Genomic DNA, 113376 nt, shown 5'->3' with positions numbered 1-113376 from the left:
ACGTGCTGTGGTTCGACGCTCTGCGCCAGGGGGCGCGGATCCACAAGCTGGCCGTGCCCGTGGTGGCCTACCGGCTGAGCCCGGGGCAGCTCTCGGGAGCCCCGGACTACCACGAACGGATCGCCCAGGACCCGGAGGTGCTGCGCGCGTGGAGCGCGTGGGCCCGGTCCGGCAGGATGTCCTGGCTCGTGGACAACGGCGGCGTCCCGGGCCGTCCCGTGGGCACGCCCGAGCAGCTGCGGCGCGTGGTGGCCGGGGTCCGGCCCGGGACCCGCCCCTACGCCCGGCGCAACCTGGCGCAGGTGGCGGACCTCGCGGGGCACCCCGCATGCTGAACCAGGTCAAGTCTCTCATCGAGCGGGCGCTGCCGCGGGTGTCCTCGGCGCTCGTGATCCTCACGCTCGCCGCGTTCACGTCCCCGCACTACGTGGGCATCTACAACCTGGTCACGCTGATCTACACGGCCATCCAGGTGACCATCGACTCCGGCGCGCGCTTCGCGGTGATCCGGGTGCTCACCGAACCGGGTGGCATGCGCATCATGAACCGCTACCGGGCGGTCATGCCCGTGGTGGCGTTCGTGATCCTCGCGGGGTTCATGCTGTTCCTGCTGCACAACGGGACGCTGGAGAACTGGGGCGAGTTCCTCCAGGTGCTACCCGTGGCGCTCGCCCCCGGATTCGGTGCGCTGGGGCTGCTGTACGTGGGCACCCTGCAGGCCACCAACCAGTGGGGCACGCTGGCCCGGATGCAGCTGCGGGCCTCGCTCGCGGGGCTGCTCGTGGGCGGCACGGTCCTGGTGCTCACCCACTCGCTGCTGGGCCCGTCCCTGCAGCTGGCGGTCACGGAGGGGACGTTCGCGGTGCTGTGCTGGCTGCGCGCCCGCCGCAGCACGGAGCCCCTGCCGCACACGGCCCCCGGTGGGAAGTCGATCGTCTCGGACATGACCACCATGTCCGGCTACGCCCTCCTGTCCTGGTTCCAGGGCCAGGCGGAGCGGCTGTTCATGACCGCGTTCGCCGGCACCGCGGCCCTCGGCACGTACACCGCGGGCAGTGCGGTGGGCCGGGCCCCGGGAGACGCGCTGGCGGCGTCGACCGTCAACGTGGTCCGCGTGGGCATCGCGGACAAGGAGACCCCGGACGAGATCCGGGAGGCGAGCGACCGCCACCTGTACCCGGCGCTGCTGCTGGCCGTGGCGGGCGTGGTGGTGGCGCAGGTCGCCGCGGTCGTGCTCACCCCGATCCTGGGGGAGCAGTGGCGTCCGGCGATGTCCATGGTGCCGTTCATCGCCATGGTCTCCTTCCCGGGAGTGCTCTCCTGGGCCGCCTCGGTGCTGCTCGTGCGCACGGGAGGGGCGTGGAAGACCTTCGTGGGCCCGCTCATCGGCCTGGTGTTCGGTGCCGTGATCGCCTGGGTGGCCTCCTTCGACCTGCACCTCGCGGCCACCGTGCTGGTGCTGCGCGAGTTCACCGTGGTGGTGGTGGCGTACCTGTTCATCGGCAGGGCCGCGCCGTGGCGCTCCTTCTGGCTGTCCGCGGGGCTCTCCGCGGTGGGGCTCGGGACGTGCTGGCTCGTGGTTCTCTGACCGTTCCCCCAACGTTCTCGCCGCCACGGCACGTAGCCTGCCCGCATGACGAGATCCGGGCCCACGGCCTCTACAGCAGCGCCGGCCCCGCACCGGGGGCGCGCAGGGTTCCTGCGGGAACGGCTGAGCGAGCCGCCCCTTGCCGACGCCCGATCCCGCCGCAACCGCGTGGTGATCGCGCTGGTCATGGTCGTTGCGAGCCTCGTGCTGTTCGTCCGCGTGTGGGACTGGTGGACCGAGCGGGAGGACCTCTCCCGCTGGGACGTCCCGGCCCTGACGTGGCTCACGGAGCACCGTGACCCGGTGCTCACGGGTGTCCTGGAGGTCGTCACCACCCTCACCGCGCCCACCGGGATGATCATCTGCGCCGTCACGGTGCCCGTGTGGCTGCTGGGCAGCCGGCACTGGTGGCGCCCCGTTCTGCTCGCCGGGGCCATGGCCGTGGCCGTGGCGTGCATCGTGGGCATCAAGTCGGTCGCCGGGCGCGGGCGGCCCCCCGTGGCGGACATGCTCATGGGTGCGGACCTGTCCTACTCGTTCCCCTCCGGCCACACGCTGGCCACCTCCACGTTCGTGCTGGTGCTGCTGTACCTCGTGTACTTCCGTCCGTACGCCGAGCACCTGATGGAGGCCACGGGCGCGGTGACGACGACGCCGCACGGGCCGTCCGCGGCCCGTCCGCCCGCCCGCTGGTGGGTGGTCGCAGCCGGGATCGCGGTCATTGCGGTCGTCGCGTTCAGCCGCCTCTACCTGGGCTACCACTGGCTCACGGACGTCACCGCCTCGCTGCTGCTGGCCGTGGCCGTGCTCGGTCTGGTGGTGGGGGTGGACGCGTGGCGCCCCACGGCCCGGCTCACGCCCGTGGCACCGCACCCCCAGCAGGAGCGGCCCGTCTGAGACCTGCGGTGGTCAACGCGGCACGGCGGGCGGCCCCGTGGGGACCGTCCGCCGTGCCGCGTGCTCGAGGACTGCCGCTAGGCGCCCCGCGCGGAGTCCCGGTGCGCGCGGTACCAGGACACGGCGTCGTCGAGCCCCGTGGGCAGGTCGATGGACGCGTTCCAGCCCAGCGCACGCAGGTGGGAGACGTCCATAAGCTTGCGGGGGGTGCCGTCCGGCTTGGAGGCGTCCCAGTGCGTGGTGCCGTCGAAACCGGTGGCGGCGGCCACGAGCTCCGCGAGCTCGGCGATGGTGACGTCCTCGCCCACGCCCACGTTGACCTGCTGGGGGCCGTCGTAGTGCTCCAGCAGGAACAGGCAGGCCGAGGCGAGGTCGTCCGCGTGGAGGAACTCGCGGCGCGGTGACCCGGAACCCCAGTTGGTGATCTCGGTGTCCCCGTGGCGCACGGCCTCGTCGTAGCGGCGGATCATGGCGGGCAGCACGTGGGAACCGGTCGGGGAGAAGTTGTCCCCGGGGCCGTAGAGGTTGGTGGGCATGGCGGAGATCCACGGCAGCCCGTACTGCCGGCGCACCGACTGGACGTGCAGGATGCCGGCAATCTTCGCGATCGCGTAGGCGTCGTTCGTGGGCTCCAGGTACCCGGTCAGCAGCGCGTCCTCCCGCAGCGGCTGCTCCGCCAGCTTGGGGTAGATGCAGGACGAGCCCAGGAACAGCACCCGTTCCACGTCCACCGCGCGCGCGGCGTCCAGGAGGTTGAGCTGGATCCGCAGGTTGTCGGAGAGGAAGTCCACCGGGCGCGTGTTGTTCGCCCCGATGCCGCCGACCCTGGCCGCGGCGAGCACCATGTACCGCGGCTTCTTCTCGGCCATGAAGGCCTCGACCGCCCCGCGGTCCCTCAGGTCCAGCTCCGCGGAGGTGGCACCCACCAGGTTCTCGAAGCCCTGAGACTCCAGGTGGCGCCACACGGCCGAGCCCACGAGCCCGCGGTGGCCCGCCACGTAGAACGGGGCGGTGCGGTCCAGCGGGCCCGGTGTGAAGCGGACGTCGTCGGTGGTGCGGGCGTCGGCGGGGTCGCTGACGGTGCGGGGCCAGTGGGAACCGTCGGTGGCGTCCACGATCTCCTCCTCGTGCAGGTGCGTGCTCATGCGGCCCGTCCGGGGGCCCAGATGTGCTGGGAGACGGTGTCGATCCAGGGGGTGCCGGCGCACTCCAGGGCTGCACGGTCCGCGTCCACCATGATGCGCGCCAGCTCGGGGGCGTGCACGGTGGCCTTCCAGCCGAGCTTCTCCTCGGCCTTGGAGGGGTCCCCGATCAGGGCGTCCACCTCGGTGGGGCGCAGGTAACGCTCGTCGAAGCGCACGTGGTCCTCCCAGTTCAGCCCGGCGTGCTCGAACGAGGTCTCCAGGAACTCGCGCACCGTGCTGGGCCGACCCGTGGCCAGCACGAAGTCCTCGGGCTCGTCCACCTGCAGCATGCGCCACATGCCCTCCACGTACTCGGCGGCGTAGCCCCAGTCGCGGATGGCGTCCAGGTTGCCCATGTACAGGTGCTCCTGCTTGCCCGCGGCGATCGCGGCCACGGCCCGGGTGATCTTGCGGGTCACGAAGGTCTCGCCGCGGCGGGGGGACTCGTGGTTGAAGAGGATCCCGTTGACCGCGAACATGTCGTAGGCCTCGCGGTAGTTCTTGGTGATCCAGTACGAGTAGATCTTCGCCGCACCGTACGGCGAGCGCGGGTAGAACGGGGTGTCCTCGTTCTGCGGCGGCGGCGTGGCACCGAACAGCTCCGAGGTGGAGGCCTGGTAGAAGCGGCACTTCACCCCCGCGCGGCGCACCGCCTCGAGCAGCCGGACGGTGCCCAGACCGGTGGTGTCACCGGTGTGCTCGGGCTCGTCGAAGGACACGCGCACGTGGGACTGCGCGGCCAGGTTGTAGACCTCGTCCGGGTCGATCTCGGCCATGAGGGTGACCAGTCGTGCGGCGTCGGAGAGGTCCCCGTAGTGCAGGAACAGCTGCGCGTCGGGGTTGTGCGGATCCTGGTACAGGTGGTCGATGCGCGAGGTGTTGAACGTGGAGGCGCGGCGGATCAGGCCGTGGACCTCGTAGCCCTTGGACAGCAGCAGCTCCGCCAGGTAGGAGCCGTCCTGCCCGGTGATGCCCGTGATGAGCGCTTTCTTGTGACTCATGGTGATCTCTCCCCTTGTGGATCGTGTGCGGCGGGGCGGCGGTGCCCCGGTGTGTCAGGAATGGGCGGTGGCGGGTGTCCGCGGCTGCGTGGGAACGCCCGGGTGCAGCCTGCGCAGCGCGGAGGTGAATGAGCGCACGGCCGCGTCGCGGCTGAGCACGTCTCGGACGTAGCGGCGCCCGCCGCGGTGGGTGGCGCCACCCGTGGAGATCCACTCCTCGTGCAGCGTCATGGCGCCCGCCACGAGTGCCTCGGGGTCTCCCGGGCGCACCCGGATGCCCGCGTCCGCGGCGGCGAGCTCCGCGGCGGAGGGGCCCTCCGCCTCCACCGCGGCGAGCACCGGGCGGTCCGCGGTGAAATAGCTCGTGAGCTTGCTGGGCACGCACATCTCGGTGAGCCCGGGCCGTTCGTTGACCAGCAGGATGTCCGCGGCGCGCAGCAGCCCGGCGTAGGTGTCCTCGTCCACGCTGGGCAGCACCTCGAAGCGCGGGGTGCGCTCGGCGAGCTCCTCGAGCTGGGGGCGCTGGTGCCCGCCGCCCACGAGCACGAAGCGCAGCGGCGCCCCGGTGCGCTGGGCCACCTCCGCGGCGGCGGCCACGTTCGCGAGGTCCTGCTTGGCGCCCATGTTGCCGGTGTGCAGCACCACCACGTCCTCCGGCCGCCAGCCGAAGCGCCGACGCAGGGCGTCGGTGTCCACGCCGGGGGCCTCGGAGATGTGCGTCCAGTTGCGCACCGTGGTCACCCGGTCCGCGGCCACGCCCATGTGCCGGCGCAGGTAGTCCGAGAACCGGTCGTGGATCACGACGACGCCGCTGCAGGAGCGCAGGAACGTCCCCTCCACCGCGCGCATCAGGCGCGTGACCGGCCCGCCGGCCGCGCCCGTCTCCGCGAGCCCGGCCGTGTAGATGTCGTGCACCCATGCGATCACCGGGGTGCGCGTCAGCGCCGCGCGCACCCGCACGATGGCGGAGGCGAACAGGGCGGGGGTGATCAGGACGACGACGTCCGGGTTCCCCCACGGGGCGGTCACGGCGCGCAGCCCGAAGACGATCTCCATGCCCAGCCGCCGCAGCTGGCCGGCGTCGTGCGGGACCGGGTGCGGCACGCGCAGCACCGGGACGCCGTCGACGACCTCGTACCCGTTGCCGTTCTTCGGGTACCCCTCGTGGATGCTCCACTGCGGGTAGTGCGGGAGTCCGGTGATGACGTCGGTGTCCCACCCGGCGTCCCGCAGCGCGCGGGCCATGCCCGCGGTGTAGGGCGCGATGCCCGTGTGCTCCGGTGAATAGTTGAGACCTACGATCAGAATGCGTGGTGCCACGCTTGCTCCTCCCCCTGAAAAGCGGGGCCGAGCCCCTGCTTTCCCCCAGTTGCGGTGGGCCTCCCCAGGCCCACCCGCCGCCTCCCGAGTGGATCGTCGGCAGCGGCGCATCGGTGTCGACGTCTTCTCTCCCTAGCCCATCGACGTTTGCCATCATAATCACGCCGCAAAGCATGCAACTCCGGAATGACCACAAATCTGTGTGGGCTCATATAGGTACAACCGCACAAACGCGCTGGTGGGAGCGGGAAAAACAGTCGTGTCAATGAAAAACCACACATTAGGGGACGCCGCCCCTCGGCCCAGCTGTGAACTTCCTGGCTATGCTTTATGAGTGCAAAGCTGCACGACTTCCGCGGGGGAACGCGGGTCCGGGGCAAGAATCCGCCGGTGGCGGTGGGGGATCCGTTCGTGGAGGAGTGACCGTCGTGACGGCGGGGCAGGGGCAACGGTGTACGGCTGAGGTGCATCCGGAGCAGAACTGGGGAGAATTCATGCGTATTGCCGGGCAGGCAAGTTTTTTGACGGGGGACGGGCACACCATTCACGCGTGGGTCCACGGTCCGCGGGACGAGAAAGTGCGTGGCGCGGTGATCGTGGCACCGGCACTGGCGCGGGAGGAGGTAGTGAGCCACCGCAGCATGCGCCTCGTGGCCGCGCGGGCCGCCCAGGCGGGCTGGCTCGTGCTGCGCCTCGCGTGGAGCGGGACCTCCGAGTCGGGGGAGCGCCCCGCGGGCAGCGACCCCGTGGCCGTGTGGCACCGGGATCTCGAGGTGGCCCACCGTGCGTCGCGTGAGCTCGTGGGCCCCGAGCTGCCGGTCCACGGGATCGGGCTGCGGATCGGTGCGGCCGTGCTGGCCACGTCCCCGCTCCCCTTCGAGCGCCGCGTGCTGTGGGAGCCGGTCTCCGGCGCCGTCTACATGCGCCAGTACACGGGACTGAGGCGCGCCAGTGGTCTCGACCTGCCTCCTGTGGTGGAGGACGGCGTGGAGATCGGGGGCGCGCACTTCACGAATGCCGAGGCCGGGGCCATCCGCGCGCTGCCCGACCCCCGCAAACTCTCCACCCCCGGGCTCGTCCCGGTGCGCGAGGAGGACCGCACCGTGGCCAAGAAGCTCTACGGGGTGGCCGCCATCTACGCGAAGGCGTGTCCGCCCGCGATCGCCGCCCTCGTCGAGCGGCTGGAGGACTCCGGGCCCACGCAGCGGCCGCGCGACGAGTGGGCGGACGTCAGCGGGTGGCGGCCGGTGACCTCGGCCCGGTTCCATGTGGCCGAGTTCGGCGTGGACGTGGAGGAGGAGCTGCTGGAGCTGGGCCTGGACGGCATGCCGGCCTCCTACACCCATCCCGTGGGACGCCACGGCACGGGTGCGGGAGCTGCGCTGCTCGCGCCGCCCTCGGCCGATCCGAAGGACGGCCCCACCGGGCTGTGGACCGTGCAGGCTCGCCGTCTCGCGGCCCGGGGCGTGCCCGCGATGCGCATCGAGCGCCACCACTGCGGGGACGGTGCGGGACTGGACGAGGTCAAGGACGTCAACCCCTACACCGGTGAGGGCGTCATGGACCTGGACCTCGGGGCGGCCTGGCTCCGGGACCGCACCGGGGAGGACGTCACGGGAGCCGGACTGTGCGTGGGGGGCTGGCTCGTGGCCATGGCCCCGCCCACGAGTGCGATGACCAGCCGCGTGGTGCTCAACAACGTGGCGTGGCGCGCCGCGGAGTCCTACTACGACAAGCTCTACCGCAACTGGGACGTGGACGCGGTGCTCGAGCAGCTGCGGACCATGAGCGACGTGGAGGTCAATGCCGGCTGGCGCACCCGTGCCAAGGACCGGGTGCGCCGCCGCATGCCCTACCTCGCGTGGCTCGTCCTGGGCCGCCGCAGCATTCCCAACGTGCCCGAGGTGGTCATGGAGTACGCCTCCCGCGGTGCGGAGGTCGCCTTCTACTTCGGCCCCGAGGACGGCCTGCTCTTCCAGCAGGAGCGGGGCGAGGAGGGCCTGGCCCGGCTGCGCCGTCAGGGGCGGCGGATCAAGGTGGCCCACGTCCCGGCGCTGGACCACTCGCTGCAGGCGCACGCCTCACGGCTCACCGCGCTGCAGATCATCGACGCCGCCCTGGGCCTGAGCCAGTACCCCGCGGAAGAGGTGGTTCCATGCGCGGCATGAGACGTTCCGGGTCACGGGTCGACGGTTCCCGGGGTTCGGGTCTGCGTGTGCTGGCCGGGTGCGCCGTGGTGGCCACCCTTCTCACCGGGTGCGGTCTGGGCAGCCCGGACGGTACCGCGTCGAGTTCGTCGGGCCTGTACGACACCCAGGCCGTGAAGGACGCGGGGTTCGGTGACCCGGAGGCGCTGCGGGCGCAGGACCACGGCATCACCGTCACCGCGGCGCGGCGGCTCTCGCAGCGCGCGGTGGACCTGACGGTCGAGACGGCCGCCGTGTCCCCGGACGCGCTGGGGGGCCGGAAGTCCGTGGTGGTGATCGCCCCCGAGAACTACGACCCCTCCACCCGCTACCCCGTGGTGTACATGCTGCCCGGCAGCAGCTCCCCGGACGCCTCCGCCCTGCAGTGGTACGACGAGGGACACGCGGAGCAGCTCACGCAGAACCTCCCGGTGATCACGGTGGTCATGAGCGGAGGGCAGCAGGGCTGGTACACCGACTGGGCCACTCAGGACACGGGTGCCCAGAACTGGGAGACGTTCCATCTCAAGGAACTGGTGCCGTGGGTCGACGCGCACCTGCCCACCGCCGCGGACCGGAAGCACCGGGTCGTCCTGGGCAACTCCATGGGCGGCTACGGCGCGGTGCGCTACGCCGAGGAGCGCCCGGACCTGTTCGGGGAGGCCGTCAGCCTCTCCGGTCTGCTGGACCTGTCCTCGGGCGCCGCCAAGAACAACCTGGTGGAGGCGTCCCGGCAGTCCACGGGTGAGACCGACGCGGTGTTCGGGGACGGCACCACCACCACGGAGGAGCAGTGGCGCGCCCACGACCCGCTCTCGCAGAGCTCCAGGCTCTCGGACGTCCACGTGCAGCTGTTCGCAGGCACGGGCAACGGCCAGGAGGGGGACATCGAACCCGCTCTGCGGGACACCACCGCCACGTTCGCGCGGGAGCTGGAGTCCCAGGGTATCGCTCACCAGTACACGGAGTACGGCCGTGCGGGCGAGTGCGACGGCGGGCACGTCTTCGGGTGCTGGCGGCCCGCCGCGGTCGTGGCACTGGGCCGCTGGGCGGAGCGCACGGGGCTGAGGACCACCGCCCCGCAGCCCTCGGTGGCTCCCCAGTTCACGGATGTGACCTCCGGGGACAAGCCGTGACGGCCGCGCACGACGCCGCCCGCGCACCCCGCGTGGGCTGCGACCTGCAGGCAGTGGCGCCGGTGGCCGAGGCCATCGCGCACCGGGGGGAGCGCTACCTGCGGGCCGTGCTCGCGCCCGAGGAGGTCTCGGCGCTCACCGCCGGGGGAGGCGCGCCGTCCGCGGAGTCCGTGGCCGGGCGGTTCGCCGCGAAGGAGGCCGTGCTCAAGGTGCTGCGGCCCGGCACCCGGGACGCCGTGGCCTGGCCGCAGATCGTGATCCGCTCCGACGCCCACGGCGTGCCCGCCGTGCAGCTGCGCGGGGAGGCCGCACTGCTCGCCGACCGCGCGGGTCTGCGGCACTGGAGCCTCAGCACGTCCCACGACGGCGGCTTCGCCATGGCTGTGGCGTGCGCCACCGCGCAGTGACGGCCCCGCCGTCCGCCACCCACACACCACCGCAGGAACCGCAGAGAGGGCGGGTCCGCGGAGCAGAAGAATCACCAGATCAACCGAAAGAGGTTCACACCATGGATTCGACCGCCATCGAGACCACCGTCCGCTCCGTCCTGGCCGATCAGGGCAAGCTCTCCGAGGACGCCCAAACCATTGCCGCGGACGCGGACCTGTACCGCGCGGGGATGACCTCCCACGCCTCCGTGAACGTGATGCTCGGGCTCGAGGACGAGTTCGACATCGAGTTTCCCGAGGAGCGGCTCACCAAAGCCACGTTCACGTCCGTGCAGTCGATCACCGAGGCCGTGGAGGCGATCCAGAATGACTGAGACCACCGTGCTGACCGACACCTCCCGCATGCCGCGGGAGGAGACCCCGGGCGAGGACCGCGCGCAGCGCAACGCCGCCCGTGCGGAGGCCGTGGCCCGGGTGGCCCGCGAGTTCGCGGCCGCCGTGGACGAGGAGGGTCGTTTCCCCCGGGAGGCGATCGACGAGGCCCGTGCCCAGGGACTGCTGGGCGCGCCCATGTCCGAGGCGGACGGCGGGCTGGGGTGGAGCATCACCGAGCTGTGCCGGATGCTGGAGCGCGTGGGGCGCGAGTGCACCTCCACCGCCATGATCCTGGCCATGCACCACTCGCAGACGCTGTGCCTGACCCGGCACGCGGACACCGGGTACCTGCGCGAGTTCACCCGCCGAGTGGCCTCGGAGGGGTTGCTGCTGGCCTCCGCCACCACCGAGGTGAACATCGGGGGCAACACCCGCTCCTCCACGTGCGCGGTGCGTCCGGCCGGGGAGGGCCGCGTGCACCTGCACAAGACGTGCCCCGTGATCTCCTACGGCGCGTACGCGGACGCCATCCTGGTGACGGCGCGCGCGAGCGAGGAGGCGGCGTCGAGCGACCAGGTGCTGCTCGTGGTCGAGTCCCAGGACCTGCAGCTGGAGCGGCAGCGCGGCTGGGACGCCCTAGGTATGCGGGGCACGTGCTCCGAGTCCTTCGAGCTGGAGGCCACCACCCCGGCGGACGCCGTGTTCACGGTCCCGTTCGAGACCATCTCGGCGCGGACCATGCTGCCGGGTGCCCACTGCCTGTGGGCCTCGGCGTGGCTGGGCATGGCCACCCAGGCGGGTCTCACGGCCCGGTCCGTGGTGCAGAAGGCGGCCCGCAAGACCCCGGGCACCCCTCCACCGTCGGCCCTGCGCCTCGCCGAGCTGGAGGTGCAGCTGCAGTCCATGACGGACGTGGTGCGCGCCTCCGTGGCCCGCTACGAGGCGGCGTACGAGGACCCGGCCGCGTGCGAGTCCATGCCGTTCGCCATCGCCATGAACACCCTCAAGGTCTCCGGCGCGGAAGCGGTGCGCCGGATCGTGGGGGACGCCCTGGTGATCGTGGGCATCACGGCCTTCGCCAACCACTCGCCGGTCAGCCTGGCCCGGCTCTACCGGGACAGCATCGGACCCTCCGTCATGGTCAACAACGACCGCATCCTGCAGCACACCGCCACCTTGCAACTCGTCTCAAGGGGAGAACGATGACCATCACCGACACCCACCAGGACCTCACCCGCCAGCAGGACACGTTCCGCGCCGGGCTGGAGGCCAACGACTGGCTGCTGCCCACGCTGGGCGACGGCGTGACCGGGCTGGGCCCGCAGGCCGAGGACGTGGTGCAGGGCATCGCCGCCGCGGCACGCCGGGTGGCCAGGGAGCTGACGCCGGAGGCCGGTTCGCGCCGGCTGCGCTTCCCCCCGGTCAACGGAACGCGGTTGCTGGAGCGCACCGACTACGTGGCGTCCTTCCCGCAGCTGCTGGGGACCATCTCCGCGTTCGAGGGGGACAACAAGGCCCACCGCAGGCTGCTGGCCATGTACGAGGAGGGCGGTGACTGGCCCGCCGAGCTCTCGCCGGCCGGCCACGCCCTGGTCCCGGCCGTGTGCCACCCGCTCTACGCGTACCTCGAGGGCTCGCAGGTGGACGGCTCCGTGTACGAGCTCATGGGGGAGTGCTACCGCCACGAGCCCAGCCCGGACCCCATGCGCTTCGTGACGTTCCGGATGTTCGAGGCCGTGCGCATCGGCACGCCCCAGGACGCCCAGGAGCACCGTGAGAAGTGGCTCGCCGCGGGCACCGAGCTGCTGCGCGCGCTGGGTCTCACCGTGGAGGCGGACACCGCCAACGACCCGTTCTTCGGCCGCGCGGGCAAGCTGCTCAGCGCGGGTCAGCGCGAGGCGCAGCTGAAGTTCGAGATCCTCACGGAGGTCTACCCGGGCCACCCCACGGCGATCGCCTCGGCGAACCTGCACGAGGACCACTTCGGCGAGGCCTTCCACTTGCACACCGCCGACGGCGCCGTGGCCCACTCCGCGTGCTTCGGCTTCGGCCTGGAGCGCGTGGCGCTGGCGCTGGCCTCCGTCCACGGCTTTGACGTGGCCGCGTGGCCCGCGGGGGTGCGCACGGAGCTGGGTCTGCCATGACCGCCGTGACCGAGTCCCGCGGCGTCGTCGTCCCGGCGGGCGCCGAGCACCCGTTCGGCACCGAGGTGCTCGCGGTGCGGGGGTGCGAGTCGCTGACACCGGCGAACGCGCGCCGCTCCGTGCTGCACGACCCAGCGGAGCCGTGGTCACCCACCAACTGCTACATGGACGTGTGGATCGGGCTCACCGCGGTTCTCGGTCTGGATCCCGTGCCCATGCTGGGGGCCGCGTTCAGCGCGGATTTCCTGGGGGACCAGTGGGAGTTCCTCAAGCCGCGCCAGGAGGACCTCGAGTGCCTCTACGGCCTCACGGTGGGGGAGTACGACACCTGGCGTCCGCTGGGGGAGCACCTGCAGCTGGCCATGTCCCGGGGGGACGCCCTGGTGGTGGAGGTGGACGCGTTCCACCTCCCGGACACCGAGGGCGTCTCCTACGGCCTGGAGCACACCAAGACCTCCATCGTGCCGCTGCGCCTGGACCCGCTCGCGGGGGAGCTCGTGTACCTGCACAACGACGGCGTCCACGTGCTGGGCGGGGAGGATCTGGAGCACACCCTCGGCCCCGCGATGCGTGGCGGGGCGGTGCCGTACCCGTACGTGGAGCTCGTGCGCCTGGACGGGATGCGGCGGCTGTCCGAGCAGGAGCTGTGGCGGCGCGGAGTGGGCCTCGTGCGGGCCCACCTGCGCCGTGCGCCCTCGGACAGCCCGGCCCGGCGGCTCGTGGACTCGATCCGCGCGCAGCTGCCCGTGCTGGCCGAGCGGGGTCTGCCGTACTTCCACGTCTACTCCTTCGCGACCACCCGGCAGGCGGGGCTCACCGCCGGTCTGGCCGCCCACGTGTGCCGGTTCCTGGCGGACGGGGCGCAGGCCTGGCCGAGCGACCTCTGCCCGGAGCGGCTGCGGGAGGCCGCGGAGGCCTTCGACGACGCCGCGGGCGCGGCCAAGACGCTGCAGTTCCAGCTGGCCCGGGCGGCGTCGGGACGCACTCCGCGCGTGGACGCCTCGGCGGCGGCCTTCGTGGCGGGGTACGACGCCGCCATGCACGCCGTGCGCGAGGCCCTGGGCTTCGGGGAGTGACGCGCGTGCCGGGGGCGGACGTCGCGGCCGGTGCCGACGTCCTGGCGGACGCCCGGTGGACGCTGTACCGCCACGACCCCGCCCGGACCGTCGCGGATGCCCCGGACCCGGCGCTCGCCGACCCGGCCGGCGGGGGGATCCCGGCGCGCGTGCCCGGCACCGTGAGCGGCGCGCTGCGCGACGTCCTCGGTGAGGACGCCGTGGATGCGCAGCTGCGCGCTGGCTCCGGGGACACCGCGTGGGAGTACCGCACCCGGGTGGTGACCCCCGGCGGCCCATACCGCTTCCGCTCCGCGGGTGTGGCCACGGTGGCCCGTCTGCTCGTGGCCGGACGCGAGGTGCACGTCTCGGAGACCGCGTTCACGCCGTGGGACGTCGTTGTGCAGCTGCCCGCCGGTGCGTGCGAGGTCGTGCTGCGCATCGAGCCGACCACGAGCGTGGCCGTTCCCCGCCGCCCCCGCGCCCGGTGGCTCTCACCGCTGGTGCCCGAGCGTTCCGTGCGGTGGCGGCGCACCCCGCTCGTGGGCTTCATCGACTGGCCCGGAGCGCGCCCCGTGCTGGGGCCCTGGGGAGGCCTCACCGCACGGGCTGAGCCCTCCACCGCACCCCTCGACCTCTCCTCGTGCACCGTGAGCGCCCGGGTGGCGGAGGACGGTGCGGGCCTCGTGAGCGTGCGCCTGGTGTCCCGCGTCGCCGCTGCCACCGCCCCGGCATCCGCGCCATCCGCAGAGCCCGCTCCGAGCACCGTCCCCTCCGGCACGAGCCCTGCCGCGCCGCCCGGCGACTCTCCGGACCAGACACTTCGCGAGGCCGCCCGACCAGAGCCGGACGCGGAGCCCGCGGGGGCGACCGTGCGCGTCGTCGTGTCCCGCGCGGACGCGGACGACGACGCCGTGGTCCGCCTCGAGCACACGGTCACCTCCGGGGACCGCGCCTCGGACGGGACCGTCACCGTGGCCGTCCGGGTGCCGGAGCCGGACCTGTGGTGGCCCCACGGCATGGGCGGGCAGAGCCTGTACCGGGTGCGCGTGGGTGTGGGGGGCGAGCACACCGAGACCACCGTGGGATTCCGCACCGTGAGCGCCGAGCACCGCGACGCCGAGCACCGCGGCCTGGCACTGCGGGTCAACGGGGTCCCCGTGTTCGTGCGCGGTGCGGTGTGGACCGGCAGCGACCCCTTCGAGACGGCCGCGGACCCGCGGCGCACCCGCGCGGTGCTGCAGCGGCTGCGGACGGCCGGACTCACGATGCTGCGCTGTCCCGGAACCGGCTGCTACGAGAGCGAGGACTTCCACCGGGCGTGCGACGAGCTGGGCCTCATGGTGTGGCAGGACGTCGCCCTCGGGCCCCTCGACCCGCCCGACGAGCCCCACTGGCGGGAGGGGCTGCGCTCAGAGGTGCGCTCGCTCGCCGCGCGGCTGGGCGCCCACCCGTCCACCGCGGTGGTCTCCGGCGGCACCGAGGTGATCCAGGCCCCCGTGCTCGCGGGCCGGCCCGCCGAGCAGTGGACCCCCGAGGTGCTGCTGCACGACGTCCCCACCGCGGTGGGGGAGGCGCTCGCGGACGCGGTGGTGGTGCCCTCCTCGCCGTGCTCCGACGCCCAGCTCGACGCCGCCGCGGCCGCCTACGAGTCCGCCCGCGACCGGGCGGCGAGTGAGCACGCACCGGCCGGGTGTCGGGCCCCGAACGAGACCCTTGCCGAGCACGAGGATGCCCCGCCCACGGGAGACAGCCGGGACGCTGCGCTGCTGTCGCCCGAGGGCGCGGGCGCACCGCTGGCCACGCCGGAGCAGGCGGGCGGCGCGGCGTCGTCGTCCGGTGTGCCCGCGGGATCCCCGGTGGACGCCGCGGACGGCGTGTGCCACTACTTCGGGGTGGGTGCGTACGGCCGTCCGCTCGAGGACGCCGTGACGCGCGGGGTGCGTTTCGCCGCCGAGGCGCTCGCCTTCGCCGTGCCCCCGGAGCCCGCCGTGGTGCGGGCGCAGTTCGGCACGGACGGGCCGCTGGACACGCCCGCCGGTGGCGCCGCCTGGCGCCGCGGTCTGGCCCGCGATCCGGGCGCGGCCTGGACCTTCGAGGACACCACCACCACGTACGTCCACCGGCTGTTCCTCGACCGGGACAGCGATCCCGACGCTGCCCTGGCGGCTCCCGCGCGCCCCGCCGAGGCCGGCGCTCTCGGGGGTCACGCGCAGGTGCTCGAGCACGAGCGCGCGGCCCTGGCCCACGTGTTCCAGCGCAGCTTCGCGCAGTGGCGTGCCGTGGACTCGCCGTGCCGGGGAGCCCTCGTGCTCGCGGCGGCGTCCACCGCACCGGGGGCGGGGTGGGGCGTCCTGGACGTCACCGGTCGACCCACCGCGGCGTGGTACGGAATGCGCCGGGCGTGCGCGCCGGTCGCGGTGTGCTTCGTGCCCGCGGGCGGTGACGGGCTGCCCGCCCACGTGTGGAACGACGGCGCCGAGCCCCTGGACGCCACGCTGCAGCTCACCGTGGCCACGGTCCGGGGCGGGAGCCTGCCCCCGATCGACGTGCCGGTCACGGTCCCCTCCCGCGGCGCGATCACGGTCCGAGCGGACCTCGCGGACGGCACGTTCCGGGACCTCGACCACGCCTACGGTTTCAGGGAACGGGAGTTCGACGCCGTCGGCGCCGTGCTGCTCGACGCTTCCGGGAACGCCCTGGCGCGGGACGTGCACCTCAGTGGCGGTCCGCGCCGGAACGACCCCGAGGACCCCGGGCTGCGCGCTCGGTGGCACCGGAACGAGGACGGTTCGTGGGCGGTGTCGGTCAGCGCGGAACGGCTCGCGCGGTTCGTGGCGCTGGACCTTCCCGTGGGTGCTCCCGAGGACGATCCCGAGGGCGCCGCACCGGCCGTGCCCGGTGGCGGGACCGCCGGGGACCGTGCACCGGCCGCCGCGGCTGCCGACGTTGCCCCCGCCGTGGCCGAGGACGGCTACGTGCACCTGCTGCCCGGGGAGACGCTGCACCTGCCCGTCAGCGGTGAGGCCACGGACGCCGTGCGCCGGGGGACCGTGGTGCGCGCGCTGGACGCGGCTCCCGTGACGGTGGCCGGCGACTGACCGCGGCCTGTCCCGGTGGCTCCCGGCGGCGTCGAACGTGCGGGCCCGGGCGCGTGGGCCGTAGCCGTGGGCTGGGACGCTCAGCCCCCGGGCCGTGGTTCACGGCCTGCTGACCCGCGCTCGCGGGGAAGAACCTGCGTCGGGCAGGTGTCCGGACACGCAGCTCCTGACACCCTGCCGCGGGCCCATCGTGGGCCGGCGGAGCCGCAGAGCGAGCTGTCAGTGCTCGGCGGGCGACTGGGGCGCGACCTCGTCCACCACGTACCGGCACAGCGTGTGCCGGGAGGCCGTGGCGAAGACCGAGTGGTCGAGCGGCTCCAGCAGCACCATGGCCGAGCGCCCCTCCCGGGTGGCCTCCCTGACCCCGCAGTGGGCGGCGTCGGCGGGGCCGAACACCGCGTTGACCGTGAGGCCGGGGACGCGGGAGAGCCGACGCAGCGCGGGCTGCGGAACGTCGATGATCCCCGCGGTGGCCGCGAGTGAGTTGAGCCGCGGGGAGGCGTTGTGGGCCCGTGCGCGCGTGCCGCGGACCACCGTGCGGCCCACGCTGCCCGCGCGGGAGAGGAGCACGCGGCTCAGGGGGCGCGGGGCGGCGTCGTCCTGCTGCGGTGCCGTCGGCTGCGCGGACGGCTCGTCGCCGGGCAGCCGCGGTGCCAGCGGTCCGCTGCGCAGCCCCTGACGCCAGTACCGCCACGATTCGCGCTGCCACGCCACGTTGTTGATCACGTGCAGGGTCAGCCGCTCGCTCACCTCGGCAGGAAGCTCCGGTGCGGCGGCCACGAGACCCCAGGCGCCCAGGCAGATCCCGGCCGCGCTCAGGGCACCATCCGTGAGCCGCGCGAGCTGCTCCACGAGCTCCCGGCACTCCACCACGGTGTGGCGGGCGTAGGGGTTGGAGTCGCGGGTGAGGGCGTGGTCCACCAGCTCGCCGGTGTCCGAGCGCTCGGCCAGCAGGCAGACCGCACCGCGTGCCGAGGCCAGCAGCGCCGTGTGCAGCCACAGTCCGCTCGCGGCCTCCATGACGTCCGAGCCGGGGGAGACGAGCGCCAGCCCGGGGGCCTGCGCGGTGTGCTCCACGGGCTCCGTGCGGATCGCGGGGCGCTCGTCCCGGCCCACCGTGGTGTGGATGAGCCGCACAGGCGTGCCGTGGACGTCCACGGTCAGGCTCCGGGCGGGACGCGGCGCGGGTGCGTCCTCGGGCGCGGCGGTGCCCCGGGCCGGTGCGTGCGGGCCGAGGGCCGTGAGCACCGCGCGGGTCACACCGCTGGGAACCGTGGCCACGCGGGGGTGCACGTCCAGGGGCAGGGGGCCGGTGCTCTCCTCGGGCAGCACGACCAGCCCTCGTGCAGGGTCCTCGACCGGGGTGGGGACGGTCCTGACCGCCGCGGCGCCCTCCGCGCACAGCTGCAGGTCCATGAGCTCGGTGCCCTCGGTGTCCCTGGGCGGCAGGCTTGAACCGGCCATGCGCCGCAGGGCGCTCTGGTGGCGCAGCCACTGCTTGCCGGACACCGGCGCCAGCAGCACGCGGTCGAGCCACGCGGAGTCCTCGTCCGCGGCCATGTAGGCCCCCGCGACGCTGAACGCCACCCCACGCACGGGCTGGTCCGCCCCGGCCCAGTCCCGCACGACCCGCAGGTCCTGCTCCCAGAGCCGGGCGTCGCAGCAGGCCTCGGTGGCGGGGCTCTGGCCCGTGCCGGACCAGTCGAAGCGCACCACGCGCCAGCCGTCCGCGGCCAGGGCCCGGGCGGTGTGCACGACCGTGCGGTTCATGGTGACCCGCTCCCGGCCCGGCGGCGCGGCGAGGACCACCGCGGCACCCCGGGACGGCTCGGCGGGCTCGTGCACGTGCACGGCCAGCCACCGCTGCCCGGCCGGGATCCAGCCGTGGGTCACTCCGGCGTCGAGGGCCTCGTGCCGGGGCCCTGCCGCGTTCGAGGACGCCGTGAGCAGGGACCGCAGCGGTCGGCCCGGACCTGAAAAGCTGAACAATGAATTCTCCCCCGACAAGACGAGCGGCGCCGTCCGCCCGCGGTGGTCCACCGTCTCTCCCCCAGTCGGTGGCGCGGACTCGGCGCTGATGTACGTACTCAGCCTAACTTCTCCGAGCGGTGCGGCCCTCCGGAGACCTCGCCCCCACTTTGGTGCAGTGGTCCCCCGATGTGGGGGCAGCGCCGGGGTGCCGGGCGGTGCGGTCCCACGCCCCGGGCGGCCGGTGCCGCAGTCCGAGCCAGGCGCGGATCCCGCCACGGGAGCCCCGGGGAAGGGCTTTTCGCATGAAGCACTACGACACACCGCGCAGGCCCGCCGAGTACCGGCGCCCACCCGAGAAGGTCCAGGGCCGTCGCAGGGGTCTCGGCATGGACGTGGTGGAGAACTTCTTCTTCGGCCTCGTGATGGTGCTGGTCTTCGTGTTCGCGGTGGTGATCCTGCGCAGGGTGGACAACGCCTGGACGCTCGTGGGCTACAGCCTCGTGTTCTGGGCGCTCATGGCGTACCTGGCCCTGCCCCGGCTCACCGCACGTCGATGCCGAACACGCGCTTGACCGCGGTGACCACGTGACGCCCGTAGCGCTGTGAGGACGGTGTGGAGGAGAACGGCAGGAACCGTCCGGGCACGTCCGGGTGGGTGATCTTGCCGTGCGTGGGCCCCGAGGTGGTCACCTCGAAGCCCGCCGCGCGCAGCCGTTCCAGCAGCTCCCGGCGGTTGGTGGGGTAGCGCGTGCCGCTGCCGCCGGGCTTGGCACCCGTGCGCTCCAGGGAGTCGGGGGTGTCCGCCCAGGTCTCGTCCGGCCGGCGGGCCACGGCCCACCCGCTGCGGTAGATCCCCACCACCCGGTGCTGCGCGCGCGTGACCTGCACGCACAGCTGGCCGCGCACGTAGTAGTCGGTGCGGCCAAGGTCCGCGGTCCACGTGTCCTCGGGGTCCGCCACGACGGCCCGCAGGGCGTCCTCGCCCACGTCCCACACGCCGCGCACGTCCATACCGTCCGCGGGGACGTCCAGCTCCCGGGACGGTGCGGGCCCCGAGTCCACGGTGTAGAACGCGTCCCGGGGCGTGGCCGTCACCGGGGTGACCCCGGCCCGCAGCTGCGCAACCATGGCCGCGAGCTGCGGGTCCACGGTCAGCACGCGGGGAGCGTCCCGCACGGCGGCCACGGGGGCCGGGCGCGGACCGGGCCCCGGCTTGGGCGTGCCGCCCGGCGCCACGTGGGCCGCAGCTCCGGGTGTCCCGGGGGACGACGCCGCCCGCGCGCCTCCCTCGGCGGCTTCCCGCCCGGGCCTGGAGGGCGTGCCGGACTCGCGGCCATCGGAGGCCCGACCGGGGGACGACGCCGCTCCCGCACCCCGTTCTGCCGCGTTCCCTGCTGCGGTGGTGCCCGTTCCGTCCTCCCCGGCGGTCCCCGAGGTCGCAGGGGACGGGCGCCACGAGGTGTAGTCCACCGGACGCACGTCTTGTGCGGGATCGGTGCGGCCCCGCATCACGGCGGGGGAGGGGCGCTGGGTGCTCATGGCTGTGGTCCTCTAAGTGGGCGGCGGGTGTCCTCACGGTGCCACGATCCTCGGGCGCACGCCACACGCCGGGATCGCGGGGACAGCACGGGGACTGGACGGGGACAGGACGGGGGGGGCGCCCGGTGGGTGCGGCCAGGGGCGAGTGCGTGTCTTCGCCCCGGGCGCGGCCCGCACATTGGGGGTGGCCCTGGCGTCGCCCCGTGGCGGACGGCACGCCACGCGGACGAACGGGGCAGTGCACCGGGTGCCGCCCGCGGGACCCGGCAGTGCGGCGTCGTCGTGCCCGGCAGGCGGGGCTCACCGTACACTCGGGCGGGTGGAATGCGGATACTACGACCGGGGCGAGTGCCGGTCCTGCACGGTGATCGAGGTGCCGTACGCGCGGCAGCTGGCGCGCAAGCAGGAGCTGGTGCGGGAGCTCGTGGACGCCCACGGTGCGCCGCGGTGGCTGGGGCCGGTGGCCTCGCCGGAGAAGGGGTTCCGCAACAAGGCCAAGATGGTGGTGGCGGGCCGGGTGGGGGCGCCCACGCTCGGCATCCTGGACGGCGCCGCGGGTGTGGACCTCCGGGACTGCCCGCTGTACCCCGAACCCGTCACGCGGGCCCTGCGCGCGCTCGCGGAGTTCATCGGGCGGGTGCGGCTGCTGCCCTACGACGTCGCGAAGCGCCGCGGCGAGATCAAGCACGTGATCGTCACCGGCAGCCCCGAGGGTCGGCTCATGGTGCGCTTCGTGCTGCGCAGCACCCGCCAGCTGCCCAAGATCGCCGAGAACCTGGACCTGCTGCGCGAGCTGGTGCCCGCCGCGGACGTGGTCTCCGTGAACATCCAGCCCGAGCACAAGGCCGTGCTCGAGGGCCCCGAGGAAATCCTGCTGAGCGAGCAGTCGGAGCTGGTGATGCGCCTCAACGGGATCGACCTGCGCGTGCGGCCGCGCTCCTTCTTCCAGACCAACACGGCCGTGACCGAGCAGCTGTACCGGCAGGTCGCGGACTGGGTGGACGCCGTGGGGCCGGCGAGCGTGTGGGACCTGTACTGCGGCGTCGGCGGCTTCGCGCTGCACGTGGCGGGGCCCGGGCGCGAGGTGGTGGGCACCGAGATCTCCGAAGAAGCCGTGGCCTCCGCGCAGGACACGGCTCGGGCCATGGGCCTGCCGCAGGACGGCCCGGGCTCCGTGCGCTTCCTGGCCGACGACGCCGCCGCGACCCCCGCGGACCTGCCCGGCACCCCGGAGCTCGCGGTCGTCAACCCGCCGCGGCGCGGCCTGGACGCCTCCCTGTGTGCGTGGCTCGAGAGTTCGTCCGTGCGCCACGCGGTGTACTCCTCGTGCAACGCGCAGACCCTCGCGCGGGATCTCGCCCGCATGCCGTCCCTGCGCCCGGTGGAGGCTCGGCTGCTGGACATGTTCCCCCACACCGGGCACTACGAGGTGGCGGTGCTGCTGCGGCGCGACTGAGCGGTCGCGCGGGCGGTGCGCGCCAGGGAACGACGCCGCCGGGCCCGGGTGACGCCGCCGCGCCCCGGTCGGGCGGCGGCTCGCGCCTCGCCACCGAGCCGGACTGCCCGGCCGGCCCCGCGGCGCTGGTCCGCGGCATCCCGCAGGGAGGGTCCGGCCAGGACGATCCGGCCGGCCCCTGCGTCCAGGGCAGGGTGCTCAGGCCCGAGTGCTCAGGACTGCGCGGCCACGAGCGCGCGGAGGCGGGTGACGGCGTCGTCCACCATGTCCGCGACGGGCTGGTCGATGTTGAGCACGTACCCGCCCTCCTCCTGGGCGAGCGGCTCCAGCGTCTCGATCTGGGACTCCAGCAGCGCGGCCGGCATGAAGTGCCCGCTGCGCCCCTCGATGCGGCGGGTCAGCACCTCCAGGGTGCCGTCCAGGTGCAAGAACAGTGCGGACGGGGCCTGGGAGCGGATGCGCTCGCGGTAGGCGCGCTTGAGCGCGGAGCAGGCCACCACGAGGCCCTCGCGGCGCTCGCCGTGCTCGTGCAGGGTGCGCCCCACGATCTCGAGCCACGGCCAGCGGTCGTCGTCGTCCAGCGGGGTGCCCGCGGCCATCTTCTGGACGTTCTCCAGGGGGTGCAGGCTGTCCCCGTCGATGAACTGGACCCCCAGCTCGTGCGCCACGAGCGTGCCGATGGTGGTCTTGCCGGAACCGGAGACCCCCATGACCACCACGAGCGGCGGCAGCGGCTCGCGCGCCGGGCTCATGCCCCGGCCCCCGTGGTGGGTGCCGGGTGTGCGGCCGGACCCTGTGCGGCAGGGTCCCGGGGCGCGGGGCCGGTGCGGACGTCGTCGTCGTTCACGGTGTTCCTCTCAGACGGTGCGTGACCACGAGGTCACCCGGTAACCCTGCCACGCCGGGGGGCCTCCGTGCGAGACGGGCGTGTCCGAACGGGACGGGGCGACCGCGCCGCCGGGCCGTCCCGTGCACGCCCTCCGCTCCCCGACGGCCCACCGTCCTGGCCGCGCCGCGGGAGGCGCGGTGTCCCGGGCGGGGCACTCCGGTGCCGGGGCGCGCACCACGAGCGCATACTTGCCCAGTGATCACTCTCGCGATCGTGCTGCTGGCGGTGGGGTTCCTCTACGCCGTGGACCACTCGTGGCCCGGTTTCCGCCGCATCAGCGCGTGGTGGCTGCGCCGGGGGGAGCCCCTCAAGGACAGGGTGCGCCACGCGCCCCTCACGTACCTGTACCTGGTGCTGCTCACGTTCACCACGTGGCTGCTGGCCAACACCTCGGAACCCCTGCGCAAGGCGTTCCTCGCGGAGCAGTCCACCAACCTGCACGAGCTCAGCACCAACCCCGTGACCGTGCTGGTGCGCAGCGCCATGTACGTGTCCCCCGCGGAGCTGCTGATCTGGTGGGTGGGTTTCAGCCTGGTGGTCGCACCCATGGAGCGCCGCTTCGGGGGGCAGCGCGTCCTGGCCGGCTTCGTCCTGGGCCACGTCGGTGCCACCGTGGCGGTCGCCTACCTGCAGGTGTGGCTGTTCCGCACCGCGGAGCTGCCCGTGCCGTCCCCTGTGCTGATCGACGTGGGCGCGAGCTACGGGTTCTGCGCGCTCGCCGCGCTGGCCACCTACCGGGGCCCGCTGCGCCGTCGGCTGCTGTGGGCCGGGGGGCTGGTCGGGCTGCTCGCGGCGGGCCTGCTGCTGGACCTCGACTGGTCCTCCATCGGGCACTGCGTGGCCGCCGTGCTCGGTTTCGCCTCCTACCCGCTCGTGCGCCCGGAGGCCGCGGTGCACCACGAGGCGCGGGTCCGCGCCCGGCGGCTCTACCGGATGGAGCACTGAGCCCGGGCAACGCCAGGTTACCGACGAGTTTTGTGACCTACCGCACCCTGCCCTAGCATGCACACAGAACGAGCGGGCCCGGGGTTACTGGCCCCGGGTGAACCCGCCGAGGGCGACGACGAGGGAATGACGGCATGAGAACGAAGCCCTGGATGAGGGTCAGCTCCGCGCTGCTGGCGGTGGCGTGGGGAGGCAACGAGTTCACGCCGTTGCTGGTCATGTACCGCACGGTGGAGGGCTACCAGCAGGTGGCCGTAGACATGCTGCTGGCGGCATACGTTCTGGGCATCGTGCCCGCGCTGCTGATCGGCGGGCCACTGTCTGACCGGCACGGGCGCCGCACCCTGATGATCCCCGCCCCGGTGCTGGCCATGGTGGGCAGCATCCTGCTGGCCGTGGGTGCGGAGAGCCTGTTCGTGCTGTTCGTGGGCCGGGTCTTCTCCGGCCTGGCCCTGGGCCTGGGCATGGCGGTGGGGACCTCCTGGATCAAGGAGCTGTCGGAGAAGCCCTACGAGGAGCACCCGGAGCGGGTCTCCGGTGCCCGCCGGGCCTCGCTGTCCCTGACCGCCGGGTTCGCCCTGGGGGCCGCGGCGGCCGCGGCCCTCGCGCAGTTCGCGCCCCTGCAGACCGTTCTGCCGTACATGATCAACCTGCTCATCTGTCTGCCCGCCGTGTTCCTGGTGGCCGGGGCTCCCGAGACCCGCCACGCCACCGCCCCCCACGGCCCGCTGCTGGCGGACCTGAAGATCCCCGCCACACGGCAGCACCGCTTCTGGTTCGTGGTGGCGCCCTCCGCGCCGTGGGTCTTCGGCTGCGCGGCCTCCGCGTACGCGATCCTGCCCGCACTCATGGCAGACGTGGTGGGCCCCCGGTACGGCATCGCCTTCTCCGGGCTGATGTGCCTGGTAGGGCTGGGCTTCGGGTTCTTCATCCAGCCCCTGGGCAAGCGCCTTGATAGGGACGGCTCCATCCGCTCCCTCGCCGTGGGGATGGGTGCGGTGATCCTGGGAATGCTCGCCGCGGTGCTGGCCTCGGCCACCCTGAACCTGGCCCTCGTGCTGCTGGCCTCCGCGGTGCTGGGCTGCGGCTACGGGCTGGTTCTGGTGTCCGGGCTGCAGGAGGTCCAGCGGATCGCCCGCCCGGACGACCTCGCCGGGCTCACCGCCGTGTTCTACTCCCTGACCTACATCGGCTTCTTCGTACCCATGGTGCTCGCCCTGGTCTCCGAGTTCACCAGCTACCCGTGGCTGTTCGTCTCGGGCGCGGTGATCGCCGCACTGTGCCTGGGGATCATGGCCTACGGCCGCCGCCACGAGGTGCGCGACCTCGACCTGCTGGAGGCGAACGACGCCGCCCGCCCCTGACCCCGACGCAACGACGCCGCACGCTCCCGGACCCTGCGCGGGTCACGGGGGCGTGCGGCGTCGTCGACCGTGGGGCCTCCGCGCGGGCGTGGCCCGGGACCTGGGTCGGCGGCGTCACCGGGCCCGCCGTGCCGGAGCCGCTCCGGGCGGGCGGCTCAGCCCACGGCGTCGGAGAGCAGCTTCACGAGCAGCACCGTGAGCGGGCCGCCCAGCAGGAAGTTGTTCAGCGCGTGCATGAGCAGCACGTGCCAGATGTTGCGCGTCCACAGGTACACCAGGTTCATCACCAGGCCCGCGCCGGCGTAGGACAGGGTCAGCAGCCAGTGGCCGTCGACGTTGTTCACGTGGATCAGCCCGAAGACCAGGGCGTTGACCAGCACCAGCGCGGCGGCCGGCACGGCCCTGCCCCACACGGGCAGCCGCAGCAGCAGAGCGTGGCGGAACGTGAAGTCCTCAATGAGCGCCGTGACCGTGGGGCCCAGGGACGGTGGAGGACCCCAGGGCGGAGCCCAGCCACCCCGCGGCGAAGATGGCGGGGACGGCCAGCACCGCCACGGTGTCCCGGGCGTGCCAGGACCACTGCCGTGCGGGGTCCTCGGCACGGACGAGGGCGGTGAACGAGGGTCGTGGGGCGCTCGGTGCTGTCATGTCCTCTGATCCTGGGGTGGCCGGGGTCCCGGACGCGGCGTGCGGAACCGGACCGGGCGGCATCGTCCGCGGTGCGGTGCGGTGAGGGATGGTGCGGGGGCGGGGCCGGACGGCGCGACAGGCGTGCGCCGTCCGACCCCGGGCAGGCTCAGGAGCGGGTGTCCTGGGCGTCCGAGCCGCTCAGGGAGCGGTGGTGGGCCATGAGCTGGCGCTCCCGGGGCAGCACGAACAGCAGCAGCACCACCGTGAGGACCACCGAGAGGGTGAGCAGCCCGTAGGTGGCGCCCCACCCGAACTCGTGCACGACCCAGCCCACGCCCGTGGAGGCCAGGGTGGCGCCGAAGACGTAGCCGAACAGCCCGGTGAACCCGGCCGCAGTGCCGGCCACGTGGCGCGCGGACATGTCCAGGGCCTGCAGGCCGATGAGCATCACGGGACCGTAGATGAACGCGCCGATGAAGAACAGGAACACCATGAGCAGCCAGTACGGCGTGCCCACCGGGGCCAGCCAGTAGGCCACCAGGAACACGCCCACGCCCACCATGAACGTGATGCCGGTCCAGCTGCGGTTGCCGTGGAACACCTTGTCCGAGACCCAGCCGCACGCGAGGGTGCCGAAGATCCCGGCGAGCTCGAAGAGGGAGAAGCCCGCGATGCCCTGCGCGAGGGACATCCCGTGGTGCTCCGCGAGGTACGTGGGTGCCCAGCTGAGCACGCCGTAGCGCAGGGAGTAGATGAACACGTTGGCCAGGGCCAGGAACACCATGGTGCGGTTGAGCAGCACGTGCTTGACCACGATGCGCCAGTAGGAGCTCTCCTCGAGCTCGCCGAGGTCCGCCTCCACCTTGGCGGGATCGTCCCGGTACTCCTCGATCGGGGGCAGCCCCACCGCCTCGGGACGGTCACGGACCAGCACGAAGGCCACGGCGGCCACCACCAGGGCGCCGATCGCGGGCACCCAGAACGCGGACTGCCAGGAGTCACCGGTGATCGCCAGGCCCAGGGCGGCCAGCGCGCCCACACCCATGCCGCCCACGTTGTGCGCGGTGTTCCAGATGGCGGTCTTCCAGCCGCGCTCGGTGGTGGAGAACCAGTGCACGAGCACGCGCCCGCACGGCGGCCAGCCCATGCCCTGCACCCAGCCGTTGACGAACATCACGGTGGCGAACAGCGCCACGGACGCGGAGACCGCCGGGACGAACGCGACCACCAGGTTCGCCACCGCGGACAGCGCCAGGCCGATCGGCAGGAAGTACCGGGCGTTGGAGCGGTCCGAGATGGTGGCGGAGAAGAACTTGGAGAAGCCGTAGGCCAGCAGCACGGCGTTGCCGATGATGCCGATCCCCACGGTGCTGATGGTGCCCTGGGCCAGCAGCAGGGGAGCGATCAGCGAGATGTTGTTGCGGATCAGGTAGAACCCGGCGTAGCCGATGAAGATCCCCAGGAACACCTGCAGCCGCAGCCGAGGATAGCGCCGCGCCACCTCCTGCTCGGGCAGCCGCGGGGCCGCCGGGGGAGCGGCCATCCAGCGCAGCGCACGGGGTGTGCCCGCTGCCGGGGCGTCCTCCTCGTGTGGCGGGGCGGACGGGGACGAGGGTGCGGACATGCGCTCCACCTCTCTGGTTGTGGGGAAGGTCCGTCGCGGACTCCGGCGTCCGGGTGAGGGTACGGGGAGGGTTTCCCAGCGGCGGCACAGGAGAACGCCATGGTACTCACGGGCCCGCCCGCGTTTCGAGGCGCCCGGGCGTGTCGGCCGGTCGGGGAGCGAGTCGACATATTGCAGAACGCGCATATAAGCGCCGCGGCAGGGCAGGCGCGCGGGCGGCGTCATCGGCGGAGGTCAGCCGACCAGCAGGGTGAGCGCGCCGCGCGCCAGGACGACGCCGCCGCCCACGGTCGCGAGCGTCATCGCCAGCCCCTGCGCGGTGGCCTTGGACATGTGGCGGGAGAGCCACGTGCCCACCGCGATGCCACCCAGGACGGTGAGGACCAGCGCGGCCAGAGCCACCGGCGCGGGGACCGGAAGGGAGAAGTGCATACCGGCCGCAAGTTTCGAGCCCGCGGACAGCGCACCCATGGCCATGAACACGGGCTGCATGGTGGCGGCGAAACGCACCTGGTCCCACCGGGTCACCCGCGAGTAGATGACCATGGCCGGCGCCGCGACCCCGGCCGTGGCGTTGAAGAACCCGCCGATCAGGCCCGCGGGCACCACGGTGGCCCTCCGGGACGCGGACGGCGTGGCGGGGGAGAACCGGGTGATGCCCAGCCCAGCAAGCACCACCGCCCCCACGGCCACCTGCAGCCACGCACTGGGCACGTGGCGCACCACCACCGCACCGGCCACGATCCCCGGCACCGCCGCACCCACCAGCACGGCGGCGTGGCGCCACTCCACGAGCCGACGCACGGACAGGGTGATGAGGAACCCCGAGCACGTGGTCGCGGCGTTGGTGGCCAGCACCCCGGCGCCCGGGCCCATGAGCAGGGAAAGCACCGGGGCCACCACGAGCCCCACCCCCGTTCCGGACACGCGCTGCAGCACGGTGCCCACGAGCACCGCCGCGAGGGCGCCCAGCAGAAGGCCCATGGGTGCTCCTTCGGGTGGGGCCCGCACCGGGCCGGTGCGGGTGCGGAGGGGGCCGTGCGAGGCGCACGGCGCTTCCGGTGAACGCGCTCCATCGTGCCAGACGGCGCCCGGTGGGCGGGCGGTGCGTCGTCCGGTGGCGGAGCGGCCTACCCTGGCCCCATGGTGGAACAGAGCAAGTGGATGGCCCGGGTGGCGGAGAATCCGGGGCACTCCCGGTGGTACATCGACCGCTTCCGCACCATGGCCCGGCGCGGCGAGGACATCGTGGGGGAGGCCCGGCTGGTCGACGCGATGGTGCCGCGCGGCGCCCGGATCCTGGACGCGGGGTGCGGGGCCGGGCGGCTCGCCGGATACCTGCACGAGGTGGGCCACCGGGTCACCGCGGTGGACGTGGACCCCGAACTGGTGCGCGCCGCCCGCGAGGACTACCCGGGGCCGGACTACCGGGTGGCGGACCTCGCGGAGCTGGCCTCCCTCGAGCTCGGGGGCGGCTTCGACGCCATCCTGTGCGCGGGCAACGTGATGACGTTCCTCGCGGAGAGCACCCGCCGGGACGTGCTGCGCGGCTTCCGCGCGCACCTGGCGGACGGTGGTCGCGCGGTGATCGGCTTCGGGGCGGGCCGCGGGTACCCGGTGGCGGACTTCCTCGACGACGCCGCGGCGGCAGCTCTCGCCCCGCAGCTCACCCTGGCGGGCTGGGACCTCCGCCCCTGGCGGGAGGACAGCGAGTTCCTGGTGGCGGTGCTGGGGGCGGATTGAGACGCGGGATGCGAAAGGCCGCATCTCAGTGAAGTCGCGTCACCCGTCAGGCGTTCAGCCTCGTCACCGTGGCCCGCAGCTCGTCACTCAAGTCGTAGATCTGTTCCAGCGTGTCCACGGCGTGCCGGGTCTCAACCTTGTTCTCATCGAGCAGGCCGACATACTTCTGGCTCCGGTTGAAGTGAAGGCGCGCAATGGTCTTGCGATTGTTGTTGTCCAGCAGGATTGCGCAGTACGACTTCGCGTCGCGATAGGAAACTCGTGACATGTCGACCTGGTTGCAGACAATGGCGCGCACGATGTTGAAGGCAGTGAGCTCCTCTGCGGTCGTGACAATGTCGTCCTGACTTTCCTGCAGGTCACGCGCGACTTCATCCTGACTCGTAATTTCCTCCGCGACTTCGGCGTCTGCCGGTAGCTGAGGGGGTACGGAGCCGGCGCCGAGAGCGGTAGTGAGCCTGTTGTTCACCTGCTCGTTGAGGAACTGCTGCGACGCCTTGCTTACCAGTGGCGTGAACTGTTCCCGCACCTTTTGGGTGAAAGCACCCTCGTAAACCCTGTTCGTGAAGAAGCGAATCCACTCGTCCGAGGGGTCCTTGAACTCGGCGGCGATCGCGCGTTTGATCTGTCCGACATATTTCAGCTCTCCCGCAGCACTGATGATCGAATCGAGGTCGAATTCTGTCTTGCTGAGTTTGAGCAGTTCAGGAATGAGGGTCGTGTCGATGTCCAGTAGATCGAGCACAAGGAACGGTTTCGCATCCATGCGGTTCGGCGCGTCAAGGTCCGTGTAGAAATGGTATTTTTCACCATTGGTGAGGATTGCAATTCGCGCATTGGTGACCGCAAAATACCTGTAGAGCTGAGATGCGTGCTCCAGCGAGAGTGGCGAGCCGATGTGCTTGCACTCGATGAGCATCTGAATCTGGCCGTCCTGGACGATGGCGTAGTCGATCTTTTCGCCCTTCTTGACGCCAACGTCCGCTGTGAACTCCGGAACCACCTCCGACGGATTGAACACGTCATAGCCCAGAATCGTCGAGATGAAGGGCATGACAAACGCGTTCTTAGTCGCCTCCTCGGTCTCGAGCGCCGATTTCTGGTGCACGACTTTGCTTGCGAGGGCGGCCAGCCGTTCCGCGAACTCCACGGGTACCTCCAGGGGTTGTCATTGCTGTGGGGGCGAACCGGAACCGCGTCAACCGGTTCCGGGACTACTGTGAATTGGGTTACACCCTACTGCCGGAGGGGTTGATCCTCGGTTGACTCGCCGAGTCGCGGCCCAGGTCCCGGCATCTGCCAGGACAACCGGGGTATCAAGGTTCCGCGCAGTGGTAGTGGGTGCAAGCCCCCGTCGGTGGTGCTGAGGAGGAGGTCGGTGACAACCCCGTACGCTTGAGCACACATTCACGCGCTGACTGATCGGAAAGAGGTACCCGCATGTCCGCTGGACTTGCCGCACTGCTGGACGACATCGCCGCGCTCGCCAAGCTCACGGCCGCCAGCGTGGACGACGTCGCCGGGGCCGCCGGACGCGCGAGCGCCAAGGCCGCGGGCGTGGTGGTGGATGACGCCGCCGTTGCCCCCCGCTTCGTGGAAGGGGCCACCCCCAACCGGGAGCTGCCGATCATCAAGAAGATCACGATCGGGTCCCTGATCAACAAGATCGTGATCATCCTGCCGGTGGCCCTGCTGCTCAGCCAGTTCGCCCCCTGGGCGCTGACCCCGCTGCTCATGCTGGGCGGCACCTACCTGTGCTTCGAGGGCGCGGAGAAGATCATCGAGCACTTCTCGCCGGGCCAGCACACGGAGGAGAAGCCCGCACCGGACCGCGGCCCGGGGGCGGAGAAGAAGATCGTGTCCGGGGCCGTGCGCACGGACCTGATCCTGAGTGCGGAGATCATGGTCATCTCCCTCAACGAGGTCTCCCACGAACCGCTGCTGGCCCGCACGGTCATCCTCATCGCGGTCGCCATCCTCATCACCATCGGTGTGTACGGCGTGGTGGGTCTCATCGTCAAGATGGACGACATCGGTGTGGCCATGGCTCGCAAGGACTCCGCGGGCGCTCAGAAGTTCGGTCTGGGACTCGTCAAGGCCATGCCCAAGGTGCTCGCCGTGATCTCCGTGGTGGGGGTCATCGCGATGCTCTGGGTGGGCGGGCACATCATCCTCACCGGCATGGCGAACCTCGGCTTCGGCCTGCCCTACGAGTGGGTGCACCACCTCAGCGAGGGCGTCCACCACGTCCCGGCAGTGGGTGCCGTGCTGGCGTGGCTGGTGGAGACGTTCTTCTCGTTCCTGCTGGGCCTCGCGTGGGGCGCGGTGATCGTGGGTATCGTCCACGTGCTGCCCTTCGGGAAGAAGCACGAGGACCGGGCAGTCGAGGGTGAGAGCGGCGTCGAACCCGGGTGCAAGACCGCGCCCTCCGGGGCCGAGAGCACGGTGCCGACGGCAGGCGCGACCCCGACCGCCGGACAGCGTGCAGAAAGCGGCGGATCCACCGCGGCGACGAGCCCGGACGAGCGCTGATCTGCAGGCCGGGCACCGGAGGCCGCAGACGAAGGAGTATGCCGTGAACGACAACCAGCGCGGTGGATCGCGGGGGTGGTTGCTCGCCTCCCGCGCGTCGATCCCGCTGGTCGTGCTGCCGACCCTCGCGCTGCTCGACTGGGACGGCACAGGGACACCGCGGCCGTTCGTGATGTTCTTCCTTCCTGCCCTCGTGGGAGTGCTCGGAGGACTGGCAGGAGCCAAGGCCGGGCGCCCGGCTCTTGAGGTGTGCGTCGGGCTGCTCGGGATCATTGCGGTGCCGGTGGCGCTGCAGGTGGTGCTGCTGGTCGAGGGGCCGTGACGTCGGGGGAGGAGCACACGTTCTCACGTTCCCTTTCAGCAACGTGGAGGTGCTGCTCGGCCACTACCCGGGTACGGTCTTCGACCAGCTTGTGGTGCGCCGCCGCGGCGGCTACTGCTTCGAGCGCGCGCAGCTCTTCGCCGCCGCCCTGGAGACCGCAGGCTTCACGGTGCGTCGCGCCCTGGGCCGCGTGCGGTCCCTGCAGAGCGCACGAACCCACATGACCGTCCTGGTGGACCTCGCGGGCGTGCGGTACCTGTGCGATCCCGGCTCCGGGTTCAGCATCACCGGCCCTGTCCCGTTGCAAGACGGCGCTCGCTACGTGGACACGGGTCAGACCTTCGCCGTGGGCCGGGTCTACGATCTGGGGGGTGTCGCTCTCGGAGAGGGAGGCGGAGCAGCCCACCGCAGTGGTGCAGAGTCTGCGGAACCAGTGAGATGATCGTGGCGAGGCCGGTCCCCTTCCCCCGGGGTGCCCGGCTTTCGCCGTGTCCGGAGCGGAGCTGACCGGACGGGGCACAACTGCATACTCCCCCCACCCCTGAAAGAGCACCCCCATGCCCTTCCCCCGTTCCTTTGCCGCGTCCGCGACCGCCACGAGCACGGCGGTTCTGCTGACCCTCCTGACCGGTTCGTCGGCCGCTGTGGCGGCCCCGGCGCGCACCCCGGTCCCGGCGGCAGCGCAGCCGACGACGTCGCCGGTCCAGCCTCCGGCGCAGGCCCCGGCGACGCCCGCGGTGGGTGCGGCAACCGGGGCGGGTGCCATCGCGCCCACCACCGCGTTCCACCAGACGTTCAGCGCGGCGGGCAAGACCTCCGCGTACCACCTCTACGCGGACGGCATCGACCGCTCGAAGGCGGTGGGGGTGGTGTACTACCTGGGCGGCGACTACATGAAACCCCAGGGCTCCTGGGTGGGCCGCCCCGACGGGCCCGAGCTGCGCGCGATGGCCGCGGAGGCCCGGAAGAAGAACATGGTCCTGGTGGTCCCGCTCTCCCCGGACCACGATGCGCGCGGTGACGGCATCACCTGGTGGGAGGACGCGGACGGCAACGGTGACTGGTTCCGAGCGCTCCAGGCCTCGCTCACGAGCCGGCACGGGCTGGACACCTCCCGCGTGTGGCTCGCCGGCTACTCGGGCGGCGCCGAGTTCATCACGTACGAGCTGCTCGCGGACCGGCAGAGCTGGATCCGGGGCGGAGGTGCCACGATCATCGGCGGGGGCGGCTCGTACGGCATGCAGAGCGCCCCCGGCGCGGCGGTGCGCGGCCTGCCACTCACCTGGCACGTGGGGTCGAAGGACGGCCCCGGCAGCACCAACCCACCCACCTGGTCCGCTCTCAAGGCCGCCCGGGCGGGTCAGAAGCGCTATGCCGTGGACGGCTTCACGCGCACGCGCCTGTCCACCCTGCCGGGGCTGGACCACGAGGACTACGACATCGTGGGCCTGCTGCGCCAGGACCTCGCCTCTCTGCCCGCCGCCCCGACGACGACGCCGCCCGCGTCCTGGCTGCGCGGCGCCATCCGCACCGACTACCTCGCCACGGGTGGGGCCGCGGTCTACGGCCATCCCACCTCGCCGGAGAGGTCCACGGGCCACCTCGGCGGGGTGCACCAGGGCTTCACCCGCAACTGGACCTTCTACTGGAGCCCGCAGACCGGCGCCCACCCGGTGAAGTGGGACAGTGGCATCGGCGCGGCGTACCGCACGGCGGGTCTGGAGCGTGCATGGGGCTACCCCGTGATGGCGGAGCGTGCCCTGCCGGGCGGGGCCTACCAGGACTTCCGGAACGGGGGCGCCAGGTTCCGCGCCATGTACTCCCCCCGCACGGGAACGCACGTGGTCAAACTGACCGGGGGGATCGGCTCGGCGTGGCAGAGGGCCGGACACGAGCATGGCTGGGGGCACCCCGTGACGGACGAGTACGCCGTGTCCGGGGGAGCGGCCCAGAAGTTCTCCAACGGGTACGTGGCCACGTGGCACCGCAGCACGGGAAAGATCACGGTCTCGCGGTTCTGACACCGACTCCACACGCGGAAAGAGTCGGGGGACCCACACCCGGATCGTGTGCTCCGAGCGGGGGTCCCCCGACTGCCCGTCCCGCCTGAGCAGTGGTCAGGCGCGCTCCTCCACTTCGGCCGGGCCCGCGGTCAGCTCACGGGGCGCGGCAGCGTCGGCGTCGTGCGTGCCCCAGGCCCGGCTCCTACTCGTGGACGTCGGCGTGGACCGCCGCCGGCTGGTTGGTGCGGCGGGTCACGAAGATCCCGGTCACGGCGATCAGCGCGGTGGCGGTGATGGTGAGCAGCAGCTGGGTGCGCGTGGCGGGGTCGAACATCGCGACCACCACGATCAGCACCAGCAGCGCCACCGTGAGGTAGGACAGGAGCGGGAACAGCGGCATCCGGTAGGTGGTGGAGCGCACGCCCGGGTTCTCGCGCTCGCGGCGGTGGCGCAGCGTGATCTGGGAGGCGGCCACGGAGATCCAGATGATGATGATCGTGGAGCCCACGATGGACAGCAGCGTGTCCAGCACCTTGCCCGGGAAGATCGCCTCCAGGATGCTCGCCACGAAGCCGAACGAGACCGTGAGCAGCACGGCGCGGCGCGGCACGTTGTTGCTCGCCGTGCGCTTGATGGCGGCCGGGGCGTAGTCGCGCTGGGCCAGCGAGTGCATCATGCGTGAAGCGGCATAGATGTTGGCGTTGAGAGCGCTGAGCAGGGCGAACACCGCGATCAGGGCCATGATGCTGCCCGCCGCGGGCAGGCCCGCCACGTTGAGCACGGCCGCGAACGGGCCCTCGGGGGCGTCCGCCTGGGAGGGCTCGAGGATGGCCACGATGATGAACACGGTGCCGATGTAGAACAGCACGATGCGCCAGGCGACCGTGCGGATGGCGGTGGCCACGCTCTTCTGCGGGTCCGCGGTCTCGCCGGCGGCGATCGCCACGATCTCGGTGCCGCCGAACGCGAAGATCACGATCAGCAGACCGGCGCCCACCCCGGCGATGCCCGTGGGGGCGAAGTCCGTGAAGTTGGACAGCCCGCCCTCGTGGCCGGGGACCACCCCCATCAGCATGAGGATGCCCACCACCAGGAACGCGAGGATCACGCCTACCTTGAGGAACGCGAACCAGAACTCGAACTCGCCGTACTTGCTCACCGCGAACATGTTGACGACCGTGAAGACCGCCATGAAGACCACGCTCAGCACCCAGGTGGGCGGCACGGCGATCCCGGCCAGGCTCTCACCCAGAATGCCGGTGAGGATCGTGGCCGCGCCGTTGGCCTCCGCCGCGGTCACCACGGCCAGCTGCACCCAGTACAGCCAGCCCACGGTGTAGCCGGCCACGGGGCCGAACGCGTTCTGTGCGTGCGCGGAGAACGCGCCGCTCGTGGGGTTGGCGGCGGAGAGCTCGCCGATCATCCACATCACCAGCACCACGAGGGCGCCGGCCACGATGTAGGAGACGAGGATGGCGGGCCCGGCCACGGCCACGCCCTTGCCGCTGCCCAGGAACAGGCCCGCGCCGATCGCTCCGCCCAGGCCCATCATGGTCAGCTGGCGGGGCTTGAGCCCGCGCACGGTGGTGGTGGACGCGTCCTGGGCGTGCTCGGACGGCCGGGGAGTGGTGGTGCTCATGTGTTGGTCAGCTCCGGTTCCGGGGCGTCGTTGCCCCGTCGAGGTGGGCGCGCACGTCCTGTGCGGCCACGATGAAGGTCTGGTTCGCGGCGGGGGAGCCGATGCTCACCCGGATCCCCTCGTCCGCGAAGGCGCGCACGATCACGCCGTGGCGGGTGAAGATCTCCTCCGCGGCCGTGGTGTGGGGGCCGGTGCGCAGCCACACGAAGTTCGCCTGGGACTCCACGACGTCCCAGCCCTGCTCGGTGAGCTGCCGGTGCACGTGGTCCCGCTGCTCCACGAGGGCGGTGATCCGCTCCTCCACCTCGGACTCGGCGGCCAGGCTGGCGAGCGCGGCCTGCTGGGCCAGGTTGGTCACGCCGAAGGGGATGGCCACGGCGCGCAGCGCGGCGCTGATGTACGCCGGGGCGATCGCGTAGCCGATCCGCAGCCCCGCCAGGCCGTAGGCCTTGGAGAACGTGTGCAGGACCACCACGTTGGGGTACTCGCGGAAGAAGTCGATGCCGCGCGCGGCGGCCGGGTCCACGTTGAAGTGCACGTAGGCCTCGTCCACCACCACGAGCACGTGCTCGGGGACCTGCTTCATGAACGCGTGCAGCTCGTCCGCGGTCACGGAGGTGCCGGTGGGGTTGTTGGGGGTGCACACCAGGACCACCTTGGTGCGCTCGGTGACGGCCGCAGCCATGGCAGGCAGGTCGTGGCGCTCGTCCTCGGTGAGGGGCACCTTGACCGCGGTGGCACCGGCCAGGCCCGCCAGGATGGGGTAGGCCTCGAAGGAGCGCCACGCGAAGACGACCTCGTCCCCCTCGTCGCACACGGCGCGGATGATCTGGGAGGCGACCTCCACGGAACCGCTGCCGAAGCTCACGGAGGAGGGCTCCACGCCCCAGCGCTGCGCGACGGCCTCCGTGACCGCCTGGCAGGTCATGTCCGGGTAGAGGTTCATCTCCGGGGACATCTGGTTCACGGCGTCGAGCACGGACGGCAGCGGCGGGTACGGGTTCTCGTTCGAGGACAGCTTGTACTGGATCACGTCGGACGAGGCCGCGGACTTCCCCGGCTTGTAGGGGGGAAGGGACTGCAGCGCGGCGCGCAGGGACACGGCGGATCGGGCCGCGTCCCCCGAGGAATGAGTGGTCACGTGGGACTCCTTGCAGGATCTGTGGTGGCAGTCACAGTGACACAGCACACGGGGGTGCACAACCGGAACATGGTGTACTGATCATAATGCGCAGTTCTCAGGTGGTGCACCGCTGATCACTGCACAATGTGTCAGGTGGCCCGCGTCCCGAAAATGACTCCCGCGTAACCCGCGCGGGGCTTGGGGCGGTTGGGGCCGTCAGCAGAGGAGCGGGGATGAAGATCGACGAGCTCGACGTGCGGATCGTGGAGCTGTTCACGCAGGACTCGCGCATCGGGGTGCTCGCGGCGTCCAGGGCCCTGGGGGTCGCCCGGCCCACGGTGCAGTCCCGCTTGGACAAGCTGCGCCGCGCCGGGGTGATCCAGGACATGGCGCCCACCCTGAACCCTGCGCGGTTCGGCTATACCGTGATGGCCATCGTCTCCATCGAGATCAGCCAGGGTGTGGGTCACGTGCCCGTGGGTGAGGCCCTGCGGGAGATCCCGGAGGTCATCGAGATGTACACGGTCTCGGGGGACCATGACGTGATGGTGCGCGTGGTGGCCCGCTCCAACGACGACCTGCAGCGGGTCATCGACGCGATCGCCCGCACCGGGGCCGTGAACCGTACGCGCAGCGTGGTGGTGCTGCAGACCCACTTCCAGAACCGTGTGCTGCCGCTGTTCGCGCAGGTGGGTGGTGCCGAGCCGTCGGAGGGTTCCTGACGGGGCGCCACGGGCGCCGGACGGTTGGCGCAGGGCCCACCGCGTCCGCTCGCGCCCGTGAACCGGGAGTCCCGGGGCGCACCGGCTTGGGAATGGAAAAGCCCCGCCCGACCTCTCGGTCGAACGGGACTTCCTGCGGTGCGCGAGGGGGGAGTTGAACCCCCACGCCCTCTCGGGCACACGGACCTGAACCGTGCGCGTCTGCCTATTCCGCCACTCGCGCTCGTTGTCCCACTCGGCGTACGCCCGTGAGCAACGTCGAAAAGCCTACCCCACCCCGGCCGGGTTGGCGAATCGGGGTCCGAGGGCCCGGAACGCGGCACGGCCGGGGGTGCCGCAGGGCACCCGGCGCGGGGGTGACGCCGCCCGCGTGCCGGGCAGGGCGGCATCGTCCCTCACATGCTGACCGTGAGCCCCGCCCAGGCGATGCCCGCGCAGGCCAGGCCCGCGAGCGCGTACAGGGTCACGGGCACGAGCAGCAGCACCTCGCGCGCGGATCCGGCGTTGCCCAGCACGGGCAGGCGCACGAAGGACCGGCGCGCGTAGAGGGACGGCGGCAGGGGAAGGGGCACCCGCAGGGGCCAGAGCAGGTGGATGCCCTGGGTGGTCAGCAGGTCACCGAGCATGTGCACGGCGCACCCGAGCCCCACGGCCACCACGAACCAGCGCGGATCGCCCGGGGGGTGGGTGGCCACGAACGCACCCAGCAGGATGCCCACCACCCAGTTGGCGTGGGCGAGGCGGTCCGGGACGAACGCCAGCACCTTGACCGCGCACGCGATCAGCAGCACGGACAGCACCGCGGCCAGGGGCCACACCTGCCCGGGCAACGACGCCGCGGCGTCACCGACCGCGCCCGCGGCCCCGGACCCGACCGCGCCGGGCGCCGCGGCCCCGGTGCCCGCGCCGCCCGCCGGGAGCGCCGCGGACCCGGTGCCGTGCCACCGCAGGGCGTCCCCCACCGGCACGGAGGCGCGCTGGGAGAGCTCGGCGAGCAGGACCACCACCAGCAGCCCGAGCAGGGAGTGCGTTCCACGGCGGTGCCCGCCGGCGAGCCTGCTCAGCCCCCTGGCGAGCCAGCGGGACACCGGGGGGAGCGAGCGGGCGACGGTCCCACCCGGGTGGTCGAGGTCCGGCAGCAGCGCGGCCCCGGCGCAGATCAGCGCGCCCGTGATCACCCCGGGATCCCCCACGGGCATCAGCCCGAGGCCCACGGGGAAGGAGATGTCCGCGAGGTGCACGGTGTAGGTGCCGGTGAGCGCAACCCACGCGGCGGCACCGCACGCGGCGTGGCTGGGGCCCATCATCGGGGCGTCCTGGGCATGGGGTGGTCCTTTCCAGACCTCGGGGAAGAAGCAAAACCCCAGGCTAGGAACGGGTTCCGACCCGCATAAGCGCCCCCGGGCCCGTCGGTTCGACGCTGTGTCGATGCCGACCGCGCGCTCGCGCGCGCCACGAGACCGGCGAACGCGGCGGATGCGCCGCGGCCCCCGCGCGTCCCCGGTGGCGGGGCGCCGGCGCGGACCCACGGGACCGGCTCGACGCCGCCCGCACCCTGTCCGGGCTCAGTCCCCGGACTTGGGGTGCCAGGGCAGCTGCTGGTCGCAGCCGGGAGTGAGCCAGGCCTTCACGTACCCGGCGCTCTGGTGCAGGTACTGCACCAGCAGATTCTTGCCCGAGATGTTGAAGTCCACCGCGGACATCCGCAGCTCCCCGGGGAAGCAGCGCTCGAGGATCAGCCTCGAGCGGGGCACGTGCTGGGTGAACGTGACGGCGGTGACGGTCTTCCAGCCGCGCTGCTCCGCGAGCTCACGCAGCTTCATGGCCTCGCCCTGCGTGGTGGAGGGGTCGGGCTTGAAGCACAGCACCTCCACCCCCTCGTGCGGGGCGCAGAAGGAGCGGGCGGTGTAGTACTGCACCATCTCCGGGGGGTCGAACGGCTGGGCGTCCGGGGTGGAGAAGACCACGGTGTCCGCGATGTGCTGGTTGTACACGAGGTCCTCGGCGAAGGCCACGCGGGTGGGGTCCGGGGGTCCGAGCACCAGCAGCGCGTCCGACCTGCGGGGCGGGTCCACGCGGGGGCTGTCCAGCACGGCGTGGCACACGGCGAGCCACAGGGTGCCCAGCAGCGCGAGCGCGATCAGCACCACGAGGGGCCAGCGCCGTCGCAGCGCAGGGGTGTGCCCGGGGGGCGTGGGGGCCACGTGGTTCCTCTCGGTGGGAGCGCTCGGCGAGAATGCCGCGGATATCATCTCATCCAGCACCGCGGCGCCCGCCGGTTCCGCGGGTGGAACGGAAAACACCCAGCAAGGAGTCAGTGCATGCGATCGAATGAACATGTCGAGCGTGCCGTGATCTGCCCGGTTCCGCTGCGCTGGGGGGACATGGACCCGTACGGCCACGTGAACAACGTGGAGGTGATCCGGGTGCTCGAGGAGGCCCGGATCGCGGCGTTCGGCGTGCCCGTGGGCACGGGGGAGCAGGTGGTGCCCGCGCGCATCCCGCTGTTCTCGGTGCTGCCCGAGGGCACCCAGGCGCTGATCGCGGAGCACCGCGTCAAGTACCTGCGTCCGCTCGAGTACCGCAACGTGCCGGTGGAGGTGCGCGTGTGGGTGGTCTCGGCAAAGGCCGCCACCCTGGTGCTGGGCTTCGAGATCCTGGACGCCCACGACGGCGCCGCGTGCGTGCGCGCCCAGACCCAGCTCGCGTTCTTCATCCCCGAGTCCCGCACGGTCCTGCGGCTCACGCGGGAGCAGCGAGAGCTGCTGGAGCCCCACACCGCGCCCTCGCCCTTCTGAGGCCGGGGCACCGCCCACCGCGTCCAGCGCCGACGCCCTCGGGAACGGCCACCCCATGGGGAACGGCGCGCGGTGCGCAAGGCCGCCCAGGCGGCCCGTGCGCTCGGCCCGACAGGCGCGCGGACGGACGCGGCGCGTCAGGCCGCGAGGTCCGGTGCGGTGCTCAGCTGCAGCTCGGCGCGCGTGCGCAGGATCGCCCCGCACTCCGGCAGCACGCGCCACGTCCACCACATCAGGGTGTGGGACTCCGGGTCCGGATGGCACGTGGCCGCGGTGACCGCCGCGGGCTCCTCGGTGTCCTGGACGCACACCGCGAGCGGCGCCTGCTCCAGCGTGGTGCGGATCCGCTCGAGCTCCTTGCGCAGCCCTCGGGGGGAGTGCTCAGTGACGGTGCAGCCCACCTCAACCTGCTCGGCGAAGGGCGAGGGCCGCTCGATGCTGCGCAGCACGGGCAGCCGGGCGGTGTCCTCCTCGAACACCCCCACGGTCTCCACCCAGCGCCGCCCGGCGTGGCTGACCACGAACTGGTGGTGGCCCGGGCCCACCCGCAGCTGCGCCTCGGTGAGCTCGTCCACGGTCATCGCGGCTCCGGCCGGGGCGTCCAGCACCCCAAGGTCCGTGCGGTAGCCGAACTGTTCGGGGCGGCACACGGGGTGCCCCGGCATACGGGTGAGCCAGTCGTGCTCCATGCGCGTCATCTCTCTGATCGGTCTCGCGGCAGCCCGCCGCGCCCTCTTCACACATGAAAATATCCCCACACCGGGGGACGGACAAGCACTGAATCATCACCGTTCGGTGACGGTGGACGGGCCGCACGCCGCGCGGCTACGGCAGCGGCCGGCCCCTCGCGGCGGTCCACAGGCCGTACCAGTCCTCGTGGGTCATCAGCTGCGCCGCACGCGGTGCCAGGGCGCTCGCCGCGATCCGCCGCGGGTCCATGGTGCCGATCACGGGGCGGATGCCGGACGGGTGGCGCAGCAGCCACCCGAGCACCACGGCCTCGGCGGGCACGTCCATGCGCTCGGCGATCCGCCGCACGAGCGCGCTCGTGCGCTGCTCCGGCGTGGCGCCCTCGTCGGGGCGTTCCGGTGGAGGTGCGGATCCCGGAGGGGACGACGCCGCACCCCGGGGGCCCGCCGCGGGTCGCCAGGGTTCGGTGGCTCCCGAGTAGCGGCCGCCAGCCAGAGCACCCCACGCCTGGACCTCGATGCCCTCAGCGTCGCAGAGCTCGAGCAGGCCCTCGGGGAAGCTCACGTGGGCGCCGTCCGGGTGGTTGGCGAGCACCTGGGACTCCACGAAGTCCCGGTGGGCCAGGCTCAGCTGCAGCTGCACCGCGGTCACGGGTGTCTCCAGGTGGCCGCGCAGCCCGAGCACCTGCTGCGTGGTCACGTTGGAGAGCCCCACCGAGGCGATCAGCCCCTCCCGGTGCAGCTCGTCCAGGGCCCGGGAGGTCTCCCGCCAGGGAGTGAGCGGGTCCGGGCGGTGCACGAACAGCCGCTCCACCCGGTCCACGCCGAGCCGGCGCAGGGAGCCCTCGAAGGAGGAGCGGATGGTGTCCCGGTCCAGGCGGTAGTGGGCGGGGGCGTCATCGGGTGCGGTGCTGCCGGGCAGCCGGATGCCGCACTTGGTCTGCACCCGCACGGCCCGGCGCAGCACGGCGTCCTCGGCGATGATGCGCCCGAAGACCGTCTCCGAGTCCCCGCCCACGTAGATGTCCGCGTGGTCGAAGAGCGTGATCCCGGCCCGGTGGGCGGCGTACAGGGCGTCACGGGCGGCGTCATACTGGGACGCAGGAACGGTCCGTTGGCCCCAGGAGCCGCCCAGGCCCATGCACCCGAGGACCAGCGGGGAGCTCACCCGCGTCCGCTCTGGCGCTCCGCGGCGCGGCGCAGCCGGGCGGCTTCGGCGAAGGCCGCGGCGGACTCGTCGAGCTGACCGGTGCCCTCGTAGAGCGCGCCCAGTTCCGTGAAGCAATCCGAGCGGTCCCGGAACGAGTCCGGTTCCTGCTCGTAGAAGTCCACCGCGCGGTTGTAGGCGGTCACCGCCTGCGCGTGGCGGCGGGTCTCGCGGTAGACCCGCGCGAGGTTGATGTAGCAGTCCGCCTGGTCCCGTGGCTCGTGCGGGGCGTCCAGGTACTGCCCGAGGGCGTCGAGCAGCTGGGTTTCCGCGCCGTGCAGGTCCCCGGTCTCCACGAGCAGCGACCCCAGGATGAGGTGGGCCCGGGCCTTGTGCCGGCCGCTGCCCTCGAGACGCGCGAAGTGCTCGAGCGCCCGCTGGTACTCCGCCACCGCCTTGCTCGTGCGGTCCATCAGCATGTGGATGTGGCCCAGGTTGTAGTGGCACGCCGCGAGTTCGCGGTCCGCGGGGCCGGACTCCTGGAAGAGCTCGATCGCCTGCCGGTACGCTGTCTCCGCCAGGACGTGGTCACCGCGGTCCTCAGCGTCCAGGGCTTGCGTGAAGAAGCCGTTTCCGTCGTCCGAGTAGCTCATCAGCTCGTCCTTCCGTGCCGGGTCGAGGTGCCCTCATGCTACGCCGCACCACTAAACCGGCTGATAATCTCAGATCCACACTCTCCCAGGAGGTCAGGATGGCAGCACAGCACACCGCGCCGGGGCAGGACCCGCGCGATCCTCGCCACGCGGCAGCCCACGACGAGCACGCTTCCGTGGTCCGCCACGAGGAGCGGCTGGTGATCGACCGCGAGCAGCAGGAGACCGGCCGCGCGCGGCTGCGCAAGTACGTGGTCACCGAGCCCGTGCGCCAGGAGGTCACCGTCGCGTCCGAGGAGCCGGACCTGGTGCGCACGCCCATCACGGCCGAGGAGCGCGAGGCGTTCCTGGCCGGGCGGGAGCTGCCGCTCGGCGAGGACGAGGTCATCCTGTACCGCTCCGAGCCCGTGGTGCAGACCGTCCGGGTGCCGTACCAGCGGGTGCGGCTCGTGGCCCAGCGCGTCGAGCACACCGAGGTGGTCGAGGACACCCTGCGCAAGGAGCGCGTGGACATCGAGACCCAGGACGCTCCCCGCTCCTGAGCACGACGACGACGCCGCCCGGCCCGGTTCCGGGGCGCCGTCGCCTTCCGGGGTGCACACAGGGCGATGGCATCCCTTTGAGCGCGCCCAGGGCGACGTCGTCTCCCAAGACACGTCCCGGGGGAGGGCGGCCGCCGGGTCGCGTCCGGGGCGGCACCGGGCCCCGGGACGCACCCGACCCGTTGCCGGGGCACCTCTGCACCGTGTGGTGCGGCTCTGACGGCGGGTGCCACGGTCGGTGCGAAGCACCACCCGCCCGGGGGTAGGTTGGACGGGTGAGTGATACGACCCTGACCCTGATCCGCCACGGCCAGACGGACTGGAACCTGCAGCGCCGGCTGCAGGGCCGCTCCGACATCCCCCTCAACGACACCGGCCGCGAGCAGGCCCGGGCCGTGGGCCGGGAGCTGGCGGCGTCGGGCGAGCACTGGGACGCCCTGGTCTCCTCCCCGCTGATGCGGGCGAAGGAGACCGCCGAGATCATCGGCGAGCAGATCGGGCTGCCCCTGTCCCGCACCTACGACGAGCTGGTGGAGCGCTCCTTCGGCGACGCCGAGGGCTACGACTGCACCGGCACCACGGACGACGAGCGCCACGCCATCATGGACCGCCACGGCGAGGCCACCGAGGACGTGGTGCAGCGCGGGCTCGCGGTGCTGCGCCGGATCCTGGAGGACCACCCGGGCCAGCACGTGATGGTGGTGGCCCACGGCACCCTGATCCGCCTCACGGTGGACCGCATCCTGGGTACGGAGCTGCCGAGCCTCGAGAACGGCCAGGTGCTCACCGTCACCGCGGGGCAGGTGCTGGCCGCCCGCTGACGGCCCCGACCGTCGGAGGCCCGTTCGTGAGCAGGGCCCTCGCACCGTGGAGTGCGAGGGCCCTGCTCCGTTCTTCCGCGGTCCGCAGCACGCACGGCGGCGTGCTCCTGCCTCAGCGGGAGGTGCCCTCCGGGGGAGCGGTGCCCCGGCCCCTCTCTCAGCGGTGGAGCTAGCTGGCGGAACCGGAACCGGACGCGGGTGCGGCGGGCGCGGCAGCGGCGTCGTGGTCCGGGGCTGCGGAGCGTGCGGGGCGGTGGGCCAGCATCAGGGCCAGGCCCGTGAAGACGAATCCGCCCACGAAGTTGCCCACGAGCACGGGGGCCTGGTTCCACAGCCACCAGTCCCCGAAGGAGACGTCCGCGCCCAGCAGCATGCCCATGGGGATCATGAAGAAGTTGACCACGGCGTGCTCGAAGCCCAGCCCGAAGAACGCCATGATGGGCAGCCAGATGGCGGCGATCTTGCCGATGGTGTCCTTGGAGACCATGCCCATGAACACGCCCAGGCACACGAGCCAGTTGCACAGCACCGCCTTGACGAACACGGTGGCCATGCCCGCCCCGCCCAGGGCGGCGTACGCGGTGGTCTTGGCCTGCGCGGTGTCCACGAACTTCTGGCCGAGCGCGCCGGCGTCGTGGGAGCCGAAACCGGTGAGCACGCCCGCGTAGAGCAGGGCGAACGCCGCGGCACCGATGATGTGGCCCGCGATCACCGTGAGGCTGTACCGGGCCACGGCGGACCACGGCACCAGACCGCGCACGGCGGCCATGGGGGTCAGGGCGAAGCCGCCCGTGACCAGCTCCATGCCCATGAGGATCACGATGGTGATCCCGGCCGGGAACAGCACGGCACCCACCACGGGCGAGCCGGAGCTCACGGTGGCCGACACCGCGAACGAGGTGGTGGCCGCGAGCACGGCGCCGCCCAGCACACCGCGCAGCACGAGGGCGCCGGAGGGGGCCGTGGCCTTGGCCTCCCCGGCGGTGACGGCGTCCGCCACCACGTCCACTGGTTTCACATTAGTCATGGCTGCTCGGCTCTCTGTCGTGGGGGCGGGCCGTGCCTCGGCCGTGGGCCGCGGGTGCCCGCACCGGCGCGGTGGGCGGGGTGCGAAGGCAAAACCGTGACCGCACGAGTGTAGGACCGTGCAACGCTCGTGCGAACACGCGCCGCATCTGGTCCCGGTGCTCGCGGGGTCCTATGGTGGTGGAACATGCGGCAGTGTGGCCGTGGGTTGCGCAGACGTCATGGGTTCCGGGGCGAGCGGTCCGGCAGAGGTCTGTGCGCCGTGCCCCACAGGGCATCACGAGCCACGCCGTGGAGTGACATTCCAACTCAACGACAGCTAAGGCGTGATGCAGCAGTGACCTCTCCTCAAGCCACCACCCAGGCCATCCCCACGGTGTGGCAGCGGCCGCGATGGAGCGCAGAGCAGGCGTGGCTCAACGAGTACTACCGCTCGGTCCCGGACGCGGACATGGCGGGCGCGGACCAGCAGGTGCTCACGGAACGGGCGGAGACCCACCGGGAGATCGGGCGGACCCGGCGCCCGGACGAGCTGTGCATCGAGGTCCGGGAGGACCACGGGGACACCGTGCTGTACATGGTCACCACGGACATGCCGTTCCTGGTGTCCACGCTGACCACGGAGATCGCCGCCAACTGGGGTGGCGCCAAGCTCGTGCTGCACCCCCTGCTGCTCGCCGCGCGTGACTCCGAGGACGTGCTGAGCTCCCTGGGGGAGGTCCCGAACATCTCCGCGGTCTCCTCCGGGGACACCACCTCGATCCCCATCACGGACGAGCTCGTGGGCGGCACCGCCGGCGGGGGTTCCCACACCGCCGTGGAGTCCTGGATCCGCATGGAGCTGCACCGCTCCCTGGACGAGCAGGCCCGCGGTGAGCTCGCACGCCACATCGAGGCCCTCGTGGCGGACGTGCGCCGGATCGCGGAGGACCAGGAGGCCATGCTGGAGCAGACCCAGCGCATCGCCGACTCCCTCGCGCCCCTGAAGGACCTCACCTTCGAGGACGGCTCCCGGCTGCCGGACGTGGGCGCGTGCCAGGAGTTCCTGGAGTGGCTGCGCGACGGCAACTTCGTGTTCATGGGCATCAAGCGCTACGACCTCGAGGCGGACGGCGAGGACGCCGTGCTGCACTCGCGCCCGGACACGGGCCTGGGGCTGCTGCGGGAGCAGGGCACCGAGGGCCACGCCCAGAAGCTCACGGGCCTGGGCAGCGCCCACGCGCGGGACCACCAGGTGGTGTTCGTGACCAAGGCCAACCGGCGCTCCTCGATCCACCGCCGCGAGTACCTGGACTACATCGGCGTGCGCACCTTCGCCGAGAACGGGGACGTGGATGGCGAGTACCTGATCCTCGGGCTGTTCTCCCGCCGCGCCTACTCCGTCCCGGCGCAGCAGACCCCGCTGGTGCGCGAGAAGGTGCAGCGGGTGGTCGAGCGCTTCGGCTTCCTCCCGGACTCCCACTCCGCCCGTGACCTCATGGGCATCATCGAGGACTACCCGCGGGACGAGCTGTTCCACATGTCCGCGGAGAAGCTGCACGAGACCGCGGGCGGAGTGCTCGGGCTCAACGAGCGCCGCCAGACCCGCGTGTTCCTGCGCCAGGACACCTTCGGGCGCTTCATGTCCGCCGTGGTGTTCCTGCCCAGGGACCGCTACAACACCTCGGTGCGCCAGCGCATCGAGACCCAGCTGTTTGAGGTCTTCGACGCCGAGGCCATCGACTTCGAGGTGCGCCTGACCTCCTCCTCGCTGGCCCGCCTGTTCTTCCGCATCCGGCTGCCCTACACGGGCGAGGTGCGGGACTTCGACCACGAGGCCCTCGAGGCCCGCCTGCGCGCCGCGGTGCGCTCCTGGCCCGAGTCCCTGGGCCTGGCGATCGGCCTGGAGTTCGAGGACGAGAAGGCCGACGCGCTGGGCCCCGTGTGGGAGAACGCGTTCCCGGGCTCGTACCGCGAGGACTACGAGATCGAGGAGGCCATCCAGGACCTCAAGCGCTGCGAGGAGCTGTGGGGCCGCGACCCCGACCTGCCCGCCGAGGTGCGCGTGGCGCAGACCGCGGACGGCCAGGTCCGGCTGAACATCTACCTCACCCAGGCGCTGTCCCTCACCGAGCTGCTGCCGCTGCTGCACAACATGGGCCTGACCGTGCTGGACCAGCGCCCCTACACGGTCACCCCCGCGGACGGGCGCGAGTTCCAGCTCTACGACTTCGGGGTGGAGCTGCCCGAGGGCGTGGACCCGCAGGGCCCCGAGGACGCCAAGACGGAGGACCTCATCGAGGACACCCTGTGCGCGGTGCTCTCCAACCGCTCGGAGTCCGACAGCCTGGACCGCCTGGTGCTCACCGAGCGCATGGGCTGGCGCACCGTGGCCGTGATGCGCGCCTACGTGCGCTACCTGCTGCAGCTGAACTACCCCAACTCGTTCGAGTTCATCGCGGACACCCTGGTGGACTACCCACGGGCCACCTACGAGCTCGCGGAGCTGTTCTCGGCGAGCTTCGATCCCTCCCGCTTCACGGACGACGACGCCGCCCGCGACGAGGCGCGCAACGGCGCCCTGGAGCGCCTGGCCGGGGTGCTCGACGAGGTCCCCAGCCTGGACGCGGACCGGCTGTTCCGTGCACTCGCGGACGTGGTCACGGCCACGCTGCGCACCAACGTGTTCCAGGGTCGGCCCACCATGGCGTTCAAGCTGGACCCGGCGGCCATCCCCGCGGCACCGCAGCCGCGCCCGGCCTTCGAGATCTGGGTGTGGTCCCCGCGCGTGGAGGGCACGCACCTGCGCTTCGGTCAGGTGGCCCGCGGCGGTCTGCGCTGGTCCGACCGGCGCGAGGACTTCCGCACCGAGGTGCTGGGCCTGGTCAAGGCGCAGATGGTCAAGAACGCGGTGATCGTGCCCACGGGTGCGAAGGGCGGGTTCTTCCCCAAGCAGCTGCCGGACCCCGCGACCGACCGCGAGGGCTGGCTGACCGAGGGGCGGGAGGCCTACAAGCTGTTCATCGCCTCCCTGCTGGACGTCACCGACAACATCGAGCGCGAGACCGAGACGGGCGCCGCGCAGGACGGGACCGGCGGGACCGCGCAGGACACGGCGTCGTCGTCCCGCGGGGACGCCACCCCGGGCTCCGAGGGCGGCGCGAGCGGGCCGGCAGAGACCTCCGGCGAGGCCGGGGACACCGTGGTGCACCCCGAGAACGTGGTGCGCCGCGACGGCGACGACTCCTACCTGGTGGTCGCCGCGGACAAGGGCACCGCGGCGTTCTCCGACACCGCCAACGCGATCTCCCTGGAGCGCGGCTTCTGGCTCGGTGACGCGTTCGCGTCCGGCGGGTCCGTGGGCTACGACCACAAGGCCATGGGCATCACCGCCCGCGGCGCGTGGGAGTCCGTCAAGCGCCACTTCTTCGAGCTCGGCGTGGACACCCAGTCCGAGGCGTTCACCGTGGTGGGCGTGGGGGACATGTCCGGCGACGTGTTCGGCAACGGCATGCTGCTGTCCGAGCACATCCACCTGATCGCCGCGTTCGACCACCGGGACATCTTCCTGGACCCCACCCCGGACGCCGCGGCCTCCTACAAGGAGCGTGAGCGGCTGTTCACCGCCGGGCGCACCTCCTGGCAGGACTTCGACCGCAGCGTGATCTCCGAGGGCGGCGGCGTGTACTCGCGCCGCGACAAGTCCGTGCCCCTCACCCCGCAGGTGCGCGAGGCCCTCGGCATCGAGGACGACGTCGAGTCCATGAGCCCGCAGGAGCTCGTGCGCCGCGTGCTGCTGGCCCCCGCGGACCTGCTCTACAACGGCGGCATCGGCACCTACGTGAAGGCCTCCACCGAGACCAACCAGGAGGTCGGGGACAAGGCCAACGACGCCATCCGCGTCAACGGCGAGGACCTGCGCGTCAAGGTGATCGGCGAGGGCGGCAACCTGGGAGCCACCCAGCTGGGCCGCATCGAGGCCGCGCTGAACGGGATCCTGGTCAACACGGACGCGATCGACAACTCCGGCGGCGTGGAGTCCTCCGACCGCGAGGTCAACATCAAGATCCTCGTGGACGGCATGGTCCAGGCGGGGCTGCTCTCCGCGGACGAGCGTGCGGAGTTCATCGAGTCCATGACGGACGAGGTCGCGGAGCTGGTGCTGCGCACCAACGTGGCCCAGAACGTGCTGCTCACCACCGAGCGCGCCCGCGGGGTCTCCTTCACGGAGATGTTCATCCGGCTCATGCACTGGCTCGAGGACACCGCGGACCTCAACCGGGAGCTGGAGTTCCTGCCCTCCGACTCCGAGCTGCGCGAGCGCGCCGCCCAGGGCCAGCCCTTGACCGGACCGGAGCTCTCCGTGCTCACGGCGTACGCGAAGATCCAGCTCTCCGCGGCACTCGTGGACAGCGACCTCGCGGACGACCCCTGGTTCCACCGCACGCTGTCCCAGTACTTCCCGGCCCAGATCCGGGAGCGCTTCGACGGCGAGCTGGACACCCACCCGCTGCGCAAGGAGATCATCTCCACCGTGGTGGCCAACCAGATCATCAACTACGGCGGGATCGCGTTCGCGTACCGCGTGGTGGACGACTCCGGTTCGGACCTCGCGGACGTGGCCCGCGCGTTCACCGCGGCCATGGAGATCTTCGAGCTCGAGAGCTACGCCTCCCGCCACGCCCAGCTGGACGCGGACGTGCCCCTGGAGCTGTGGAACCGGATGTCGCTGCGGATGCGGCGGCTGTTGGACCGCGTGGTCCGCTGGTTCCTGCACCGCCAGGACACCGACTGCGGGATCCAGGAGCTCGTGGAGATGTACCGGCCCATCGTGGCGCTGCGCTTCGGCTCCCAGCACCTCATGGGCGAGGAGTCCCAGGAGCGCACCCAGGCCGAGGCCGAGCTCGCCGAGCGCCACGGGGTTCCCCGCGACCTCGCCGTGGAGTGGGCCGAGCTGCTCGACGCGTTCGCGCTGCTCGACGTCGCCCGTCTCGCCCAGTCCCAGGGCATTACGAACGTGGCCACGGGCGGTGACGGCGCGGCGTCGTCGTCCCCGGACGAGGCCGTGACCGACGAGAACGGCGTGAGCGTGCTCATGATCGCGCGCGTGTACTTCGCGCTGTTCGACCGCTACGGGCTGGAGAACCTGCTCAACCGCATCAGCGCGCTGCCTCAGAGCACCCGGTGGGAGAACATGGCGCGGATCGCGATGCGCGAGGACCTCTACTCCACCCTCGTGGCGCTCGCCGCCCAGGCCCTCGAGTCCCCGGGGGAGGACGCCCAGCAGAAGGTGCAGGCGTGGGAGCAGGAGAACGCGGACCGGCTCGAGCGGCTGCGCGAGGTCCTGGACGAGATCGAGTCCATGCCCGGTGACGACGCCGGGGGCGAGCTCGCGGCCCTGTCCGTGGCGCTGCGCACCCTGCGCGGAGCGCTCGCGGGCTGATCCCAGGCCGTCGGCCCCGCCCGTCGACGCCGCACCGTGCCCCCGCAGCCTCTTGCACCTCGTGTGCCGGGCGGCGGGGGCACGGTCGTGCGCCCGGCAGGTGCTGGCGACCGACCGGTGCGGACGTCCGGAGCACGGGCGGCCGGGGGAGGTGGCCCGGTGGTCAGGCGAGCGGCGAGGGCCGGACCTCACCGCCCCGGTGGGGGAGCGGCGTCGTCCGCGGGTCCGTCACCGTACGATGGACCGGTGACCGCAGACATCATTGCCACCGTCGTGACCGTGCTCCTGATCGCCGTGGGCTGCGTGGGGATCGTGTTCCCCGTGCTGCCGGGATCCATCGTGGCGCTGATCGGGCTGGTGATCTGGGCGTTCGTGGTGCAGGCACCGGAGGGATGGGTGGTGCTCGCGCTGGGCGGAACACTGCTGATCGCGGGCATGTCCTCGAGCCTGGTGCTCACCGGCAGCAGGCTCAGGCGCCGCGAGATCCCCAACCGCACGCTGCTCTTCGGGGTGGTGGGTGCCGTGGTCGGGATGTTCGTGATCCCGGTGGTGGGCCTGTTCGTGGGGTTCCTGGTGGGGCTGCTGCTCTCCGAGACCGTGCGGAACCGCAACCTCAACACCGCGCTGGCCAGTTCCTGGGCGGCGGCCAAGGCCATGGGAGTGGGAATCGTGCTGGAGCTCACGTGCGCGCTGCTTGCGTCCCTGACGTTCATCGTGGGGGCGATCACGTACTTCCTGACGGCGTGACCGGCGGGACGCCCCGGCGCTCGGCAACGGCGCGGGATCTCGGCGCTCCCTAGTGGAGTAAAAGCATGCTGAGGCCCGTCCTGCTGCATTTACTCCACTTCACAGCACGTGCCACGCACGAGACCGGAGCGCATGTACGATCCGTGCCCGCCCGCGCTCACGCCCGCCAGGGCAGCGGGATGGCCTCCATGTCCTGGCCCGGCTGCATCCCGTCCTCCGGGACCACCAGCAGCACGTCCGCGTGGGCCAGCCCGGAGAGCATGGCCGGGCCCACCGTGGGCTCCGGGATCACGCGGCCGTCCTGGAGGTAGGCGGGAATCACCCGGGTGCGCCCCAGAGGTTCGAGGGCGCGTCCCGCGGTGATCCGGCGCGTGGTGGGCAGCCCTTCACCGGTGGCCCCGGCAATCAGCGCGTGGCCCACGGTGAGCAGCCCGGTCATCGCGCTCAGGGGCGAGCCCGGCAGTGCGAGCACCACGGGGCCGTCCTCCGGGAGCTTCGCCAGGATCACACCGTGAGCGGGTTCCTGGGCCACCCCGTCCAGGATGAGGTGGGCGTCCAGCTCCTCGAGGGCCTGGCGGACGTGGTCGTCCTCGCCGTGGCCCGTGCCACCGGTGGTGACCACCATCTCGGCGCGGGCGTCCAGCAGGGAGCCTGCACCCAGGGGGGACTCGGTGAGTGCGTTGACCATGCCATCGGAGCCGTCCGCCACGCGGCGCACCTGGTCCACGTTCGCGCCCAGTTCCCGCAGCACCGCGGGCAGCTGCAGGCTCAGGGAGTCCCGCACCTCTCCGGGGCCCGGGATGCCGTCCTCCACCACGTTGGCGTATCCGAGCAGCACGGTGACGCGCGGGCGACGTCGTACGGGGAGCATGTCGTGGCCCGCGCTCGCCGCGAGGCCCAGGTGCACCGGGTTGAGCCTTCGGCCCGCGCGCAGCAGCAGGTCCCCCTGCTGGATCTCCTCGCCCACGGCTCGGACGTCCTGGTTCTTCACCAGGGTGGCAGCGGGGGTGGCGTCCTCAAGGGTGTCGCCCTCCACGGCCTTCCGCCCGTGCTCGGTGCCCTCGGGGATCTCGGCGGTGGGATCGGCGGGGACTACGTGGCCGCGGTGGGCCTCGAGCACCGCGTGGGTGCCGTAGGGGACGGCGTCGCCGCTGTCCACGTGGGTGGCCTCGCCGGGCGTGAGTTCCACGACGGGCAGCATGCGCTTGTCCGGCGGCAGGGTCAGCAGCAGCCGCTCGTCGGTCTCGGCGGGCTGCGGGGTGCGGATGCGCCACGGACCCTTGCCGGCCACGGCCCAGCCGTCGGCCGCGGCGGTGGCGTAGTGCGGCACCGGCATCTCGGCCGTCACGGACTCCGCCAGGGTCTCCTTGAGGCACTGCGCGAGGGGCAGCAGGATGTTGGGCAGCGGCTGGGGGATGCCGTACGCGATCCGGCGGGCCTCGTCCCAGGACGCCCAGTGCACGGTGGGTGCGGGGGCCTCGCCGCGGCTCTGCGACTGCTCGTGGTCTTCGCGGGCGGCGGGATCGTGCGGGTGCGGAAGTCCGGGCATCATGTCTCCTCAGCGTGCTGATTCAGTACGAGTCGAGCCTGCGAACATCTTCCCACGTATCCACGTCCGCGGTGCTTCCGGCGGGCACGGTGACCTCGTCCCAGCGCAGGTGGCGCCACACGGAGCGCACGGACGCGTCCGCCGTGGGAACCTGTGAGAGCACTCGTTCCAGTGCCGCGGTGCGCACCACCACGGCCAGGTTCTCGCGCCGGCCGTCCTCCCCCAGGGCCATCACCCCGTCCACGTCCGACGCCGCCCGCCCGGCCGCCGCGCGCAGCTGCGCCAGCGCGCGCTCCACGCCCGGCATGTCGCACGCGAGCACTGCGGTCCACGGCGCACGCCCCGGCAGCTCCCTCAGGACGACGACGCCCGCGGCCATCGCGGCGGCCGGTCCCGAGAACGGGGGGTCCTCCCGAGTGGAGAGCACCTTGGGCGGCAGCGTGGGATCCTCGGGCCCCACGACCACCACGGCACCGAGGGGCAGTGCGGCGGCCACGGTGCGGGAGAGCAGGGTGCCGCCCGCCACGGGCAGCTGCGCCTTGGGGGTTCCCCCGAGGCGGGAGGAGCGGCCACCGGCGACCACCACGGTGTCCACGGGCGGGCCGGCCGTGGGCGCGGAGTGGGCGCAGCGGGAGGTGACCACCGGCTCAGAGAGCGGGAGCGTCGTCGTCGAGCTGCGGGTCCGCGGGACGCTCCTTCTTGGGCAGCCCGGCGATCCGCAGCCCGCACTCCACCACCAGCAGCACGAACGCGAGGTAGTAGACGATCATCGTGGGGTAGAAGTACGGCAGCTGCTGGCTCATGCCCACGAGTGAGAGCACCACCAGCACCACCGCGAGGATCAGCACGAGCATGTGGGCCGTGCCGAAGACCCCGGGACGGCCCTTGCGGGAGAGGTACATGGCCGTGAGCGCGAAGAGGATGGGGAACAGCAGCTGACCGGCCAGCGTGATGCCGTCCTGCACGTAGGGGTAGACCCCCATGGCCTGAAGGACGGCGGTGACCACGAGCAGGGCGGGGGCTGCGAAGGACTTCATGGGGCACCAGTCTAGGCGCGGCCGACCGGGTGCCCGCGGGCGGGGGGCGGCCGCGTAGGGTCAGCGGCACAGTGGAGGCAGCACAGCACCACGGCCGGCCACGCACCGGCGCGGTCGCGCGATCCCCTTCATTCGCGGTGCGACCGGGTGCCCGCTCCGGTCCTCAGCCCGCCGCGCGCCTGTCCAGCGCCCGCTCCACCAGCGCCATGCACTCCTCGGGTGAGTAGTGCAGCTGCCCCGCGACCACGTCCAGGTATGCGGCGGCCGCGCGTGCCGCCGCGCCCTCCCGGTCGTCGCGGCCCTGCGCGATGAACGTGCCCTTCCGGCCGCGCGTCTCGATGATCCCGCGGGTTTCCATCTCCCGGTACGCCTTGGCCACGGTCCCGGCGGAGAGCCCGAGCTCGGAGGCGAGTGTGCGCACCGGCGGGATGCGGTCGCCCACCACGAGCTCGCCGGTGGAGACGTCCCGCAGCACGCACTCCACGAGCTGCGCGTACACCGGGGTGGTGGAGTGGGGGTCGACCGTGAACATGGGTGCGCCTTTCCGTCGTGTGCCCTCATCGTAGGGCTCGTCCCTCCCCCGGCGGGGTGCGGCGGAGGCGCCGGTCACTGCACGTAGGCTGATGGCTGTGTCCGCGCATGCAGAACTCCCACTTCCGCCCGCCGCAGTCCCCGATCCGCAGGCCGTGCGGGACTTCGTGGCCCACGCACTGGACCGGGCCCGCGAGCTCGGGCGTCACCTGCCCGCCCCGGGGGAGGGACGCACGGCCGAGCTGTGGCACTCACTGAGCGGTCTCGGGCGCACCGATCTGGCGTACGCGCGCATCATCGAGCCCCACCTGGACGCCCTCGCGATCCTGCGGCAGGCCGGCCGCGCGGACCTCGCCATCGACCACGACACCTGGGCCGTGTGGGCCGCCGAGGGCCCGGGGGACCCCCTGCTTGCCGCGCCGACGACGACGACGCCCGCTCCGGACCGCGCGCCGGGCCAGGCCGTCCCGACGTCGCCCCGTCCGGGCAGTGCCCCGGGGCAGGCCAGCACGCCGGTCCCGGGGTCCACCGAGAACCGGGGCGGCGCGGCGTCGTCGTCGGAGCCGGACGGGCGCGAGGGAACTGCGCGCACGCCGTCACCCGGCGCGACCGACGAACCGGGCACCACCTGGACCCTCACCGGCACCAAACCGTGGTGCTCGCTCGCGGACTCCGTGACCCGCGCCGTCGTCACGGCGCACGTGACCGACGAGCACGGCGAGCCCACCGGGCACCGCCGCGCGTTCGTGGTCGCCACCGACCACCCCGGGTTCCGACCCGCGCCCGTGGAGCAGTGGGCCTCGCACGGGCTCGCGGAGGTCGTCACCGTGCCCGCGGCCTTCGAGGACGTCCCGGCGGAGCCGCTCGGCGCGGACGAGTGGTACCTCACCCGCCCCGGTTTCGCGTGGGGCGGCATGGGCGTGGCCGCCATCTGGCTGGGCGGCGCGCAGTCGGTCGCGGACCTGATGTGGCGCCAGCTGCGCCACCCCCGCCGCCCCGTGGACGACGCCGCCCTCACCGCCCTCGGGCAGCTGGACCTCACGCTCGGGGCGGCCCGCGCCGTGCTGGAGCAGGCCGCGGCGGCCGTGGACGCGGGCGACGCCGCCGGGGACCGCGGTGCCGCCTGGGCCCTGCGCGTGCGCCGCACCGTGGCCGACGCCGCCGAGACGGTGATCCGCGTGGTCTCCCGCGCCACGGGCCCCGGCCCGCTCACCGGGGACCCCGCGCACATCCGCCGTGTGGAGTCACTGCAGGTCTACATCCGCCAGGACCACGCGGAGCGGGACACAGCCGCCCTCGGACGCGCCCTGCTGGCGCTTGCCGCCGAGGACTCGGCCCGGGTCGATGACGCCGCGCAGCGGGGGCCCGGAGCGGGCGAACCGGTCCTGGACGAACCATCACCAGCCGAGGGCGCTTCCGGGCCCGCCGCGATCTCCGCCGCGCGGGCGGCGCGCTCAGCCGCCGAAAGACGGGCCTCGGGAACGTCCGGGGCCGTTCCCAGTGCCGGAGCCGCTCCCGAGGACACCCCGTGGTGACCTTCGACCACCGGGATCCGGGCACCCCGGAGGAGGACTGGGCCCGCTGCGGCGCCCTGCACCGCGCCCCGGAGCTGGACCTCGCGGGGGTGGACCGCGCCGTCGTGTTCGCCGCGCACCCGGACGACGAGACCCTCGGCGCGGGCGGCACCGTGCACCGGCTCGCGCGGCAGGGTGCGGAGGTGCGCGTGGTCGTGGCGACCCTCGGGGAGAACTCCCATCCGGACTCCACCACGTTCACGCCGGACGAGCTCGCGCGGCTGCGCCACGAGGAGCTGGCCGCCGCGGTGCGGACCCTGACCGGGCAGCACACGCCACCCGTGTACCTGTCCCTGACGGACGGTGGCCTCACCGAGGAGCAGCTGGAGGCCCCCGTCGCCGAGCACCTCGCGTGGGCGGAGCAGGGGGAGAAGCCCCTGGTGGTCTGCACGTGGGAGCGGGACGGGCACACCGACCACGAGGTGCTCGCCCGCACGGTGACCCGCGCCGCCGGTGCGCGGGGTGTGCGCTGCGTGCAGTACCCCGTGTGGTTCTGGCACTGGGGTTCGCCCACCCGCCTGCCGCGCGGTCTGGTGCGGGTGCCGCTGTCGGGGGAGGACCGCGCGGCCAAGCGGGACGCCCTGGCCCACCACGTCACGCAGGTGCACCCGCTCTCGGACCGGCCCGGTGATGAGGTGCTGCTGGGCCCCCACGTGCTCGCGCACTTCGACCGCCCCGCCGAGCTCTTCGTGCTGGCCGCCCCGGACCAGTCTGCAGTGTTCGACCGCGTGCACTCCGACGCTGCGGACCCCTGGGACGTGGATACCTCCTGGTACGAGCGGCGCAAGCGAGAGGTGCTGCTCGCGAGCCTGCCCTGGCAGCACTACGACCGCGTGCTCGACATCGGCTGCTCCACGGGCGCGCTCACGGCGGAGCTCGCCCGGCGGGCGGGTGCCGTGACCGCGGTGGACGCGAGCGATGTCGCCCTGCGCGCCGCCCGCGCACGGCTCGCGGAGGAGGACCTCGCGAACGTCGAGCTCGTCCACGCCGTGCTGCCCGCGGACTGGCGTGAGGACTGGACCGGCCGGGATCTGGTGGTCGTGAGCGAGATGGGCTACTTCTGCTCTCCCGCGCAGTGGCACGAGCTGCTCGGGCGTTGCGTGGCCGCTCTGCGACCGGACGGGCACCTGGTGCTGTGCCACTGGCGTCACCCCATCGCGGACTGGCCGCTGGACGGTGCGGACGTGCACCGTGAGGCCCGCCGCCGCCCGGAGCTGCGGCGCGTGGTGAGCCACCGCGAGCGGGACTTCGAACTGGAGATCTTCGGCCTCGTGCCTCGGGACGAGCCGTGATCCACCGGGTGGCCGTGGTCGTCCCGGCCTGCAACGAGGAGCAGCGCGTGGGGCGGTGCATCACGTCGGTGGCGGCGGCCATCGCGTCGGCCTGCGCCGTGACCGGCATGACGGGGACGCCGTCGCGAGCCACACCCCTGCCCAGCTCTGCGATGCCGGAGCCTGCGGGACCGGGCAACGACGCCGCGGCGCAGCTCGCCGTCGCCCATCCGTCGCCCCCCGCCGCACCCGTCGTGTCCACGCCGCTCCACGTGACGGTGGTGCTCGCCGCGGACGCGTGCACCGATCGCACGGTGGAACGCGCGAGGACCGCGTGGGCGGCGTCGGGACTGGCTGCAGAGGTAGCGCGGCTGGAGGTGGTGACGGGGACGTGGCGCAGTGCGGGCGGGGCCCGGGCGGCCGCGGCGTCGTGGGCCCTGGCGAACAGTCGGCCGGAGTGGATCGCGTCCACGGACGCGGACACCGCCGTGCCCGCACACTGGCTGACGCACCAGCTGGGGCGCGCGGCGCACGGGGTGGACGCGGTCCTCGGCACCGTGGAACCGGACCCCGCGGAGTGCCCGGTGGCCGTGTACCGCCTGTGGCAGCGGGAGCACACGCTTGCGGAGGGCCACCCGCACATCCATGCCGCCAGCATGGGGGTTCGTGCGGCGTGCTACGAACGCGCCGGGGGCTTTCCGCCACTGGAGTGCAGCGAGGACGAGGCACTCGTGGCCGCGCTGCACCGGACGGGAGCGCGTATCGAGGCCACGGACCGGATCCGGGCGATCACCTCCGCGCGGTTCGAGGGTCGCGCCGAGCTCGGGTTCGCCCACCACCTGCTGGGCCTCGCACAGCTGGCCGGTCAGCCGGAGAAGGCGCCGCGGCCGGGGCCCGCGCAGCCACCGCGGCCCGAGCCAGCAGGCCGCCCGAACGGCGCGAGGTTCTTCGCCCACCGCAAAAACACTTGAACACCCAGCCCCGGTCCTGGCTACTCTGAAACGGAACAGAGACACGTCACCACATAGGAGGTACCTCGTGAGCGAGAAGAGCATTACCGTCAGCCGTGTCATCGACGCCCCGGCGGAGGAGATCTTCGAGGTCTTGACACTGCCCGCCAAGCACCCCGACCTGGACGCCTCCGGGACCGTCGTCTCCGGCACGGACCAGCGCATCCAGAACGTCGGCGACGTCTTCGTGATGAACATGCACGCCGAGATGATGGGCGGGGACTACAAGACGGAGAACCACGTCACCGGTCTGGACCCCAACAAGCTCATCGCGTGGAAGCCCTGCCCCGAGGGCACCACTGTGGAGGACAACGGCTGGGAGTGGATGTACGAGCTGCAGCCCGAGGGCTCGGACTCCACCACCGTGACCCTCACCTACTCGTGGGAGCATGCCAACCCCAAGGTGACGAAGAAGATCAGCTTCCCGCTCTTCGGCGAGAAGGTTCTGGAGGAGTCCCTCGAGCGGCTCGCCTCCACCGTCGCCGGCTCCTGACACTGCGCGGAGCGGTGTGCCCCGCACCAGAATGACCGTTCGCCCGCGTCCTCCCCAGGGAGGACGCGGGCGTCGTCGTGTCCGGGGCGGTGCCGCCGCTTCCGCGTGACTCCTGCACGGCGCCGCACGGAAACCTCGCGTGGGAGTGGCCCGGGCCCGGGCGCGCACCGGGCGTACCCTGGCCGAGGTCGTGCACGAATGGTACGGCCGGGCCCGGGAAGACGCAGCTGCCCGGGCAGGACAGTCGCAGCAGGAGGTGCACCCGGGTATGGGATCGTCACGCAGGGTGTGGGAGGGCTACGACAGGGGGAGCTCGGGCTATCGGCGCATCCTTGTGGCGCTGCTGTGCGCGGGCGTGGCCACGTTCGCGCAGCTGTACTCGGTGCAGGGCGTGCTTCCCATCATGGCCGAGGACCTGCACGTGGACGCCGCCCAGTCCGCGCTCGCCGTCTCTGCGGCCACGCTGGGGCTCGCGGTGGGAGTGATCCCGTGGTCGCTCGTCTCGGACCGGTGGGGGCGGCTGCGGGCCATGGTGATCGCCGTCGTGGCGGCCACGTGCCTGGGCGTGCTCATGGGGTTCATGCCCACGTTCGAGGCGTTGGTGGTCCTGCGGTTTGTGGAGGGCATGGCCCTGGGTGGCATCCCCGCGGTGGCCATGGCCTATCTCGCGGAGGAGGTCAGCCCCCGCTACGGCGCAGTGGCCGCCGGGACCTACATCTCCGGGACCAGCCTGGGCGGACTGTTCGGGCGGATCGTCGCCGCACCCCTCGCGGACTTCTTCGGTTGGCGGGTGGGCACCTCCGTCGTTGCCCTGCTCGCCGCGGCGGCTGCGGTGGTGTTCATCGTGCTCGCGCCACGGCAGCGCGGGTTCACGCCCCAACCGGTGCGGCTCACGGGTGAGCAGGGACTGCTCTCCCACCTGTGGCTCAACCTCCGGGACCGGCGGCTGCTCACGCTCTACCTGCAGGGCTTCCTGCTCATGGGCGGGTTCGTGGCCGTCTACAACTACATCGGCTTCCACCTGGGCGAGGCGCCGTTCGGCGTGCCCCAGAGTGTGGTGTCCGTGCTGTTCCTGGCGTACCTCTCCGGCACATGGTCCTCTGCACGGGCCGGCGGCCTCGCGGGGCGGTTCGGACGCCGCCCCGTGCTGCTCGGCTCCGCACTGGTCATGCTCACGGGTCTGCTGCTCACTGCCGTGCCGTGGCTGCCCGTGATTGTGGCGGGGCTGCTCGTGTTCACGGCCGGGTTCTTCGCGGCGCACTCCGTGGCCAACGGGTGGGTTCCCGCCCTCGCCACAGAGGGGCGCGCCCAGGCGTCGTCGCTGTACACCCTGCTCTACTACGGGGGATCGTCGGTGCTCGGCTACGCGGTGGGCGTCCCTTTCACCGCCGTGGGGTGGAACGGGGCGGTGCTGTGCATCGCGGGGTTGATCGTGGCGGCCGTGGTGCTCGCACTGACCTTCCTGCCCAGAGCGGCAGCATCCTGCCGATAGGCCACCTCGGGCGCATTTGACGACGCCGCGGAGCCCAGAAAGGCAACATCTTGCCGGTTTGCCCGGTTTGGCGGCAGAATGGGGTCCACTGAATCGAAATCGGCAACTACTTGCCGGAGGAGGACTGATGCAGGGGATCATGGAGCCCGGCGAGGCCATCCGGCGAGCACGTCGCGAGGCGGGGCTCACCCAGAAGGACCTCGCGGACCTCTCTGGCGTCTCCGAGAGGACGGTGCGCGCCATCGAGACGGGACGGGGCAACCCCACGGTGGCCGCCCTCGTCGCCACGGCCGGTGTGCTCGGTCTGCGGGTGAGCGTGGCATGACGGCAGACGTGCAGCACCTGCGCTCGGTCCGTGCGGCGGACGTCTACAAGGCTGGGCGGTTGGCGGCCCGACTGGAACGGGGCGACGGCGCGAGCACCGTGTTCACCTACGACGGGAACTACGGGCAGCAGGGCGGCCCGCCGGTGGCGACGACGCTTCCCGTCAAGGAGACGCCCGTGACCACGGCCTCGGGCGGGGTCCCCGCGTTCTTCGCGGGACTGTTGCCGGAAGGGCACCGTCTGACCGTCCTGCGGAACGCGATCAAGACGAGTCCCGACGACGAGCTCTCCCTTCTCATGGCCGTGGGGGCCGATGCCCCGGGAGACGTCCAGGTGGTCCCCGCCGGGACCCCTCCGGCCGAGCCCGAGCCGCTGGTCGACACCGCTCACCTGCAAAACGTCGACTTCTCACGGCTCGCCACCGCTCTGGATCTCCACGCCCTGCCGGGTGTCCAGGAGAAGGCCAGCGCGTCGATGCTCACGGCACCCGTGGCGGCAGCGGAGAAGCGATACATCCTCAAGCTCGATCCCCCGGAGCACGCCCACCTCGTGGCCAACGAAGCGCTCCACCTCGCCGCCGCGAGGCAGCTCAGGATCCCGGTGGCCACTGCGCAGACGGTGGTGGACCGCCACGGGGTTCCCGGGTTGCTGGTGGAGCGCTTCGACCGGAGGCAGCTCGGCAGCGGCTGGTCCCGCACGGCGCTGGAGGACGCGTGCCAGGTCATGGGGCTGGCGCCGGCGGCCAAGTACACGTGCACCTCGGAGGAGGCCGTGCGGGCGCTGGCGGAGCAGACAGCCGCGCCCCTGGTGGCCACTAGGAACCTGTACCTCCAGTTCGTGTTCTCGTGGTTGTCCGGCAACGGTGATCTCCACGCCAAGAACGTGTCCGTGCTCGCTGGCGTCGACGGGCGGTTCGAGGTGGCCCCCGTCTACGACGTGCCCTGCACGCTCCTGTACGACGACAGGACCCAGGCGCTGCCGGTGGACGGGCGGACCAAGAACCTCAGGGCGAGCCACTGGGCTGCCTTCGCCCGTGCCATCGGGCTCCCGGAGCGTGCAGCGCACTCAGCGAACGCGCTGGCGCTCAGGGCTGCGTCCGCCGTTGACCTCCATGCGCTGCCGTTCCACGGGTCGCCCCTGCGATTCGCGGAACGCGAGCTGCGTCAGCGGCGCTCCGAGCTCGCGAACTGAGCCCAGCGGCGTCGCCAGGGTGCGGAGCGCGGAGGGGATGACGCCGCGGCCCTGTCGGCACCGGCACGCGCGGGGATCGCGCCGCGTGTGATCTGGCTCTACCCTGGAGGCGGCCCCGCACACCACAGCGCGCCGCCGTCCGCCGGTGCTCCCGCGGACACCGCCCCGCGAGGACGCGAGTTCGGCTGGCGCAGTCAGGAGACCCTTCCATGAGCGACATCCTCACCGTCCGACACCTGTTCGGCCCAGGCCCCACCAACCCGTACCCGGAGGCCACCGAGGCGCTGGCCCGTCCGCTGCTCGGCCACCTGGACCCCCAGTTCCTCGCCGTCATGGACAGCGCCTGCGACGGTCTCCGGGCGGTGTGGGGCACCGAGAACCGCCGCACGCTCCCGCTCTCGGCCACCGGTTCCGCTGGTATGGAGGCGGCGTTCGTGAACTTCGTGAACCCGGGGGATCCCGTGGTGATCGCGGTCAACGGCCTGTTCGGGGAGCGCATGTGCGACGTCGCTGCCCGTTGCGGCGCCGAGGTCACCCGCGTGGACTTTCCCTTCGGTGAGCCCGTGGACGCCCAGAAGGTGGCCGCCGCGCACCCCTCACCCAAGGTCATCGCCGCCGTGCACGCGGAGACCTCCACGGGTGTGCGCTCGGACATCGCCGCTCTCGGCGCGCTCAAGGGGGATGCGCTGCTGCTCGTGGATGCCGTGACCTCCATCGGCGGCATCGAGCTGAAGGCGGACGAGTGGGGGATCGACATCGGCTACGCCGGCACCCAGAAGTGCCTGGGCGTGGCTCCCGGTCTGGCTCCGTTCACCGTGTCGGACCGCGCCTGGGAGCGCCGTGTGGAGAAGCCCCGCTCGTGGTACCTGGACCTGGGTATGCTCGGCGGCTACGTGGGGGAGGCCTCCGGGGCCACCCGCACGTACCACCACACCGCGCCGGTGGCGATGGTCGCCTCCCTGGAGGCTGGTCTGCGCCGCGTCCTGGCGGAGGGACTCGACGCCGTCCGCGCCCGTCACGATGCCGCTGGCCGTGCGCTGCAGGACGGTCTGCAGGAGATGGGCCTGGAGCTGTTCGCCCGGGAGGGGTACCGTCTGCCGGAGCTGACTACCGTGAAGGTTCCCGAGGCAGTGGACTCCGCAGCCGTCCGCAGGGAGCTGCTGGAGACCTACAGCATCGAGATCGGCCCCGGGGTGAAGGAGTACGCGAACACCGTGTGGCGCATCGGACTCATGGGTCCGAACGCGTGCCCCGAGTCGGTGACGCTCATTCTCGGCGCGCTGAGGAACGTGCTGGGCCGCTGACCGCCCACGGCTGCTGAGCGGCCGCGCCTGTCGCGCGCCCCTCGGTCGGCCACCCCGGTGGGCGACGCCGGGCGGCAGGAACCAGCAGGCTGACACACGAGAACGGCGGGCCCCACCAGGGTGGTGGGGCCCGCCGACGTGGTGCGGTGTGAGCGTGGGGATCAGGCCGTGAGCTGGTCCTCGATGGCGCCCACGAACGCGTCCAGGTCACCGGGGTTGCGGGAGGTGATCAGGGTCCACTCCTTGGCGGGGCACACCTTGACCTCCTGGTCCACCCAGTTGCCGCCGGCGTTGACGATGTCCGTCTTCACAGACGGGTAGGACGTCAGGGTCTTTCCGTCCACCAGGCCGGTCTCCACGAGCAGCCACGGGCCGTGGCACAAGGCGGCCACTGGGCGGCCGGAGGACGCGAAGGCCTTGGCGGTCTTCTGTGCATCCTGGTCCAAGCGCAGGGCGTCTGCGTTGAGGGTCCCGCCGGGCAGCAGCAGCAGGTCGTACTCGGACTCGTTGACGCTGGAGATGGTCTGGTCCACGGGGAAGGTCTCCCCCCGGTCCCAGTCGCCCACGAGGGACTTCACCTCGCCGGTCTCGGGGGCGGCCACCGTGACCTCCGCCCCGTCAGCCCGCAACTTCTCCAGGGGCACCTTCAATTCGTCCTGCTCCACGCCCTGGTTGGTCACCAGAACGAGAATCTTCTTGCCGGATAGTTCAGCCATTGTCGAGAATCCTTTCTCTTGATTGGTGACTCCACTGTGGCACCGCGGCACTTTCCCTGGCAAGGATGTCCCCGCCGGTTCCGCTGTCAGCGACACGATCATGACGCCGCCGCGCGGCGTCTGCTGCGTGCACCCAGCGTCCCCTCACGCGAAGGGCTGCGACACCCGGTCCAGTGCGGCGATGTCGTCCGCGCCCAGGTGCAGTGCGGGCGCCGCCACCAGCGAGGACAGCTGCGCGGCGGAGGATGCGGAAGCAATGGGTGCGGTGACGCCCTTGGCGAGCAGCCATGCGAGGGCCACGGTGGCCGGCTCGGCGCGGTGCCTGTCCGCCACGGAGACCAGTTCCTCCACAACCGCGAAGCCCTCGGGGGAGACGTACTCCCGGGCCATCTGCTCGCGGGCCGCTCCTTCGAGGTCATCGGTGGTGCGGTACTTGCCCGTGAGGAAGCCGGAGGCCAGGGAGAAGTAGGGGAACACGGCAGCGTCGTACTCCTGGGCGATCGCGGCGTAGTCCCGCTCGAAATCGCGGCGGTGCACCAGGTTGTACTGCGGCTGGATGGCCGCGGGAACCGCCATGCCGCGCTCGCGGGCCACCGTGAAGAACTCGCGCATGCGCTGCGGCGAGTAGTTGGACAGCCCTACTGCGTGCACGCGCCCGGAGTCCACGAGCTCGTGAAAGGTTTCCACTTGCTGCTCGATGGGCGTGTCCGCGTCGTCATAGTGTGCGTAGTAGAGGTCCACGTAGCCGGTCTGCAGCCGGTCGAGGGACGCCTCGAGAGACGCCACCACGGTGTCGTGGGCCAGGCCGCGGAACTGCGGGTGCGCACCGGTCTTGGTCGCGAGCACCACGGAGTCACGGTTGCCGCGCGCCGCGAACCAGCGCCCCAGAACCGTCTCGGACTCCCCGCCCTCGTGGCCCTCGGCCCACACGGAGTACATGTCCGCGGTGTCCACGAAGTTTCCGCCCGCGGCCACGAAGGTGTCCAGGACGTCGAAGGACTGCTGCTCGTCGCTCGTCCACCCGAACGTGTTCCCGCCCAGGTTCAGCCGGAAGATCTCCTGCTCGATCCCGGCGATCCGTGCGGTGGTGGGTGCGTGCTGGCTCATGAGAACCTCCTGCGGTGGTGTGGTGGCCGGTCGGGGCCTTTCCCTTGGCGACTGTAGCAAGCCGACATGACGGGGCGGGCAGTGTCAGGCGACGCCCGGCGCGGGGGCCTGCGCGACCTGGATGAGAGTGCCCCATGGGTCCTCGAAGCGCAGCACGGCGCCGTCGTGGCGGGTGGTCACCCGGTGGTCCGTGAGGCGCTCCTCCAGTGCGGCGATGTCCTCGCCGGTGGGGAGGTCGATGTTGACCTGGCCCAGGCCCAGGGACGCGGCGCGCGGACCGGCGCCCGCGCTGTTCCACGTGTTCAGAGCGATGTGGTGGTGGTAGCCGCCCGCAGAGATGAACAGGGCGGACCCTGCGTCGCTCATCACCTCGAAGCCGAGCGTGTCCACGTAGAACTCGCGCCCGGTGGGAATGTCGCCCACCTGCAGGTGGACGTGACCCAGCGTGGAGGCCGGTGCCGTGGCTGGCTGTGGTGCCTCCCGGGACAGATTCGTGCGCAGGAACTCGTTCGGGTCCAGATAGTTGGAGGCCAGGCTGAGCAGGCCGTTCGCCTCGCGCTGCCAGGTCTCCCGGGGGCGGTCGGCATAGAGCTCCACGCCGTTGCCCTCGGGGTCCGTGAAGTAGAAGGCCTGGCTGTAGAGGTGGTCCGCGGAACCCGTGAAGGTCCCCGGTGCGAAACGGGCCATCGAGGCGAGCGCGCGGGCCAGGGCGGCGTCGTCGTCGAAGAGCACGGCGGTGTGGAACAGGCCCGCCTGGTTCGGGCGCCAGGATGGCAGGTCCGTGACGCGGCGCAGGCGCAGGACCACGCGGCCGTCGTGGCCCAGTACGGCGGTGTCCCCGGAGTGCTGCAGGACGTCCAGGGTCACGCCGGTGGAGTAGTAGGCGATCATCCCGTCCAGGTCCTTCACGAGCAGCTCCACGGCACCCATGGTGGTGCCGTCGGAGAGCAGGTCGTCCGCCGGGCGGCGGCGCAGGCTGCGGGGATCGGGGCGCTGGATGAGCAGGGACACGGGAACCACTTCCTTGTCGGGGACGGCCCGGGAGGCCGCCGGAATACTCAACACATTACCTGGGAAATAGTTACTGCCACAAGTACATCCGGGCAGAAACATGGATGCACGTCAACAAAAAGCCACCTTGTAATGGGCCAATCATCACGTCGACCCTCGGGCGGCCAACCGACCCTGACCACTCGGCCGAGCCCTGGTCGACGGGTCTGGATGTGTCGAGCAGAGAGGGGGCAGACCCGCGGGGGAGTTCCTGGACCGGCACCCCGAGCAGTTCCTCGCCGCCTGCGGGCAGCACCTGGGCCTCACGGCGCTGGCCACGGTGAGCCCTCGTGCTCGTCCTTCCCCTGGGCCTTGCGCTGACCCGCGGCCCGCTGCATCGACTCGGGCGTCCCGCGCTCGTGGCCGCGGGCATCGGCGAGGGGGCCACTCGCCATCGGTCTGGTGGTGCTGCTGGCGTGCGTCCCGGGATTCGGGGTCCGCTCCTCGGTCGCGGGCCTCGTGGCCTGTGTGGCGCTCCCGGCTCTACGGGTCTCCATGGCGTGGCGGGCACCCCCCGGCGGGTGGTGGTCAGCCGCCCTGCTCCTGGATGATCGCGATTTTCTGCCACACCTTCCGCGCCATGTCCGACGTGAGGGCCTCGATGCCCTCCACGGCGTCCAGCACGTCTGCGTCCGTGGTGTCCTCTGCGAACAGTGCGGCGGTCTTGCCCACGAGCGAGAGCATCTCCGTGCAGTAGTCCAAGTACTGGGTCATCTCCGTGCGGGTCATGTCCAGGTCGCCGCCCCGCTCTCCGGCGGACGACGCCGCCCCGCGGCCCGGCACGGGACCGCCACCGGCGTCCCGTGGGCCGGACGGCGACGTCGTGCCCCCGGTCTCCGGTGCGCTGCCCGGCAGGCGCTCGGGGACCTTGACCAGCTGGTGCATGTCGATCACGTGCGCGAGCGAGCGCAGCCGGTGCAGCACGCGCAGCACCCGGGCGCGCTCCATGCGCTGCGGCACGGCGATGAGGAAGAAGATGGCAATGCCCGCGAAAACGAGGTCGTTGACCACCGTCTCCAGCAGGGGCAGCCAGTCCACCGGGCCGAGCGCGTCCGGATTGGACCAGATGCTCGCCGCGGCCAGGGCGATCGCCGTGCCGAAGACCAGTAGCACCGCCAGCACACCCAGCCGTGAGAGGACCCGCGCCGAGCGGATCCGGCGTCTGCTGATGCCACCGCCCTCGATGACCTCGTCCACGAGGGCGATCAGTTCACCTCCCACCTCCCACAGGCTGCGCCGGGGGAAGCGGGCGTAGACCCGCCGCTGCAGGGTGGCCGCGGAACCGCGGACAGCCGCACTGTCGAGGCGCTGGTACCGGCTGCCCGCGGGGGGCCCGTCGTCGTGGTCGTCAGGGCGTGCGGGCAGCGGGTGTGGAGAGCGCATCCCAGCAGGGTACGCGAGCATCGCCTTGTCCCGTGCGGCCGCGGGCGTCAGGCGCGCAGGGGCTCCAGCTGGGCCCCGAGGGCTTCTTCGACCGCTCCCCGGTCCTGGACGACCTCGCGCCAAAGAAGGACCACTGCGGCGAGGGCGAAAACGACGCGGCCCCGCGCTGCGGGTCCTGAGGTTCCGGTCTCCAGGCTGGCGCGGTAGTGCGTGAACGAGGCGCCGGCTCCCTGCGGGGGAGCGGGCGTCTCTGCGTGGAGTCGTCAGGGGGCGACAGCGCCTGGGCGCGTCACTTGGCGTTCGGGGCGAGCCTCACGAGGATGATGAGGAGCACCGCGATGGCGCTCGTGGAGTACGAGTGGAACAGGCCGGACGTGGTCCCCGCAGTGAGCTTCAGGATGATAGCCACGATGCTGGCCAGAATCGCCAAGGTACTTCCGATATAGACAAACATCTTGACCCCGAACTGCACACCGGCGGTCCTCTTCTCTGTCATGACCGTTCCCTCCCCCCCCCCCTGGCGCCCCGGCGGGGCGGTTCTTTTTCGCTCATCGTGGCGGAGGGGGACGTCTGCCGCAAGACACAGTTCGGGTGCCGGAAGATTCTCGGCGGGGACTGTCTGCGCCTCTCCTGCTCTTGTTGTACGAAGGGGCCGAAGTCAGGGAGTCCCGTGGAGTTCGCGACGGGGCGGAACTGGTTCGTCGTCGACTACTCTGCAGCGCCGAACGGGGCGACGACGGACCTTGACGTGGACATGAAGGACCTCGCGGAGAAGCTGGACGCGCACTACATCTCGGCGGACGGAGAATAGTCCGGCGGGTGTGAGAGAGGAGTTCAGGCACAGCGACGTTGGCCCTGGCACATGGCACCGACCCGTGATTCGCCGGCCTGCCGCCGTCGGTGCCGTCTTCTACTGTCGGTGCGTGACCACTCGAGTGGCGCCCCTCGCCTCCATCTCCATCGACTGTCCTACCCCCGATGAACTGGCACCCTTCTACAAGAGCCTCCTGGATCTCGAGGAAGCCTTTGTCATGCCCGACCGAGCTGTCGTCTGCCTGAGCGGAGCCAGCCCCATGCTGACGCTGATGAGGGTGAACAAATACGAAGCACCGACGTGGCCGCAGGGGCCGCAGTTTCAACAGATGCACCTGGACCTGGCTTCTGAAGACCTGGAGGTCGATGTGGCGGCGGCCATCAAGATCGGCGCCCGCGAAGCGAATTTCCAGCCCTCACCCGAACAGTGGCGCGTCATGCTCGATCCGGTGGGTCACCTCTTCTGCATGAGCGCTGTTCGTCCGGACTGACCTGGAACTCAAACCGATCTGTACCGTCACCTACTCCACGGAAGGACGTCGCGAGGTGGACAACGACTAAGAGGCCCTGGCCGATGTGGCTGAGCGCGGGGAGCCGACCGCGATTCCCCGGGACCGAGCTTCACGGGGCGGCCGCGGCCGCGGAGCACCGCCGGGTGCTGATGGAAGCTACCGGAACCGCAGACCTGGACGAGTTGGCCCGCATGGCGATGGGTCGTCCCGCGGTGGGCCCTTCCGAGGGCGCTTCTACCTTACTGCGTGCATGGGTGCTGAAAGACCGGGTGGACGCTCTTCCACAACGTGAGTGCCGCAAGGAATTCGACATCGTGCGCGCAGCCCTGGCCACCTGTGGGCCGGTTCAGGGGGCCTAATCTCTCGTTTCTGAGTCATTTGGTGCGAGTGCTTGAAAACCATCCAAAATCTCGGCTACACCTAGCGCATGAGCAACTACCCAGCCCGCCATACTTTAGGGCGGATCGATGTCGTTACCCTCGAAGATCTTCCGGCGCTGAGCCGAGATTTCCCCTTGGAGCTTTCCCGCATTCAGGCCGGATGGCCCGACTTTGAGCACGCTTTCGACTCTCTGAGGGGGCGGCGCATGATGGGGCTCATCTATGACGGGCAGCATGTCTACCGCATGTGCTCGACCCGCTTGGACCGCGACGCTGACAACCCTTTGGGCCTGGACGAGACAACGATTTCAGGTGGGGCTTACTTGCGGCTCCGCCTGCGAGGCGAAGTACCAGCGGTCTACCAGCAGATCGGCGAGGCGTTCGACGTCCTCTTTGGTCACGCGGAATACGACTCCACCCGGCCCTCGATCGAAAGTTACCGACGTGAGGGCGAGATCGACTGTCTCGTGCCAATCCTTCATTAGCTCGGATGAGGGTTTCTGCGTCTTCGGAGCGGACTGGTAGTTCGATCCGTCGTCTGGGCGCGGGGCACTGGGCGCTGTGAGCGGTTCGGAGAAGAGGGTGCTGGCCCAACGAACTACTCTAGTGTCCGATGTTCACCTCCGCCGGTATCTCTTAGCCCGCACCTCGCGCGTGGTCGGAAATGCGGGCCATGGCCTCCCGGAACGGGTTTGCTTCTGCCCCGTCCAAGACTGTGACGGGAGTTTTGAGATCGCGACTGATCCACAGCATGTGCCAGGCGAGGTCGTCCCAGTCGGGCGCACCCACTAGGAACCGGCAACCGCGGGGAGTGGGTTCGAGGTCGGCGCGGTAGGGAGCCGGGACGCGGGCACTGACCTTCTCCGCGGCAATGCCCATCTCCACACGGACACGACAGGGGTAGCGGTGGGGGAGATCCTGCTGGAACTCCGGTGGGGCTGTCTCCCGTGGCTCGAACTGCCAGGTGGTGCCACGGAGGTCGGTCATCCGGTCCAGGCGGAACACCCGCCAGTCGTCCCGGTCGCGGTCGAAACCTTGCAGGTACCATTGCTCTCCCTGGGTCAGGAGACGCACCGGCTCTACTTCTCGTGCGCTCGTCTCACCCGTGGCCTTGCAGTAGTCGAACCGCACCAGTGTGCGGTTGCGCTGTGACGTGGCGAGCCGCTGGAGGACTACGAGATCCACGGGTGGGCGGTTGCCCGGGAGGGCGCGGGTGGCCCCGTCGACGGCCGCGGCGAGGGCCCGCAGTTTCGGTGGCAGGACCTGGTCGAGCTTCGTCAGGGCACGCAGTGCCGCTTCCCCCACCTCGTCAGCCCCTGAGAGCGCACCCATCCGGAGGCAGGCAACCAGGGCGACAGCCTCGTCGTCGTCGAGGAGCAGGGGAGGCAGGCGGCGCCCGGCACCCAAGCGGTATCCGCCGTCCAGCCCTGGCGCGGCTTCTACGGGATAGCCCAGCTGCCGCAATCTGGTGACGTCCCGACGCACGGTGCGCTCCGTGACCTCGAGACGCGTCGCGAGCTCCCGCGCCTGCCACGTGGTGCGAGCCTCCAGCAGTCCGAGCAGACGCAGGACGCGCTGAGTGGTTTCCGCCATGCCTGCATTCTTCTCGACGCAGCGGACCGGAACTGTCCGCAACACCGGGTGTCATGGTCCCGACAGCACCCGCTGACCCTGAGAGGACATCACCGTGTACCTGCCCCAGATCGACGATGAACGCACCACTCTCTGCAACTACCTGGATGTTCAGCTCGATGCGATCCGCGCGAGTTCCTACGGACTCGACGACGCCCAGGCACGTCGCACGCCCCTGCGCGGCGCCTTGAGCATCAGCGGGATCACCAAGCACATCATCTTCTGCATGAAGCAGTCGCTCTCCGGGGCGGGACACCACGAGCACGACCAGCCGTTCGAGGCGTTCTTCGTGAGCTTCACACCGTCGGACGAAGAGGAGATCACAACGCTGCTGGAGACCTTCGATGCGGTCCGCGGCGAGTACATGGAGATGTGCCGTGACGGTGACCTCGACGCGGAGCTGCCCGTGGGTCCCATGCCCTGGGTGGGCATGAACGACGCTCGCCCGGCGAAGCTGCGGTACCTCTACGTGCACCACGTGGAGGAGTTCGCCCGGCACGCGGGCCAAGCCGACGTCATCCGTGAGGAGATCGACGGCGCCCAGGCCGCTGAACTGCTCGCGGCGGTCGAAGGACGACCCGCGAATGACTTCGTGACCCCCTGGAAGGTCTGACAGCGCCGTCGTCCGGAACGCCCGGACCTGGACGACGGGCAGACGACGCCGTGCCCCGTCCCGCGAAGGCGGGGCACGGCGCCGTCGTCAGACCTGGCCGTGCGAGATCAGGCGGCCGGTGGGGGTCTCGTAGTCCACCTCGCGGCCACCCACGAAGGTCCTGCGGACCTTTCCGGAGAGCACCTTGCCCTGGTACGGGGTGATGGGGTTCTTGTGGTTGAGGCGCTGGGCGTCCACCACGTAGCTCTCGTCCGCGGCGAAGACGGCCATGTCCGCGTCGTAGCCCAGGGACAGCTTGCCCTTGCCGCGCAGGCCCACGCGCTCGGCAGGGCGCGTGGACATCCACCGCACCACGCGCTCGAGCCCGACCCCGCGGCGTCGTGCCTCGGTCCAGATCAGGGACAGGCCCAGCTGCAGCGACGAGACGCCGCCCCACGCGACCCCGAAGTCCCCGTTGCCCAGGTCCTTGAGGTCCAGCGTGGAGGGGGAGTGGTCCGAGACGATGTAGTCGATGGTGCCGTCGATCAGCCCCTCCCACAGCTTCTCCCGGTTGGAGACCTCGCGCACCGGTGGGCAGCACTTGAACGCGGTGGCGCCGTCCGGGATCTCCTCGGAGAGCAGCGTGAGGTAGTGCGGGCAGGTCTCCACGGTGATGTCCAGGCCGTCGTTCTTGGCGGAGCGGATCATGGGGATCGCGTCCGAGGAGGACAGGTGCAGGATGTGCGAGCGGGCCCCGGTCCAGCGGGTGCGCTCGATGACCTCCGCGATCGCGATGTTCTCCGCCCCGCGCGGGCGGGACTTCAGGAAGTTCTCGTACACGTTGCCGTGGGGCTGCGGGGCCTTGTCGATGGTGCGGGAGTCCTCCGCGTGCACGATCAGCAGCGAGTCGAAGGTCTTGATCTCCGCGAGTGCCTCCTCCATCTCGTCCGCCTCCAGGTGCGGGAACTCGTCCACACCGGAGTGCAGCAGGAAGCACTTGAAGCCGAACACGCCGTCGTCGTGCAGGGGCCGCAGGTCCTCCTTGTTGCCGGGGATCGCCCCGCCCCAGAAGCCGATGTCCACGAACGCGTTCTGCTGCGCGAACAGCCGCTTGTACTCGAGTGCGGCGGTGTTCACGGTGGCGGGCACGGAGTTCAGGGGCATGTCCACGATGGTGGTCACGCCACCCGCCGCGGCCGCCCGGGTGGCGGTGGCAAAGCCCTCCCACTCGGTGCGCCCGGGCTCGTTCACGTGCACGTGGGTGTCCACGAGGCCAGGCAGCAGCGTCTCGTCCTCGGCCAGCTCCACGACCCGCGCGCCCTGCAACCCGGCCCCGAGCGGTTCGATCGCGGCAATCTTGCCGTTCCGCACCCCTACCTCCCGGGGCACGAAGTGGTCCCCGCACATCACCCGGTGGCCGCGGACCACGAGGTCGAACTCGCCGGCCCTCCGTCCGGTGCTTCGGGCCTCCGCAGACTCGTCCGCGCCCGTGAGATGGTGCTCGGCCCGGTACTCCCGGATCAGTTCACGGACGTGCTCCGCGCCGTTCACCTCGGCGGCCAGCGCGATCTGCGCGGCGCGCTCCTCCTCCCGCTCGGCCCGGGTCGCGGGGGTTTCCGCGAGATTCGAGTTCTGCTCTGCGACCTCCTCGGGGGACTCGTCGCGCTCGGGGGACGACGCCGCCCGCTCCACCTTCGCGCGCACGTCCACCGTGGCCTGCTCGTCGTTCCGGGCGGGGTCCGTGGCGGCCGCGTCCTCGGGCCGCTGCGGCGCGCTGTCCGAGGCCGCGGCGGCGTCGTGCGAGGGCTTGCGGGAACCGCGCTGGGGTGAGGCGTTCATGTCGGTGGTCCTTTCGGTGGGGCGTGCCGGGGTGGTCGCTGTGGAAGTGGGTGGGCGTGCGGGTGCTACTGCGAGCGTAGGCGGTGACCCACCTCACGCAGCAGGCGCGGGGCCTCGCGCATGGAGGTGGCCGCGTCGGGGGCGATGGCGCACAGCTCGTGGACGGCGGTGAAGCCCGCCCCGGTCAGCGCCTCCGGCGACAGCGTGGTGCGGCCGCACACGGCGATCACCGGAACTCCGCGGCGCTGGCCCACGCGCAGCACGCCCAGCGGGGTCTTGCCGCCCAGGCTCTGCTCGTCCAGGCTGCCCTCGCCCGTGATGAGCAGGTCCGCGCCCGCCACGGCGGCGTCCAAATCCACGAGGTCCAGGACCACGTCCACGCCGGGCCTGCGCTCGGCCCCGAGCACGGCGAGCGCCGCGTACCCCACGCCACCGGCGGCACCCGCTCCCGGGGCATCGGCGGCGGCGCGGGCGGGTTCGCCGAGCGCGTCCGCGAGCCGGTCGCGGAAGGTGCCCAGGGCGGCGTCTAGCTCCGTGACGTCCCGCGGCGAGGCGCCCTTCTGGGGGCCGAACACGGCGGCGGCTCCGCGCGGGCCGGTCAGGGGGTTGTCCACGTCTGCGGCCAGCACGAACTGCGCGTCCCGCACGCGGGGGTGCAGCCGGGAGGCGTCCACGGTGTGGAGGTGCGCGAGAGCCGCGCCGCCGCGGGGCAGGGGCTCGCCGTGCCCGTCCAGCAGCCGCAGACCCAGGGCGGTGAGCATCCCGGCGCCGCCGTCCGTGGTGGCGCTGCCGCCCACGCCCAGGACCACGTGCGTGCACCCGGCGTCCAGGGCGGCGGCGATCAGCTCGCCCGTGCCGTGGCTCGTGGCGGTGCGCGCCTGCAGCGCGGGCTCGCCGCCGCGGTGGGGCAGGGCGGCCAGGCCCGAGGCCAGCGCCATCTCGACCACGGCCTCGTCCCCGCGCCGGGCCCACGCCGCGGCCGCGGGATCGCCCGCCGGGCCCGTGACGGTGAGGTCCAGGCGCGTGAAACCGGCCTCCAGGGCGGCGTCGAGCGTGCCCTCGCCGCCGTCGGCCACGGGCAGCTCCACCACGTCCGCCTCCGGGGAGGTGTCCCGGATCCCGGCCGCGAGGTGGGCGGCGGCCTCGCGGGCGGTCACGGAGCCCTTGAACTTGTCAGGTGCCACCACGATGCGCACGGCGTCTCCTTGCTGAGGGGTCTCGGTCACGGCCGGCGCGCGCCGGTGGTGCGCGCCCCGCAGGGCCATTCCAGCGCGACGACGCCGCGGGGCCCCGTTCCGCGCACCGCCCGGCGCGAGCGCGCTGGCACCGCACTGCGCGGGCGCTCGAACGTGCGCGGTGTGGCCAGGCGCATGACCGGTGACGCCGCGCTCATGCCCGCTCCGACCGCGGCAACCACGCGAACGGGTCCTCGCAGGACGGCGCGTATTCGAGAGCGACGTCCCCGGTGTAGCCGAGCTCGCGGGACCGGGCCACCCAGTCGAGCAGCGGCAGCCCACCGGTGCCCGGTTCGTGGCGGCCGGGGGCGTCCGCGATCTGAACGTGACCGAAGTCCGCGGCGTGGGCCTCGATGACGGCGGGAACGTCGTCGCCGTTGACGACCAGGTGGTAGAAGTCCGCGAGCAGCCGCACGTTCTCCCGGTCCACGGCGTCGACCACCTCGAGTGCGTCCGCCGCGGTTCTGAGGGGATAGGTGGGGACGCCGGAGACCGGTTCGAGCAGCACCGTGCCGTCCAGCGGGGCGAGCACGTCCGCGGCGTGGCGGAGGTTCGCGAGCGCCGTCGTCCGCTGCTCCTGCGCGGCGAGACCGTCGAGGCGGTTGCCGTGCAGCGCATTGAAGTGGCGGCACCCCGTGGCGCGGGCGATCTCCGCGACCACGTCCACGTTCGCGCGGAACTCCGCCGTGCGGGAGGGATGGGAGAGCACGCCGCGCTCGCCGGCGGGCATGTCCCCGGCGTAGAAGTTGAGTCCGGTGAGCTGGACACCCGCCTCCTGCAGGGAGGCGACGAACGCGTCCACCTCCTCTTGAGGTGGCGTGGGGGATCCGAACGGCCACCAGAGCTCCGCCCGCGTGAAGCCGTGCCGGGCCACCGCGGCGGCGCGGTCGAGCAGGGGGAGGTCCGCGAAGACGATCGAGGCGTTGACGGTGTAGGACATGCTTCTCCTCAGGTGCCGCGGGACCGCAGGTTCCGCAGAGAACGGTGCAACATCATCCGAGACTACAAACCGGGGCACGCGGTCAGCGCGATGAGGGGCCGCTCCCGTGTCCTCGTGCAAGGTCCCATTCCGCCCTCACCGAACTGCTTTCCCCCGAAATGACGTACCGCCAGGGGCAGGTCTAGAGTCACCTCCCATGACTACCAATGTTGCTGCCTACCAGGCCGTCGCCTCCGGTGCCCCGCTCGAGAAGGGCACCATCGAGCGTCGGGACCTGCGCCCGGACGACATCCGCATCGAGATCGAGTTCGCCGGCATCTGCCACTCGGACATCCACACCGTGCGCGAGGAGTGGGGACCGATCAACTTCCCCATGGTCCCGGGCCACGAGATCATCGGCCGCGTGACCGAGGTCGGTTCCGAGGTCACGGAGTTCTCGGTCGGCGAGCGCGCCGGCGTCGGCTGCCTGGTCGACTCGTGCCGCGAGTGCGAGTGGTGCCTGAAGGGCGAGGAGAACAACTGCCCGAAGGCCGTGGGCACCTACAACGGCAAGGACCGCTTCGACGGTCGCCCCACCGACGGCGGGTATTCGACCGAGATCATCGTCTCCGAGGCCTTCGCCCTCCACATCCCGGAGAACCTGGACCCGGCCGCCACCACGCCGCTGCTGTGCGCGGGCATCACCACGTACTCCCCGCTGCGCACGTGGGGCGTCACCGAGGGGTCCAAGGTGGCCGTGGTGGGCATGGGTGGGCTGGGCCACGTGGCCGTGAAGCTCGCCGCCGCCATGGGGGCCGAGGTCACCGTGATCAGCCAGACCCGCTCCAAGGAGGAGGACGGCCGCCGATTCGGCGCCACGAACTGGATTGCCCGCAAGGAGGACCCGGAGGCCCTGAAGGAGCACAAGGGCGAGTTCGACGTCATCATCAACACCGTGTCCGCACACATCGACGTCCAGGAGTTCATGGCCACCCTGCGCCCCCACGGCGCCATGGTGCTGCTGGGTCTGCCCACCGAGACCCTCGAGGTGAAGGCCCCGCTGCTGGTCAGCGGCCGCAAGTCCCTCACGGGCTCCAACATCGGCGGCATCCGCGAGACCCAGGAGATGCTGGACTTCTGCGGTGAGCACGGGGTCACCGCGGAGATCGAGCTGATCAACGCGGAGGACGTCAACGACGCCTACGACCGCGTGGTGGACTCGGACGTCCGCTACCGCTTCGTGATCGACGCGAAGACCATCTGAGAGACCGTGCAGCATGCTCAACGCCCCGGGCCACGAAGGTCCGGGGCGTTGAGCATGCACGGGCCGTGTCCCGCCCCCGTGTAGATTGTGGAGCCGCGCCCGTGCGCTGGAAGCGCTCGCGAACACGGGCCTGACTCGTTCACAGGGAAGGCACCATGACGCAGTCCGTCGGGACCGGATCGACCTCGACCACCCGGGGCAAGCGCCAGATGCGGTTCCTGGCGGTGGGCGGCATCTGCTACCTCATCACCATCGGCATCAACTTCCTGCTCAAGTGGACGGTGCTGGAGGAGAAGCCCACCACCGCGCTGCTCATCGCCACCACGATCGCCAGCGTGGTCTCGTACTCGCTGAACAAGAGGTGGACCTTCAGCTCGCGAGGCAGCAAGCACCCGGGAGTGGAGGCGTTCCTCTTCGCGGTGGTCACCGGGATCGGCATCGTGATCAACAGTGTGCCGCTGTACATCTCCCGCTACGCCCTCGGCTTCGAGCACCCTCCGCACTCCCTCCTCTTCCAGGAGGTGGCGGACTTCGTCTCCGGGCCCATCCTGGGCACTGCCCTGGCCATGGTGTTCCGCTGGGTGGCCATGGACCTCATCGTCTTCGTGGAGCGCAAGGCCGACGACGCCTGACGCCACCTGCGCTCCGGTGGGTCTGCGGGCGGTCGCATGTGGCTACCCTGAGCCCATGCCCCGAACTCTGGACGATCTCACCTGGCCCCGCCACACCGAACGGCTCACCGTGGGTCGCCCTGCCCCGGGAGATGCCGACGTCCTGTGGGAGTTGAAGAGCGACCCGGAGCTGAACCGCTGGACCACCCGGATCTATGCCTCGCGCGAGGAGTTCCGCGCGGACTGGGACGCACTGGCCGCCACCCACCTGATGGCCCACTGGGCCGGGCGGCTCGCGGCCTATCTCATGGTCAAGCACCAGGACGCGTGGTCCCAGGCGGACGTCACCGAACAGGCCCGGGGGCAGCAGGTGGAGCTCGGCTGGGTGGTGGCACCCTGGGCTCAAGGTCGCGGGGTCGCCACGGAGCTCGTGCGTGAGGGCTTGGCCATTGCCTTCGCCATGGGTGTCCACCGGGTGGAGGCCAGCTGCTTCGCGGAGAACACCGGATCCTGGAAGGTCATGGAGAAGGTGGGGATGCGGCGGGAGATCCACAGCGTGAAGGAGTCCCTGCACCGTGACGGTCAGTGGCACGACGGCTACGGCTACGCGATCCTCGCGGAGGAGTTCCGCGGGCGGTGAACCCGTGAGGAGCCGCCGGGCACAGCGCCCGGCGGCTGCCTCTCAGACGAGTGCGACCCTCACCGCCCCGCGTGCCCTCCCAGGCCCAGCGGCGCATGCCGGTTCACGTCCTTGTACAGCAGGTACCGGAACGGCTTGGGACCCCCGGCGTAGCAGGCCTGGGGGCAGAAGGCGCGCAGCCACATGAAGTCGCCCTCCTGGACCTCCACCCAGTCCTCGTTGAGCCGGTACACGGCCTGGCCTTCCAGCACGTAGAGCCCGTGCTCCATCACGTGGGTCTCCGCGAAGGGGATGATCCCGCCGGGCAGGAACGTCACGATGGTCACGTGCATGTCGTGGCGCAGATCCTTCTGGTCCACGAACCGCGTGGTGGCCCAGCGCCCCTCGGTGTCCGGCATGGGGGTGGGCTCGATGTTCCGCTCGTTGGTCACGAACGACTCCGGCTTCGGGATGCCCGCGACCTTCTGGTAGCGCTTGCGGATCCACATGAACCGGGTGTGCTCGCCCCCGCGGTTGTGCGCGGTCCACGTCTCGCCGGGCGCGATGAACGCGTACCCGCCGGGCGCGAGCTCGTGGGTGTCCCCGTCCCCGGGCTCGTCGCCCAGGGTGAGCTCCAGGGAGCCCTCCATCACGAACAGCACGGTCTCGGCGTCCGGATCGTCCTCGGGCTTGTCGGAGCCGCCGCCGGGCGCCACCTCCACCAGGTACTGCGAGAACGTCTCCGCGAACCCGGTCATGGGCCGCGCGAGCACCCACAGCCGCGTGTCCTCCCAGAACGGCAGGTAGGAGGTCACGATGTCCCGCTGCGTGCCCCGCGGGATCACGGCGTACGCCTCCCGGAACATCGCGCGGTCCGTGAGCAGGTCCGTCTGCGGCGGGTGCCCCCCGCGGGTGGCCCAGTACGTGCGCTCGGTCATGGGGTCTCTCCTGTCTCGGGGCTCGTGCGCTCTCCCGCGGACGACGACGCCGCTGCGCCCGGGTTCGCCACGGCCCGCACCGTCTCCGGGTCCAGGCCCTTCTCGCGCAGCTCGTCCTCGCTCACCGCACCGCACAGTACCCCGCGCACCACGTAGCGGGCGAGGGCCCGGGCGGTGGCGGGCTCGTCCGCCACGTCCGCCGTCTCGATGCCCGGCACGGACCGGCCGGCGTACACAACCAGGCGGCGGGCGGCGTCGTCGAACGCCCCGCGGTAGAACGCGTAGTTGGTCAGGAAGCGCGTGGGCAGCTGGTGGGCGTGCAGGTCCCAGCCCTGGTAGAAGCCGCGCTCCAGGGAACGGCGGACCAGGCTCGCGTGCAGCGCCCAGGTCTCGCGGCGCTGGGCGGCGTCCCCCACGGGCAGCCGGTTGGTGGAGCCGTCCGAGAGCCGCACGCCCGTGCCGGCCACGGCCACCTGCATCACGTTCTTGGCGTGGTCCGCGGCCGGGTGCTCCAGGGACTGGAACTGCCCCGAGATCCCCAGGGAGGCGGAGTAGTCGTACGTGCCGTAGTGCAGGGCCGAGACCCGACCCTCCGCGGCGCGCAGCATCGCCGGAATGGGGCACGTGCCGTCCGGGCCCAGGATCATGGCCGGGGTCTCCATCTGGATCTCGAAGCGCAGCCGCCCGGCGGGCAGGCCCAGGGCGTCCTCGAATGCCTCGCACGCCTCCACCATCACGGCCACCTGCTCCACCGCGGAGACCTTGGGCAGGGTGAGCACGAGCCCCTCGGGGAGCCCGTCCTCGCTGATCCCGGCTTCCGTGAGCCCGCCCTCGCGCACGAGGGTGCTCAGGAACAGGTCCAGGGTGCGCAGCCCGCGGGCCCGGGTGGCCGCCTCGAAGCACTTGAAGCGGATGCCCGCGAAGGCCGGGGCCGGAGCCGCACCGCTCGCCCGGTTTCGGGCGAACGCGGCCACCGTGTGGGCGGCGCGCACGGCGTCGGCGTCCTCCTCGGCGTCCGGGCGCTCGCCGTAGCCGTCCTCGAGGTCCAGGCGGAGGTCCTCGACGGGTTCCTCGCGCAGCTTGCGCGCCACCTGCTGGATGAGATCGGGTGCCGCCGCGTCGTCGACCCCGGCGAGCTCGGCGAGGGCCGCGAGTCCGCCCGCCTCCTCGGCCGCCGACGCCGCCGCGGCACCCCACTCGGCGGGCGTGCGCTCCGTGACGAGGTCCGCCGGGACGTAGCACGTGTGCACGGGCTGGCGGGTCCCGGAGTCCCCGGGAAGGAACCGTGCGAGGTCGGCGTCCGTGCCCGCGAGCAGCAGGTCCGCCCGGGCCAGGAAGCCCTCGGGCAGAGAGGGGGCGGCCCCCGCCGCGCCGCGTGGGGCGGTCGTGGCGGGGGCCGAGGAAGCGTCCGGGTGCGCCGGTGTCACTTGCTGCCTTCCATGAGGTCGTAGGCGGACAGCGTGAGGAACGCCGGGTAGTCCTCCTTGAGCACCATGTCCGCGATCAGCCGGCCGGCGGGCACGAACCACTTCTCGAAGTTCTCCTCGTCGATCTCCCCGCGCAGCACGTCGAGCTGGGTGTCCAGGGCGTCGGCGACCAGCTCGCGCGTGGCGGTGTTGCCGGTGTCCGTGTAGACCACACCGTTCTTGATCTGCTGCCAGATCTGCGAGCGGGAGATCTCCGCGGTAGCGGCGTCCTCCATGAGGTTGTGGATGGCCACCGCGCCGTTGCCCGAGAGCCACACGGCCACGTAGCGGATGGCCACGTACAGGTTGGCGTTGAGCTCCTTCTCGGTGCGCTGGTCACCCGCGGAGGGCACGTCCAGCAGCATCTCGGCGGTCACGTCCACGTCCGGGCGCTGGTGGTCCACCTGGTTGGGGTTCTCCCCGAGCACGCCGTCGAAGACCTCCTGGCACACGGGCACCAGGTCCGGGTGGGCCACCCACGAACCGTCGAAGCCGTCCCCGGCCTCACGGGTCTTGTCGTTGCGGACCTTCTCGAACGCGGCCTTGTTGATCTCCTCGTCCTTGCGGGAGGGGATGAACGCGGCCATGCCGCCCATCGCGAAGGCACCGCGCTTGTGGCACGTCTGCACCAGCAGGTCCGTGTAGGCGCGCATCAGGGGAGCGGTCATGGTCACGGCGGAGCGGTCCGCCAGGATGAACTTCTCCCCGGCGTCGCGGAAGTACTTGATGATGGAGAACAGGTAGTCCCAGCGCCCGGCGTTGAGCCCGGAGGCGTGGTCCCGCAGCTCGTAGAGGATCTCGTCCATCTGGAACGCGGCGGGGATGGTCTCGATCAGCACGGTCGCACGGACGGTGCCGTGCTCGATGCCCAGGTACTCCTCCGCGAACGTGAACACGTCGTTCCACAGCCGCGCCTCCAGGTAGGACTCCATCTTGGGCAGGTAGTAGTACGGGCCCTGGCCGTTCTCGATCAGCTGCTTCGCCGTGTGGAAGAAGTGCAGCCCGAAGTCTGTGAGGGAGCCGGAGCCGGTCTTGCCGTTGACCGTGATGTTGTACTCGGGCAGGTGCCAGCCGCGCGGACGCATGACCACCACGGCCAGCGGCACGTCCTCGCGCAGCTTGTACTCCTTGCCCTCCGGGGAGGTGAAGCCCAGGGTGCCGCGGGCGGCGTCGCGCAGGTTGGTGATCGCGTCCACCTGGTTGGCCCAGCTGGGGGAGGCGGCGTCCTCGAGGTCCGCGAGCCACACCTTGGCGCCGGAGTTCAGCGCGTTGATGGCCATCTTGGCGGGCGACGCCGGCCCGGTCATCTCCACGCGCCGGTCCTGCAGCGCCTCGGGCGCCGGGGCGACCTTCCAGTCGCCCTCCCGGACCTCGCGGGTCTCGGGGAGGAAGTCCATGGTGCCGGTCTCGGCGGCCTTAGCACGGGCGGTCTCGCGCTGGCCGAGCAGCTCCTCACGGCGGTCCGCGAACTTCTCGTGCAGCGCCTCGACGAACGCGAGGGCCTCCTCCGAGAGGATCTCGTCCGCCGCGGCCACGTTCTGCGGGGTGGTGTGGGTGATGCTCATGGAGTGCCTCCAAGTATCCGTATTGTGGAAAAATTATTCCATTAGCACGAGTTTAGACATAGGATGTGACCCAGGACAAGGTCTCGCTGAGACGCGGGCCACACACGCGGGGCGTCACTCGGATGGCACGACCCGGGCCACACCCGTTCGGTCCCGCCGCGGCGCGCGCCGGTCGGCGGAGTGCCCCGCACGAGACCACCAACCACCAGAGGAGCACACGGATGCCAGAGGCCAGGAGCACGGGTGGGGTGCAGTCCGTCGAACGGGTCTTCGGCCTGCTCGACATCATCACCGCCGCCGGGGGAGAGATCTCGCTGAGCGAGCTGGCGTCCAGGGCGCAGCTGCCGCTGCCCACCATCCACCGGCTGCTGCGCACGCTGATCCCCCTGGGCTACGTGCGCCAGCTGCCCAACCGCAGCTACGCGCTGGGCCCGGGGCTCATCCGGCTGGGCAACGCCGCCGGGCTCGCGCTGGGCACCTACGCGCAGCCTGTGCTGCAGGGGCTCGTGGACGAGCTCGGGGAGTCCGCCAACATGGCCGTGCTGGACGGGCGCATGGTCGTGTACGTGGGACAGGCGCAGTCCTCCCACTCCATGCGCATGTTCACCGAGGTGGGCCGCCGCGCGCACCTGCACGGCACCGGCGTGGGCAAGGCCATCCTGGCCACCCTGCCCGAGCACCAGGTGGTCTCGATCGTCACGTCCATGGACATGTCCACCCCCACCGAGAAGAGCCTGGGCACGGTGGAGGAGCTGCTCGCGGATCTCGCACTGATCCGCGAGCGCGGCTACGCGGTGGACGACGAGGAGCAGGAGATTGGCGTGCGCTGCTTTTCCGTCCTCGTCCCGGACACCCCCACCCCCACGGCCATCTCGGTGTCCGGGCCCACCACGCGCGTGGACTGGGACTTCGGCGAGCGCGCCGTTCCGCTGCTGCGCGAGGCCGCGGCGCAGCTGTCCGGGCAGCTCTCCCGGGTGGGCTGAGGCGGACGACGACGCCGTGCCCGTCCGCGTCTCCCGCGCTGCGGCGCCCGCGGACGGGGCCGAGTGCGAGGGTGCGGGTCAGTGGCGCTGCGGCAGGGCGGCGTCGTCACCCCGCGCTGCGTCTCGACGACGACGGCGCCGCGCCCTCGGCAGGGGGCGGCGCCGTGGCGCGTCGGGGCAGCGGGTCAGCGCTCTCCGGGGTCCTCGGGATCCTTGCGGACCAGCGGGATCTCCTGGGTCAGCGGCGCGGGGACCACGTCGCCGGACGCGGTGATCACGGGCACCTCGTTGCCCTCCGAGTCCAGCAGCCTGCCGTCCTTGACGGTGTCCCCCTCCTGCAGGTGGCTCTGCAGGTGCTCGAGCGCCTCCAGGGGCACGTAGCGCGGCGGGGCCTCCGTGAACACCGAGCCGCTGCCCTCCGGGGGATTGCCGACCGTGATCTCGTTGAACAGGATGTTGAGCACCACGGCGGCCACCGCGGCGGAGCTGATGCCCGAGTGGAAGATGGTTTCGAACCACGTGGGGAAGCCCGCGTAGATCTTCGGGGCGGCAATGGGCAGCATGCCGATCCCGATGCTCGTGGCCACGATGATCAGGTTGGGCGTGCCCTCGAACTTCACCTTTCCCAGCGTGCGGATTCCCGACGCCGCCACGGTGCCGAACAGCACGATGCCCGCACCTCCCAGTACGGGCACGGGCACGGCCGCGACCACGCGGCCCAGGCCGGGCAGCAGCCCCAGCAGCAGCATGATCACGCCGCCGGCGGTCACCACGAAGCGGCTCTTGACCCCGGTGATGGCCACGAGACCCACGTTCTGCGCGAACGCGGACTGGGTGAAGCCGTTGAACACGGGGGAGATGAAGGAGGCGCCCATGTCCGCGCGCAGCCCGTCCGCGATCCGCCTGCGGTCCACGTCCGTGCCCACGATCTCGCCCACGGCAATGATGTCCGCGGTGGTCTCGGTGAGGATCACGAGCACCACGATGGTCATGGAGATGATCGCGGCGGGCTGGAACGTGGGCGCCCCGAAGGCGAACGGCTGCGGGAGGGCGAACAGGGCGCCGTCGCCCACGCGCGAGAAGTCCGCCATGCCCAGGGCCACGGCCAGCAGCGTGCCGAGCACGATGCCCAGCAGGATGGACAGCCGCGAGACCAGGGCGCTGCGCACCTTGGACAGCACCATGATGGTCAGCAGGGTGGCCCCGGCCAGGCACACGTTGTGGAAGATGGCGTTCTCGTCACCCTTGGCGGCCACCGCGGCGCCACCCATGGCCCACTGGGCGGCCACCGGGAACAGGGAGAGCCCGATGGTGGCGATGACCACGCCCGTGACCACGGGTGGGAAGAAGCGGATGATGCGCGCGAAGAACGGCGCCAGCACGAAGCCGATGGCCGCCGAGACCATCACCGCCCCGAACACGGCCTGGATGCCGCCGCCCCCGTTGACGATGGCCGTCATGGTGGCCACGCCCGCGAACGAGGTGCCCTGCACCAGGGGCAGCTGGGAGCCGAAGAACCTGATCCCGAAGGACTGCAGCACCGTGGCGAGCCCGCCCACGAACAGGCAGCACGCCACCAGCAGGGCCTGCTCGTTGGCGGACAGACCCGCCGCACCTCCCACGATCAGCGGCGGGGCGATGATGCCGCCGTACATCGTGAGCACGTGCTGGAAGCCGTAGCCGAAGCTCGGCCCCACGCCGAGGAACTCGTCCTCGGGGCGGGTTGCCCTGGCGGGGGCGGTGGTCGATGCCATGGTGGACCTTCCTGGGGGTGCGTGGCCGCGGCCCCCGCCGAGGAACTACCCGGCGGGGGCCTGCGCGGTGGTGCCGTGGTGGGTGGGCCGCTCAGCAGAAGCCGGCGATGCCCACCCAGGCGTTCTCGTCCGGCTGGGCGTCCTTGCGCTGCACCGTGGCCTCGATCAGCCCGAACGGGCGGTCCGCCGCGTAGTGGGTCTCGTTGTCGTTCGGCAGGTCGCAGAACCCCAGGTCGTAGACGAAGTGGTGCTTGTTGGGGCACGAGAACTTGATCTCGTCGATCTCCGGGTGCGCCTCGATCACGGCCTTGCCCATGAGGTAGAGCGTCTCCTGCAGGGCCCGGGAGTAGTGGTCCGTGAACTTGTCCAGGATGATCTTCTTGACGTCCTCGTACACGGCGTCGAAGTCCACGTCCGTGGTGCTGTAGCGCCACCGGGTGGCCACGTCCGTGGACATGATCCGGTCCGTGGTCTCCGGCAGGGTGGTGTACTGGTCCTTGGGGTAGCCCTGGAACCCGGACTCCGTGGACTTCAGGACCGTGAGGTCCTTGAAGCCGGAGATCACGGTGCTCCTCGGGCCGTCCGTGACCACCACGGCGGTGCGGACCTCCTGCTTGTTCTGCACGAAGCAGTGGTCGTTGTCGTTGATGCGGTCCCACGCGTGCTCGTCCGCGGCCCACCGGCCGCCGGAGACCCACTCGAACTCGGAGGTGAAGTGCTCCGAGAGCTTGAGCAGCAGCGCCTCGGGGGAGTCCACCCCGTACTTCTGGACGAACGCGAACACGGTGTTCTTCTGGGTGTCCGTGGGCACACAGTGCGCGTTGTCCCCCTGGGTGTGCACGGCCTCGAAGTCGCCGCGCAGCTGGGACGTGACCACCAGGTCCCGGATCACGTGGCGGTCGGTGTCGCGGTGGATGCGCACCACGTGGTTCTCGGCCTTGCCGTACTGGTTCTTCCCGAGCACTACGTCGGTCATGGTCCTCTGCTCCTTCGTCAGGAATGCGTGGCTGGTGGATCGGCAGTCGTCGACCGTGGGGTCGGCTCCTGGGTCAACTGCCGCGGTACGTGGAGTACGCGAACGGGCTCAGCAGCAGGGGCACGTGGTAGTGGCCCTGCTCCTGCCGCGCCGTGAAGTCCACCGAGACGAACGGGTAGAACGTCTCCAGCTCGCGCCCGGCGAAGTACGGCTCGGTCGCGAAGATGATCCGGTAGTGGCCGGACTCCAGGGTTTGGGGGCCGAGCTCGCCGACCCGGCCGTCCTCGTCGGTGGTGGCGGTGGCCAGTTCGCGGCCCTCGCCGGTGAGGAGGGTGACGCGGATGCCGGCGGCGGGGCAGCCGTGCACGGAGTCGAGGACGTGGGCGGAGACGAAGCTCATGACAGCATTCCTTCGAGTCGCAGGACGGCGATCTGGCGCAGCTGCTCGGCCACTTCGCGGCGCTCGTCCTCGGGGGTGTTGGTCATCCGGCGCCGCGCCTCGGCGAGGATCTCGGGGAGGCTGCGGCCCGCGGCGCGGATCAGGAACACGTGGCCGAAGCGCTGCTGGTAGTCCAGGTTGGCGCGTTCCAGCTCCGCCCTCACGACGGCGTCCGCGTCCCCGAGCGCGGACTGCTCACCGCGGGAGAGGCTCGCCTCGGCGGAGTCGCCCTCCGCGCGGCGGCCGATCATCGGGTGGTGGGACAGCGCCCGGTCCAGCTCCTCGTCCGTGAACGGGTGGGCGGCCGTGCGGGCGGTGTCGAGGGCTGCGGCCACCGTGGCGTACGGGCGGTGGGACACGACGTCGTCGATCCAGCGGGGCACGTCCAGCGCCGGACGCACGGCGGCGGCGGCTGCTGCGGCGTCGAGCCTGTTGAAGTCGGTGAGGTCCACGGACCGCTCTCCTCGCCCTGGTGGTCTCGGGTTTTCGCCATGTGAAAAACAAATTTCACCAGTGCCCAGTGAACTGGATCACACGGGCCCGCGTCAAGCGCGCCCGACGCCCCCACCGGGCCGCCGCGCGGGGCGGTGGCGCCGGGGCGGTGGTGCGCGGAGCGGGGCTGCGCCGTGGCTAGCATGAGGGCATGAAACCCTTCGTGCTGCTGGCCACCCGTGATGACGACGTCCTGGCGGAGGAGGAGTACGAGGCCGTGGCGCGCTTCGGGGGTCTGGAGACCTCCCAGCTGGAACGCATCCGGCTGGAGCAGGGCGAGTTCCCCACCCTGGACCTGGACCGCTACAGCGGGATCATCGTGGGCGGCTCGCCGTTCAACTCCTCGGACCCCGCGGAGGAGAAGTCCCGCGTGCAGCGCCTTGCGGAGACCTGGATCAGCGGACTGCTGGACGAGGTGGTGGCCCGCGACTATCCGTTCCTGGGTGCGTGCTACGGCGTGGGCACCCTGGGCATCCACCAGGGTGCCGTGGTGGACCGCACCCGCCCCGAGGAGGTGGGGCCCATCACGGTGACCCTCACGGAGGAGGGCGTGGCGGACCCGCTGCTGGCGGACATGCCCCGCGAGTTCAGCGCGTACGTGGGCCACAAGGAGGGCACCCGGGTGATGCCGCCCAACGCCGTGCTGCTCGCGGAGGGCACGGTGTGCCAGGTGCAGATGTACCGCATCAAGGAGAACCTCTACGCCACGCAGTTCCACCCGGAGCTGGACGTGGAGGGGCTCGTGAACCGCATCCGCGTGTACAAGAACCTCGGCTACTTCAAGCCGGACGAGCTCGAGACCGTGGTCGACCGTGTCACCAACGGCCCCGCCGTGGAGCACGCCCCCCGGATCCTCAGTGCGTTCGTGGAGCGCTACGCCCGCTGAGCCCCCTCCACAATGGGCCGCTGCGGAGCCCATCACGGATACCGTGGGGGGATGAGCCATCCCAGCGCACCGTGGTCCCTCGTCGACGTCGCCCCGCCCGGGCCGGCCCCGGCCGCTCCGGCGCCCGCACCGGCCACCCGGACGCTGCGCTACCACCGGCTCGCGCTCGCGGACCCCGGCCACCGGTGGTGGATGCCCCTGGTGGAGGGCGTCATCTCCTTCGGGATCTTCTTCCTGCTCAGCATCCTGTTCGGGATCCTGCTGGTCTTCACCGTTCCCCTGACCCTCTCGGGGGACCTGGACTCCCTGAACCAGCTGGACCCCACCACGTTCTTCCTGCTGTTCGGCTCGGTGGCGCTGATGCTGCCGAGTGCGCTGCTGGCACGGCTGTGCCTGGGCCCCCGGCCACTGGGTCTGATCTTCTCGGTCACGGGGCGCATCCGCTGGAGGTGGTTGCTCACGTGCTTCCTGCTGGCCGTGGCTGTCTACGCGGTGGTCAACCTCGCGGGGATGGGCCTGGACCTTGCCACGGGCGCGAGCCCCACCCCGGTGCAGCCCGTCCCGGGGTTCTGGTGGCTCGTGGCCATCACACTGGTGGTGGTGCCCCTGCAGTGCACCGCGGAGGAGGTCGTGTTCCGCGGCTACCTGGCCCAGATGGTGGGCCGCTGGCTCAAGCACCCGGCGTGGGCGATCCTGCTGCCCGTCCCGCTGTTCATCGCCGGGCACGACTACGACATCTGGGGTCAGCTCTCCGTGGGGATCATGGCCGTGTCCATGGGCCTGGTCACCTGGCGCACCGGTGGTCTCGAGGCCGGGATCGCCCTGCACGCCGTGAACAACATGAGCATCTCCCTGTTGGCCGCGGTGGGCCTCGTGGACATGAACGACACCGGCGGCTCACCCGTGGACCTCGTTCCGGAGCTGATCCTCAACGGTGCGTACGTGGCCCTCGTGTTCTGGCTCGTGCGGCGCCGCCCACGCGTGGCCGTGACCCGCACCCTCGTGCTGCCCCCGCCCCCGGCTCCGCTGCGGCTGCCCGCGCTGCGCCCCGCGGCGATCGCGGCGGACCGTTCCGGGATGGCCGCCTACCCGTTCGACCCGGCCACGCACACCTACCTCACGCTGCCCCCGCAGTACGGGCCCTACGAGGTGCGGGACGCGCAGGGCCGGTACGTGGGGGTGCTGGACACGCGCCCGCCCATGCCGTCCGGGCCCACCTACACTGAGCCGCATGACGCACACCACTGAGAAGCCCGGCACCGGGCCCGCAGACATCCCCGCCCACGCCGCGTTCGCCCGGGACCTCGGGGAGTTCGTCACGGCGTCCCCCAGCTCCTACCACGCCGTGGCCACCGCGGCCGCGGCCCTCGACGCCGCCGGGTTCACCGCCCTGGACGAGGCGCAGCCGTGGGAGATCGGCCCCGGCCGCTGGTACACGGTGCGCGACGGCGCCCTGATCGCCTGGGTGAGCCCGTCCGGTGCCGCGCCGGGCACGGGGTACCGGATCCTCGGGGCGCACACGGACTCGCCCGGGTTCAAGCTCAAGCCGCGCCCCACCACGGTGTCCCACCGTTGGTACCAGGCGGGCGTGGAGGTCTACGGCGGGGCGCTGCTGAACTCGTGGCTGGACCGGGACCTGCGCTTCGCGGGCCGCCTGGTGGTGAGCGGCGCGGACGGGGCACCGCGCACCGTGCTCACGAGCACCGGGCCGGTGGCCCGCATCCCGCAGCTGGCCATCCACCTGGACCGCTCCGCCAACGACGGTCTCGCCCTGGACCGGCAGCGCCACACCCAGCCCGTGTGGGGCGTGGGGGACACCCAGGACGCGGACGTCCTCGCGGTGCTCGCGGCCGCGGTCCACGCCCCGACCGCCGGCTCCGTCACCTCGAACGGCGGGGGGACCTCCGAGGGGAACGCCCTCACCGTGGACCCCGCCGACATCCTGGGCTACGACATCACCGTGGCGGACACCCAGGCCCCCGAGCTCATCGGCGCCCAGCAGAACCTGCTGGCCAGCGGCCGCCTGGACAACCTCACCACCGTCCACGCCGGTCTGCGGGCCCTGGTCGAGCACGCCGAGGAGCTCGAGTCCGCACCGCAGGTGAGCGTGCTCGCCGCGTTCGACCACGAGGAGGTGGGCTCCGCCACCCGTTCCGGTGCCGCGGGTCCCTTCCTGGAGGACGTGCTCGTGCGCATCGGCGCCGCCCGCGGGGACTCCACCGACGAGCACCGCAGGGCGCTCGCGGAATCCGTGTGCCTCTCCTCGGACGCCGGGCACCTGGTGCACCCCAACTACCCGGGCCACCACGACCCCGTGAACACCCCCGAGCCCGGCCGCGGCCCGCTGCTCAAGATCAACGCGCAGCAGCGCTACACCACGGACGCCGTGGGTGCCGCCGTGTGGGCGCACGCGTGCGACGTGGCCGGGGTGGACTACCAGGAGTTCGTCTCCAACAACGGTGTGCCGTGCGGCTCCACCATCGGCCCCATCACCGCCACCCGCCTGGGCATCCGCACCCTGGACGTGGGAGTGGGGCTGCTGTCCATGCACTCGGCGCGCGAGCTCGTGCACACCGGGGACCTGTTCGCGCTGCACCAGGCCATCGGGGGCTTCTGGCGCGGCTGAGCCCCGCGCCGTCCGCCCCGCCGTGCGTGCGCCACCCGTTGCGTCCCGTCGCAGCCACGGGGCTCGGCCACGCCGCCGCGCGCACGTGGCTCCCACTTGCGACGCCGCGCGCGGCCTGAGGCGCCCATGCACCCCCCCCACGCACGACGCCGCCCGGTGGCCTTCGCGCAGAAGGCCACCGGGCGGCGTCGTCAGCAGGGGCGGGTGCCCCGGGATGCAGGAGCGGGTTACGGCAGCTGCAGCATGGAGATGCCCGCCATGCGGGCCATCACGCGCACCACCTGGCACGAGTAGCCGAACTCGTTGTCGTACCAGACGTAGAGCACCAGCGAGTTGTTGTTCACGATGGTGGCGAGCCCGTCCACCACGCCCGCGCGGCGCGAGCCCACGAGGTCCGTGGAGACCACGTCCGGGGAGTCCACGTAGTCGATCTGCTTGCGCATGGCCGAGTTGAGGGAGATGTCCTTGAGGAACGTGTTCACCTGCTCGGCGGACTCCGGGGCGTTCTCCAGCTGGAGGTTGAGGATGGCCATGGAGACGTCCGGGGTGGGCACGCGGATGGCGTTGCCGGTGAGCTTGCCCTTCATCACGGGCAGCGCCTTGGCCACGGCCTTGGCGGCGCCGGTCTCGGTGATCACCATGTTCAGCGCGGCGGAGCGGCCGCGGCGGTCACCCTTGTGCCAGTTGTCGATCAGGTTCTGGTCGTTGGTGTAGGAGTGCACGGTCTCCACGTGGCCCTGCACGATCCCGTACTCGTCGTTGAGGACCTTGATCACCGGGGTGATGGCGTTGGTGGTGCAGGACGCCGCGGAGATGATGGTGTCCTCAGGGTCGATGTCCTGGTCGTTCACGCCGCACACGATGTTCTTCATGTCGCCCTTGCCGGGGGCGGTGAGCAGCACCTTGCCCACACCCTTCGAGCGCAGGTGCTGGGAGAGGCCCTCCTCGTCACGCCACACGCCGGTGTTGTCCACCACCAGGGCGTCGTGGATGCCGTAGGAGGTGTAGTCGATCTCCTCGGGAGAGTCGGCGTAGATGAACTGGATCGGCACGCCGTTGGCGGTGATCACGTTGTTCTCTTCGTCCACGGTGATGGTGCCGTCGAACGAGCCGTGCACGGAGTCGCGGCGCAGCAGGGACGCGCGCTTGACGAGGTCGTTGCCGGGCTTCTTGCGCACCACCACGGCGCGCAGGTTCAGGCCGGTGCCGTCGTTGCGGTTGAGCAGGATGCGGGCCAGCAGGCGCCCGATGCGCCCGAAGCCGTAGAGCACCACGTCCCGGGTCTCGGCGTCGTTGCTGCCGTGCTGGTCCACGGCCGGGGCGAGCGCCTCGCGCAGGTAGCCGTCCAGGTCCGTGGCGCCGGACTCGGTGAAGCCCTGGTAGAGCTTCGCCACGTCCACGTTGCACACGCCCAGGTTCAGCGCACCCAGTGCCGTGACGATCTCCACGGTCTTCTCCAGGGGCATCTCCTCGCCCATGATGCGGCGCGCGAAGCGGTGGACCTTGATGATGTCCGTGACGGACTTGTGCACGAGCGAGCGGCCGAAGACGGTGGTGACCACCTTGTTGTTGCGGTGCAGCTGCCCCACCAGGGGGACCAGCTGCTCGGCGAGGGCTTCTCGTTCTGACCACGTGGCGCTCATGAGCAACCTTCTTCCTCGGCCCGGACGTCGTCGTGGAGGCCGTGTTGGTGTCGCGCGACGGTGCGCGAACTGGCGTGATGGAGCGCCCCGTGAGCGGCGCTGCTCGTCGCGCCCCAGTTTACGTGCCCGGGCCCGGTGCCCCGTACCGCACCGCAGGATGACGACGCCGCCCGGCGCGGTTCCGCGCACGGCCCAGGGTTCCGCGTGGGGCGGCATCCTCCGCAACGGCCGGGGCGCGCCGACCGCCCGGTCCTCGTGCCCGCACGGTGGGCCCCGCGCGGGACCTCCGGGCCCCGAGCGCGGTGCGCCCGGGACTCCGGCCGCCCGGCGGCGGGGGCGACCGGGCGGCGTCGTCCACACGGGGTGGGCGGCGGGTGCTTTGCTACCGTGGAGCCATGTTGACCGTGATCGGTGAGGCCCTCGTGGACGTGGTGTCCCGCAGTGGCGAGCAACCCCGGGCCCACGTGGGCGGAAGCCCCATGAACGTGGCCGTGGGACTGGCCCGGCTGGGTCACGAGGTGCAGTTCCTGGGCCGATGGGGCCGGGACGAGTACGGCCGTCAGGTGGCCGGGCACCTCGCGGAGAACGGGGTGCGCTCGCCGTTCGAGGCCGACTCCCTGCCCACTTCCGTGGCACAGGCCACCCTGGACGAGAACGGCGCCGCGGACTACGACTTCCAGCTGGACTGGTCCCTGGACGTCTCCCCGGGGCGGATCGACGAGCTGCTCGCGGACACGGACCTGCTGCACGTGGGCTCCATCGGCGCCATGCTGGAACCGGGCGCCTCCGTGGTGCGCCAGGCGCTGGAGCGCGCACACCGTCACGCGCTGATCTCCTACGACCCCAACTGCCGCCCGTCGATCATCCCGGACTCCTCGGACGCCCGTGCCCGCGCGGAGCAGATCGTGGCGCTGGCCCACGTGGTCAAGGCCTCGGACGAGGACCTGCTGTGGCTGCACCCGCAGCGCAGCGTCGAGGACACCGCTCGTGCCTGGCTGGACGCCGGTGCGCGGCTCGTGGTGGTCACCCGGGGAGCCATGGGTCCGTGGGCCCTCAGCCGCGGCACCGGACCCGAGGGCGTGTCCGTCCCCGCGGCGAAGGTGGCCGTGGCGGACACCGTGGGTGCGGGGGACTCCTTCATGGCCGCGCTGCTGTCCTCGCTCGCGGACCGGCAGATCCTGGGCGCCTCCGCGGCGTCGTCGCTGGATCGGCTCGGTGCGGGCGAGGTCACCGACCTGCTGCGCTACGCGGCGGCTGCGGCGGGGGTCACAGTGTCCCGCTCCGGGGCGCAGCTGCCCACCCGCGAGGAGCTGCCCGCGCAGGGCGGGTCAGGAGCGGGCTGAGCCGTGGCCCGGTGCCGGCAGGGCCGGGCCACGGGGCCCGGCCCACTGAGCGCTCGACCCACTGAGCCAGCGGACCCCGCGCCCCCGTCCGCCGGGGAACCGCACACCCGCGGCCCGGGCAGGAACCGGCGTGAGAGGCTGGCGCGGCCACGGCTGCCGTGACCCGCGGGCCCGGGCAGAATGAACCTCACGGCACCGATCCGTGAGCGCCGACCGAGACACCGAGTGAGATGAGAGGAACACCGTCATGTACGACCGTCATCCCTACGCCGACCTCCCCGAGCTGCCCACCTTCACCGTCACCTCCACGGACGTGACCGAGGGTGAGTCCGTGCCCACGCCCCAGCTCTCCGGGATCATGGGCGCCGGGGGAGAGGACGTCTCCCCGCAGCTGTCCTGGTCCGGAGCCCCGGAAGGCACGCAGTCCTACGTGGTCACCATGTTCGACCCGGACGCCCCCACCCCCAGCGGGTTCTGGCACTGGTGCCTGTCCAACATCCCGGCGGACGTCACCGAACTGGCGACCGGGGCGGCATCGAACCCCCCGAAGGGTGCCGTGCAGCACCGCAACGACGGCGGCACGGACGAGTACCTGGGTGCCGCACCGCCCGAGGGTCACGGCCCGCACCGTTACATCATCTGCGTGACCGCCGTGGACGTCCCCGAGCTCGAGGTGGACGAGAACGCGAGCCCCGCCGTGGTGAACTTCAACCTGTTCTCGCACGCCCTGGGGCGCGCGTTCCTCACGCCCACGTACGAAGTGAAGTAGTCGCGGTGGCGGAGCACGTGCAGGATCCGGGGCGGGGGCCCGTCCGGCTGATCGCGAGCGATCTGGACGGGACCGTCCTGGGCCCTGACTTCCGTTTCCGCCCCCGCACCCTGGAGGCCATCACCGCAGCCCGGGACGCCGGGATCCAGGTGGTGTTCGTGACCGGGCGCCCCAAGCGGTGGCTGGACCCCCTGCACGAGCAGCTCGACGACGCGGGCGTGGTGATCTGCTCCAACGGCGCCGTGGTCTTCGATCCCGGCACCCAGCGGGTGCTGAGCGCCAACGGCTTCGACGTGGCCGAGGCGCTGCCCGTGATCGAGGACGTCCGCCGCGCGTTCCCGGACTCCCTGTTCGCCGCCGAGACCCTGGAGGCCGTGCACACGGACCATGGCTGGGCGCGCACGGACCGCATGGAGATCCGGGACGTCACCGAGGCACCCGTGACCGAGACCCTGCGCCCCGGCACCGCGGTGGTCAAGCTGCTCGCCAAGCTCGACGGCGCCGATCCGGACACGTACTTCGAGGCCGTCCGCGACGTGGTCGCGGGCCGGCTCGCGGTGACGCACTCCGTGGCCGCCGCCCCGCTCGTGGAGATGGGCCAGCGCGGACTCACCAAGGCCCGCACCCTCGAACGCTTCGCCGCGGAGCTGGGCATCTCCCGGCACGAGGTCATGGCCTTCGGGGACATGCCCAACGACCTCGAGATGCTCACCTGGGCCGGGCGGGGCTACGCCATGGCGGACGGGCACCCGGGCGTCGTCGCCGCGGTGGAGCGCACCGCCCCGGCGTTCACCGAGGACGGCGTGGCGCAGGTGATCGAGCGGTACCTCGCGGGGGACGAGCACGATGCCGCGGCGCGCACCGATCCCGGTTCGGCCCCGGGTCACGCGGGGCGCACCGGCCCTGTCGCCGCCCCAGGTCACACGGCACGCACCGACCCCGGTGCCGCCCCGGGTCGCGCGGCGCGCATGGACCCTGCCGCTGCCTCGGGTCATGCGGCGTCCGCCGAACGCTCCGTCCCGGGACCACCAGCATGACCGGGACACCGGGCGCACCCGGGAGCGGCGGCGCCCCCGGAGGACGAGGGGTCGCCCGCCCCGGTGCACGACCGCGGCTCCGACCACGTCGCGCACCCTGACACCGCCGAACGCCCCGACAAAGCCGAACGCCCTGACAACGCCGAACATCCCGGGCGCCACGGTGCGCCGTCCCCCGAGGAGGACCATGCCTGACACCCCCCGCCCGCAGCACGCGTCCACGCCACGGTCCGGCAGGAACCCCGCGGGGCTCGCCCACCGCGGGTTCTCCCCGGACGGCCACGAGAACACGATGTCCGCGTTCCGTGCGGCCGCGGAGCTCGGCTTCGTGTGGCTCGAGACGGACGTGCACACCACGAGCGACGGCGTGGTGGTGGCCTTCCACGACCCCTCGCTGGAGCGGGTCACGGGCAGCACGGGGGACGTCAACGACGTCACGTGGGAGCGGCTGCGCGAGCTGCGGGTGGGCGGTGAGCACGGCATCCCCACGCTCACCGAGCTGCTGCGCGAGCTGCCGGAGGCGTGCCTGAACATCGACGTCAAGGACGAGGCCTCGGTGGCGGCGCTGCCCGAGGTGATCGCCCGGGAGGGTGCCCTGGACCGGGTGCGGGTCACCTCGTTCTCCGAGTCACGACGACGCCGCGCGCTCGCCCGGCTGCGCCGCCTCACGGGCCGCCGTGCCCGCACCTCCGCCGGGATGCTGGGCACCGCCGGGTTCCTGGCCGTGTCCGCCGTGGCGCCCGTGACGGACCGGGTGTCCTCGCGGATCGCCCCGGCCCTGTGGTGGGCGCACCGTGTGGCGTGGTCCCGTGTGGTGGCGCCCTTCGACACCCTGCAGCTGCCGGAGCAGCACGTCCTGGAGCTGCCCCTCGGACGCCGTGCGACCGTGCGGATCGTGACGCCCCGCTTCCTGGACCTCGCCCACCGGGTGGGACTGTCCGTGCAGGTGTGGACCGTCAACGACCCCGCGGACATGCACCGGCTGCTGGACGCCGGCGTGGACGGGATCATCACGGACCGGGCGGACCTGCTGCGGGACGTGCTGCACGAACGGGGCCAGTGGCCTCCGCACGAGCAGCGCTGACGCCGTGCTGACGCGGCGCCGGTCCGGCGCGGGGGCGTGACCGGGCCGGCGCCGTCGTGCGGGTCCCGAGGCCGTGGACGCGTGCCGAGCCCACGGCGGTCGCACGGCGGGTCACGTGCCGCGGTGCGGGGCGGCGAACCCTTCGCAGGGGCCACGCGTGCGGCGCCGCGGCCCGACGCGCACCCGCCGGTTCCGCCCGCCTCGCCCCGATGCGCCCCACATCGCGGTAGCGTGGGTGTGACCGGGACCACGGGGAGCGCCGTCTCCGCCGCCCGGTCCCGTGTCCGCTCCGCCGAGCCCAGGGAGGTCGTGTGCACTGCATGCTCCCCGTCCCTGCCCTCGCGCCCGCCATGGCAACCCCTCCGCGCACGTCCTCGGACCGCGCGCACACGGGACCCCGCCGCTGCGGTGCGGTGCGGCCAACGCCGTCGGCCATCTACCGCCGACGCCGCACGGCCCAGCAGCCCGTGTGCGGTCACCACGCGGTGACCGCACTCCCCAGCAAGATCCCGTAGCTGGGTCCACGCCGCTCCGGCGCGGCCCGTGACCACGGGCGCGCGTCCTCCCCGACGCACCCGTCATCCGTCATGCCCGCGACCCGCCAGCCTGCGAGGAACCATGAACCCAGTGCCACCCACGTCCCGTCCACCCCGGCGCGGTGACCGGCCGCTCGCCGCCCCCGCTGCGGGCGGCGTCGTCGAGCGCGCGGTCCGTGCGGGGCTGAGCCGGCGCGGATTCATGGGACTGGGCGCCGCGGCGGCGTCGCTGGCCCTGGCCGGCTGCGGCGGGGGGACCCAGCCCAGGGCGGCACGGGCCCGGGCCACCGGTGAGCCCCAGCGCGGGGGCATCCTGCGGATCGGGATGACCGGCGGCGGCGCGTCCGACAGCCTGGACGCCCACGCCCCCGTGGTCACCGCGGACGGCGGGCGCGTGATGGGGCTCTACGACCGCCTCTACGAGTTCGACCCCGACTACAAGCTGGTGCCGGGGCTCGCCGAGTCCGTCAAGGCCGAGGACGGCGGCCGGGCCTGGGTGTTCCGGCTGCGCGAGGGGGTGCGCTTCCACGACGGGCGGCCCCTGACCACCGAGGACGTGGTGGCCACGTTCCGGCGGATCACGAACCCCAAGGACCCCAAGACGGGTGCCTCCGGGCTCGCGCGGCTCAAACGGACCGTGGCCGTGGACGAGCGCACGGTGCGCTTCGAGCTCAAGGAGCCGGACGCGTCCCTCGTGGACTCGATCGCCCAGAACTCCATGGGGATCGTGCCCGCGGACTACGATCCCGCCAAGCCCGTGGGCACCGGGCCGTTCACCCTGGGCTCCTTCGAGCCCGGGCAGGTGACCGTGCTCAAGCGCAACCCGGACTACTGGACCGAACCGCCCTTCGTGGACGAGATCCACCTGCTGAACTTCAACGACCAGGACGCCCTGGTCAACGCCCTGCTCTCCACCCAGGTGGACGTGGTGGGGCAGCTGCCGCTCGCGCTGGTGGACGTGATCAACACGGACCCCCGCCTGCACACCGTGCTCTCCGAGACCGGCAACTGGCTGCCGTTCACCATGCGCGTGGACGCCGCTCCCTTCGACGACCCGCGCGTGCGCCAGGCCTTCCGGCTGGTGGTGGACCGCGAGCAGATGGTGGAGCAGGTATTCTCCGGCCACGGCACCGTGGGCAACGACATGTACTCGCCGTTCGACCCCGGTACGCCCCGGCTGCAGCAGCGCACGCGGGACATCGCCAAGGCCAAGAAGCTGCTCGCGGACGCCGGTCACCCCAACGGGCTGGAGGTCGAGCTCGTCACCGCGCCCATCCAGTCCGGTGCCGTGGAGGCCGCCCAGGTGTTCGCGGAGCAGGCCTCCGAGGCCGGGATCACCGTGAAGCTGCGCCGCGTGGACAGCACCACGTTCTTCGGGGACGGCTACCTCGAATACCCCTTCTCCCAGGACTTCTGGTACACCCGCAACTTCCTGTCCCAGACCGCGCAGGGCACCGTGCCGGGCGCACCGTTCAACGAGACCCACGAGGCGGACCCCGAGTTCCGGGCCCTGTACAAGAAGGCCCGCGCCACGATGGACGAGAAGAAGCGCAACCAGCTCATGCAGCAGGCGCAGCAGCTGCTCCACGAGAAGGGCGGTTACATCGCCTGGGGGTTCTTCAACCAGGCGGACGCCTACCAGAACTACGTGGGCGGCGGGTTCGCGCACCGCATCGGCATGCCGGTGTGCGGATTCCACATGCGCCACCTGTGGATCGACCAGGAAGGGAAGTGACCGCGTGGCTGCCATGATCCTCAAACGTCTGGGAGTTTCCGTCTTCGTGCTGCTGGCGGTGTCCCTGCTGGTGTTCGTGTTCACCCTCCTGCTCCCGGGGGACCCCGCCCAGGCGATCCTGGGACAGCAGGCCACCCCCGAGCGGTTGGCCGCACTGCGCGAGCAGCTGCAGCTCAACGACCCCTGGTACACCCGCTACCTCACGTGGCTCGGCGGGCTGTTCGTGGGGGACCTCGGGACCTCCGCCGCCACGGGCGGCTCCGTGAACGCACTGCTCGCGAGCAAGGTCTCCGCGTCCATGGTGCTCATGGTCATCTCCGCGGTGATCGCGATCCCCGTGGGCCTGCTGCTCGGCACGTGGTCCGCCATGCGCCGCGGCCGCGCCTCGGACCAGGTGCTCACGGGCTTCTCCCTGGTGCTCGCCGCCCTGCCCGAGTTCGTGATCGGCGTGATCCTCACCACCCTGCTGTCCACCACGGTGTTCAAGCTGCTGCCCTCGGTCACCATGGCCGCCCCCGGCATGAAGGTGTGGGACTACCCCCTGCAGCTGATCCTGCCGTCGCTGACCCTCGTGCTCGTGGTGGTGCCCTACATGATCCGCATGACCCGCACCACCATGATCGACGTCCTGGACTCCGGCTACGTGGAGATGGCCCGGCTCAAGGGGCTGCCCGAGCGCCAGGTGATCTTCAAGCACGCACTGCCGCACGCCGTGGGGCCGGTGGCCCAGGTGGTGGCCATGCAGCTCGCGTGGCTGGCCGGGGGCATCGTGGTGGTGGAGTTCCTCTTCCGCTTCCCGGGCCTCGGGCAGGCGATGGTGGACGCCGTGAACACCCGTGACGTGCAGGTGGTGCAGGCGCTGTCCATGATCATCGCCGCGTTCTACGTCGTGGTGAACCTCATCGCGGACGTGATCGGAATCCTTGCCAACCCCAAACTGCGGACGGAGTCCCGCTCATGAGCGCGCAGAACAGGGCGGACGTGCCGCCCCAGGAAACCGGGGGCACCTCGGCCGCGAGCGACGTCGTGGTGGCCGAGGACGCCCACGCGGCCACCACGGCCGGGCCGCGACCGCAGGACTTCGGGCACTCCGAGTCCCGCGGGGACGCGCGCCCCGTGTCCTTCGCGCGGCGCGTGGTGCAGCAGCCGGCGGCGAAGCTGGGCATCGTGCTCACGGCGCTCGTGCTGCTCGTGGCGGTGCTCGGACCCTTCGTGGTGCCGGCGTGGACCGGCTACGGCTCCAACTCGTTCGCCGGCAAACCGTTCCAGACCGGTGTGTTCGGCACCGACAACCTGGGCCGTGACGTGCTCTCCCGCTTCCTCGCGGGCGGCTGGCGGCTGCTGCTCTACTCGGCGCTGGCCACCGTGGTGGGCGTGGGGATCGGCGCGCTGCTGGGCATGCTGGCCGCGTTCCGCAGGGGCTGGCTGGACGCCGTGATCATGCGCGGCGGGGACGTGCTGCTGGCCATCCCGCAGCTCGTGTTCGCCCTGCTGGCCGTGACCGTGCTGGGACCGCAGGGCTGGGTGCTGGTCATGGTCATCGGCATCACCCACGCCCCGCGCGTGGCCCGGGTGATCCGCTCCTCGACCGCCGGGGTGGTGGCCGAGGACTACGTGCTCGCGTCCCAGATGTACGCCGTGCCGCAGTGGAAGATCCTCACCCGGGACGTGGTGCCCAACATCATGGGCCCCCTCATGGTGGAGGTGGGGCTGCGCCTGACCTACTCGATCGGCGCGGTGGCCTCCCTGTCCTTCCTGGGCCTGGGCATGCAGCCGCCCACCCCGGACTGGGGCCTGATGATCAACGAGAACCGGATCGCCCTGTCCCTGCAGCCGTGGGGCGTGATCCTGCCGGTGCTCGCCATCGCCGTGCTCACCGTGGGGACCAACCTGATTGCCGACGCCGTGGCCGGGGCCTCCGCGGGCCGGGTCCGCTCGACCGCGAAGAAGGGTGCCTGATGAGAAGGTCGGAACACAACGCCCGGAACAGGGTGCGCGCCACCACGGTTCCGCGCGCCACCGTGGACACCGCCATCACCGTGTCCCACCTGGACCTCGGGGTGATCGGCGGCGGGCTGATCCTGGACGACGTCAGCTTCACGCTGCACCCGGGGCGGATCCTCGCCCTCGTGGGGGAGTCCGGATCGGGCAAGACCACCGCGGCGCTCGCGTGCCTGAACCACCTGCGCGCGGGGCTCGAGCTGCGCGGCGGCTCCGTGCGCCTCGAGGAGGGTGCCTCGCGCTTCCACCGCAGCTCGGTGGACCTGCTCACGCTGCCCGAGAAGAAGATGCGCCGGTTGCGCGGCGGCACCCTCGCGTACGTGCCGCAGGACCCGGCGCTGTCCCTGAACGGCTCGTTGCGCGTGGGCGAGCAGATCCACGAGGTGCTGCGCGCCCACGAGTTCGGCCGCAACGCCGCGGAGCGGGACGCCCGCGTGGCCGAGGTGCTCTCCGAGGTGGGCCTGCCCGGTGACCGCGCCTACCAGCGCCGGTTCCCGCACGAGCTCTCCGGCGGGCAGCAGCAGCGCATCGGCATCGCCATGGCGTTCGCGTGCCGCCCCGCGGTGATCATCCTGGACGAGCCCACCACCGGGCTGGACGTGGCCACCCAGAGCCTGGTGCTCAAGACCATCTACCAGCTCACCACCAAGCACGACGTCGCCGGGCTGTACATCACCCACGACCTCGCGGTGGTGGCGCAAGTGGCCAACGACGTGGCCGTCATGCTCCACGGCTCCATCGTGGAGCACGGCCCCGCCGAGCGCGTCCTGCACCACCCCGAGCACCCGTACACGCGGGCGCTGCTCGACGCCGTGCCGGACATGCGCGGCGCCCGGGACATGGGCGGCGGGCCCTCCGTGAGCCCCGAGGTCTCGGTGCGCGCCCCGTGGGACGACGGCAGGGCCGCTCCCGGTCAGGCGGCTGCGCCCGCATCCGTCGCTCCCGCCCCCACGGCGGACGACGACGCCGCGGCGCCCGCGGATGCCGCCGCTCCGGCCGGGGCCCGCCCCGCCCCGGACCGGACGGGTGCACCGGAGGACCCGGACAGCACGGCGGTTTCCCTGCCCGGTGCCGAGCGGTCGTCCGACGACCACAGCGGGTCCGGGGCCTTGCGCGCCGGGGACGGTGCAGGTGGGGAGCACGAACCCACCACCGGCTCGACGTCCGCGGCGACCACCAGTGGCGAGCACCCCGGAACCGGTGCGGTGGTGCGCGAACGGGGCGCGGGCGGCATCGTCGACAGGGGTGGGAAGGACGCACCCGTGGTGAGCGTGCGGAACCTGCGGATGGCGTACGGGCCCGCGGTGATCCTGGACGGCATCGACCTGGACCTGGCCGCCGGGCAGACCACCATGCTGCTCGGGGAGTCCGGGTCCGGGAAGACCACCCTGTCCCGCAGCGTGGCCGGGCTCAACAGCGGGTACACGGGCGAGGTGCTGCTGGACGGGCAGGTGCTCGCCCCGAGCACGCGGCGGCGCAGCAACGAGCAGCGCCGGCGCGTCCAGTACGTGTTCCAGTCCCCGTTCTCCTCGCTGAACCCGCGGCGCAGCATCGGCGACTCGCTGCAGGTGCCGCTGCAGATGACGGGCGGGATGTCCCGCGAGCAGCGGCGCGCGGCCGTGGCGGACGCGCTGGACGCCGTGCGGCTCGGACGCAGCTACATCGACCGTCGCCCCGGGGAGCTCTCCGGCGGTGAGCGGCAGCGCGCCGCGGTGGCGCGGGCGCTCGTGAACGCGCCGTCGCTGCTGGTGTGCGACGAGATCACCTCCGCGCTGGACGTGTCCGTGCAGGCCTCGGTGATCGAGCTGCTGCGCGAGCTGCAGCACGAGCGCGGGCTGGCCATGCTGTTCGTGACCCACAACATCGCGTTGGCCCGGCACATCTCGCACAAGCTGGCCGTGCTGGAAAAGGGCAAGCTGGTGGACTACGGCCCCACGGACGCGGTGCTGCGCAACCCCCGCCACAGCTACACCAGGGCGCTGCTGCGCCACGTGCCCACGCTGGAGAACGCGGGCTGACCCGTCGCCGCCAGCGCGTGGGGAGAGGTTCTGACACGAATTTCTCGCGTTCCGGGGTCAGATCCTCTCCTCACACGCTGCCGCGCCCGCTTCCGCTCCCGCGTTCATGGAAGGCGGAGGGCAGCGCCTCCGCACCGTCACCGGCCGGGCGGGTCCGTGCGCCGCGCCACCGCGATCAGCTCCGCCGCCAGGCCCTGCGTCCGGCGGGGGCCGTGCCACACGGCGCGCAGCTCACGGCGCAGGTCCAGCACCGTGGGGACCTGCACGAGCGTTCCGGCGGCCACGGCGTCGTCCACCGCCAGCCGGCTGAGCACCGCCGGCCCGGAGCCCGCCTGCACACTCACGCGCACGGCGGCGTTGCTGGGCATCTCCAGCAGGGAGCTCACGGGAGCCCCCAGCGCCTCGTCCAGAGCCATGCGCGTGCCGGAACCGGCCTCCCGGGTGATCAGAGTCGTGGCAGCGAGCTCGGCGGTGGTCACCGGGTCCTGCCGCGAGGCCCACGGGTGCCCCGGCGGCACCACGAGCACGAGCTCGTCCCGCGCCACCACCGTGTGGTGCACCCCGGAGGGAGGTGCGGGGGCCTCGATGAATCCCACGTCCGCGGCGCCGCGCAGCACGTCCCGGGCCACCTCGTGGGAGTTGTGCACCGTGACGCGCACCCGTGACTCCGGGTGGGCGGAACGCATCTCCGCAAGCCACCGGGGGAGCAGGTGCTCCGCCACGGTCTGGCTCGCGGACACCCGCAGCGACGACGACCGGGAGGTGTCCTGCGCGAGGAGGGCGGTGCCGTCGACGAGCTTGCGCGAGGCCCCGACCACGTCCCGCGCCCACTCCGTGACCAGCAGCCCCGCCGGCGTGAGCGTGGACCCGCGGGTGGAGCGGTGCAGCAGGGGGACACCCACCGAGCGCTCCAACCGGGCCATGGAGCGGCTCGCGTTGGGCTGGGCGGTGCCCACGGCGCGGGCCGCGGCGGCCAGGCTGCCGTGGTCCGCGACCGCCACGAGCAGTTCGAGCGCCGCCACATCCGGCCACTGAGACATATCCGCAGGATATACCCCGGATACGGGATGGAGGGCTACCGGGGCGAGCATGACAGCCGCATCCTGGAGTGATGAGCCGCCCTTCCCAGCCCGCTGCCGCGCCCTCTGCCGCTTCCGTGAACGCGCCCGCTGCCCCCTCCGCGCGCCCGGGGACCACTGCCTCCCGGACCGCCGACCCGTCCCGGGGCCAGAACTCCTCCCGCAGTGCACCCGCCACGAAGCGCACGGTCACCTCCCTCCCGCTGCCTCCCGCGGGCCCGCAGTGGTACGGCTCGCTCATGGGCACGGGCATTGCGGCGACCCTCACACAGACCCTGGGTGGTGACCTTCCCGGCGCCAGGGGGCTCGCGGTGGCGCTGCTGGTGGTCGGGTGGTGCGTGTTCGTGGGCCTGACCGCGGCGTTCGGGCTGCGGATCGTGCGCCGCCCGGCGGTGCTCGCGGACACCATCCGGGACCTCCCGGTGCTGGCCACGTGGGGCATGGTCTCCATGGGTGTGCTGTCCCTGGGCTCGGCCACCACCACCGTGGTGCCCGCGCACTGGCCCGCCCTCGCCTCGGCCGCGTGGGCCGTGGACGGGGTGCTGTGGACGGTGGGCACGGTGCTGGGCGTCCTCACCGCGCTGGGCTTCGCGGCCCGGCTGATCGGTCGGGACGTGGGGTCGCCGTCCACCACGTGGGGCCTGCCGATCGTCCCTCCCATGGTCTCCGCCACCACCGGCGCCGCGCTCGTGCCGCACCTGGCCACCCGCGAGGGCCAGCTGCTGCTGGTGATCACCACGGTGGCGTGCTTTTTCCTGGCGCTCGTGCTCGGCCTGGTGGTCTTCGCCGTGGCCTACCACCACCATTGGCGCGTGGCACCGCTGCCGCTGGCCGCCTCCACGAGCGCGTGGATCCCGCTGGGCGTCGTGGGGCAGTCCACCGCCGCCGCGCAAGCGATCGCGGTGCAGGCGCAGCGCTTTGTGCTCCCGGAGGACACGGCCACGCTGGTGCACGTGGCGAACGTCTACGGGATCGTGATCCTCAGCTGCGGCGTTCCGCTGATCGTGTGGGCGACCGTCATGACGGTGCGTGGCTTCCGGCAGGGCATGCCGTACTCGCCGGGCTGGTGGGCGCTCACGTTCCCCATCGGCACCGTGTGCCTGGGCCTGCACGAGCTCGAGGGCGGCACGGGGGTCCGCGCCTTCGGCGCCGCCTCGGACGCGGTCTGCCTGGTGCTGCTGTGCACCTGGACGCTGTGCACCGTGGCCACGGTCCGCGCCGTGCGTGCCTGCGTGTTCAGCGCCGAGAAGGCGGCGGCGGAGCGGGTCCCGCGCGCCGCATCCTGACGCGCACTCCGTGGGGAAAGAGGGCCCGGGCGGCGTCGTGCGCGCCGGATGTGACCGCGGCGACACCGCACGGCGCGCCTGGTTAGCATGGGGAGCATGATGGCCACCGAAGAATCCCTCGTCCGGGCCGAGATCGTCGGGCACACCGGACTGCTGACCCTCACCCGCGGCAAGGCGCTCAACGCGCTGAACCGGAGCATGTACCACCAGCTGGTGGACGCCCTGCAGATGTGGCGTGACGATCCCGCGATCACCGAGGTGGTCGTGCGCTCCGAGCTGCCCAAGGCGTTCTGCGCGGGCGGTGACATCAAGGAGGTGCGCACCGCCGCGCTGGAGGGTCACGAGGACGAGATCCGGGACGCGTTCGGCACCGAGTACTCCATGAACGCGGTGATCGCCCGCTACCCCAAGCCGTACGTGGCCATGATGAACGGGATCGTGATGGGCGGCGGCATGGGGCTCTCGGTCCACGGCTCGCACCGGATCGTCACGGAAACCACGCAGCTGGCCATGCCGGAGACCGCCATCGGCTTCTTCACGGACGTGGGTGCCAGCTACTTCCTGCCGCGGGTCACCCGCGGTGCCGGGGCCGGCATCGACGACGACGCCGCCCGCCGCGAGTCCCTCGCCGTGGCCCGGTACCTCGGGCTGGGCGGCGTGCGGATCACCGGGGCGGACGCGATCGCCCTGGGCCTGGCGGACGTGTTCATCGACTCCTCGGACGTGGACGCGTTCGTGGAGACCGTCACCACGGACGGTGTGGATGCCGCGGTGGAGAAGTACTCGAAGGACGCCCCCGAGTCCGAGTTCCCCGCCCGGTGGGACGAGATCGTGGCGACCTACGGCGCGGACACTCTGGAGGAGGTCGTGCGCAATGCGGGCTCGGACCTGGACGGCATGAGCCCCACCTCGCTCGCCCGCGTGTTCGAGCTGCTGACCAAGGGCTCCGAGGACGACGACGTGGTGTCCTGCCTGGAACGCGAGCTGCGCATGGCGGAGGACACCGCGGTGGGCCACGACTTCATCGAGGGCGTGCGCGCCATGGTGGTGGACAAGGACAAGTCCCCGCAGTGGGAGCCGGCCACCGCCGCCGAGGTGGACGAGGATCGCATCCGGGCGCTCGTGTCCGAGAAGTCGGAGCTGCCCATCCGGGTCTGAGCTGCCCATCCGGATCTGAACCGCGCAGACCCCCTGAGACGCCGGCACCCCGCACACGAGGACGTGTGCGGGGTGTCGTGCTGCGTGCCGCTGCTGCGGGTTCCCCGTGGCTTCCGGCGCACGCCCGTGTCCGGACCTGCGGGCTCGACCGGGTGCTGTCGGCGCCGGGCTGCCCGGGCGCCGGGTCGGGACCGAGCCCGCGCCCGCATGGTGAGGGTGCACGCGGAGCCGGCTGTGCGGCGTCGTCGTTCGCGCGGGTGCTGGGAGCTCAGCCCAGGGGCGAGGGGCTCTGCGAGGTGTCCGGGGTGAGCGGGTCCGAGCCCACGGAGCCGCGGGCGCGCGCGATGGCCGCCATGAGGTGGTAGACCACCAGGGCAGCTGCGGTGCCCAGGGCGATGCCGGCGAAGTCGAGCCCGGCCACGGACCAGGTGTAGTCGCCGATGCCCACGATCATGGCGATGGCCGCGGTGGTGAGGTTGACCGGGTTGGAGAAGTCCACGCGGTTCTGCACCCAGATCCGCACGCCCAGCATGCCGATCATGCCGTAGAGCACGGTGGCCGCGCCGCCCAGCACGCCCTGGGGGACGGTCGCGACGGCCGCGCCGAACACGGGGGTCACGCTGAGCAGGATCGCGACGAGCGCGGCCACCCAGTAGGCCGCGGTGGAGTACACGCGTGTGGCGGCCATGACCCCGATGTTCTCCGCGTACGTGGTGGTGCCGGAGCCGCCGCCGGCGCCCGCGATCATGGTGGCCAGGCCGTCGGACATGATGGCGCGGCCGGTGTAGGGATCCAGGTCGTCGCCGGTCATCAGCGCCACGGACTTCACGTGGCCGATGTTCTCAGCCACGAGCACCAGGATCACGGGGATGAACAGCCCGGCCATGCTGAGGTGGAACTCGGGCGTCTGGAACTGCGGCAGCCCGAACAGTCCCTGCTGCTCCCACGCGGCCTGGATGGCGTCGAACTCCACCTCGCCGCGCAGCACCGCCGTGAGGTAGCCGATGGCCACGCCCAGCAGGATGGACAGCCGCCCCAGCAGGCCACGGAACAGCACGGAGATCAGCACGATGGACCCCAGTGTGACCAGCGCGGTGACGGGTGCGGCCGTGAAGTTCTCCTTGGCGGACGGTGCCAGGTTGAAGCCGATCAGCGCCACGATGGTGCCCGTGACCGCCGGGGGCATGAGCTTCTGCAGCCACCCCGTGCCCGCGACCTGCACGATCACACCGATCAGGAACAGCGCGGCACCGGCCATGATCACGCCGCCGAGCGCCCCGCCCGGACCGTACTGGTTCACGGACGCGGTGATCGGGGCGATGAACGCGAACGAGGACCCCAGGTAGCTGGGCACCCGCCCCGCGGTGACGACCAGGAACAGCACCGTGCCGATGCCCGAGAAGAACAGCGTGGTGGCCGGCGGGAAACCCGTGAGCAGCGGCACCAGGAACGTGGCCCCGAACATCGCCACCACGTGCTGCGCGCCGATCGAGATGGTCCGCGGCCACGCCAGCCGCTCCCGCGGGGTCACCACGTCCCCCGGGGCCACGTGCCTGCCGTCCCCGTGCAGCCGCCAGTTCAGGCCCAGGCGATCGACGACGCCGCCGCGCCGGTCCTGCTCGCGCGGTGCCTGCTGCTCGTGGCGCGTGGGCGGGGTGTGGTCGGGGGAAACCGGCGAACTCATGGGTGCTCCTTGTCCTGGGCGGGCCGTGGGTGCCGCCCCGAGGATTCTAGTGCGCGGGTGGGGGCCCGACTGGTGGTGCGGGGCCCACGCGCGGTGGCGAGGGCGCCGGGGGAGGCGGCCGTGCGGCGTCGTCGGCCCCTGGCGAGAAACCTACGAGCGAGTAGGGTGAGTGACGGGGGCCACGCCCGTGGCCGCCGGGCCCGCGGGAGGCCGACTCGCGCGAGCGTGACTCACACAGGAGTGGGGAGGACATCATGGCTGAACTGACCAACGTGACCGTGATTGGATCCGGGGTGCTCGGATCGCAGATCGCGTTCCAGGCGGCGTACTTCGGCAAGACCGTGACCGTGTACGACATCAGCGAGGAGATCGTCGGGGCGCTGCCCGGCAAGTGGGAGAAGCTTTCCCTGCTGTACACGCGGGACATGGCGGCCACGCCCGAGCAACTGGAGGCGGCCAAGGCCCGGTTGAGCGGCACCACGGATCTCGAGGCGGCACTGCAGGACGCGGACATCGTGATCGAGGCGGTGCCCGAGAACCTCGAGCTCAAGAAGAAGGTGTGGTCCCAGATCGGTGCGGCCGCGCCGGAGAAGACCGTCCTGTGCACCAACTCGTCCACGCTGCTGCCCAGCGACATTGCCGAGTCCACAGGCCACCCGGAGCGGTTCCTGGCGCTGCACTTCGCCAACGAGGTGTGGCGCAACAACACCGGCGAGGTCATGGGCCACGCCGGCACGGACCCCGCGGCAGTGCAGGCCGTCCTGCAGTTCGCGGAGGAGATCGGGATGGTGCCGATCCACATCCAGAAGGAGCAGGCCGGCTACATCCTCAACACCCTGCTGGTCCCGTTCCTCACGGCGGCATCGCACCTGTGGGTCAACGACATCGCGCAGGCGGAGGACATCGACAAGACGTGGCGCACGGCCACCGGCTCGCCGCTGGGCCCCTTCCAGATCCTGGACCACGTGGGCATGGAGACCTACTACCAGATCAACCTCAACGCGGGGACCGAGGAGTCCCAGCGGGTCGCGGAGCGGGTGAAGCGGGAGTTCATCGACAAGGGCCACATGGGCCGCAGCTCGGGGCAGGGGTTCTACACGTACGAGTGAACCCCCGGCCGAGCCCGGGGTGGAGCCCGGCACGGCCGCGGCCTACGATGGGCAATAACGGAGCACATGCAGATCTGAGCGCCATTTTCTGCGTTTGCTCCGTTATTGCACGCCTCCTGCGGGAGTCGTTCCGCCGCAGCGGCCCGGCGCGCAGGCGCGTCACCGTCGCACAGCCTGACGACGCCACACGGTGATTCCTCGCACCCAGTCGACGGCGCGGCGTCGCCGGGTGTCGCGGCACCCGAAGCGACTTCGGACGTGAGCCCGGGCGCGGTCCCGGGAACGGCCCGAGCGGCGTCGCCCCCGTCCGCCGCCCCCCGGTGCGCACGCCGCGGGGCGCACCCTTGGGGACGTCCCGGGCGGGCCGCTAGCCTGAACCCGTGCACCCCGCAGAGCTGAGCCCGTCCACCCAGGACTACCTGAAGACCATCTGGCGGCTGGGCGAGTGGGAGCCGGAGCGTGTGACCACCACCTCACTGGCCGCGCGCATGGGGCTGGCGGCCTCCACCGTGTCCGAGGCATTGAAGAAGCTCACCGCGCAGGGCCTGGTGACCCGGCCCTCCTACGGGGTCGTGGAGCTGACGCCCGAGGGTCGTGACGTGGCCGTGCACATGGTGCGCCGCCACCGGATCCTGGAGATGTTCCTGGCCACCGAGCTGGGCTACTCGTGGGACGAGATCCACGGCGAGGCCGAGGTGCTCGAGCACGCCGTGACCGACCGTTTCATCGACCGCGTGGACGCGAAGCTCGGCCACCCCCGGGCCGATCCGCACGGGGACGCGATCCCCTCGCGGGACGGGGTGGTCGTCCCTGCCCCGGCGGTGCCCCTCTCGGACGTCACCCGTCCGGAGCCCGTGCGGGTCGCGCGCGTCTCGGACGAGAGTCCCGAGGTCCTGCGGATACTCGCGGAGGCGGGGATCCGGCCGGGCGCGGTGCTGCGGGTGCTTCCGGGCCCGGCCCGCAGCGCCACGGTGCGGGTGCACGTGGCCGCGGGGGGAACGACGCCTGACGGTGGCGTTCCGGGGGACGGCTCGCCCGCCGCTCGGCAGCCGCAGACTGCTCCCGGCACCCCGGGCGGGGACGCCACCACTGGTGACGCCGTGGAACTCGGCATCCTCGTGGCGGAGGCCGTCTGGGTGCAGCCCGCCGCCCACGCGAGCTGAGCGCGCCCGCCCGCCGCGTCCCGTGCCCCTGCACCCCCGACAGGTGAACAGCGGGTGACTGCAACATGTCCTACCCTTGAATGAACACGAATGCGAGTGCGGCGGCACACCACGCCCTAGCCGCGGCGGTGCGGGCTGGCACCGGTGATTGAGGAGCGCGAGGTCCAGAACATGTCCGAGGGTTTTCTGCGCGCGAGCAGACGGCTGGGCCGGTGGACGGGCCGAGGGCTCTGCTACGGCCTGATCTGGCTGGGCCTCACCCTGCTGGCGGCCGCCGGGGTGATCCGGCACTACTGGGGCCAGATCTCCGTGGGACAGATGCGCATGAACCTGGTCTCCGTGCAGACGGACGGCGGTGGCGGGTCGATCGTGTGGGTCTCGGTGCTGCTGATCGGCGTGCTCCCCGTGCTGCTGACCCTGGCGGTCGCGCTGGGCCGGTGGGGGTGGCGGCGTCGCCGTCCGGCCGGGCGCCCGGCGCGGGCCCCGCGCGGCGTGGTCCGCTCCGCCTCCGCGATCGCGGTGGCAGCGGTCGTGGTGGGAGGCACCGCGAGCTTCGCGTCCGCGGTGGACCTGCCCCGCTACGTCAAGGCCGCCAAGTCCCCGCACGACATCGGCTCGCGCTACGTCCAGCCCACCGTCACCGGGGAGGCGGGCAAGCGCAACCTGGTGGTGGTTTACCTCGAGTCCGGGGAGCAGACCCTCGCTGACGACCAGCTGTTCGAGAAGAACGCGTTCGCGCCCCTGGAGGACGTCACCCGGGCGGAGGACGGCTGGCGCAGCGTCACCGACCTGCAGCAGTACGAGGGCGGCGGCTGGACCATGGCCGGACTCGCCTCGACCCAGTGCGGCATTCCCCTCAAGAGCTCGGGGGAGGGCATCAGCTCGAGCGACATCGGCGCTGGGATGGAACAGTACCTGGGCGGTGTCACGTGCCTGGGGGACGTGCTGCAGAACCACGGCTACACCAGCACGTTCCTGGGCGGGGCCAACTCCTCGTTCGCCGGCAAGGACGCCTTCCTGCGCTCGCACGGCTACACGGAGGACAAGGGGCTCGCGGACTGGCGGGCCGCCGGCGAGCCGGAGAAGAACTTCCGCGGTGACTGGGGGCTCAGCGACGAGAGGCTCATGGCCCACGCGAAGGACGAGGTGGACCGCCTGCACGCCGAGGCAGAGCTCACGGGCCAGCCGTTCAACCTGTCCATGCTCACCCTGGACACCCACGAACCGGTGCACGTCTACGACTCCTGCGGCGTGGACACCCAGAACCAGGTGACCTCCGTGTTCGCGTGCTCCATGACGCAGGTGGCGGGTTTCATCGAGCACATGAAGGCCCGGGGCTACCTGGAGGACACCTCCGTGGTGGTCATGGGGGACCACCTCAAGCACATGAGCGCCGGGGACGCGTTCCACGAGCAGCTGGACCACCACCCCAACCGCACCATCTTCAACCGCGTGTGGATCCCGGGGGAGTCCTCGGACCAGCCCCTGCGGGCGGGCGCGGACCAGCTGTCCATGTACCCGACCCTCCTGGAGGCGGCGGGGCTGTCGGTGCACGACGGCGCCGCGGGCCTCGGCACGTCCGTCCGGCGGCAGGAGCCTCCCCAGGGCGCGGCCCAGGCCATGGACCCGGAGGAGTACGCCCAGCTGCTCGAGTCCCGCTCGGCCGAGTTCTACGCGCGCGCGTGGAATCCGCAGGACCCGGTGCGCTGAGGGTACCGACCGCTGGAGCCCCGGCGGTGGTTCCGGCCGCCCCGGCCGGTGGTCAGCGCTCGGGGAGCAGTCTGGCCCGCGCCGTGTCCGCGGCGCCGCGTGCGCGACCCCGCACGGTTGAGACCTCGTCCCGCGCGCGGCGGGCCACGCGGTAGGCCGCGTACCGCGGTGCACTGACCGGCAGGTCCCACGTGCCGCCGAGGGCGACGTCCGCCCCGCCGAACGACCGTTTGAACGCGCTGAACCCGGTCCAGGGATGGCCGGGGTCGTTGGCGGAGGCCACGCCGAAGAGGTCCGCCACGCGCTGACCCTGGGCCGCGGCGTCGAGCAGCGCCTGGACGATCAGCGGCTGGTTGGGCCGCAGCTTGCGCAGCGCGGCGTCCATCCCCGAGTGGGCGAACACCCGTGTGGTGGGCGAGTCGTAGGTGAGCAGCGCGCTGACCACGGCGCCGTCCACGGAGCTCGTGTAGGCGGTGCAGCTCCCGGTCTCGCGCAGCACGCGGGCGGCCGTGCGGAGGTAGTCGGAACCGTGCGCGGTGAAACCCCGGCGCCCCGCCGTGCGGTGCAGCAGCTCGATCACAGCGTCCGCGCCGCTCGGGTGGGTGCTCGACTCCAGGGTGATGCCCTTGTCCCGGTGGCGGCGCCACAGGTTCCGGTTGGTGCCGGTCATGGCCCCAAGGATCCCGCCCGGCTCCCGCGTGAGATCCACCCACCGTGTGTAGGCCGGCTGGATGTCACGGGGTGCGGGGCGCGCACCGTGAGCGGTCAGTGCAGCGGCGAGCACCGGGGCGGTCGCGTTCTGCCGCCGCACGGCATCCGTGAAGCCCTCGCCCGACGACGCCGCCGCCTGCGGTTCCACGCGCAGCCAGCCGATCCGCGCGGCCCGGGCCGCGCTCCGCAGCTCGGTGAGGGCGTCCGGCAGGGCCTCCGGGTGGCTGAGCACGGGGCCGTACGGCGCGTACCAGAGCCTCCCCGCGCGTGACGTCTCCTCGACCACCAGGGCGTGCCAGCCGGGCCCCGAGAAGAGGTGGGTGGCGCGGCCCAGGGCTGCCTGGAAGCGGTGCCACGGTTCGGACTGCAGCACGCCAGCGGGTCCGAGAACGGTCGAGGGGTCTGGGGCGGGGGTGTGCCTCATGCGGGGGTCTCATCCTTGAGTGGTGCCCCCGGGGCGAGGGATCGTCCACGGTGCCGCGAGGGTCGGTGCTCATTGAAGCGCCAACCTCAGCCGCAGTCAACACCCCGGCACCCGGCACAGTCACGCGGTGGTGTGCCGGGTGCCGGACGCCCAGGCCGCAGGCACCCGGCGCCGCTCAGAAGTCCCGCGAGTCCTCCGGAGAGCGGCCCGGGGCGATGCGCTGCAGGTGCACCCTGCGGGTGATGCGGATGCTCGGGCGGATGAGCACCAGCGCGCTGCCCACCACGACCAGCTACGTGGCCACGTACATCGTGGAGTCGTTGAAGAACAGGAACGAGCCCACCAGGAAGATGATCCCGATCAGGATGTCGTTGGCGATCGACAGCGTCTCGTAGCGGCCGCGGATCACGATCTCGTGGTGACGTCCCGCGGGCACGTCGATGGGGTGGGTGCCCGGGTGGTGCGCGGCGGCGGACGCGGCGTCATGCGCTGCCCAACCTCAGCCGATGACCGAGTCCACCAGGGCCTTGGCCTCCTGCTGCACCTGCTTGAGGTGCTCCTCACCCTTGAAGGACTCGGCGTAGATCTTGTAGACGTCCTCCGTGCCGGAGGGGCGGGCCGCGAACCACGCGTTCTCGGTGGTGACCTTGAGCCCGCCCACGGGGGCACCGTTGCCGGGGGCCTCCGTGAGCTTGGCGGTGATGGGCTCACCGGCCAGGGTGTCCGCGGTGACCTGCTCGGCGGAGAGCTTCTTGAGAGCGGCCTTTTGCTCGCGGTTGGCCGGGGCATCGATGCGCTGGTAGACGGGATCCCCGAACTGCTCCGTGAGCTCGCGGTAGCGCTGGGAGGGGGTCCTGCCGGTGGTGGCGGTCATCTCCGCGGCGAGCAGCGCCAGGATGATGCCGTCCTTGTCCGTGGTCCACACGGAGCCGTCCCGGCGCAGGAAGGACGCCCCCGCGGACTCCTCGCCGCCGAAGCCGATGGAGCCGTCCAGCAGGCCCGGCACGAACCACTTGAAGCCCACGGGCACCTCGTCCAGGCGGCGGCCCAGGGACTGTGCCACGCGGTCGATGATCGAGGAGGACACCAGGGTCTTGCCCACGCCCGCGTCGCCACGCCAGCCGTCACGCGTGCGGTAGAGGTAGTCGATGGCCACCGCGAGGTAGTGGTTGGGGTTCATGAGCCCGGCGTCCGGGGTCACGATGCCGTGGCGGTCGCTGTCCGCGTCGTTGCCCGTGGCGATGTCGTACTTCTCCCGGGCCCCGATCAGAGATGCCATGGCCGAGGGGGAGGAGCAGTCCATGCGGATCTTCTCGTCCCAGTCCAGGGTCATGAACGCCCACTGCGGATCCACGGTGGGGTTCACCACCTCCAGGTTCAGCCCGAAGCGCTCGCCGATCTCCTGCCAGTACGCCACGGACGCCGAGCCCATGGGGTCCGCACCGATGCGCACCCCGGCGGTCTTGATGGCGTCGAGGTCGATGATCTCGGGCAGCGCGGAGACGTAGCTGTCCAGGAAGTCGAACGTGCCCGTGGTCTCCGCGTCCTTCGCGTCCTCCAGGGGTACGCGCCGCACGCCGTCCAGGCCCG

Annotated in this window: 103 protein-coding genes and 1 tRNA gene (2 of these 104 running past the window's edge); 59 read left to right on the top strand and 45 right to left on the bottom strand. The window is 71.8% G+C overall.

The genetic code is table 11. The features are described 5' to 3' along the window. The 3 genes in view from DNL27_RS11080 to DNL27_RS11070 are tightly spaced (at most 45 nt apart) and all read left to right on the top strand, a layout consistent with a single transcriptional unit that may run on beyond the window. Positions 1-335 carry the final stretch of a glycosyltransferase family 2 protein gene (locus DNL27_RS11080; protein WP_012399118.1) on the top strand. It extends 520 nt beyond the left edge of the window, so 335 of the gene's 855 nt are visible here — the last part of the coding sequence; its start codon lies beyond the left edge, outside the window; the stop codon is at positions 333-335. Then, entirely contained in the window at positions 329-1588 is a 1260-nt protein-coding gene (locus DNL27_RS11075; RefSeq protein WP_012399117.1) for a lipopolysaccharide biosynthesis protein, read from the top strand. The genes DNL27_RS11080 and DNL27_RS11075 overlap by 7 nt, the downstream gene beginning before the upstream one ends. Positions 1589-1633: 45 nt before the next feature. Beyond that, positions 1634-2485, top strand: coding sequence for a phosphatase PAP2 family protein (locus DNL27_RS11070; protein ID WP_112235576.1), 852 nt, complete (start codon positions 1634-1636; stop codon positions 2483-2485). Positions 2486-2562: 77 nt separating this feature from the next. On the opposite strand, the gene DNL27_RS11065 is transcribed toward DNL27_RS11070, so the two are convergent. Genes DNL27_RS11065 through DNL27_RS11055 form a run of 3 tightly spaced genes read right to left on the bottom strand, consistent with a single transcriptional unit; the run spans position 2563 to position 5990 of the window. Further along, on the bottom strand, positions 2563-3630 hold the full coding sequence (locus tag DNL27_RS11065; RefSeq protein ID WP_041297421.1) for a GDP-L-fucose synthase: 1068 nt from the start codon (positions 3628-3630) through the stop codon (positions 2563-2565). Beyond that, positions 3627-4670: a GDP-mannose 4,6-dehydratase gene (gene gmd, locus DNL27_RS11060; protein ID WP_012399114.1), complete on the bottom strand. Its 1044-nt coding sequence runs from the start codon at positions 4668-4670 to the stop codon at positions 3627-3629. Before gmd ends, DNL27_RS11065 begins: the two co-directional genes overlap by 4 nt. A 54-nt stretch (positions 4671-4724) precedes the next feature. Continuing rightward, on the bottom strand, positions 4725-5990 hold the full coding sequence (locus DNL27_RS11055) for a glycosyltransferase family 4 protein (RefSeq protein WP_112235575.1): 1266 nt from the start codon (positions 5988-5990) through the stop codon (positions 4725-4727). Between the two features lie 626 nt (positions 5991-6616). Between DNL27_RS11055 and DNL27_RS11050 the strand changes: the two genes are divergently transcribed. The 8 genes from DNL27_RS11050 (at position 6617) to DNL27_RS11015 (ending at position 16376) form a co-directional block, all read left to right on the top strand. Continuing rightward, positions 6617-8158 carry a hypothetical protein gene (locus DNL27_RS11050; protein ID WP_239494368.1) on the top strand — a complete coding sequence of 514 codons (1542 nt, stop codon included), beginning with the start codon at positions 6617-6619 and terminating at the stop codon, positions 8156-8158. Beyond that, positions 8146-9312 carry an alpha/beta hydrolase family protein gene (locus DNL27_RS11045; protein WP_112235573.1) on the top strand — a complete coding sequence of 389 codons (1167 nt, stop codon included), beginning with the start codon at positions 8146-8148 and terminating at the stop codon, positions 9310-9312. Before DNL27_RS11050 ends, DNL27_RS11045 begins: the two co-directional genes overlap by 13 nt. Continuing rightward, entirely contained in the window at positions 9309-9719 is a 411-nt protein-coding gene (locus DNL27_RS11040) for a holo-ACP synthase (RefSeq protein WP_012399110.1), read from the top strand. Before DNL27_RS11045 ends, DNL27_RS11040 begins: the two co-directional genes overlap by 4 nt. Positions 9720-9820: 101 nt before the next feature. Further along, complete coding sequence (locus DNL27_RS11035) at positions 9821-10075, top strand: acyl carrier protein (RefSeq protein WP_112235572.1); 255 nt, start codon at positions 9821-9823, stop codon at positions 10073-10075. Next, the gene (locus DNL27_RS11030; protein ID WP_112235571.1) at positions 10068-11282 is read left to right on the top strand and encodes an acyl-CoA dehydrogenase family protein; all 1215 of its coding nucleotides are present in this window, start codon (positions 10068-10070) and stop codon (positions 11280-11282) included. The genes DNL27_RS11035 and DNL27_RS11030 overlap by 8 nt, the downstream gene beginning before the upstream one ends. After that, entirely contained in the window at positions 11279-12220 is a 942-nt protein-coding gene (locus tag DNL27_RS11025) for a hypothetical protein (protein WP_112235570.1), read from the top strand. The genes DNL27_RS11030 and DNL27_RS11025 overlap by 4 nt, the downstream gene beginning before the upstream one ends. Beyond that, entirely contained in the window at positions 12217-13296 is a 1080-nt protein-coding gene (locus tag DNL27_RS11020; RefSeq protein WP_112235569.1) for a DUF1839 family protein, read from the top strand. The genes DNL27_RS11025 and DNL27_RS11020 overlap by 4 nt, the downstream gene beginning before the upstream one ends. 5 nt (positions 13297-13301) lie before the next feature. Further along, positions 13302-16376, top strand: a complete 3075-nt coding sequence (locus tag DNL27_RS11015) for a hypothetical protein (protein WP_112235568.1) — start codon at positions 13302-13304, stop codon at positions 16374-16376. A gap of 219 nt (positions 16377-16595) precedes the next feature. Here the strand turns inward: DNL27_RS11015 and DNL27_RS11010 are convergent, their stop codons facing one another. Beyond that, positions 16596-18365: a hypothetical protein gene (locus DNL27_RS11010; protein WP_239494366.1), complete on the bottom strand. Its 1770-nt coding sequence runs from the start codon at positions 18363-18365 to the stop codon at positions 16596-16598. Positions 18366-18649: 284 nt separating this feature from the next. On the opposite strand from DNL27_RS11010, the gene DNL27_RS11005 reads away from it, so the two are divergent. Then, positions 18650-18919: a hypothetical protein gene (locus DNL27_RS11005; RefSeq protein WP_204360292.1), complete on the top strand. Its 270-nt coding sequence runs from the start codon at positions 18650-18652 to the stop codon at positions 18917-18919. On the opposite strand, the gene DNL27_RS12515 is transcribed toward DNL27_RS11005, so the two are convergent. Next, positions 18888-19886: a hypothetical protein gene (locus tag DNL27_RS12515; RefSeq protein WP_239494364.1), complete on the bottom strand. Its 999-nt coding sequence runs from the start codon at positions 19884-19886 to the stop codon at positions 18888-18890. The genes DNL27_RS11005 and DNL27_RS12515 overlap by 32 nt on opposite strands. 319 nt (positions 19887-20205) lie before the next feature. On the opposite strand from DNL27_RS12515, the gene rlmC reads away from it, so the two are divergent. Continuing rightward, the gene (rlmC, locus tag DNL27_RS10995; protein WP_112235566.1) at positions 20206-21342 is read left to right on the top strand and encodes a 23S rRNA (uracil(747)-C(5))-methyltransferase RlmC; all 1137 of its coding nucleotides are present in this window, start codon (positions 20206-20208) and stop codon (positions 21340-21342) included. 212 nt (positions 21343-21554) lie between these two features. On the opposite strand, the gene DNL27_RS10990 is transcribed toward rlmC, so the two are convergent. Further along, positions 21555-22094, bottom strand: a complete 540-nt coding sequence (locus DNL27_RS10990; protein ID WP_012399100.1) for a gluconokinase — start codon at positions 22092-22094, stop codon at positions 21555-21557. A 332-nt stretch (positions 22095-22426) separates the two neighbouring features. Between DNL27_RS10990 and DNL27_RS10985 the strand changes: the two genes are divergently transcribed. Both DNL27_RS10985 and DNL27_RS10980 read left to right on the top strand, forming a co-directional pair. Next, positions 22427-23176, top strand: coding sequence for a rhomboid-like protein (locus DNL27_RS10985; protein WP_112235565.1), 750 nt, complete (start codon positions 22427-22429; stop codon positions 23174-23176). A gap of 134 nt (positions 23177-23310) precedes the next feature. Continuing rightward, positions 23311-24540, top strand: coding sequence for an MFS transporter (locus DNL27_RS10980; RefSeq protein WP_012399098.1), 1230 nt, complete (start codon positions 23311-23313; stop codon positions 24538-24540). 155 nt (positions 24541-24695) lie between these two features. Here the strand turns inward: DNL27_RS10980 and DNL27_RS12510 are convergent, their stop codons facing one another. The 4 genes from DNL27_RS12510 to DNL27_RS10965 form a co-directional block, all read right to left on the bottom strand. Then, positions 24696-24953, bottom strand: coding sequence for a CPBP family intramembrane glutamic endopeptidase (locus tag DNL27_RS12510; protein ID WP_239494362.1), 258 nt, complete (start codon positions 24951-24953; stop codon positions 24696-24698). A 40-nt stretch (positions 24954-24993) separates the two neighbouring features. Then, complete coding sequence (locus DNL27_RS12505) at positions 24994-25188, bottom strand: hypothetical protein (protein WP_239494360.1); 195 nt, start codon at positions 25186-25188, stop codon at positions 24994-24996. A 148-nt stretch (positions 25189-25336) separates the two neighbouring features. Continuing rightward, positions 25337-26794 (bottom strand): MFS transporter, encoded by a 1458-nt coding sequence (locus tag DNL27_RS10970; protein WP_112235563.1) that lies wholly within the window; start codon positions 26792-26794, stop codon positions 25337-25339. Between the two features lie 234 nt (positions 26795-27028). Next, positions 27029-27778: a sulfite exporter TauE/SafE family protein gene (locus DNL27_RS10965; RefSeq protein ID WP_112235562.1), complete on the bottom strand. Its 750-nt coding sequence runs from the start codon at positions 27776-27778 to the stop codon at positions 27029-27031. Between the two features lie 159 nt (positions 27779-27937). On the opposite strand from DNL27_RS10965, the gene DNL27_RS10960 reads away from it, so the two are divergent. Continuing rightward, positions 27938-28537, top strand: coding sequence for a bifunctional 2-polyprenyl-6-hydroxyphenol methylase/3-demethylubiquinol 3-O-methyltransferase UbiG (locus DNL27_RS10960; RefSeq protein ID WP_112235561.1), 600 nt, complete (start codon positions 27938-27940; stop codon positions 28535-28537). A 46-nt stretch (positions 28538-28583) separates the two neighbouring features. Here DNL27_RS10960 and DNL27_RS10955 read toward each other — a convergent pair whose 3' ends face one another. After that, positions 28584-29687: a type I restriction endonuclease gene (locus DNL27_RS10955; RefSeq protein ID WP_112235560.1), complete on the bottom strand. Its 1104-nt coding sequence runs from the start codon at positions 29685-29687 to the stop codon at positions 28584-28586. A gap of 290 nt (positions 29688-29977) precedes the next feature. Between DNL27_RS10955 and DNL27_RS10950 the strand changes: the two genes are divergently transcribed. From DNL27_RS10950 to DNL27_RS10940, 4 genes are all read left to right on the top strand, one after another. Beyond that, entirely contained in the window at positions 29978-31069 is a 1092-nt protein-coding gene (locus tag DNL27_RS10950) for a DUF808 domain-containing protein (protein WP_112235559.1), read from the top strand. Between the two features lie 43 nt (positions 31070-31112). Beyond that, complete coding sequence (locus DNL27_RS12190; protein ID WP_162627132.1) at positions 31113-31391, top strand: hypothetical protein; 279 nt, start codon at positions 31113-31115, stop codon at positions 31389-31391. A 49-nt stretch (positions 31392-31440) separates the two neighbouring features. Next, a complete protein-coding gene (locus tag DNL27_RS10945) occupies positions 31441-31833 on the top strand; it encodes an arylamine N-acetyltransferase (protein WP_162627131.1) in 393 nt (130 codons plus the stop codon). Positions 31834-31948: 115 nt separating this feature from the next. Then, a complete protein-coding gene (locus DNL27_RS10940) occupies positions 31949-33412 on the top strand; it encodes a hypothetical protein (RefSeq protein WP_112235557.1) in 1464 nt (487 codons plus the stop codon). Positions 33413-33596: 184 nt separating this feature from the next. Here the strand turns inward: DNL27_RS10940 and DNL27_RS10935 are convergent, their stop codons facing one another. After that, positions 33597-35033 (bottom strand): amino acid permease, encoded by a 1437-nt coding sequence (locus DNL27_RS10935; RefSeq protein ID WP_112235556.1) that lies wholly within the window; start codon positions 35031-35033, stop codon positions 33597-33599. Positions 35034-35040: 7 nt separating this feature from the next. Beyond that, entirely contained in the window at positions 35041-36174 is a 1134-nt protein-coding gene (gene hisC, locus DNL27_RS10930) for a histidinol-phosphate transaminase (RefSeq protein WP_112235555.1), read from the bottom strand. Positions 36175-36389: 215 nt separating this feature from the next. On the opposite strand from hisC, the gene DNL27_RS10925 reads away from it, so the two are divergent. Further along, on the top strand, positions 36390-36878 hold the full coding sequence (locus DNL27_RS10925; protein WP_112235554.1) for an Lrp/AsnC family transcriptional regulator: 489 nt from the start codon (positions 36390-36392) through the stop codon (positions 36876-36878). A 139-nt stretch (positions 36879-37017) separates the two neighbouring features. Here the strand turns inward: DNL27_RS10925 and DNL27_RS10920 are convergent. From DNL27_RS10920 to DNL27_RS10910, 3 genes are all read right to left on the bottom strand, one after another. Further along, positions 37018-37101, bottom strand: a tRNA-Leu gene (locus DNL27_RS10920). 172 nt (positions 37102-37273) lie between these two features. Further along, positions 37274-38185: a metal-dependent hydrolase gene (locus tag DNL27_RS10915; protein WP_112235553.1), complete on the bottom strand. Its 912-nt coding sequence runs from the start codon at positions 38183-38185 to the stop codon at positions 37274-37276. 258 nt (positions 38186-38443) lie between these two features. After that, positions 38444-39082, bottom strand: coding sequence for a YdcF family protein (locus DNL27_RS10910; RefSeq protein ID WP_226905830.1), 639 nt, complete (start codon positions 39080-39082; stop codon positions 38444-38446). Positions 39083-39199: 117 nt separating this feature from the next. Between DNL27_RS10910 and DNL27_RS10905 the strand changes: the two genes are divergently transcribed. Next, a complete protein-coding gene (locus DNL27_RS10905) occupies positions 39200-39676 on the top strand; it encodes a thioesterase family protein (RefSeq protein WP_112235552.1) in 477 nt (158 codons plus the stop codon). 137 nt (positions 39677-39813) lie between these two features. Here DNL27_RS10905 and DNL27_RS10900 read toward each other — a convergent pair whose 3' ends face one another. The 3 genes from DNL27_RS10900 to DNL27_RS10890 all read right to left on the bottom strand — a co-directional run bounded on the left by DNL27_RS10900 (position 39814) and on the right by DNL27_RS10890 (position 42165). After that, positions 39814-40374 carry a DUF2617 family protein gene (locus tag DNL27_RS10900; RefSeq protein WP_058955680.1) on the bottom strand — a complete coding sequence of 187 codons (561 nt, stop codon included), beginning with the start codon at positions 40372-40374 and terminating at the stop codon, positions 39814-39816. Positions 40375-40501: 127 nt separating this feature from the next. Next, positions 40502-41533, bottom strand: coding sequence for an aldo/keto reductase family oxidoreductase (locus DNL27_RS10895; protein ID WP_112235551.1), 1032 nt, complete (start codon positions 41531-41533; stop codon positions 40502-40504). Then, positions 41530-42165, bottom strand: coding sequence for a tetratricopeptide repeat protein (locus DNL27_RS10890; protein ID WP_112235550.1), 636 nt, complete (start codon positions 42163-42165; stop codon positions 41530-41532). Before DNL27_RS10890 ends, DNL27_RS10895 begins: the two co-directional genes overlap by 4 nt. A gap of 98 nt (positions 42166-42263) precedes the next feature. On the opposite strand from DNL27_RS10890, the gene DNL27_RS10885 reads away from it, so the two are divergent. Further along, positions 42264-42707: a YsnF/AvaK domain-containing protein gene (locus DNL27_RS10885; protein WP_112235549.1), complete on the top strand. Its 444-nt coding sequence runs from the start codon at positions 42264-42266 to the stop codon at positions 42705-42707. A 275-nt stretch (positions 42708-42982) separates the two neighbouring features. Beyond that, positions 42983-43528: a histidine phosphatase family protein gene (locus tag DNL27_RS10880; RefSeq protein ID WP_012399078.1), complete on the top strand. Its 546-nt coding sequence runs from the start codon at positions 42983-42985 to the stop codon at positions 43526-43528. A gap of 169 nt (positions 43529-43697) precedes the next feature. Here DNL27_RS10880 and DNL27_RS10875 read toward each other — a convergent pair whose 3' ends face one another. After that, a complete protein-coding gene (locus DNL27_RS10875; protein ID WP_012399077.1) occupies positions 43698-44555 on the bottom strand; it encodes a formate/nitrite transporter family protein in 858 nt (285 codons plus the stop codon). 336 nt (positions 44556-44891) lie between these two features. On the opposite strand from DNL27_RS10875, the gene DNL27_RS10870 reads away from it, so the two are divergent. After that, complete coding sequence (locus tag DNL27_RS10870) at positions 44892-49976, top strand: NAD-glutamate dehydrogenase (protein ID WP_112235548.1); 5085 nt, start codon at positions 44892-44894, stop codon at positions 49974-49976. A gap of 246 nt (positions 49977-50222) precedes the next feature. Continuing rightward, positions 50223-50723, top strand: coding sequence for a DUF456 domain-containing protein (locus DNL27_RS10865; protein ID WP_112235547.1), 501 nt, complete (start codon positions 50223-50225; stop codon positions 50721-50723). A gap of 157 nt (positions 50724-50880) precedes the next feature. Here DNL27_RS10865 and DNL27_RS10860 read toward each other — a convergent pair whose 3' ends face one another. From DNL27_RS10860 to DNL27_RS10845, 4 genes are all read right to left on the bottom strand, one after another. Beyond that, positions 50881-52275, bottom strand: a complete 1395-nt coding sequence (locus tag DNL27_RS10860) for a molybdopterin molybdotransferase MoeA (RefSeq protein WP_239494358.1) — start codon at positions 52273-52275, stop codon at positions 50881-50883. Positions 52276-52294: 19 nt separating this feature from the next. Further along, complete coding sequence (locus tag DNL27_RS10855; protein WP_112235546.1) at positions 52295-52915, bottom strand: molybdenum cofactor guanylyltransferase; 621 nt, start codon at positions 52913-52915, stop codon at positions 52295-52297. 4 nt (positions 52916-52919) lie between these two features. Beyond that, a complete protein-coding gene (locus DNL27_RS10850) occupies positions 52920-53309 on the bottom strand; it encodes a hypothetical protein (RefSeq protein ID WP_112235545.1) in 390 nt (129 codons plus the stop codon). Between the two features lie 163 nt (positions 53310-53472). After that, on the bottom strand, positions 53473-53841 hold the full coding sequence (locus DNL27_RS10845) for a GntR family transcriptional regulator (RefSeq protein ID WP_112235544.1): 369 nt from the start codon (positions 53839-53841) through the stop codon (positions 53473-53475). Between the two features lie 91 nt (positions 53842-53932). Between DNL27_RS10845 and DNL27_RS10840 the strand changes: the two genes are divergently transcribed. The 8 genes from DNL27_RS10840 (at position 53933) to DNL27_RS10805 (ending at position 62499) form a co-directional block, all read left to right on the top strand. Further along, on the top strand, positions 53933-55375 hold the full coding sequence (locus DNL27_RS10840; RefSeq protein WP_112235543.1) for an acyl-CoA dehydrogenase family protein: 1443 nt from the start codon (positions 53933-53935) through the stop codon (positions 55373-55375). Beyond that, the gene (locus DNL27_RS10835; protein WP_204360291.1) at positions 55369-56706 is read left to right on the top strand and encodes a PIG-L family deacetylase; all 1338 of its coding nucleotides are present in this window, start codon (positions 55369-55371) and stop codon (positions 56704-56706) included. The genes DNL27_RS10840 and DNL27_RS10835 overlap by 7 nt, the downstream gene beginning before the upstream one ends. Then, positions 56703-57656 carry a glycosyltransferase family 2 protein gene (locus tag DNL27_RS10830; protein ID WP_112235542.1) on the top strand — a complete coding sequence of 318 codons (954 nt, stop codon included), beginning with the start codon at positions 56703-56705 and terminating at the stop codon, positions 57654-57656. Before DNL27_RS10835 ends, DNL27_RS10830 begins: the two co-directional genes overlap by 4 nt. A gap of 67 nt (positions 57657-57723) precedes the next feature. Next, complete coding sequence (locus DNL27_RS10825; protein ID WP_012399067.1) at positions 57724-58188, top strand: SRPBCC family protein; 465 nt, start codon at positions 57724-57726, stop codon at positions 58186-58188. 268 nt (positions 58189-58456) lie between these two features. Next, on the top strand, positions 58457-59680 hold the full coding sequence (locus tag DNL27_RS10820; RefSeq protein ID WP_239494356.1) for an MFS transporter: 1224 nt from the start codon (positions 58457-58459) through the stop codon (positions 59678-59680). Positions 59681-59807: 127 nt separating this feature from the next. After that, positions 59808-60005 carry a helix-turn-helix transcriptional regulator gene (locus tag DNL27_RS10815; RefSeq protein ID WP_055083610.1) on the top strand — a complete coding sequence of 66 codons (198 nt, stop codon included), beginning with the start codon at positions 59808-59810 and terminating at the stop codon, positions 60003-60005. Beyond that, positions 60002-61195: a type II toxin-antitoxin system HipA family toxin gene (locus tag DNL27_RS10810; RefSeq protein WP_112235541.1), complete on the top strand. Its 1194-nt coding sequence runs from the start codon at positions 60002-60004 to the stop codon at positions 61193-61195. The genes DNL27_RS10815 and DNL27_RS10810 overlap by 4 nt, the downstream gene beginning before the upstream one ends. Positions 61196-61404: 209 nt before the next feature. Next, on the top strand, positions 61405-62499 hold the full coding sequence (locus DNL27_RS10805; RefSeq protein WP_112235540.1) for an alanine--glyoxylate aminotransferase family protein: 1095 nt from the start codon (positions 61405-61407) through the stop codon (positions 62497-62499). A 161-nt stretch (positions 62500-62660) separates the two neighbouring features. Here DNL27_RS10805 and DNL27_RS10800 read toward each other — a convergent pair whose 3' ends face one another. From DNL27_RS10800 to DNL27_RS10785, 4 genes are all read right to left on the bottom strand, one after another. Next, positions 62661-63215 carry a type 1 glutamine amidotransferase domain-containing protein gene (locus DNL27_RS10800; RefSeq protein WP_012399062.1) on the bottom strand — a complete coding sequence of 185 codons (555 nt, stop codon included), beginning with the start codon at positions 63213-63215 and terminating at the stop codon, positions 62661-62663. A 144-nt stretch (positions 63216-63359) separates the two neighbouring features. After that, positions 63360-64322, bottom strand: coding sequence for an aldo/keto reductase (locus DNL27_RS10795; RefSeq protein WP_012399061.1), 963 nt, complete (start codon positions 64320-64322; stop codon positions 63360-63362). Positions 64323-64406: 84 nt separating this feature from the next. Next, positions 64407-65342, bottom strand: coding sequence for a VOC family protein (locus tag DNL27_RS10790; RefSeq protein ID WP_012399060.1), 936 nt, complete (start codon positions 65340-65342; stop codon positions 64407-64409). A 558-nt stretch (positions 65343-65900) separates the two neighbouring features. Beyond that, positions 65901-66755: a hypothetical protein gene (locus tag DNL27_RS10785; RefSeq protein ID WP_112235831.1), complete on the bottom strand. Its 855-nt coding sequence runs from the start codon at positions 66753-66755 to the stop codon at positions 65901-65903. Positions 66756-66787: 32 nt separating this feature from the next. Between DNL27_RS10785 and DNL27_RS12185 the strand changes: the two genes are divergently transcribed. The 4 genes from DNL27_RS12185 (at position 66788) to DNL27_RS10770 (ending at position 68945) form a co-directional block, all read left to right on the top strand. Next, on the top strand, positions 66788-66934 hold the full coding sequence (locus DNL27_RS12185; RefSeq protein WP_162627130.1) for a hypothetical protein: 147 nt from the start codon (positions 66788-66790) through the stop codon (positions 66932-66934). Between the two features lie 491 nt (positions 66935-67425). Next, positions 67426-67566 (top strand): hypothetical protein, encoded by a 141-nt coding sequence (locus DNL27_RS12180; RefSeq protein WP_162627129.1) that lies wholly within the window; start codon positions 67426-67428, stop codon positions 67564-67566. A 112-nt stretch (positions 67567-67678) separates the two neighbouring features. Then, complete coding sequence (locus DNL27_RS10775) at positions 67679-68059, top strand: VOC family protein (protein WP_229566896.1); 381 nt, start codon at positions 67679-67681, stop codon at positions 68057-68059. 448 nt (positions 68060-68507) lie between these two features. Continuing rightward, positions 68508-68945 (top strand): AraC family transcriptional regulator, encoded by a 438-nt coding sequence (locus DNL27_RS10770; RefSeq protein WP_112235537.1) that lies wholly within the window; start codon positions 68508-68510, stop codon positions 68943-68945. Positions 68946-69096: 151 nt separating this feature from the next. Here DNL27_RS10770 and DNL27_RS10765 read toward each other — a convergent pair whose 3' ends face one another. After that, the gene (locus DNL27_RS10765; protein ID WP_112235536.1) at positions 69097-70053 is read right to left on the bottom strand and encodes a YafY family protein; all 957 of its coding nucleotides are present in this window, start codon (positions 70051-70053) and stop codon (positions 69097-69099) included. A gap of 94 nt (positions 70054-70147) precedes the next feature. Between DNL27_RS10765 and DNL27_RS10760 the strand changes: the two genes are divergently transcribed. Next, positions 70148-70705 (top strand): DUF664 domain-containing protein, encoded by a 558-nt coding sequence (locus DNL27_RS10760; protein WP_112235535.1) that lies wholly within the window; start codon positions 70148-70150, stop codon positions 70703-70705. A gap of 87 nt (positions 70706-70792) precedes the next feature. Here the strand turns inward: DNL27_RS10760 and allB are convergent, their stop codons facing one another. From allB to DNL27_RS10745, 3 genes are all read right to left on the bottom strand, one after another. Then, entirely contained in the window at positions 70793-72091 is a 1299-nt protein-coding gene (gene allB / locus DNL27_RS10755; RefSeq protein WP_050738130.1) for an allantoinase AllB, read from the bottom strand. A gap of 497 nt (positions 72092-72588) precedes the next feature. Continuing rightward, positions 72589-73719: a glycerate kinase gene (locus DNL27_RS10750; protein ID WP_112235533.1), complete on the bottom strand. Its 1131-nt coding sequence runs from the start codon at positions 73717-73719 to the stop codon at positions 72589-72591. A gap of 193 nt (positions 73720-73912) precedes the next feature. Continuing rightward, positions 73913-74698 carry a hydroxypyruvate isomerase family protein gene (locus DNL27_RS10745; protein ID WP_112235532.1) on the bottom strand — a complete coding sequence of 262 codons (786 nt, stop codon included), beginning with the start codon at positions 74696-74698 and terminating at the stop codon, positions 73913-73915. A gap of 196 nt (positions 74699-74894) precedes the next feature. Between DNL27_RS10745 and DNL27_RS10740 the strand changes: the two genes are divergently transcribed. From DNL27_RS10740 to DNL27_RS10730, 3 genes are all read left to right on the top strand, one after another. Further along, on the top strand, positions 74895-75941 hold the full coding sequence (locus DNL27_RS10740) for an NAD(P)-dependent alcohol dehydrogenase (protein WP_012399054.1): 1047 nt from the start codon (positions 74895-74897) through the stop codon (positions 75939-75941). A 155-nt stretch (positions 75942-76096) separates the two neighbouring features. Beyond that, entirely contained in the window at positions 76097-76573 is a 477-nt protein-coding gene (locus tag DNL27_RS10735; protein WP_200568810.1) for a GtrA family protein, read from the top strand. 55 nt (positions 76574-76628) lie between these two features. Then, positions 76629-77192, top strand: a complete 564-nt coding sequence (locus DNL27_RS10730) for a GNAT family N-acetyltransferase (protein WP_112235531.1) — start codon at positions 76629-76631, stop codon at positions 77190-77192. 59 nt (positions 77193-77251) lie between these two features. Here the strand turns inward: DNL27_RS10730 and DNL27_RS10725 are convergent, their stop codons facing one another. Genes DNL27_RS10725 through aceB form a run of 3 tightly spaced genes read right to left on the bottom strand, consistent with a single transcriptional unit; the run spans position 77252 to position 81140 of the window. Next, on the bottom strand, positions 77252-78109 hold the full coding sequence (locus DNL27_RS10725; protein WP_112235530.1) for a bifunctional allantoicase/(S)-ureidoglycine aminohydrolase: 858 nt from the start codon (positions 78107-78109) through the stop codon (positions 77252-77254). Further along, a complete protein-coding gene (locus DNL27_RS10720; protein WP_112235529.1) occupies positions 78106-79536 on the bottom strand; it encodes an aldolase in 1431 nt (476 codons plus the stop codon). The genes DNL27_RS10725 and DNL27_RS10720 overlap by 4 nt, the downstream gene beginning before the upstream one ends. Beyond that, a complete protein-coding gene (gene aceB / locus DNL27_RS10715) occupies positions 79533-81140 on the bottom strand; it encodes a malate synthase A (protein WP_112235528.1) in 1608 nt (535 codons plus the stop codon). The genes DNL27_RS10720 and aceB overlap by 4 nt, the downstream gene beginning before the upstream one ends. Positions 81141-81361: 221 nt before the next feature. Here aceB and DNL27_RS10710 point away from each other — a divergent pair, with 221 nt between their 5' ends. Continuing rightward, positions 81362-82123: an IclR family transcriptional regulator gene (locus DNL27_RS10710; protein WP_112235527.1), complete on the top strand. Its 762-nt coding sequence runs from the start codon at positions 81362-81364 to the stop codon at positions 82121-82123. Positions 82124-82308: 185 nt separating this feature from the next. Here DNL27_RS10710 and DNL27_RS10705 read toward each other — a convergent pair whose 3' ends face one another. The 4 genes from DNL27_RS10705 to uraD all read right to left on the bottom strand — a co-directional run bounded on the left by DNL27_RS10705 (position 82309) and on the right by uraD (position 85744). Further along, positions 82309-83877 (bottom strand): nucleobase:cation symporter-2 family protein, encoded by a 1569-nt coding sequence (locus DNL27_RS10705; RefSeq protein ID WP_012399047.1) that lies wholly within the window; start codon positions 83875-83877, stop codon positions 82309-82311. A gap of 91 nt (positions 83878-83968) precedes the next feature. Further along, a complete protein-coding gene (gene pucL, locus DNL27_RS10700) occupies positions 83969-84853 on the bottom strand; it encodes a factor-independent urate hydroxylase (protein WP_012399046.1) in 885 nt (294 codons plus the stop codon). A gap of 73 nt (positions 84854-84926) precedes the next feature. Beyond that, positions 84927-85253 carry a hydroxyisourate hydrolase gene (gene uraH, locus DNL27_RS10695; protein WP_012399045.1) on the bottom strand — a complete coding sequence of 109 codons (327 nt, stop codon included), beginning with the start codon at positions 85251-85253 and terminating at the stop codon, positions 84927-84929. Beyond that, on the bottom strand, positions 85250-85744 hold the full coding sequence (gene uraD, locus DNL27_RS10690; RefSeq protein WP_012399044.1) for a 2-oxo-4-hydroxy-4-carboxy-5-ureidoimidazoline decarboxylase: 495 nt from the start codon (positions 85742-85744) through the stop codon (positions 85250-85252). The genes uraH and uraD overlap by 4 nt, the downstream gene beginning before the upstream one ends. 191 nt (positions 85745-85935) lie before the next feature. Between uraD and DNL27_RS10685 the strand changes: the two genes are divergently transcribed. From DNL27_RS10685 to DNL27_RS10675, 3 genes are read left to right on the top strand one after another with little or no spacing between them, the layout of a single operon-like run. After that, entirely contained in the window at positions 85936-86670 is a 735-nt protein-coding gene (locus DNL27_RS10685; protein WP_112235526.1) for a glutamine amidotransferase, read from the top strand. Between the two features lie 51 nt (positions 86671-86721). Further along, a complete protein-coding gene (locus DNL27_RS10680; RefSeq protein ID WP_012399042.1) occupies positions 86722-87918 on the top strand; it encodes a CPBP family intramembrane glutamic endopeptidase in 1197 nt (398 codons plus the stop codon). Then, entirely contained in the window at positions 87902-89296 is a 1395-nt protein-coding gene (locus tag DNL27_RS10675) for a M18 family aminopeptidase (RefSeq protein WP_112235525.1), read from the top strand. Before DNL27_RS10680 ends, DNL27_RS10675 begins: the two co-directional genes overlap by 17 nt. A gap of 227 nt (positions 89297-89523) precedes the next feature. Here DNL27_RS10675 and DNL27_RS10670 read toward each other — a convergent pair whose 3' ends face one another. Then, positions 89524-90939, bottom strand: coding sequence for a glyceraldehyde-3-phosphate dehydrogenase (locus DNL27_RS10670; protein WP_112235524.1), 1416 nt, complete (start codon positions 90937-90939; stop codon positions 89524-89526). 395 nt (positions 90940-91334) lie between these two features. On the opposite strand from DNL27_RS10670, the gene DNL27_RS10665 reads away from it, so the two are divergent. The 8 genes from DNL27_RS10665 (at position 91335) to DNL27_RS10630 (ending at position 101462) form a co-directional block, all read left to right on the top strand. Then, positions 91335-92282 (top strand): carbohydrate kinase, encoded by a 948-nt coding sequence (locus DNL27_RS10665; RefSeq protein WP_112235523.1) that lies wholly within the window; start codon positions 91335-91337, stop codon positions 92280-92282. 247 nt (positions 92283-92529) lie between these two features. Further along, entirely contained in the window at positions 92530-93051 is a 522-nt protein-coding gene (locus tag DNL27_RS10660) for a YbhB/YbcL family Raf kinase inhibitor-like protein (RefSeq protein WP_112235522.1), read from the top strand. A 5-nt stretch (positions 93052-93056) separates the two neighbouring features. Next, positions 93057-94088: an HAD family hydrolase gene (locus DNL27_RS10655; protein WP_229577375.1), complete on the top strand. Its 1032-nt coding sequence runs from the start codon at positions 93057-93059 to the stop codon at positions 94086-94088. Between the two features lie 187 nt (positions 94089-94275). After that, positions 94276-95172, top strand: a complete 897-nt coding sequence (locus DNL27_RS10650; protein WP_112235521.1) for a glycerophosphodiester phosphodiesterase family protein — start codon at positions 94276-94278, stop codon at positions 95170-95172. 618 nt (positions 95173-95790) lie between these two features. Further along, positions 95791-97443: an ABC transporter substrate-binding protein gene (locus DNL27_RS10645; protein ID WP_239494354.1), complete on the top strand. Its 1653-nt coding sequence runs from the start codon at positions 95791-95793 to the stop codon at positions 97441-97443. Between the two features lie 4 nt (positions 97444-97447). After that, entirely contained in the window at positions 97448-98404 is a 957-nt protein-coding gene (locus DNL27_RS10640; protein WP_012399033.1) for an ABC transporter permease, read from the top strand. Continuing rightward, on the top strand, positions 98401-99402 hold the full coding sequence (locus tag DNL27_RS10635; RefSeq protein ID WP_197524570.1) for an ABC transporter permease: 1002 nt from the start codon (positions 98401-98403) through the stop codon (positions 99400-99402). Before DNL27_RS10640 ends, DNL27_RS10635 begins: the two co-directional genes overlap by 4 nt. After that, entirely contained in the window at positions 99402-101462 is a 2061-nt protein-coding gene (locus DNL27_RS10630) for an ABC transporter ATP-binding protein (protein ID WP_239494352.1), read from the top strand. Before DNL27_RS10635 ends, DNL27_RS10630 begins: the two co-directional genes overlap by 1 nt. A 137-nt stretch (positions 101463-101599) precedes the next feature. Here the strand turns inward: DNL27_RS10630 and DNL27_RS10625 are convergent, their stop codons facing one another. Beyond that, positions 101600-102502, bottom strand: coding sequence for a LysR substrate-binding domain-containing protein (locus DNL27_RS10625; protein ID WP_112235519.1), 903 nt, complete (start codon positions 102500-102502; stop codon positions 101600-101602). A 71-nt stretch (positions 102503-102573) separates the two neighbouring features. On the opposite strand from DNL27_RS10625, the gene DNL27_RS10620 reads away from it, so the two are divergent. Together DNL27_RS10620 and DNL27_RS10615 are read left to right on the top strand one after the other, a co-directional pair. Then, positions 102574-103827 carry a TDT family transporter gene (locus DNL27_RS10620; RefSeq protein ID WP_239494350.1) on the top strand — a complete coding sequence of 418 codons (1254 nt, stop codon included), beginning with the start codon at positions 102574-102576 and terminating at the stop codon, positions 103825-103827. Positions 103828-103923: 96 nt separating this feature from the next. Further along, on the top strand, positions 103924-104985 hold the full coding sequence (locus DNL27_RS10615) for an enoyl-CoA hydratase/isomerase family protein (RefSeq protein ID WP_239494348.1): 1062 nt from the start codon (positions 103924-103926) through the stop codon (positions 104983-104985). A 268-nt stretch (positions 104986-105253) separates the two neighbouring features. Here the strand turns inward: DNL27_RS10615 and DNL27_RS10610 are convergent, their stop codons facing one another. Then, positions 105254-106669 carry a uracil-xanthine permease family protein gene (locus DNL27_RS10610; protein WP_112235517.1) on the bottom strand — a complete coding sequence of 472 codons (1416 nt, stop codon included), beginning with the start codon at positions 106667-106669 and terminating at the stop codon, positions 105254-105256. 254 nt (positions 106670-106923) lie between these two features. Between DNL27_RS10610 and DNL27_RS10605 the strand changes: the two genes are divergently transcribed. The 3 genes from DNL27_RS10605 (at position 106924) to DNL27_RS10595 (ending at position 110651) form a co-directional block, all read left to right on the top strand. Continuing rightward, positions 106924-107778: a 3-hydroxyacyl-CoA dehydrogenase gene (locus DNL27_RS10605; RefSeq protein ID WP_012399026.1), complete on the top strand. Its 855-nt coding sequence runs from the start codon at positions 106924-106926 to the stop codon at positions 107776-107778. Positions 107779-108158: 380 nt separating this feature from the next. Then, positions 108159-108941 (top strand): metal-dependent transcriptional regulator, encoded by a 783-nt coding sequence (locus DNL27_RS10600; protein WP_112235516.1) that lies wholly within the window; start codon positions 108159-108161, stop codon positions 108939-108941. Between the two features lie 171 nt (positions 108942-109112). Further along, positions 109113-110651: a sulfatase-like hydrolase/transferase gene (locus DNL27_RS10595; protein ID WP_112235515.1), complete on the top strand. Its 1539-nt coding sequence runs from the start codon at positions 109113-109115 to the stop codon at positions 110649-110651. Between the two features lie 52 nt (positions 110652-110703). Here DNL27_RS10595 and DNL27_RS10590 read toward each other — a convergent pair whose 3' ends face one another. The 3 genes from DNL27_RS10590 to pgm form a co-directional block, all read right to left on the bottom strand. Then, entirely contained in the window at positions 110704-111786 is a 1083-nt protein-coding gene (locus DNL27_RS10590) for a peptidoglycan bridge formation glycyltransferase FemA/FemB family protein (RefSeq protein ID WP_112235514.1), read from the bottom strand. A gap of 292 nt (positions 111787-112078) precedes the next feature. After that, positions 112079-112222 carry a YrhK family protein gene (locus tag DNL27_RS12650; protein WP_012399021.1) on the bottom strand — a complete coding sequence of 48 codons (144 nt, stop codon included), beginning with the start codon at positions 112220-112222 and terminating at the stop codon, positions 112079-112081. A gap of 63 nt (positions 112223-112285) precedes the next feature. Beyond that, positions 112286-113376: the 3' portion of a phosphoglucomutase (alpha-D-glucose-1,6-bisphosphate-dependent) gene (gene pgm / locus DNL27_RS10580; protein WP_012399020.1), read on the bottom strand. Its footprint extends 544 nt past the window's final position; the window shows 1091 of its 1635 coding nt (coding positions 545-1635); its start codon lies off the right edge, out of view; it ends in the stop codon at positions 112286-112288.

The organism is Kocuria sp. BT304, assembly GCF_003290245.1.
In the GTDB taxonomy this organism is placed as follows: Bacteria; Actinomycetota; Actinomycetes; order Actinomycetales; family Micrococcaceae; genus Kocuria; species Kocuria rhizophila_A.
This window is presented reverse-complemented; position numbering and strand designations above follow the sequence as displayed.

Excerpts from the sequence above, each read along its gene's own strand:
- DNL27_RS10810 (WP_112235541.1), top strand. The coding sequence starts at position 60,002 with ATGACGGCAGACGTGCAGCACCTGCGCTCGGTCCGTGCGGCGGACGTC.
- DNL27_RS10950 (WP_112235559.1), top strand. The coding sequence starts at position 29,978 with ATGTCCGCTGGACTTGCCGCACTGCTGGACGACATCGCCGCGCTCGCC.
- DNL27_RS10605 (WP_012399026.1), top strand. The coding sequence starts at position 106,924 with ATGGCTGAACTGACCAACGTGACCGTGATTGGATCCGGGGTGCTCGGA.
- DNL27_RS10925 (WP_112235554.1), top strand. The coding sequence starts at position 36,390 with ATGAAGATCGACGAGCTCGACGTGCGGATCGTGGAGCTGTTCACGCAG.
- DNL27_RS10820 (WP_239494356.1), top strand. The coding sequence starts at position 58,457 with ATGGGATCGTCACGCAGGGTGTGGGAGGGCTACGACAGGGGGAGCTCG.
- DNL27_RS10735 (WP_200568810.1), top strand. The coding sequence starts at position 76,097 with ATGACGCAGTCCGTCGGGACCGGATCGACCTCGACCACCCGGGGCAAG.
- DNL27_RS10660 (WP_112235522.1), top strand. The coding sequence starts at position 92,530 with ATGTACGACCGTCATCCCTACGCCGACCTCCCCGAGCTGCCCACCTTC.
- DNL27_RS10710 (WP_112235527.1), top strand. The coding sequence starts at position 81,362 with ATGCCAGAGGCCAGGAGCACGGGTGGGGTGCAGTCCGTCGAACGGGTC.
- DNL27_RS10620 (WP_239494350.1), top strand. The coding sequence starts at position 102,574 with ATGAGCCGCCCTTCCCAGCCCGCTGCCGCGCCCTCTGCCGCTTCCGTG.
- DNL27_RS10785 (WP_112235831.1), bottom strand. The coding sequence starts at position 66,755 with ATGCGCTCTCCACACCCGCTGCCCGCACGCCCTGACGACCACGACGAC.
- DNL27_RS10905 (WP_112235552.1), top strand. The coding sequence starts at position 39,200 with ATGCGATCGAATGAACATGTCGAGCGTGCCGTGATCTGCCCGGTTCCG.
- gmd (WP_012399114.1), bottom strand. The coding sequence starts at position 4,670 with ATGAGTCACAAGAAAGCGCTCATCACGGGCATCACCGGGCAGGACGGC.
- DNL27_RS10900 (WP_058955680.1), bottom strand. The coding sequence starts at position 40,374 with ATGACGCGCATGGAGCACGACTGGCTCACCCGTATGCCGGGGCACCCC.
- DNL27_RS10840 (WP_112235543.1), top strand. The coding sequence starts at position 53,933 with ATGGCTGTGTCCGCGCATGCAGAACTCCCACTTCCGCCCGCCGCAGTC.
- DNL27_RS10645 (WP_239494354.1), top strand. The coding sequence starts at position 95,791 with ATGAACCCAGTGCCACCCACGTCCCGTCCACCCCGGCGCGGTGACCGG.
- DNL27_RS10940 (WP_112235557.1), top strand. The coding sequence starts at position 31,949 with ATGCCCTTCCCCCGTTCCTTTGCCGCGTCCGCGACCGCCACGAGCACG.
- DNL27_RS10725 (WP_112235530.1), bottom strand. The coding sequence starts at position 78,109 with ATGACCGAGCGCACGTACTGGGCCACCCGCGGGGGGCACCCGCCGCAG.
- DNL27_RS10800 (WP_012399062.1), bottom strand. The coding sequence starts at position 63,215 with ATGGCTGAACTATCCGGCAAGAAGATTCTCGTTCTGGTGACCAACCAG.
- DNL27_RS10765 (WP_112235536.1), bottom strand. The coding sequence starts at position 70,053 with ATGGCGGAAACCACTCAGCGCGTCCTGCGTCTGCTCGGACTGCTGGAG.
- DNL27_RS10935 (WP_112235556.1), bottom strand. The coding sequence starts at position 35,033 with ATGAGCACCACCACTCCCCGGCCGTCCGAGCACGCCCAGGACGCGTCC.
- DNL27_RS11020 (WP_112235569.1), top strand. The coding sequence starts at position 12,217 with ATGACCGCCGTGACCGAGTCCCGCGGCGTCGTCGTCCCGGCGGGCGCC.
- DNL27_RS10960 (WP_112235561.1), top strand. The coding sequence starts at position 27,938 with ATGGTGGAACAGAGCAAGTGGATGGCCCGGGTGGCGGAGAATCCGGGG.
- DNL27_RS10680 (WP_012399042.1), top strand. The coding sequence starts at position 86,722 with ATGAGCCATCCCAGCGCACCGTGGTCCCTCGTCGACGTCGCCCCGCCC.
- DNL27_RS10860 (WP_239494358.1), bottom strand. The coding sequence starts at position 52,275 with ATGATGCCCGGACTTCCGCACCCGCACGATCCCGCCGCCCGCGAAGAC.
- DNL27_RS10705 (WP_012399047.1), bottom strand. The coding sequence starts at position 83,877 with ATGGCATCGACCACCGCCCCCGCCAGGGCAACCCGCCCCGAGGACGAG.
- DNL27_RS10875 (WP_012399077.1), bottom strand. The coding sequence starts at position 44,555 with ATGACTAATGTGAAACCAGTGGACGTGGTGGCGGACGCCGTCACCGCC.
- DNL27_RS10670 (WP_112235524.1), bottom strand. The coding sequence starts at position 90,939 with ATGAGCGCCACGTGGTCAGAACGAGAAGCCCTCGCCGAGCAGCTGGTC.
- DNL27_RS10990 (WP_012399100.1), bottom strand. The coding sequence starts at position 22,094 with ATGAGCCCGGCGCGCGAGCCGCTGCCGCCGCTCGTGGTGGTCATGGGG.
- DNL27_RS10965 (WP_112235562.1), bottom strand. The coding sequence starts at position 27,778 with ATGGGCCTTCTGCTGGGCGCCCTCGCGGCGGTGCTCGTGGGCACCGTG.
- DNL27_RS10625 (WP_112235519.1), bottom strand. The coding sequence starts at position 102,502 with ATGTCTCAGTGGCCGGATGTGGCGGCGCTCGAACTGCTCGTGGCGGTC.
- DNL27_RS12505 (WP_239494360.1), bottom strand. The coding sequence starts at position 25,188 with ATGACAGCACCGAGCGCCCCACGACCCTCGTTCACCGCCCTCGTCCGT.
- DNL27_RS10650 (WP_112235521.1), top strand. The coding sequence starts at position 94,276 with ATGCCTGACACCCCCCGCCCGCAGCACGCGTCCACGCCACGGTCCGGC.
- DNL27_RS10890 (WP_112235550.1), bottom strand. The coding sequence starts at position 42,165 with ATGAGCTACTCGGACGACGGAAACGGCTTCTTCACGCAAGCCCTGGAC.
- DNL27_RS10730 (WP_112235531.1), top strand. The coding sequence starts at position 76,629 with ATGCCCCGAACTCTGGACGATCTCACCTGGCCCCGCCACACCGAACGG.
- DNL27_RS11035 (WP_112235572.1), top strand. The coding sequence starts at position 9,821 with ATGGATTCGACCGCCATCGAGACCACCGTCCGCTCCGTCCTGGCCGAT.
- DNL27_RS11045 (WP_112235573.1), top strand. The coding sequence starts at position 8,146 with ATGCGCGGCATGAGACGTTCCGGGTCACGGGTCGACGGTTCCCGGGGT.
- aceB (WP_112235528.1), bottom strand. The coding sequence starts at position 81,140 with ATGAGCATCACCCACACCACCCCGCAGAACGTGGCCGCGGCGGACGAG.
- DNL27_RS10795 (WP_012399061.1), bottom strand. The coding sequence starts at position 64,322 with ATGAGCCAGCACGCACCCACCACCGCACGGATCGCCGGGATCGAGCAG.
- DNL27_RS11030 (WP_112235571.1), top strand. The coding sequence starts at position 10,068 with ATGACTGAGACCACCGTGCTGACCGACACCTCCCGCATGCCGCGGGAG.
- DNL27_RS10770 (WP_112235537.1), top strand. The coding sequence starts at position 68,508 with ATGAGCAACTACCCAGCCCGCCATACTTTAGGGCGGATCGATGTCGTT.
- DNL27_RS10595 (WP_112235515.1), top strand. The coding sequence starts at position 109,113 with ATGTCCGAGGGTTTTCTGCGCGCGAGCAGACGGCTGGGCCGGTGGACG.
- DNL27_RS10915 (WP_112235553.1), bottom strand. The coding sequence starts at position 38,185 with ATGATGGGCCCCAGCCACGCCGCGTGCGGTGCCGCCGCGTGGGTTGCG.
- DNL27_RS10665 (WP_112235523.1), top strand. The coding sequence starts at position 91,335 with ATGTTGACCGTGATCGGTGAGGCCCTCGTGGACGTGGTGTCCCGCAGT.
- DNL27_RS10815 (WP_055083610.1), top strand. The coding sequence starts at position 59,808 with ATGCAGGGGATCATGGAGCCCGGCGAGGCCATCCGGCGAGCACGTCGC.
- pucL (WP_012399046.1), bottom strand. The coding sequence starts at position 84,853 with ATGACCGACGTAGTGCTCGGGAAGAACCAGTACGGCAAGGCCGAGAAC.
- uraH (WP_012399045.1), bottom strand. The coding sequence starts at position 85,253 with ATGAGCTTCGTCTCCGCCCACGTCCTCGACTCCGTGCACGGCTGCCCC.
- DNL27_RS11070 (WP_112235576.1), top strand. The coding sequence starts at position 1,634 with ATGACGAGATCCGGGCCCACGGCCTCTACAGCAGCGCCGGCCCCGCAC.
- DNL27_RS10635 (WP_197524570.1), top strand. The coding sequence starts at position 98,401 with ATGAGCGCGCAGAACAGGGCGGACGTGCCGCCCCAGGAAACCGGGGGC.
- DNL27_RS10850 (WP_112235545.1), bottom strand. The coding sequence starts at position 53,309 with ATGAAGTCCTTCGCAGCCCCCGCCCTGCTCGTGGTCACCGCCGTCCTT.
- DNL27_RS10970 (WP_112235563.1), bottom strand. The coding sequence starts at position 26,794 with ATGTCCGCACCCTCGTCCCCGTCCGCCCCGCCACACGAGGAGGACGCC.
- DNL27_RS10615 (WP_239494348.1), top strand. The coding sequence starts at position 103,924 with ATGATGGCCACCGAAGAATCCCTCGTCCGGGCCGAGATCGTCGGGCAC.
- DNL27_RS12515 (WP_239494364.1), bottom strand. The coding sequence starts at position 19,886 with ATGAGCACCCAGCGCCCCTCCCCCGCCGTGATGCGGGGCCGCACCGAT.
- DNL27_RS10885 (WP_112235549.1), top strand. The coding sequence starts at position 42,264 with ATGGCAGCACAGCACACCGCGCCGGGGCAGGACCCGCGCGATCCTCGC.
- DNL27_RS10590 (WP_112235514.1), bottom strand. The coding sequence starts at position 111,786 with ATGAGGCACACCCCCGCCCCAGACCCCTCGACCGTTCTCGGACCCGCT.
- DNL27_RS11005 (WP_204360292.1), top strand. The coding sequence starts at position 18,650 with ATGAAGCACTACGACACACCGCGCAGGCCCGCCGAGTACCGGCGCCCA.
- DNL27_RS11025 (WP_112235570.1), top strand. The coding sequence starts at position 11,279 with ATGACCATCACCGACACCCACCAGGACCTCACCCGCCAGCAGGACACG.
- DNL27_RS11065 (WP_041297421.1), bottom strand. The coding sequence starts at position 3,630 with ATGAGCACGCACCTGCACGAGGAGGAGATCGTGGACGCCACCGACGGT.
- DNL27_RS10805 (WP_112235540.1), top strand. The coding sequence starts at position 61,405 with ATGAGCGACATCCTCACCGTCCGACACCTGTTCGGCCCAGGCCCCACC.
- DNL27_RS11075 (WP_012399117.1), top strand. The coding sequence starts at position 329 with ATGCTGAACCAGGTCAAGTCTCTCATCGAGCGGGCGCTGCCGCGGGTG.
- DNL27_RS10610 (WP_112235517.1), bottom strand. The coding sequence starts at position 106,669 with ATGAGTTCGCCGGTTTCCCCCGACCACACCCCGCCCACGCGCCACGAG.
- DNL27_RS10675 (WP_112235525.1), top strand. The coding sequence starts at position 87,902 with ATGACGCACACCACTGAGAAGCCCGGCACCGGGCCCGCAGACATCCCC.
- DNL27_RS10740 (WP_012399054.1), top strand. The coding sequence starts at position 74,895 with ATGACTACCAATGTTGCTGCCTACCAGGCCGTCGCCTCCGGTGCCCCG.
- allB (WP_050738130.1), bottom strand. The coding sequence starts at position 72,091 with ATGTGCGGGGACCACTTCGTGCCCCGGGAGGTAGGGGTGCGGAACGGC.
- DNL27_RS10980 (WP_012399098.1), top strand. The coding sequence starts at position 23,311 with ATGAGAACGAAGCCCTGGATGAGGGTCAGCTCCGCGCTGCTGGCGGTG.
- DNL27_RS10845 (WP_112235544.1), bottom strand. The coding sequence starts at position 53,841 with ATGTTCACGGTCGACCCCCACTCCACCACCCCGGTGTACGCGCAGCTC.
- DNL27_RS10685 (WP_112235526.1), top strand. The coding sequence starts at position 85,936 with ATGAAACCCTTCGTGCTGCTGGCCACCCGTGATGACGACGTCCTGGCG.
- DNL27_RS10745 (WP_112235532.1), bottom strand. The coding sequence starts at position 74,698 with ATGTCCTACACCGTCAACGCCTCGATCGTCTTCGCGGACCTCCCCCTG.
- DNL27_RS10630 (WP_239494352.1), top strand. The coding sequence starts at position 99,402 with ATGAGAAGGTCGGAACACAACGCCCGGAACAGGGTGCGCGCCACCACG.